This window comes from Embleya scabrispora DSM 41855, assembly GCF_000372745.1.
Taxonomy (GTDB): domain Bacteria; phylum Actinomycetota; class Actinomycetes; order Streptomycetales; family Streptomycetaceae; genus Embleya; species Embleya scabrispora.
In genome coordinates, this window is sequence record NZ_KB889719.1 from 1 (window position 1) to 112,778 (window position 112,778).

Genomic DNA, 112,778 nt, shown 5'->3' on the forward strand with positions numbered 1-112,778 from the left:
GCCTCGCGAGCCGGCGCCGAAGGCGCCCAACAAGCAGCAACGCCCCCGTCACGACTCCGGCCGCGCACGACCCGCCGCCCCCACGACCCCGCCCACGCTCGCCGCGTTCACGCCCGGCCCCGGGACGGCTCGCCGCGTTCACGCCCGGCCCCCGGACGGCTCACCGCGCTCGCGCCTCCGGCCAGCCAGGCCCAACCCCCCCAACCCCAACAACCCCCCAACCCCACCCCACCCCTCACCCTCCCAGCGCCCCCACCGCCGTCTCCTTCGCCCACCGATAGTCCGGCTTCCCCGCCGGCGTGCGTGGTACCTCGACGACCGTGACCAGGTCGCGCGGGATCTTGTACCCGGCGAGCTGCTCCCGGGCGTGCTCGGCCAGATCCTTCGTGGTCAGCGTGTGGTTCGGGCGCAGCGACACGACCGCGGCCACCCGCTCGCCGAAGCGGGGGTCCGGGACGCCGACCACGACCGCGTCGTACACCGCCGGGTGCGCCTTGAGTACACCCTCGACCTCTTCCGGGAAGACCTTCTCGCCGCCGGTGTTGATGCACACCGAGCCGCGGCCGAGCAAAGTCACGTCGCCGTCGTCCTCGACCCTGGCGAAGTCGCCGGGGATGACCCAGCGCACACCGTCCGGGTCGATGTGGAAGGTGTCCGCGGTCTTGACCGGGTCCTTGTAGTAGCCGATCGGGATGTACCCGGTCCGGGCGATCCGGCCGCTCTCGCCCACACCCACCGGACGCAGGTCCTCGCCGAGCACCGCGGTCTTCGGCTTGAGCGGGAAGCGGCCGCCGGGGGTCTGCGAGCTGCCCGCCCCGAACTCCGAGGCGCCGAAGCTGTCGGCGATGTACAGCCCGGGGATCAGCCGGGTGAGCTGCGCCTTGACCGCCGGGGAGAGCAGCGCGCCGCCGGAGCCGATCACCTTGAGCGTCTCCACGCGGTGCTCGCCGCTCTCCAACGCGTCCGCGATCGGGCGGGCCATCGCGTCGCCGACCAGCATCATCGTCACGCAGCCCTCACGTTCGACCATGCGCAGGATCTCGGCCGGGTCGTAGCGCAGGCCGGTCCACATCACCGCGGTGCCCGCGCTGAACAGGGTGATCCAGGTGACCCACTGGCCGTTGCCGTGCATCAGCGGCGTGGTCAGCATCTGGACCAGCGGAGCGCCCTCGGCCTTGGCGGCGAGCAGCTCGGGATCCGCGATCGGCTCGCCGCCGAAGTTTCCGCCGCCCATCGCCGAACAGAAGATGTCGTGCGAGCGCCACTCGACGCCCTTGGGAAAGCCGGTGGTTCCGCCGGTGTAGACCATGTACCGGTCCTCGGGAGAGCGCTGCCCGAAGTCGCGAGCACCGCTCTCGGCCGCCAGCGCCGCTTCGTAGTCGAAAACGCCGCCGGCCCCGAACGCGTCCTCAATCGCCTCCGCAGCGCCCTCCGCGAACTCTCCCGCAGCGCCGTCCGCAGCCCCGTCCGCAGCCCCCTCCGCAGACTCGCTCCCCAACGCCTCCGCAGTCTCGTCCGCCAGCACGAACACGTGCGCGAGCTTCGGCACGTCGTCGCGCACCGCCGCGACCTTGGGCAGGTAACCGCGCTCGACGACCAGCCCGGCCAGGTCCGCGTTGTCGACGATGTAGCGCAGCTCGTCCTCGACGTAGCGGTAGTTGATGTTGATCGGCACCATGCGCGCCTTGAACGCGCCGATCATCGCCTCCAGCCACTCGGCCCGGTTGCGCGAATAGATGCCGATGTGCGCGCCGGTCGCCAACCCCGCCGAGATGAACGCGTGCGCGACCCGGTTGGCCCGCTCGTCCAGTTCGCGGTAGGTCAGCCGGACCTCGCCCGCGACCAGCGCGAGCCGATCCGGACAGGCGTCCACCACGACCTCGAACAGGTCGGCCAGGTTGAATACCCGCTGGGTCATTGTCAGTTCCCTTCCGCGACGATGCCGCGCAGGCCGTCCGCGCCGAAGACCGGCTCCAGGAAGGCCCGGAAGTCGGGACCCCGGCGCAGGTGGTGGCCGCCGTCCACGTTGATGTTCTGGCCGGTGATCCAGGTCGATTCGGGGCCGACCAGGAAGGCCGCGAGCGAGGCGATGTCGTCGGCCTGTCCGACCCGTCCCAGCGGTGTGCAGGCCAGGTAGTCGTCCAGGACCGGGCCGCCCTGGGTGACCGCGTCGACCATCTCGGTGGCCACCAGGCCGGGCAGGATGCTGTTCACCCGGACGCCGCTCGCGCCGAGTTCGTCGGCGGCGAGCCGGACCAGGTGGTCGATGCCGGCTTTGCTCACGCCATACGCGCCGAACCAACGATGCGTCCTGGCCGAGGCGATCGAGGAGATGGCGACGAACGAGCCGCCGCCGGCCGCCGCCATCAGCCGGGCCGTGTGCTTGAGCACGAGCATCGTGCCGGTCAGGTTCAATTCGACAGTCTCGCGCCATTTGGCGGTGTCGATCGAAGTCAGCGGCCCCATCGTGGAGTTGCCGCCCGCAGAGGCGACCACCGAGCGCAGTGGGCCGAGTTCGGCCGCGCTCGCCACCGCCGCCCGGACCTGGTCCTCGTCGGTCACGTCGGTCACCGCGTACGCGATGCGCACGTCGGGCGCCGCGACCTTCTCCAACTCGGCCACCGCGCCGCGCAGTCGGTCCGCGCTGCGGCCGGCGATCAGCACGTGCGCGCCGTCGGCGGCGAACCGCTGTGCGCAGCCCAGCCCGATCCCGCTGCCTCCTCCGGTCACCAGCGCCACCGTGTCGTGCAGTGGCAGGTCGGCACGTGTCACCGGGCATCTCCCTCGAACGTGGTGGGCACGTACGCCGCACCGTCGGCAGGCCACAACGGCGCCGGCACCTCGAACCCGATCGGGGCACCCCAGGCGTTGCGATACGCCACCTCGTGCACCGGTGTCCTGGGCGCCACGCCCCACGTCCCGGTCGGGTAGCCGAACGACACGCAGCACGCCATGTGCCAGCCCTGGTCGGGCGGCACCCCGAGCACCTCCAGGACCGCGTCCCGATGCGAGATGCCCAGCACCGCGGTCAGCGCGGTGCCCACCCCCTCGGCGCGCGCGGCCAGCATCGCGCTCCACACCGCCGGGAAGATCGAGCCGCCGGAGGGATCGTGCCGGGTGAAGCCGAACATGAACAGCGGGATCTGCTCGAAGTTGTCCGCGAGCCACTGCGACGAGCGCCGCACCCGGTCGAAGGACCGGCTCTCGGCGCTGTCCGGATCCGCCTCGGCGGCGGCCACGCGCGGCGCGTACACGGTCTTCCACAGGCTGTCCATCGCGTCCCGGTACAGCGGGCCGAGCCGGCTCTTGACGCCCGGGTCGTCCACCAGCAGGAAGCGCCAGCCCTGGGTGTTGCCGCCGCTGGGCGCGCGTACCGCCGCGTCCAGGATGCGGGCCTGCACGTCGTGCGTGATCGGATCCGGCCCGACCCGGCGCATCGCGCGCGTGGTGTACAGCGCTTCGTGAAGCTCCATGCGATCCCCTGCCTACCTGTTGCCCGTACTGGTGTGATGCGAAGTCGGACGCGTACGCCCGCTTCCGCCGGTGGCGCGAAGTCGGACGATCGCTCCCGCTTCCGCCGGTGACGCGATGTCAGACGATCGCGCCCGCTTCCCGCAGCCGTTCGATCTCGGCCGCCGCCAGGCCCCACCCGGCCAGCGCGGCGTCCGTGTCGCCACCCTGTGCGGCCGGTCCCGGATGCACCGGCCGGGCCGGCACGGCGGCGGGCGTACGGGAGAAGCGCGGCGCGGGGGCCGGTTCGGGCAGGCCGTCGGCATGCAGGAAGGTGCCGCGCTCGACGTGGTGCGGGTGCGCGGGCGCCTCGCCGGGGGAGAGCACCGGCGCGAAGCAGGTCTCGGTGCCCTCCAGGAGCGCACACCACGCGTCCCGGGTGCGGCCCGCGAACACCTCGGCGAGCCGGGCCTTCATCGCGGGCCAGTGCGCCGGGTCGTGCTGCTTGGCGAAGTCGGCGAACACCGGGTCCCGAGCCAATCCGAGCCGGTGGATCAGCTCGGCCCAGAACCTCGGCTCGATCGAGCCGACCGCGACGTACTTGGCGTCCTCGGTCTCGTATACGTCGTAGAACGGCGCGCCGCCGTCGAGCATGTTGGTCCCGCGCGGGCCGAGCATCCCGGCGGCGCCCATGGTGAACCAGGTCGCGCCCAGCGTCGCGGCGCCGTCGATCATCGCCGCGTCCACCACCTGGCCCCGTCCCGAGCGACCCGCCTCCAGCAGCGCCGCGACCAGGCCGAAGGCGAGCAGCAGGCCGCCGCCGCCGAAGTCGCCGATCAGGTTGAGCGGAATGCTGGGCGGTTGGCCGGCCCGGCCGATCGGCTCCAGCATCCCGGCCAGCGCGATGTAGTCGATGTCGTGCCCGGCCGCCGACGCGAGCGGCCCGGTCTGGCCCCAGCCGGTGAGCCGGCCGTACACCAGCCGCGGGTTGCGCTCGGCGACCACGTCGGGGCCCAGGCCCAGGCGCTCCATCACGCCGGGCCGGAACGGCTCGATCAGCGCGTCGGCGTCGGCGAGCAGGCGCAGCGCGAGTTCGACTCCGTCCGGGTGCTTGAGGTCGACCGCGATCGAGTGTTTGCCCCGGTTCATCGGATTGCGCGGCGGCTTCGCGAAGCCCTTGCGGGCCTCGTCCGCGCGGTCCACGCGCAGCACCTCGGCGCCCAGGTCGGCGAGCAGCATCCCGCAGAACGGGCCCGGCCCGAGGCCGACGAACTCCACCACGCGAATGCCCGCGAGGGGTCCTTTTCTGGTGGTCACGGCGTCTCCGGCGATCGATCGGGCCCCGAAATTACTGGAACACGTTCTCACTAAATCTGACGAGACGTCAGACTAGACTTCCGTCTCATCCGTAGGCAAGATCACCGCGGAACGAGTCGGCACACCGCCCGGGACCCCGACGTCCCGAGCATCCGACTCCGCCCCGGCCCCGCATCAAGCCCGCGGCACCCAGCCCGAAGCGCGACCCCCAAGGACAGGCTCTCCCGTGGCCGAACCCCGCACCAGCTCGACGATCACCCTCACCAGATCACTCACCCGAGACCAACAGGCCCGGCGCGAGCGGTTGGTGCGCGCCGCGTGCGACCTCGCCCTGGAGGGCGGCTACGCGGCGGTGACGATGCACGACGTCGCGGACCGCGCGGGGGTGGCCAGGGCCACCGTGTACCGCTACTTCACCTCGAAGAACCACCTGCTGAGCGAGGTGTCCGCGTTGTGGATCGGCGAACTCGCCGACGAACTCGCGGCCCGGCCGCTGCCCGTGGATCCGGCCGGTCGGCTGGCCGCGCTGCTGTGCCGGATCGTCGAGGTCAGCGCGGAGAACCGGCTGCTGACCGAGGCCGTGGTACAGGCCGCGACCGCGCCGGACCCGTCCGCCGGCCAGTCGCAGGAGACCTTCCACCAGAGCATTCACCGGATCACCGGCCTTGCCTTCGGCGAAACCGCCGATCGCGAGGACGGCGCCGATGCGGAGCGGCGGCGCGACATCGAGACGGTGCTCGGCCACGTCCTGCTCTCCGGCCTGGTCAGCCTCACCGCACGGGGCCGCGCGCTCGACGAGGTGCAGAACCTGATGCGTACCGCCGTCCGACTCTTCGTCCCGCTCGATGTCCCGCTCGATACGTGATCATCCCGGAGGCTTGCCATGACGGCTCCCACGACCCGCGACATCCACCTGCTCGACCGGGACTGGTACGCCGGTGACCCCTTCGCCGACTACGCCTGGCTGCGCGAACACGCGCCCGTCTATCACAGCGAGCGCGCCGGCGTCTGGGGCCTGAGCCGGCACGCCGACCTGGCCTGGGCCGAGCGCAATCCCGAACTGTTCTCCTCGGCCAAGGGCTCGCGCCCGATCGGCTACCCGCAACCCTCGATGATCGACTCCGACGACCCGACCCACTACCGCCGCCGCAAGCTGGTCTCCAAGGGCTTCACACCCCGGCAGATCGCCGCGATGGAGGAGCACGTCCGGGACATCGTGACCTCGCTGATCGACGCGATGCTCGCGGGCGGTCGCGGTGCCGACCTGGTCCGGCAGTTCTCCGCGCCGCTGCCGATGACGCTGATCGGCGAGTTGCTCGGGGTCGGCGCCGAGCACCGCGACCAGCTCCAGCACTGGGCCGACGTGATGGTGATGCTCTCCGACGGCGGCGAGCTCAGCCACAAGGCGGGCGAGGCGTTCACCGAGTACGTCGCCTACACCACGCAGGTGATCGAGGACCGTCGCAAGACCCCCTCCGACGACCTGATCGGAATCCTGGTCGGGGCCGAGATCGACGGCGAGAAGTTGTCCTTCGACGAGCTGATCGGCGAATCCCTGCTGCTGCTCGTGGGCGGCAACGAGACCACGCGCAACGTGATCTCCGGCGGGATCGCCGCGCTCCTGGCCAATCCCGAGCAACTGGCCCGGCTGCGCGAGGACCCGGCGCTGATCCCGTCGGCCGTCGAGGAATCGCTGCGCTGGGTGTCGCCGGTGGTCAACATGGCCCGGCACACGACACGTGACGTGGAACTGCACGGCACGGTGATCCCGGCCGACTCGACCGTGATGATGCTGTACGGGGCCGCCAATCGCGACGCCGAGGTGTTCGCCGAACCGGAGCGCTTCGACGCCTTCCGAACCCCCAACCCGCACATCGCGTTCGGCACCGGGCCGCACTTCTGCCTCGGCTCCTCGCTGGCCCGACTGGAGATTCGGGTCGCCTTCGAGGAACTCCTGCGCCGGTTGCCCGACCTGCGCCTGGCCCCCGGCGCCGAACTCGCGCACGGCCCGTCGTCCTTCATCCGCGGCCTGATCGCACTGCCGGTCGAGTTCTGAACCGACCCCCGGCCGGCCCGGCCCCGGCCCGAGGGAAGCACCTCGGATCCGGTCCGGACCGGCCGTCCGGGACCCCCCAAATGCGGACAGCCGCGTATTCTCTGGCCAACTGCCGGACGACGAGGGGATGTCCTGTGAAACCGCTGGAGCCCGAGGATCCGCGGCAGATCGGCGGCTACCGGGTGCTCCGGGTGCTGGGGGCGGGCGGCATGGGTCGGGTCTACCTCGGGCGCAACCGGGGTGGTCGGATCGTCGCGATCAAGGTGGTGCGCGCGGAGTGGGCCGACGACCCCGGCTTCCGCGAGCGGTTCCGCCGCGAGGTGGACGCCGCGCGGCGGGTCGGTGGTGCCTGGACCGCGCCGGTGCTGGACGCGGACACCGAGGCGCGCACGCCGTGGGTGGTCACCGGCTACGTCGCCGGACACAACGTGTACGAGGCGGTGGCCGGGCGCGGGCCGCTGCCCGAGGCGACCGTGCGCACGCTCGGCGCGGGCCTGGCCGAGGCGCTGATCGCGGTGCACGAGGCCGGTCTGGTGCACCGGGACATCAAGCCGTCGAACGTGCTGCTGTCCCTCAACGGGCCGCGCGTGATCGACTTCGGCATCTCGCGCGCGATGGATGCCTCGGTGCTCACCCGGACCGGGCACACCGTCGGGTCGGCCGGCTTCATGTCGCCCGAGCAGGTCGACGGGCGCGATGTCGGGCCGCCCAGCGACGTGTTCTCGCTCGGTTCGGTGCTGGTGTTCGCCGCGAGCGGGACGGGACCGTTCGGCGAGGGCAGCGGACAGGCGCTGATGTACCGGATCGTCGCGCAGGAGCCGCGCCTGGACGAGCTGCCGGCCGCCCTGCGCGAGATCGTCGGCGCGTGCCTGGTCAAGCACGCGGCTTCCCGGCCCACCCCCGCCGAGTTGCTCGCCGCGCTGGCGCCGGACGGTACGACCGACCTGGTGGTGGGCAACTGGCTGCCGCCGGACCTGACCACCGCGCTGTCGCGACGCGCGATCGAACTGCTCGAACTCGACGAGGACGGTGAGCCGGACGCGGGCTCGTTCGAACTCGGCGACGGCACCGGCGCGCCCACGTGGGACGACCGCTCGCGCGCGACTGCCGCGCCGTCCCACCCGTTACAGGCCCCGGCGGGCCCCGCCGCCCCGCCACCCGCGGACGCGCCACCCGCGGACGCGGCGCCCGAGACGTATGTGCCGCCGCTGACGACGACGCCTGTGCCGCCGCCCGCGCCGACGCCGGCGCACCGCCCATGGTGGCGCCGCCGGTGGGTGTACCCGCTCGCCGCCGCGCTGATCGCGGGCGCCGTCGTGCTCGCGCTGCTGCGGCCGTGGTTGGGCGACAAGTACGACCCGGACCACGTCGCTTCCGGCGAGGGACGCGAGATGCCGTCGACCGATGCGGGCCCGCAAGCCTCCAAAGGGTCGAGCGGCGGGCCGAGCACCGGTTCGGCCGCCGCCCCGCCGCCGACCGGCCCGGGCACCCTGCCGCAGGCCTACCTGGGAAGCTGGTCCGGGACCACGCGCTCGGATCTGGGCAGCGTTTCCCAGGTCACCGTGACGCTGACCGGCGGGAAGGTGGGCGACGAGAAGGTCGGCACCAGCCTGCTCACCGCCACCGGGCAACTCGGCGAGAAGGCCGACTGCGAGGCCGATCTGGAACTGCTCTCGGTCTCGGCGGACGCCGGCGTCCGGCTGACCAGCCATCTGACCCGCAATTCGGGCTGCACGGACAGTGACGTCGAGCTCAAGTCGTTGACCTCGACCACCATGTCCTACGTATCGCCGGGCAGCGTGTTCACCTCGACATCGCGCGGCACGCTCACCCGCAGGACGGGATGAGCGCCCGACCGGCCGGGAACCATCGCGCGCGGCCCATACGTCAAACTGAACACCTGTCGAATGCGGAACGGCCTGCCGGGTGGTACATGCCCGGTCGAGTGGGGAATGGCGAGTTCGGACATGCGGCACAGCCCTGAGCACGCGGACGACGACCACGACGTGGAGCGACTCGACGAGCGTTTTCGCGACCTCGTGGTGCACCTCGCCCCACGGGTTCCGCTGCCGCCCGTCGCGGGCATCCACCGGGTGGTCCGTCGACGGCGCCTGCGCAACCGGGTCCTGATCGGCGCCGCCTCGCTCGTGGTGCTCGCCGGCGGGGCGACCCTGGTGGGCGTCGGGTCCGAGGGCGACGGGCCGCCGCCGCGTCGGGAGGCCGCCGCGGCGCAGCCGCCGGTGAGCCCGGTGACCACCACCGCCGCGGCGCTCAGCGATGCGTTCTACCCGAGTGCGCAGGAGTTTCCGGTGGTGGCCGGGGTGTACGAGAACTGGCACGTGACGGAGACCCGGCAGGCGCTGACCGAGAGCCTGGGCCCGTGCGCGACGCAGACCATTTCCGGGCTCGGCGCGGTGGAGGCGCAGGAGCGCGTGTTCAACCACGACCGACAAGGCGGCGGACTGGTGGTCCTGGTCCGCTACCCGGACGAGCGCACCGCCGAGGCGGCGGCCGCCGACTTCACCGGCGGCATGGCCGGCAGGTGTCCCACCAATCAGCCCAACCCGGCGGCGGATGGCCTGCCCCGGATCGAGGCGCTGGACCGGTCCGGCGACGCGTGGCGCACCCAGGGTGTGATCAACGGCAACCTGGACCAGTACGTGGACTTCGGCATCGTGCGCAGCGGCCCGGTGGTGGCGGTGGTTCGGGAGACGATCATCGACCCGGCCAAGGTCCCGCCCGCGGACGGGTTCCTCCGATTGGTCGACAGCCTCCGGGATCGACTGGGAAAGAACGGATCCGGACCCTGATGATCCGAATTCACGGCTTTCGCCTTCTCTCGTTCACCGGTCATATCCGGGCGGGTCGGGAATGCTGCGAACGGGTGAGCGACAGCGCAATCCGCCACCTGGCAATTCGCCAGGCGACGCATCCCGATTTCATACGGATGGGTGCGGCGGGGTTTCACTCCCGACCGAGCCCGGGCGCTAAGCTGTGCGCGCGCCCTCGAAGTCGGTCAACCCGCAGAGGTGTCGAACCCTGCACGGAATCATCCGGTCGCCGGCTTCCCTATTTCCATCGGCCCTTTTCGGAGGCAAGTCATGGCGGAGTTCGATCCGCTGGGACGTGCGTGGCGCAAGAGCAGCGCGAGCGCAACGAGCAACTGCGTCGAGGCCAGGCTGGCCGACGAGGTCCAGGTCAGGGACTCGAAGGCACCTGCGCCGCGGCTGGCCTTCGGGGCCCGATCGTGGGGGTCGTTCCTGGCCGAGACCGGCCGACCGCGAGCCTGACCGGCTCCGCCGCCTCTTCGCGTTCGCCGCGTCGGGCCCGGACATGCGAGGCGGCCTGCCTGACGGCAGGCCGCGAATGACATGGGCGCGAGGCCCGGGTGGGTTGGTATCCGTTACCCGATGAGAGTGAGCAGTCCGGCGGCCCGGAGCGTGTAATAAAGCGCTCCTGCTGTCACCGCGGCCACGGCTACCAGCAGAAAGATCACGCGGAGCATCCTCTCGAAGTCGTCCTGCACGAGTTCACCCCCTTTCCGTAATCCAGCGTCCTTTCTTGCCGACGGTGTGTGGCGTGCAGGGGTGGGATGGAAGGCGATAATGCCTTCATCAGTGATTGTGCCTGGGGATGTCCGCTTCCGCCAGAGTGAGCCGAGTCGGCTATGCGAGGGACCATGCAAAAAAGAACGAGTTGCCCCGAAAAGTCATGAGATCCGACTTCGGAACAACTCGTTCGACGCCTCGCGGTGGCCGCCGCGAAACCGTGCTGCTCATCGACATCGAGCAACGGATACCACTTGCCATTATGCGCAGGAACGCGCAAACAGCCAAGTGGCTCTTAGGATGTATTCAACTCGCATCCTGGCTCCGCGCGTGCACGCAGCCGGCCTGCTGCCACTACGCCGTTCGCACATCGTCTACTCGCCGGTGTCGGCGCCCGGGAGCGGATGTCCCGAGCCGGGGCCGAAGCGTTCGAGGGCGCTGTCCAGCAGGGCCGGCGCCAGGTCGCGCGAGGCCAACTGCTCGATGCCCCAGAACGTTTCCAGATAGGACAGCGGCGAGACGGCCGGCGGGTCCTCCTGGTTGCCCTCACGGATGATCATGTCGCCCGAGGGGTTCTCGATGAACAGCACGGCCTCGTCCTCGATCTCCGGGAACTCCAGGAGCTGGTAGGCGATCCGGGCCCGGGAGTAGAGGCCCGCGGTGAACGGGATCACTCGTAACGTGATGTTCGGCCATTCACCGAAGTCGCGCATGCGCCGGATCTGGTTGCGCATGATCGCGGCGTTGCCCACCGTGCGGTGCATCACGCTCTCGTCCACGATGAAGTGCAGGGCGGGGCCGTCCGGCCGGATCAACCGCTCCTGCCGCTCCATGCGCAGTGCGACCAGATCCTCCTGGCCGGGGGTCTCCGGCGGGGCCATGATCCGAAGCACCTCGCGCGCGTACTCCTCGGTCTGCAACAGGCCCGGGACCAGGAGCGGTTCGAAGTTGCGGATGACGGTGGCCGAGGATTCGTAGCCGAGCAGCACCTTGAACTCGTTGGAGATGTGGTTCCGGTACTGGTACCACCAACTGCGCTGCTTCGAGGCTCGGGCCATGTCGATGTACTCGGCGACCCGGGCGGGCTCGACCACGCCGTAGTGCTGGAGCAGTGCCTTGAGGTCGGTGGTCGAGATGTTCACCTGGCCGGTCTCGATCCGGATCAGCTTCGAGAGCGACCAGTCCATCTCCACCGCGACGTCCCGTTGGATGAACCCGCACGCCTCGCGCGTCTGGCGCAGAAAGGCTCGGAGCCTGCGCCCCTGGAACATCGGGTCCCGTGTCGGCATCGGCCGCCCCCCAAAGGCTGTCGGCAGCGATCTCGCATCTAGCGAGGGCGCAGAACGGGTGGTGCACAAACGCCACCCGGAGAACAGCATCCCGTCGAATCGGGCGACCCGACAAGCCCCCTCGCTGATGTCCGACCGGCAGATCCGACGCCCCGTCAGGTGCGCGGGCGTCGGATCCGGGCGGACGAAGCCGATCGGTGATCCCCGGGTCGGTCAGCCCTCCAGGACGTAGGACTCGGCGCCGTCCGGGCCGACCGAATTGGCGCCCCGCAGGGTCACCCGCTGCATCGAACGGCGCATGCCCGGCGGGACGTCCGTGGGTACCAGGTGCACCGTCGCGCGGTTGTCCCAGAACGCGATGCTGCCCGGCTGCCAGCGAAAGCGCACGCTGAACTCCGCGTCGGCGATGTGCGCGTAGAGCATCTCCAATATGTGAGCGCCCTCCTGCCGGGTCAGTTCGAGGATGTGGCTGGTGAAGTTCGGGTTGACGAACAGCACCTTCTCGCCGGTCTCCGGGTGCACACGCACCACCGGGTGCACCGCGCGCAGACCCTCGCCGAGGAACTGCTTCGCCAGCTTGCCCGGCAGTTCGCCGCGCTTGACCGGCAGCGAGTTGTGGTGCACCGCGTGCAGCCCGTCGAGCAGGTCCTTGAGCGGGTCGGACAACCGCTCGTAGGCGAGCGTCAGGTTGGCCCATTGGGTGTCGCCGCCGTAGGGCGGCACGATCACCCCGCGCAGGATGGATGCGGTCGGCGGATTCGCAATGAAGGTCACGTCGGTGTGCCAGCGGCTCTCCACGAAGCTGCCGCCGCCGCCCATGCCCAACTGCTCGTTGTCGAGCAGCAGGATCTCCGGGTGTTCGGGGAACGCGGCCGGCAACGTCGGGTGTCCCGGCGCCAGTTCGCCGAACCGCAGGCCGAACGCCTTGTGCTGCTCCTGGGTCAGGTGCTGGTCGCGGAAGAACACGACCTTCCACTTCAGCCAGATCGCGCGGATCTCGGCTACCACGTCGTCGGTCAGCGCTCGGGTCAGGTCGACGCCGAAGATCTCCGCGCCGATGTGCCCGGCCATCGGCCGGACCTCCAGGCCCAGCGCGGCGGCCGAGGCCGGAGTGGGGTCCTCGTAGGTGGGCTGGTCGATGGTGCTCGTCATTGCCGAACCTCCAGAGCCGAGCGAGGTCCCGCACCGGGCGGGACTCAGGGGGATTGTGCGATCGCGGCCTCGGTCCGGGCGGAGACCGGGGCCAGGAAGAGGGCGACGGCGGTGTCGGTCAGGCCCGCCAGGAAGACCTCCCGATCGGTGGGGGTGCCCCGACCGGGGTGGTGCAGCGCCATCTCGCGGTCGGCGAGCGCGTGCGTGAGGTAGGACGACAGCAGCACCCAGCGCTCGTCCCGGACGCGCGCGGGCAACTCGGCCAGCAGGCCGAGCATGCGCTCGCGCACGGTGTACATCCCGCGTGTCCACTCCTCGCGGGCCAGGTCGCGCACCGCGGTGCCCTTCAGGAAGGCGGCGTGCAGGCAAAAGCGCAGGTACCAACTGGGCTTGCCGGGTTCGCCCAGGGTGGCGGCGAGCGGATACAGGAACGCCTCGATCAGACCCCGGGCGTCGTGTCCGTGCCCGGCCCGGTCGAGTTCGTCCAGCATCGCCAGGCGCCGCGCGTTCACCGGCTCCATCCGATGCCGGAAGACCGCGTCCACCAGGGTCTCCTTCGACCCGAAGTGGTAGCGCGCCGCGGCGGTGTTGCGCTGTCCGGCCTGGGCGCCGATCTCGCGTAGCGACACCCCGTTGATGCCGCGTTCGGCGAACAGCCGTTCCGCGGCCTCGATCATCAAAAGGCGTGCGCCGGCACCGCGGTCCGACGCCGGAGCGTCGTGCGTCCCTGTCATGGCCGCACGTTAAACCGTGTGGGTTAATAACTCAAGTGGGTTAATCGGAGCGGGGCCGGCATCGCCACTCCGAGCCGGGCCGCGCTACGAGGGCATCAGCGTCACGAATGCATCAGGCAGTACAACTGGTGCCCGGCGTGGTGCAGTTCGCGGGCGAACTTGGTCCAGTCGTGCAACATCCGGTACAGCAGATACGCGTCGCGCGGCACTCGTCGGTCCGGGAACGTCGACCAGATGAAGGCCGCCGCGCCCAGTTCCTCCTCGGTCGCGTTGCGCAGCACGTCCATCAACATCGGCGGCAACTGCATCACCGCGTGCGCGGGATGCAGCACGACCAGCTCCAGCGGCGGCGTCGCGTCCTGCGGGGTGTCCCCGAGCAGCGACAGCACCATGGCGCTGACCGTCTCCGGTTTCACGAACGACACATAGGAATTACTGGGGCGTTCCACCGTGTCGGTCGGATCGATCAGCGGAGGCACCCGCGCCGCGGTCGCGCGATCGGGTGCGCCGAAGTACTCATATGTCACGCCCACGTGTGCACCTCCCGACCAAGGTCGGCTCCGTGACACGTGCGCACACCCGTGGCGCCCGACGCCATCGCTCCCTGCTCGCTTGTCTCGGTCTGGTCGGTGATCGAGGGGACTCGTTGAAGATCGTCGCAGGTCATCCGGGCATTCCGTACCGCGGTTGGGTAACAGGTGTGCACCACTCGGAACCGGTCCCGCCCCGGCATGCGTCAGGACTCCCGGCCAGGCGGCCCGCCCGAGAAGGTTTGGCCGAGCGACATGTCGTTCAACGCCTTGACGAATACGCCCGTTCGCACCGAACCGGCGGAACGCGCGGTGATCTTCACCACGTTCGCGCCGACCACCGCGGAGCGTACGTCGGTCAGCACCGCGCTCCACGGCACGCCCGCCGCGGTGGTGCCGCCGCCGGTGAACAGGGTGCGCAGTCGATCGGCCTCGGCCCGGGCGCCCTGTTCCGACCCGGTCGCCACACACAGCACGTCGGTCCCCGGCGCGCCTGCCTTGCCGGTCACCCCGACCGCGATCCTGGGCCCGTTCGCGCTCTCGCCACCGGCGGCCCGATCGGTGATCACCGCGGCCAGCGGCTTGTCCAGGCAGTCCGCCAGCGCGCGCACGGTCGGGTCGGCGCCGAGCCTGTTGCCGCCGCGAGTCAGGTCGGCGCCCTGCAGCGTCGGGCCGTAGCCGATCTGCCGGTCGGCGACCCGGATCACGTTGAAGTGGTTGTTGCCCAGCGGCAGTTTCTGCGCCAGTGCGTCGTCCAGGGCCAACTCGTTGTCTCCACGCAGCCGTTGTGCACTCGGCTCGGTCGGATCCGGCTTGGCGCCCAGGGCCCTGAGCCGGTCGAGCACGGTCTTCTTGTCGAAACCGCCGACGAACACCCCGCCCTGATACGGCGGTCGACCGGCCGACCAGGACTCGCGCGCCTTGGCCGGGTCGAAACCCAGTGCCGGTGCCACCTGTTCGCGCAGCCCGCCCAGATCGGGCGAGCCGATTCCGATCAACGTGCCGTAGGGCCCGGTGAGGGTGGTGCCGCCGTTGGCCTTGGTGATCGCGGCCGTGTCGCCGTACTCGAACCAGCCCCGGGTGGAGGCTTCGTCGCGCACCGCGTCCAAGGCGCCGCGCAGCCCCGTCGTACCGCCGTCGTCCGAATCCCCGTCGCTGCAGGCGGCGGCCCCGGCCAGCAACAGCAGCGTCGCCAGCACCGGTCCGAGACCGCCGGCTATCCGGTGGTGTCGCCCGGACCGCCCACTCCGACGTGTTCTCGCCGCCACGCGCGCACCCCGATCGTCGTGCTGCACCCCGCCGGACATGCCTCACCCGTGGGCACGGGTCCGGGTGGCCCGATCATACTGCTCCCGGCCCTCGGTTTCGGTTGCCGGATCCCCGGGAACCAACGCGAATCCGTGCACACCCTCCCCGGCGCCCATGTGGTTGGTCCGTCCGGGTGCCCCGGCGCTCGCCGTCCGGCGCCCGCGGCGCCGCGCCGCCGGGGGCGACGAGGGCGCCCGGTTTGTTTGAGAGCATGACCGGGTGAGCTCTGTCAACGAGAACCCCGCACCCGCCTCCGCCGCCCTGTTCGCGCGTGCGCGGGCCGTCACCCCCGGCGGGGTCAACTCGCCGGTGCGCGCCTTTCGCGCGGTCGGCGGCACGCCCCGCTTCATGGTCTCGGGCCGAGGTCCGTACCTGACCGACGCGGACGGCCGCGAATACGTGGACCTGGTGTGTTCGTGGGGCCCGATGATCCTCGGCCACGCACACCCCGCCGTGCAGGAGGCCGTCCGCGAGGCGGTCGCGCGCGGCACCTCCTTCGGTACACCCGGCGCCGGCGAGGTCGAACTCGCCGAGGAGATCGTCTCCCGGGTCGCCCCGGTCGAGCAGGTCCGCCTGGTCAGCTCCGGCACCGAGGCCACCATGTCCGCCATCCGCCTCGCGCGCGGCTTCACCGGCCGGGCCAAGGTGATCAAGTTCGCCGGCTGTTACCACGGTCACGTGGACGCGCTGCTGGCCGCCGCCGGCTCCGGCCTGGCCACCTTCGCGCTGCCCGACACGCCCGGAGTGACCGGCGCCTCGGCCGCCGACACCATCGTGCTCCCGTACAACGACCTGTCCGCCGTCGAGTCGGCGTTCGCCGCGCACGGCCCCGACATCGCCTGCGTGATCACCGAGGCGGCCCCCGGCAACATGGGCGTGGTCACCCCGCGTCCGGGCTTCAACGCGGGACTCAAGGCGCTGTGCGAGCGGCACGGCGCGCTGTTCGTCTCCGACGAGGTGATGACCGGCTTCCGGGTGTCCAAGTCGGGCTGGTTCGGTATCGAGGGTGTCGTGCCCGACCTGCTGACCTTCGGCAAGGTGATGGGCGGCGGCTTCCCGGCCGCGGCCTTCGGCGGGCGCTCCGACGTGATGTCCCGGCTGGCCCCGCTCGGCCCGGTCTACCAGGCCGGCACGCTGTCCGGGAACCCGGTCGCCACCGCGGCCGGCGTCACCACGCTGAGGCACTGCACCGACGTGGTGTACAAGGACCTGGACCGGGTCTCGCTCGCGCTGCGCACCGAGGTCTCGGCCGCCCTGGCCAAGGAGGGCGTGGCGCACACCGTGTCCACCGCCGGGAACATGTTCTCGATCTTCTTCACCGATCACCCGGTGCACGACTACGACCAGGCACGCACCCAGGAGTCGTTCCGCTTCTCCGCGTTCTTCCACGCGATGCTGGACGCCGGCGTGTACCTGCCGCCGAGCGCGTTCGAGGCGTGGTTCCTGTCCGCCGCCCACGACGACGCGGCCGTGAACCGTATCCTCGACGCGCTGCCGGCCGCAGCCCGCGCCGCAGCGAGTGCCCAGGAGAACTGACGATGGCTCAGAAGCCGCAGACCAATCGCGATGTGACGATCGTCCACCTCATGCGCCACGGCGAGGTGCACAATCCGCACGGCATCCTGTACGGCCGCCTGCCCGACTATCACCTGTCGGAGCTGGGCCTGAAGATGGCCGAGCGGGTCGCCGACCACCTCGCCGGGCGGGACATCACCCACGTGGTGTCCTCACCGCTGGAGCGTGCCCAGGAGACCGCCACGCCGATCGCGGACCGGCACGGGCTGGAGATCGCCACCGACGATCGGCTGATCGAGGCGGAGAACATCTTCCAGGGCAAGACCTTCGGGGTCGGCGACGGTTCGCTGAAGAACCCGACGCACTGGAAGCACCTCACCAACCCGTTCAAGCCCTCGTGGGGCGAGCCGTACATCGAGCAGGTGGTGCGGATGATGGGCGCGCTGGGCGCCGCCCGGGACGCCGCGCGCGGGCACGAGGCGGTGTGCGTGAGCCACCAGTTGCCGATCTGGGTGACCCGCTCCTTCGTCGAGCGGCGGCGGCTGTGGCACGACCCGCGAAACCGGCAGTGCTCGCTCGCGTCGCTCACCACGTTCACCTACGAGGGGGACAAGATCGTCTCCGTCGGCTACAGCGAACCGGCTCGGGACCTGCTTCCGGCGAAGCTCGCGGGCAAGACGCAAAACAAGAGCTTCGGGGCATGACGCAAAGCCACGCATTCGGGGCATGGCACCCATTTATTTGGGACGAATCAGGATGAACTGAAGCAGTGTCGGCGGCACGACGGACCCCGCGTGGAGCGGTCGTGAAGGCATGCGAAACTTTTCACATGCTCACACGCCGCCTGCCTCGTCGTGCCGCGCTGCTCACCGCCGCGGCCCTGCTCGCACTCTCCGGCTGCGGTGGGATGAGCGCCGGCAACAAGAGCAACGGCGACGGCAAGGGCTATGTCGACAGCGACAAGAGCGGCATCGTGCGTGCCAAGACGGGCGACCGTACCGCCGCTCCGAAGGTCTCCGGCAAGACGCTGGAGGGCAAGGACATCAGCCTCGCCGACTTCAAGGGCAAGGTCGTGGTCCTCAACGTCTGGGGCTCGTGGTGCCCGCCGTGCCGGGCCGAGGCCGCCGACTTCCAGCAGGCGCACACCGAGACCGCGGACAAGGGTGTGCAGTTCCTGGGCATCAACACCCGCGACGCCACCCAGGAAAACGCGCTCGCGTTCACCAACAGCAAGGGCATCACCTACCCGAGCCTGTGGGATCCGGACGCGCACGAGATCCTCAAGTTCACCGGCAACCTGAACCCGAAGGCCATCCCCAGCACGCTGATCATCGACCGTGAGGGCCGGATCGCGGCCCGGGTGCTGCGTGCGGTCACCATCGAGGAACTGCGCTCGATGATCGACCCCGTGTTGAACGAGCCCGTGCCGAACGAGAAGGCCTGATCCAGGTGCTGGTCGCAGCCGCGGGCGTCAACAACACGGTCTACAGCGGGTCGCTCGTGGCGGCCCTGCCGATCGCCCTGCTCGCCGGGCTGATCTCGTTCTTCTCGCCGTGCGTGTTGCCGCTGGTGCCCGGCTATCTCAGCTACGTCACCGGCATCTCCGGCGCGGATCTCAAGGACGCCCGACGCGGTCGGCTCTTCCTCGGCGCGCTGCTGTTCGTGCTCGGTTTCACCGTGGTCTTCGTCTCCACCGGCGCCGCGTTCGGCTACTTCGGCCAGACCCTGGCGAAACACCAGTCGACGATCACCAAGGTCTTCGGCGCGATCACCATCGTGCTCGGGTTGTCCTTCATGGGCGTCCTACCCGGCCTGCAGCGCGAGTTCCGGATGCACAAGCGGCCCGCCATAGGGCTGGTCGGGGCGCCGCTCCTGGGCATGGTGTTCGGCCTGGGCTGGACGCCGTGCATCGGCCCGACCCTGTCGGCCGTACTGACCCTGTCCACCAGCGAGGCCAGCGCCAACCGGGGAGCGCTGCTCACGGTCGCGTATTGCGTGGGGCTGGGCGTTCCGTTCCTGCTCACCGCGGTTGCTTTTCGCAAGGCGCTGGGCGCGTTCGGGTGGGTCAAGAAGCACTACGTCTGGGTGATGCGCCTGGGCGGCGGCATGCTCGTGCTGCTCGGGGTGCTCATGCTCAGCGGGGCGTGGGACCAGTTGATGCGCGAGATGCAGTCCTGGAGCCAGCAATACACGATCGGATTCTGATGAGTCTCGAGACCCGAACCGACGAAGACCTCGCACGGGACGACGATCTCGACCGGATCGCGGTGCCCGAGGCCAGAGCCGACGCCGGGATGTCCACGGCGCCCGCGCAGGATGAGGGCGACGAGGAGATCCGCCAACCGCAACTGGGCGTGGTCGGCTGGCTGCGCTGGCTCTGGCGGCAGCTGACCTCGATGCGCGTCGCGCTGATCCTGCTGTTCCTGCTGTCGGTCGCGGCCACGCCGCCGACGCTGATCCCGCAGCGTCCGGTCAGCCCGATCAAGGTCAGCCAGTACTTCCGCGACCATCCCGACCGCGCGAAGATCATGGACAAGTTCCAGCTCTTCGACGTGTTCTCGTCGTGGTGGTTCGCCTCGATCTACATCCTGCTGTTCGTCTCGCTCGCGGGCTGCATCGTGCCGCGCTGCTGGGCACACGCCAAGACGCTGCGGGCCAAGCCCCCGGAGGCGCCGCGCAACTTCGCCCGGTTGCCCGCGTACGCGCGCTGGGAGACCTCGGCGGACCCGGACGCGGTGCTGGCGGCCGCGCGCGGCGCGCTGAAGAAGCGCCGTTTCCGGCTGAACCCGACCGCCGACTCGATCGCGGCGGAGAAGGGCTACGCCCGGGAGAGCGGCAACCTGCTGTTCCACATAGCGCTGTTCGGCATCCTGGTCGCGTTCGCGCTGGGCAGCCTGTACAGCGTCAAGGGCGGCAAGATCGTCGTCGAGGGCGGCAGCTTCGCGAACGTGCTCACCCAGTACGACGACCGCCAGTTCGGCGCGCTCGTGGACGCGGACAACCTGGAGCCGTTCGGGTTCCGGCTGAAATCGGTCGAGCAGACCTTCCAGGCGACCGGCGCCAAGCGCGGCGAGCCGAGGTCCTTCACCGCGCACATCGAGTCCTGGTACGGGCACGAGGGCAAGGACAAGTCGGGGACGATCAGGGTCAACCACCCGCTGGAGGTGGGTGACACCAAGGTGTTCATGATCGCCACCGGCTACGCGCCGGAGGTGACCGTGCGCGACGCCAAGGGCAAGATCGCCTACAAGGGCCCGACCATCTTCCTGCCCCAGGACGGCAACCGGACCTCGACCGGCGTGATCAAGGTTCCCGACGTCAGTGCCGGGCTCAAGCAGTTGGGCTTCGACGCGCAATTCCTGCCGAGCGCGCCGATGGACCAGAACGGCAACCTGCTGGTGGATCCCAAGCGCGGTCCGATCTCGGTGTTCCCGTCGCTGCTCAACCCCCGGCTGATGATCAGCGGCTACGAGGGCGACCTGGGCATGGACTCGGGCATCCCGCAGAACATCTACGCGCTCAAGGCCGACAAGATGTCCAAGTTCATGGACGGTGCCGACGTGTGGCGCAGGGCCCTCAAGGTCGGCGACACCGCGGACCTGCCCAACGGCGCCGGCAGCATCACCTTCGACGGCGTCAAGACCTGGGCCAACTTCCAGGTGGCCAGCGAGCCCGGCAAGGGGCTCGCGCTCTTCAGCGTGGTGGCCGCGATCGTCGGCCTCGTGCTGTCATTGTTCGTTCGCCGCCGCCGAATGTGGGTGCGCGCGGTGGAGGGCCCCGACGGCCACACGGTCGTCGAGGTCGGCGGGCTCGCCCGCACCGAGGGTGGGGGCCTCGGCGATGAGGTACAGGAGTTCGTGGACGCGTTGCGCGAGGCCGCGCCGGCGAACTCACCCGGCACCAAGGTCAAGGAGTGAGCGTGGGCGTCAACGAGAATCTCGCCCAATTCAGCAATGTGCTGATGTATTCGGCGATCGCCGTCTACCTGATGGCGTTCTTCGCCTATTGCATGGAATGGACCTTCGGCAGCAGCGGTGCGGTGGCCAAACGGTCGGCCGACCTGTCGATCGAGGTTCTGGAGCCGGCGGCCGCGGGTGCGGGCGGCGGGGTCGCCCTGGCCGAGCGGCCGGTGGTGGTGCTGCGCGAGGGCGGGCACGACGGCGACGACGCCGACGACCGGGGCGACGTGGCGGGCGGCAACGACCGTGCCGACCGGATCGGCCGGGTCGCGGTCTCGCTGACCGCGCTCGGCTTCCTGCTCCACGCCGGCTCCGTGCTCACGCGCGGCATCTCGGTCGAGCGGGCGCCGTGGGGCAACATGTACGAGTTCTCCACATCCGTGGCGCTGATGGTCGTCCTGGCCTTCCTGGCGCTGCTGTGGAAGTACCCGGTGCGCTGGCTGGGCCTGTTCGTGACGCTGCCGGTGCTCACCACGCTCGGCGTCGCGGTCACGGTGCTGTACACCGACTCCGAGCAACTGGTCCCGGCGCTCGACTCGTACTGGTTGTGGATCCACGTCGCGTCCGCGATCGTCTCGTTCGGCGCCTTCCACATCGGCGCGCTCGCCTCGATCCTGTTCCTGTTCCGCCAGGGCTACGAGCGCCGGCAGGCCGACCCGACCCGGACCAAGCCGGGCCGCTTCGACGACAAGCTGGCCCGGCTGCCCAGCTCGGCGTCGCTGGACAAGACCGCCTACCGGGTCAACGCGATCATCTTCCCGCTGTGGACCTTCGCCATCGTGTGCGGCGCGATCTGGGCGGAGAACGCGTGGGGCCGCTACTGGGGCTGGGACCCCAAGGAGGTCTGGTCCTTCATCACGTGGGTGGCCTACGCGGCCTACCTGCACGCCCGTGCCACGGCCGGCTGGAAGGGCACCAAGGCCGCGGCGGTCTCCCTGGTCGCCTTCTCCTGCTTCCTGTTCAACTACTACGGCGTCAACATCTTCGTGAACGGGCTCCACTCGTACGCGGGCGTCTGAGCCGCGGTCCTTCCGAACGGGTCTGCCCCGTCACCCTCGTGAGGGGGCGACGGGGCAGACCCGTTTCGTCGTTCGCAACGGTGTGCCGCACCACGAGCCCACGGTGCGGCCCCCACCCGGCGGCCGGCCGGTCAGGGGTGGAGGTTGTGCCCCTCGTGGATGTCTCGGTGGTGGGCCGGAGCCAGGATCGTTTCCCATTCGAACTCGTGGATGGGGTCGTCGTCGCCCTTGAACTCGATGGGTCCCATGCCCATCGCGAAGCGCCCGTCGGCGTAGAGCATCGGGCGTTCCTCGCCGGCCTCGGAGTATCGCTCGACGTGCCGGATCGTCGGGCCCTCCGGCCGGGTGAAGTCGATCAGCGAGATCGCGACCCAGTAGCCGTTGTCGTTGTCGTCGAGGAGCGGAACCGTCACGACCGAGCCCCGGCCGTCGTCGACGACGGCCTTGGCGCCGTAGGACTTGAAGCTGCCACTGCCGTTGAGGAGCGCGCTGTACGCGCAGATCAGCACGTGGCCCTGGAGGTCGGGGCGGGTGATCCGGACGACCTCGCGGCCCGGGCTGCGGGCGTCGCCGTCCAGGTGGATGTACGGCTCGGCGGTCGTCGAGCCGAAGTTGCGGTAGTAGACCGCGCCCCTGGTCGGTATTCGCCTGTCGCTCGGCGGAACCGCCTCGATGCGCGGCACGAACAGCGCGTACAGGTCGAGGTCCGCCTCGTCGAAGTCGTCGTACGCGGTGCCGCCGTCCCATTCGAGCGCCGCCGTGATCACCATGCCGGGGTCGCCGTCCCACGGCAGTGCCACGCTCTGATCCTTGGTCAGCTTCATCGCGCCGAGCGGCGGCTTGGTCATGTTCGACGGCGCGCCAGCGTACGGGGTCGCCGCCGGGTACGGCGTGGGTACGTACGCGGTGGTCGGCTCGGGGGCCGGCTGGGTAGGGGCGCCCGGGCGGCGGCGCAGCCGAGACAGCGCCCGCGACACCGGGGAGGCGGGTGTCGGGGCGGGTACCGGGGCGGTGGGCGGTGCGATGGCCGGCGGCGGGGTGAAGCCGACGAAGGCCGGTGCGGGTGCGGGCGCCACGAAGCCGGTGGCGTACTCCGGAGCGGCGGCCGGGGGCGCGGCGAACTCGGGCCCCGGGACCTGCTGTTGTGGCTGTGCGACAGGTGGAGCGAAGGCGACGGGCGCCGGCTGCGCGGCAGGGGCGGCGAAGTCCGAGGGTGCTTCCACCCCGTCGGGGATCGCGAAGCCCACCGCGAACTCCGGGGCCGTCGGCGCTTCCTCGGGTTCCTCGGCAACCTCGATCCCGAAGTCCGTGGCGATGCCCGCGAGACCGCTCGCGTAGCCCTGACCGACCGCGCGTACCTTCCACGCGTCCGCGCGCCGGTACACCTCGACCAGCACGGCCGCGGTCTGGCCGCGCGTCAAGTCGTCGGGCCGGTAGAGAATTTCGCCCACGACGGCCTGTAGGCCGCGGACGTCCGCGAGGGTTTCCGCGCCCGTCCGGCCGTCGGCCGCGACCACCACGACCAGGCTCGCCACGTCGGCGGCGACCGCGCTCGTGACCACGCTCATCCGCCCGCCGTCGGCGAGTCGAACCGCACCGTCGGGGCTCGTGGGGTTGTTCCAGAAAACGAAGTCCGCGTCACCGCGCACCAGATGATCGGCGGTGAGGAGCAGCGCCGAGACATCGACGCCCGCGCGCCCCTCCCACGACACGACGATCTCGACGACCTCGTCGCCGAGCGGCGCGTTCGCGCCCGTCGTCAACACGACATGCGCCATCGATGACCAACCCCCCCGAGTCGACACGATCCCCTGCCGGGATCTTATGCGGCGATCCGCGCCGCGGCCTTGGCCGGCGCCGGATCGGTACTCGACGCGGCACTTCCTCCCGCTCCGTGGACAGGGCCGACGAGCGTGCGGCGCTGGTGTACGGGCGTGGTCCACGCGTATGAGCAGAGTGGTGCGGAGGACCCGGGCGAACTCGCCCGACCGGCCTACGGCCGCAGCCCCCGCACGCCCAGGTCCAGCAGCGCGCACCCGAACAGCGCTATGCCGATGAAGCCGTTCGTGGTGAAGAACGCCCGGTTGAGCTTGGACAGATCGTCCGGTGCCAGCAGCGAGTGTTCGTAGACGAACGCCGCGGCGACGATCAGCAGGCCCAGCCACCAGAAGAAGCCCGCGCCGGTGAGCGCGCCGAACCAGACGAACAGCAGCGTGGTCACCACGTGGGTGAACTTCGAGGCGTTCAGCGCGGCGGCGATGCCCCACCTGGCCGGTACGCTCTTGACGCCGTGCGCGCGGTCGGCCGCGACGTCCTGGCAGCCGAAGATCAGGTCGAAGCCGCCGATCCAGGTGCCCACCGCCAGGCCCAGTACGACCGCCTGCCACGACCACTCGCCGGTGACGGCCAGCCACGCGCCGATCGGGCCGATCGCCTGCGCGATGCCCAGGATCGCGTGCGGGATGTCGGTGAACCGCTTGCCGTACGGATAGATCACCATCGGAATCACCGCGACCGGCGCGAGCACCAGGCACAGCGGGTTGAGCAGCGCGGCGGAGACCAGGTAGAAGAACAGCGCGACCAGCGCGCCGATCCACGCGGTCCGCACCGACACCGCGCCGGTGACCAGCTCGCGCGTCGCGGTGCGCGGATTGCGCGCGTCGATCTCGCGGTCGATGATCCGGTTGCAGGCCATCGCGAAGGTGCGCAGGCCCACCATCGCCACGGTGACCAGGAACAGCTCCCGGTAGTGCAGGCGTTCGTCGGTCTCGTACATCGCGGTGAAGGCCGCGATGTAGGCGAACGGCAACGCGAACACCGAGTGCTCGATCAGCACCAGGCGCAGGAACGCCTTGACCCGGCCCACCTCCGACGGTGCACCGGGAGCGGGTAGCGCGGCGGACGTCACAGTCCGTATTCCTTCCATCGGCGGGTCACCTTGGCGGCGGTCTCGGGGTCCGACACGACCATCTCCGGCCAACCGCCGTCGCGCGTGTAGCCCTCCTCGGGCAGCTTGCGGGTCGCGTCGATGCCCGCCTTGCCGCCCCAGAACTGCTGGTACGACGCGTGGTCGAGGTGGTCCACGGGCCCCTCGGTCAGCAGCAGGTCGCGCGCGTAGTCGGTGTTGCCGAACGCCCGCCACGCCACCTCGTGGTAGTCGTGCACGTCGCAGTCGGCGTCCACCACCACGATCAGCTTGGTCAGCGACATCATGTGCGCACCCCAGATCGCGCTCATCACCTTCTGCGCGTGCTTGGGGTACTTCTTGTCGATCGAGACGATCGCGCAGTTGTGGAAGCCGCCCGCCTCGGGCAGGTCGTAGTCCACGATGTCCGGCACGATGATCTTGAGCAGCGGCAGGAAGAACCGCTCGGTCGCCTTGCCCAGCGGACCGTCCTCGGTGGGCGGCCGGCCGACCACGATCGACTGCAGCAGCGGCTTCTCGCGCATGGTCACGCAGTCGATGGTCAGCGCCGGGAACGGCTCCTGCGGCGTGTAGAAGCCGGTGTGGTCGCCGAACGGGCCCTCGGGCAACATCTCCCCCGGGGTCAACCAGCCTTCGAGCACCACCTCGGCCTCGGCCGGCACCTGGAGCGGCACACTCACGCAGTCGACCATCTCGATCCGCCGGCCCCCGATGAATCCGGCGAAGAGGTATTCGTCGATGTCCCCGGGCAGCGGCGCGGTGGACGCGTACGTCACCGCCGGCGGCGCGCCGAACGCGATCGCCACCGGCAGCCGCTCACCGCGCTTGGCGGCCACCTGGTAGTGGTTGCGGCTGTCCTTGTGGATCTGCCAGTGTATCCCGATGGTGCGCTTGTCGTGCCGCTGGAGCCGGTACAGGCCCAGGTTGCGCACGCCCGTGTCGGGGTCCTTGGTGTGGGTCAGGCCCAGGTTGTAGAACGAGCCACCGTCCTCGGGCCAGGTGAACAGCGCCGGGATGGTGTCCAGGTCGACGTCGTCGCCCTTGAGCACGACCTGCTGACAGGGTGCGTCCTTGATCTTCTTCGGCGGGATGTGCGCGACCGAACCGAGCTTGCCGAACGCCTCGCGGATCCCGGTGAAGCCCTGCGGCAGTTCCGGCTTGAGCAGGCCGCCGATCTTCTCCGACAACTCGTCGTAACTGCTCAGCCCGAGTGCCATCAGCATGCGCTCGTCGGTGCCGTAGACGTTCATCGCGAGCGGCATCGAGCTGCCCTTGACGTTCTCGAACAACAACGCCGGGCCCTTGGCCTTGTTCACCCGATCGGTGATCTCGCCGATCTCCAGATGCGGATCGACCTCGGCGCGGACGCGCCGCAGTTCACCGCGCTTCTCCAGTGCCTTCAGGAAAGCGCGCAAGGTCCCGTATGCCATGCGTGCCAGTATCCGACACGGACCGGCCGCGCCCGCACGCGCACCCGGCCGACCGGGCTACCTTGGACCCTCGTGCCGAGCAGGGAGGGGTACATGCTCACGGTCGCTTCGGAATTGCGTTCGGTGGTCGTTCATGCCGTGGGGGCGGTGTGTGTGCGAAATTGCGAGGTGGAACTGCCGGCGGGTCCCCCGGGGCCGGTCCGGGTACGGGTGAGCGGGTTCCCGTTGACGGCGTACGGCGACTGGTTGCGGGCGCGGGTCGTGGCCGGCGGCACGGGTGTGCGGGTCACCGACGTACGGCCCGTGGTCGACGTCGAGGTGGTCCGGGACGCGGACCTGCCGAGCGTGCTGCTGGACCTGGAGGCGGCCGAGTCCCGGGTACGCACCCTGCACGAGCGCGGCGCGCGACTGGCCGCCGAGCTGGAGGAGATCGCCGGGCTGACCGCGATCATGCCCACCGTGCGCCGCGGCGATCCGCCGCGCACCGCGCCGGTGTCCGCGCTCTTGGATCTGGCCGCGTTCGCCGACGAGCGGGCCGAGGCACTGTACGAGCGGATCGGCGCGTGTGACGACGAGCTGCGCGAGGCGATCCGCGACACCGAGCTGTACCGGGCCCGGCTCAACGCCGCCTCCGGCGCGCAGCGCACCGAGCGGGCCCAGGTGTCCGGCACCGTGGTGATCACGCTGGAGCACACCGGCGACGCGGGCCCGATCGGGCTGGACGTGGAGTACCACGTGCCCGGCGCGCGCTGGGCGCCGATGTACCAGCTGCGCCTGGACGAGGCGATGACCGGCGGCACGCTGGTCATGCGGGCCTGCGTCGCGCAGCGCACCGGCGAGGACTGGACCGGTGTGCGGCTCGGTCTGTCCACCGCGGACCTGGCCCGCGGCACCGACCTGCCCGAGCTCAAGTCGTTGCGCCTGGGCCGCAGGCAGAGCGTGCCCGCGCACCCCGGCTGGCGGGAGCCACCGGCCGGGCTGGCCGAGTTGTTCGCGGGCTACGACGTGGGGGTGGCCAAGCGCCCGCCGTCCCGGCCGGCGTACGCGGGGGCCGGGCCCGGCGCGAGCGGCTTCGCCGAGCAGCGGGCGGGCGCCTCGTCGGTGCCGCCCCCCTCCTACGGCGCGATCGAGATCGAGCCCGACGTGCCGGCCTTCCTCCAGGCGTCACCCGCACCGGTGACCGCCTCCGCGCCGCCGATGCAGGCCGCCGGCGGCTTCGGCGCACCACCGCCCGCGCCGCGGCCGGCGGCCCCGATGATGCGCCGGTCCCGGAGCGCCGCGGCTGCTCCTGCCGCGCCCGGCGGCGCCATGGAACTCGCCGGCTACGGCGCGCCGGCCGACGAGGACGCCATCGCGCCGAGCGCGAAACCCGCGCCGCCCGAGCAGCCCGAGCCGGGCGCCGACCTGCTGGACTACGCGGCGCTGGAGCTGCGCGGCGCGCACGACACCGAGGCCCGGGGCCGGTTGCGCCCGGCGCCGCACGGCCCGGGTGGCACGGCGACGGAGTACCGCCGGCGTGCCGACGAGGTGAGCCGGCTGGTGCTGCCTGAGCACGCGCTCGCGCCGCGTGACGCGGCCGGGTCCTACGACTACCGCTTCGACACCGCGGCGCCGGCCGAGGTGTCCGCGGACGGCGTATGGCACACCATCCCGGTGTGCGAGATCGAGGTCGGCCTCGACCCGGAGTTCGTCTGCGTACCGGCGTTGGACGAAGCGGTGTTCGGCACGGTCGTGCTCGCCAACGCGTCGCCGCACGCGCTGCTCGCCGGGCCGGCGGACGTCTCGGTGGCCGGCGAGTTCCTGATGACCGTGCCGCTGCCGACGCTGGCGCCGGGCGCGCGCGAACGGGTGGGCGTGGGCGTCGTGGAGAGCGTGCAGGTCTCGCGGAACGCGCACATGCGCGAGTCGACGGCGGGGCTGCGCGGCGGGACGGCGGTGCTCGACCACCGGATCGAGATCGAGGCGGTGAACCACCTCGCCCGGCCGATCCGGCTGGACATCCTGGAGCGGATCCCGGTCACCGACGACAAGGACGTGAAGATCGAGGAGCACGCCGGCGCGCCGCGCTGGGTGGAGGACACCGAACTGCGCGACGGACGGCACGTCGCGGGTGCACGCGTGTGGCATGTCGAACTCGCCCCCGGCGAGCGCAGGAACCTGACCGGTGGCTACGAGATCCGGATCCCGGCAGCGAAGGCCGTGGTCGGCGGCAACAGGAGGGTCTGACGGTGACTCAGCCGACGCTGGAACAGAGCACTCCGGCCGAACCCAAGCCGGAACCGCTGCCGATCACGGCGGTGACGTGTCTGGAGGACCGGGCCCAGGTGACCCGGTCCGGCCGGATCGAATTGAGCAGGGGCGTACAGCGGGTGCTGGTCGGCCCGGTGACCCCGCTGGCGGTTGATCGGTCGTTGCGCGCCGAGGTGATCGCCGACGACGGCACCGCGACCGCGATCGACGCGCGTGTGGTGCGGGTGTACACGCCCAAGCCCGCGACCGGGCCCGGGCCCGACGCGTCCGAGCTGCGCCGGCTCGTGCACGAGTCGGGCGAGCGTGCCACCGTGCTGTCCCGGCGCGAGCGGCGCCTGCGCACCGGATTGGCACTGGTCGATCAGGCCCGGGCCGATCTGCGCCGCGACATCGCGGAGCAGACCGGCTTCGGCACGACCGAGCCCGAGCGCTGGGCCGCCGAGTCGGACCGGCTGTCGGCCGAGGCCGAGCAGCGCTACACGGACCTGCATACGCTCGCCGACGAACAGGCCACGCTCCGTACCCGGTTGCGTGACGCCCAGGCGGCGCTGAGCGTGGCCGAGCAGGAGCCGGTCGAGCTGACCGCCACCGTCGAGGTGGTGATCGAGGCCGAGCGGACCGGTTCGGCCGAGCTGCGCGTGGTGCACCTGGTGCCGTGCGCGCTGTGGCGGCCCGCCTACCGCGCCGCCCTGGCGCCGGATCGCCGGTCGATCGAGGTCGAATGCGACGCGGTGGTGTGGCAGTGCACCGGCGAGGACTGGTCCGGCGTGACGCTCTCCCTGTCCACCGCGCGGCCGACCCTGGCCGCGCGGCCGCCGAGCCTGGTCGAGGACCGGCTCACCCTGCGCGAGCGCACCCAGGTGGAGAAGAAGCAGGTCGAGGTGGACCTGCGCGAGGAGGACATCGCCACGGTCGGCCGGGTCGCGGGCGGCTCTGCCGAGTTGCCCGGCGTGGACGACGGCGGCGAGGTCCGGGTGCTGGCCGCGCCGACCCCGGTCCAGGTGCCCTCCGACGGCCGGCCGCATCGGGTCCGGTTGACCACGTTCACCACGAAGTGCGAGCCGGAGGCCGCCTGTTCGCCCGAGCTGTCGCAGTACGTGAGCCAGGTCGTGCGGTTCGCCAACGACGCCGGACACGCGCTGCTCGCGGGCCCGGTGGAGCTGGTCCGCGGCAGCGGATACGCCGGGCGTGGACAGCTCGACTTCGCCGCGCCGGGCGAGGAGGTGCGGCTGCCGTTCGGCAGCGAGGACGACTTCCGCGTGGTGCGCGAGGTGACCGAGTCGCGCACCACGGCCTCGCTCACCGGCCGCACGGTGGTCACCCGTACGGTGACCGTCTTCCTCTCGCACGTCGCCGCGCCGGGGGCCGAGTCGCCCGGCACGGTCGTGCTGCGCGAGCGGGTGCCGGTGTCCGAGGTGTCGGCGGTCGAGGTCAAGGTCCGCCGCGACCTGTCGGAACCGGCGCCGGACGCGGTCGACGACCAGGGAATCGTGCGTTACGACGTGCGATTGACCGCGGGCGAGCGGCGGCGGATCACGCTGGTGTACGAGCTGCACGCATCGGGCAAGGTCACCGGACTGTGAGCGATCCGGTGTTCAAGGAGCCGACCGTTTACGCTGGATGGGAGACGCATCCGAGTACCGAGCGCCGAGTAACCGTCTGGGAGACCGCCACATGATCAGGGCCCTGCTGTTCCTGCTGCCCTTGGCCGTCGGGATCTACGCGTTCATCGACTGCCTGACCACCGATGAGCAGAAGGTCCGCAGCCTGCCCAAGATCGCCTGGGTCTTCATCATCCTGCTCTTCTTCCCCGTCTTCCTGGGCCCGATCGGCTGGTTCGTCGCCGGGCGTCCCAAGCGCGAGTACGCGCCCGGCGGGGCCGGCGGGTTCGGGTTCGGCGGCCGTTCCCAGGGGCGGCAGATGGCCCCGGACGACGACCCCGAGTTCCTCGCCTCGCTGAACAAGGACAACCGCAGGCCGAGCGAACCGAGCGCCGCCGAGGACCAGGCGGAGATGCTCAAGCGCTGGGAAGAGGACCTCAAGCACCGCGAGGACGACCTGCGCAGCCCCGACCGGGACAACCCGGACGAGCGCGCGAAGGACAAGGACGCGAAGGACAAGGACTGAGCCCGACTCTCGGGTCGGGCATCGGTCGCACAGCCGGCCGGGTCGCATCGTCGACCCGGCCGGCTCTCGTATGCGCGGACCGGCTTCCGGAGCCCGATGTCCGGTTGTCCGGTGTCCCGTCGCTCAGGTCGCGGCGGCCACCTCCGCCGCCGCCTCGGCGAGCAGCCGGCCGGTCTTCTCCAGCGTCTGCCCGTCGGTCCGCGGCGCGAAGCCGCGCAGGCTCAGGATCAGCACCAGGTCGCCGTCGCGATCGTGCACCGGTGCGCTGATCGCGCCCACCCGGTAGTCCCGGTCCGGTTCCAACTCGTCGATCTGTCCACCGTCGGAACCGCCGATCTCGGCGGCGATCTCCTCCAGGAGCGTGCGCAGCCGGGCCGCCGACGCGCCCGCGCCCAGCGTGTCCAGCCCCTCCAAGTGCTCGTCCAACTCGCCGAGCGTCTCGCCCAGTCGGGTCTCCACGTCGGTGACCAGCTCGATCGCGAAGCCCCGGCGCCGCGCGTTGTCGATCGCGCGCGCCATCCGGCCGCGCGCGGCCGGATCGTGCGCCTCGTCGAGCCAGCGGCGCACCGTCTGCTCGTCCGCCCAGGGCACGTAGCCGATGCCCAGCGGCGGGGTGATCGGCGCCTGCGCGCCGACGCGTAGCCGGTGCAGTTCGGGCCCCGGCGCGTGGACCACCTCGGCGATCGCGACGTGGTGTTCGCCGGGGGTCATCGCGAAGCAGGTCAGCCCGGTTTCGTCGCGCAGCCGGGCCATGATCGGGCGTGCGACGTCGAGCACGCCGAGCCCGCGCGCCGCTGCTCGGCCGACCGCCACCAGCGCCGGGCCGAGCCGGTAGGTGCGCCGGGTGGGATGGCGGATCAACCAGCCCAGCGAGGTCAGGCTCGCCAGCATCGGATGGCACGTGGCGGGGGTCACCCCGAGGTGTCGGGCGATCTCGGACAGGGTCAGCCCCTCCGCCGGCCGTTCGGCGATCGCGTCGATCAGGGAGACGAGTCGCTCGGTCTGCGGTGACGGTCTGGGGGCCATGGTCCCCACCTTACTGGATCTTTTCGCATAGTGCGCATATTGACTCGCACAATGCGCAGCCGTACGGTCTGCCCCACGTTACCGGGGAGGCTCACATGTACGACCTCAAGATCATCAACGCCACGATCGTGGACGGCACCGGCGCGGACCGGTTCGTCGGGGACATCGGGGTCCGGGACGGCCTGATCGTCGCGGTCCGCCGGCACGACGGCCCGGACCCGGCGCTGGAGGGCGACGCGGCCGAGACGATCGACGCGGCCGGTCGCCTGGTCACGCCGGGCTTCGTGGACATCCACACCCACTACGACGGCCAGGCCACCTGGGACGAGGTGCTCGACCCGTCCACGTCGCACGGCGTGACCACGGTGGTCTCCGGGAACTGCGGGGTCGGCTTCGCGCCGGTCCGACCGGGCCGCGAGGACTGGCTGATCCGGTTGATGGAGGGCGTCGAGGACATCCCCGGGACGGCCCTGGCCGAGGGCATGACGTGGGGCTGGGAGACGTTCCCGGAATACCTGGACGTGCTGGAGCGGCGCACCTTCGCCGTCGACATCGGCATCCAGGTCGCCCACGGCGCGGTTCGGGCCTACGCGATGGGCGACCGCGGCGCGCGCAACGAACCGGCCGGCGCCGAGGACATCGAGGCGATGGCGGTGATCGTCAAGGAGGCGATCGAGGCGGGCGCGCTGGGCTTCTCCACGTCGCGTACCGTCGCGCACAAGGCGATGGGCGGCGAGCCGGTGCCCGGCACGTTCGCCACCGAGGACGAACTCTTCGGCCTGGGCCGGGCGATGGCCGCGGGCGGGCGGGCCGTGTTCGAACTGGCCCCGACCGGCTCGTCCGGCGAGGACATCGTCAAGCCCGCCTCCGAGGTGGCCTGGATGCGCCGACTGGCCGCCGAGATCGGCATGCCGGTGTCGTTCGCGCTGCTCCAGGTCAACGCCGCCCCCGAACTGTGGCGCGAACTGATGGCCGAGTCACAGGCCGCGAACGAGGCGGGCGCGCAACTGCATCCGCAGATCGCCGGGCGTCCGTTCGGCATGCTGACCGGCTTCGGCACCCGCAACGCGTTCAGCAAACGACCGACGTTCCGGGCGATCGACGACCGGCGCCTGGCGGGCGAGCTGGACGACGCGGCGTTCGCCGCCGAGTTGGCCCGGCCCGAGATCAAGGCGGCGATCCTGGCCGAGTCGGACCTGCCCAGCGACCCGAACATCCCCGGCGACTCGGTCAACCTGGCCATGCAGTTCATGCTGGACCGGATGTACCCGATGGACGCGGTCCCGGACTACGAGCCGCTGCCGGACCGGACGGTGACCGCCATCGCGCGGGCCCGCGGCGAGGAGCCGCTGTCGACGCTGTACGACCTGCAACTGGCGGACGACGCGCGGACCACGCTGATGGTCCCGATGTTCAACTACTCGGACGGCGACCACGAGGCGATCCGGGAGATGCTCACCCACCCGGCGAGTGTGTTCGGCCTGGCCGACGGCGGCGCGCACTGCTCGATGATCTGCGACGCCTCGCAGCCGACCTTCCTGCTCACCCACTGGGCCCGGGACCGCACCCGCGGCGAGCGTCTGCCGCTGGAGTTCCTGATCCGCAAGCAGACGATGGACACCGCCGCGCTCTACGGCCTGTCCGACCGCGGTGTGGTGGCCGAGGGCAAGCGCGCCGACCTCAACGTGATCGACCTGGACGCCCTCACGCTGCACCGCCCCAGGATGGTCCACGACCTCCCGGCCGGCGGCGGCCGCATGCTCCAGGACGCAACGGGCTACGTGGCCACGATCGTGGCGGGCCGGGTGACCAGGCGGGACGGCGTGGACACGGGCGCGCGACCGGGGCGGCTGGTGCGGGGGGCGCGCTGAGGGTGGGGCGCTGCGCTCGAAGTCGAAGACTCGGCGCAGCGCCCGGCCGACATCGCTGCCGTGCGGTACCCGGCCGTCCGTGTCTCGGGTGCCCCGGGCGTTCGCGTCGACCGCGAAACCCTCGCTCAGGCCGTCTTGTCCTCGCCGAACAAGCCGCCGCCGAAGGACTTCAGGAGGCCGTTGAGGTCGACCGTGTCGCCGGGCGCCGGGGCCTTGGGGGAGATGCCGCCGGTGAGCTTGGAGTACTTGAGGTCGAGGGTGACCTCGTTGGTGCCGTCGCTCTTGTCGTCGGCGGTGAGCCGGATCGGGAAGGGCTTGCCGTTGGCCGCGACATACATCGTGACGGTCGTGCCGTCCTCGTCCTTGGAGATCAGCGGGATCACCTTGGTCCCGTTGATCTCGGTGGTCGGGCCCTTGGTCATCGGCCGGTCATTCGCCGGGTCCTCGGAGTCGCCCGAGTCCGAGCCGAACAGCCCGTCCAGCGACGGCTTGCCGCCCTTGAGCAGGTCCTGGCCGAGCTTGCCGGTCTCCGCGCCGCCGAACTTGATGTACTTGCCCTCGACGAGCTTGGCGCCCTCGGCGAACATCTTGGTGAACTGCTCACCCAGTTCCTTGTCTTCGGCCGACTCGGGCGTGCCGGCCGAGGACGCGGCCTCGGCCCGCTTGCTCAGGTCCAGGACGGTCTGGACGGTGCCGGGCGCGATCTTGACGTACGTGGTCTTGTCGACCGCGATCAGGTCCAGGGCCTTGTCCTGGAGGGTGATCCTGCCCTCGGCCTGCTCGGCGGTGCCGACCTTGATGTCCACGCCGAGCGGGAGGTCGTAGACCTTTCCGGTGCCCTCGATGTGCAGGTTCGTGAGTTCCTTGAAGCCGGTCTCGGCCTGCTTGGACAGCGCCTCCACGGTCAGCGCCTCGTTCGAGGGTCCCTTGGGGTCGAGCGCGTCACCACCGGCGGCGGCGGGCTTGAACGGATCTCCCGAAGAGGACTCGCCACAACCGGCGGCGAGCAGGACCAGCGGTACGGTCAGGGCCGCGGCGGATATCCGGAGCAAGCGCACAGGGAAACTCCCGGTCGAGAAGCAAGAACGAACGAAATAGCAGGGGTATGCCTACCCGAATCGTATGCAGCGATGTCGACCGCATTACCCGATGGGCAGGTCCGTGGGCGAGAGGTGCGACACATCGCGTCGACGGCGGAAGGCCAGCGCCGCCGACACGCCGCCGATCAACCCGAACAGGTGACCCTGCCAGGACACTCCCTCCGCGAGCGGGGTGATCCCCATCGCGAACGAGCTGCCGTACAGGCCCAATACGGCGAAGCCGATCAGCACGTCCAGCACCCGGCGGTCGGCGAAGCCGCGCACGATCAGGTAGCCGAACAGCCCGAAGACCAGGATGCTCGCGCCCGCCGTGTTCGTTCCGGTCGGCGCGGTCAGCCACACGCCCAGACCGCCGATCACGGTGATCGTGAGCAATACGGCGAGGAAACGGGTGATTCCGCGCAGCGCGGCCAGGAAACCGAGCAGCATCAACGGGAAGGTGTTGGCGACGATGTGTCCGGTGCCGAAGTGCAGGAAGGGCGCGCTGAGGATGTCCGGCAGTTCGTCCGCCCGCCGGGGTGTCACGCCGTGGGTGAGCAGCGAGTCGTCGGTCGTGTAGTTGATCAGCTGGACGGCCCAGACCGCGCCGATCAGCACCGCGGTGACCAGGGCCGCGTCGCGGACTCCCGACACGGATATGCGGGACATGCACACCCCTCCCCTGCGGTAGGCGGTACCGCTACGAAGCCACAATAGGAGGCATGGACCAGGAGCGGGACAGTACGGGACGGCGCCCGTGGATAGTCGGCGTATCGGGGGCATCCGGCACGCCCTACGCCGCGGCGGTGCTGCGCGGGCTGCTCGACGCGGGCGAGCAGGTGGATCTGGTGGTCAGTCGGGCCGCCCGGTTGACCCTGCTCGACGAGACCGGCATCGCCTTCCGCGACGGGCACTGGCGCGACGACCTCGCGGCGTGGACGAAGCTCGACGACGGCGCGCTGGACCGGGTCCGCTACTGGGCGGCCGGCGATCTGGGCGCGGGACCCGCGAGTGGGTCGTATCCGGCCAAGGGCATGGTCGTGGTGCCGGCCAGCACGGCGTCGGTCGCGGGCATCGCGATCGGTTTGTCCAAGGACCTGCTCCAGCGCACCGCCGACGTCACCCTCAAGGAGCGCCGCCCACTCGTGCTGGTGCCGCGCGAGACCCCGCTCACCGGCACCACGCTGCGCCACCTGGTCCGGCTCGACGACGCCGGCGCGGTGATCCTGCCGGCGTCCCCGGCCTTCTACGCGGGCGCCCAGGACGTGCAGCGCCTGGTCGACTTCGTCGCGGGCAAGGCGCTGGACGCGCTCGGCGTCGCACACACCCTGTATCGCCGCTGGGACGGCGAACTGGGCGGCGCCCGACGCGAGGCGGGCGGGTGAGTCGCGACCGAGAAGACCGCCGGTCACCGCGCCCCGACCCGGACGATCGTGCCCATCCGGACCACGGTCACGCTCGCCCGGACGCTCGCATCCGGCCGGGCGCCCGCGCCCGCCCGGACAGACCAAAAAGGCCCCCGTGGTGACGGGAGCCTTGGCGGTCTTGCCGGATCTGCCGGGCGATCAGCGCCCGGACTTGCGGCGGCCGACCAGACGCTTCACACGCTTGAGCGTGTTCGACGGCTGGGTGGCGCGTGAGCGTTCCGCAATGGCATGCAGTTCCTGCATGTGTGCGCGGGCCATCTCCAGGGTGTACACGGTGTTGTCTCCCCACGAGTCGTCATCGGAGGCTTGTAGCTCCCGATGCCTTTGATTCTAAGGGTTAGAATCAGAATCGTCCAATGAATTACAGGCCCCGTGTGGGTTTGCGCCTTCGTCATGTCGCAGACCCCTGGTGGCCCCCCGATGGACACCATCGATTACCTGGAGGAAACGGACATGGATGCCGTCGACCGCAAGCTGATCCAGGCGCTGCGCGGCAACGGGCGGGCCTCGTACGCCGAACTGGGCCGACTCGTCGGCTTGTCCGGTCCGAGCGTCACCGATCGCATCAACCGGCTCGAACAGGCCGGCGTGATCACCGGTTACCGGGCCTCCGTAGACCCGGTCTCGCTCGGCCTGGGCGTGACCGCGCTGATCGGGATCCAGCTCTCCGACGCGGCCGACCACGACGACGTCAGCCGCCGGCTGCGCGACCTCGACGAGATCGAGGACTGTTGGTTCATCGCCGGCGACGACTCGTTCATGCTCAAGGTCCGGGTCTCGGACATGGAGGGCTTGGAGAACGTGGTCCGGCGCCTGTCCGGCACCCGCGGTGTGGCCCGCACCCGCACCACCGTGGTGCTCTCGACCAAGTGGGAGTACCGCGCGGCCGAACTGCCCGAACCCACCGAGTAGCCGCACCGGCCGGATCCGAAGGGGTTCGCCGGTCCGCCGGCACCCCCTCGTAGGGTGACAGGCATGACGAACCTGGTGACTCTCGAAGACCTCGAGGCCGCACGGAAGCGGATCGCGGGCACGGCGGTCCGCACCCCGTTGCTGCCGTCCCTGCACGGTGACGCCGACCGGCCGCTGTGGCTCAAGCCGGAGAACCTCCAGCCGATCGGCGCGTTCAAGATCCGCGGCGCGTACAACGCGATCGCGGCCCTGACCGACGCCGAGCGCTCGCGCGGGGTCGTCGCCCACTCCAGCGGCAACCACGCGCAGGCGGTGGCCTACGCGGCCCGCCTGTTCGGCGCCCGGGCGGTGATCGTGATGCCGGACACCACGCCGCGGGTCAAGATAGAGGCGACCCGCGCGCTCGGCGCCGAAGTGGTCATCGTCACGCCGGACCGGCGCGACACCGCGGCCGGCGAACTGGCCGCCGAGCACGGCTACGCGTTCGTGCCGCCCTACGACGACGCACGGGTCATCGCCGGCCAGGGCACCGCCGGCCTGGAGATCGTCGAGGACCTGCCCACCGCGGACACCGTGCTGGTCCCGGTCAGCGGCGGCGGCCTGATCTCCGGTATCGCCGCCGCGGTCAAGCTGAGCAACCCGGGCACCAAGGTGATCGGCGTCGAGCCGGAACTGGCCGCCGACGCGGCCGAGTCCTTCCGTACCGGCGTACGCACCACGTGGTCCACCGCCGACACCTACCGCACCATCGCCGACGGGCTGCGCACCACCTCGGTGGGTGTGCTGCCGTTCGCGCACATCCAGGCGTACGTGGACGACATCGTCACCGTGACCGAGGAGCAGATTCGCGAGGCGATGCGCTTCCTGGCCCGGCGCGCCCGCCTGGTCGCCGAGCCCGCCGGTGCGGTGGCCACCGCGGCCTACCTCTTCCGCAAGGACGCGTTGCCCGCCGGCCGCGAGCACGTCGCCGTGGTCAGCGGCGGCAACGCCGACCCGGCTTTGTACGCCGAGGTGATGGCCTGAGCGAGTGTCCCGCATACCGGGCGTAACCTCGTAGCAGCCGTGCAGCGGCAATCATGAAGACCTAGAGGGAGTGCCGACACATGGACGCGGGCCTGCGCAGGGAGATCGAGGACAAGGTTTTCGCCGGGGAGCGACTCAGCCGTGAGGACGGCATCGCGCTCTACGCGAGCGACGACCTGGCGTGGCTCGGCGGGCTCGCGCATCACGTGCGGACGGTGAAGAACGGCGACAAGGTCCACTTCAACGTCAACCGTCACCTCAACATGACCAACGTGTGCAACGCGTCGTGTGCCTATTGCTCGTTCCAGCGCAAGCCGGGCGAGAAGGACGCGTACACGATGCGGATCGAGGAGGCCGTGCGGCTCGCGAAGGAGATGCAGCCGGACGGGATCACCGAACTGCACATCGTCAACGGCCTGCACCCGACCCTCCCGTGGCGCTATTACCCGCGGTCGCTCAGCGCGCTCAAGGAGGTGCTGCCGAACGTCGCGCTCAAGGCGTTCACCGCGACCGAGATCCACTGGTTCGAGAAGATCTCCGGCCTGTCCGCCTCGGACATCCTCGACGAGCTGATGGACGCGGGCCTGGAGTCGCTCACCGGCGGCGGCGCGGAGATCTTCGACTGGGAGGTCCGGCAGCACATCGTCGACCACGACACCCACTGGGAGGACTGGTCGCGGATCCACCGCCTCGCGCACTCCAAGGGCCTCAAGACCCCGTGCACGATGCTCTACGGCCACATCGAGGAGCCCCGGCACCGGGTCGACCACGTCATCCGGCTGCGTGAACTCCAGGACGAGACCGGCGGTTTCCAGGTCTTCATCCCGCTGCGCTACCAGCACGACTTCCACGACAGCAAGGACGGCATCGTCCGCAACCGGCTCCAGGCCCGAACCAACATGGCCACCGGCGCCGAGGCGCTCAAGGTGTTCGCGGTCTCCCGGCTGATGTTCGACAACGTTCCGCACGTGAAGTGCTTCTGGGTCATGCACGGCCTGGCCACCGCGCAACTCGCGCTCAACCACGGCGCGGACGACCTGGACGGCTCGGTCGTGGAGTACAAGATCACCCACGACGCGGACGACTTCGGCACGCCGAACAAGATGACCCGCGACGACCTGCTCGAACTCATCCGGGACGCGGGCTTTCGCCCGGTCGAGCGCAACACCCGCTACGAGACGCTGCGCGAGTACGAGGGCCCGGACCCGGCCCGGCGCGACACGCCGCAGCCGATGAAGCTCTGACCACCGGCGTGGTCGACGTCGATCGGTGACGGGGGGTGCCGGATGGGGGCCGTCACGCGCGATGAGGTCGTCGCGTTCCTGCGGGAGGCGCAATCGTCGGCCGAGGCGGCCCTGCTGCGCCTGTACCCCGAGCCGCGCGAGCGACCCGACGGGATGCTCACGCTCGGCGAGTTCGCGTGGTTCGCACCCCGGGCGATCGTGCTCGAACCGGCCACCGGACGGGTGTACTCGGATCACGTCGACCAGGAACTGCTCGCCGGCGGCCTGGACACGTTCGGCCGACTGCTGCGCGAGGTCGAGTCGTTGCGGACCGGGACCCGGGCCGGCGGCCGGTGCGATCCCGTCCGGGCGTCGCGCGCGGCCTTCGCCCGGGTGCGCGGATACGAGCCGAGGGTTTTGCACTCGGACCCGGATGTGTGCGCCTTCTGGCGGGCCGCACTGCTGGTGTGGCCGCTGCTGCACGCGGTCGAACCGGGCCGGGCCGGGCTGCGCCTGGAGTTCACCCACGAGGCATTGGCGGCGGATTATGGCGCGGAGCGGGTGGTGCGGATTCCCGAGGGGAACATCCCCGAGGTGCTCCGCTCACATGCCCCTTCGCTGCGCTTCCTGCGTGATGTCGGGCTGATCGACGCCCTCCCGCTGGTGTTGGACGAGGACCGTCCGCTGTGGGTGGCGACGCTGGACGAGTTCGAGGACGAGCCGTACCCGCACGCGCCGCACACGTGGCGCCTGGTGCGACTCGGCGCCCTGCCGCAGCTCCCGAACACCGACCTGGTCGTGGACGGACTCACCGGCCGGGTGTACGCCCACTACCCGGACGAGCCGGCGGAGCGGTGCCCGGTGAACAACGACCTGTCCACGCTCGCCCTCGCGCAGTGGATGACCGCGCGGGTGCGGGCCTACGACCGCGAGTTCGCGATCACCGACGACTACGACGGCCTGGCCACGATCATGACCGCGGTGCTCGGCATCGTGGATCCGCTCGCGGTCCGCGGTCCGGCCGCGTACTGGCCGAACGTGTTCGACGACGAGGCGGGAGGTCTGCTGTATGGCTGACGCGTTGCGGATCGCGATCACCGCGCAGGACGCCGAGGAGTGGTTCGGCGAGGTGGTCCGGTACGACCTTCCCGGGATCGGGCACGAGCCCACCCGCCGCTTCCTGGCCGAGGTGGGCCTGCCGCGCGAGGCCGCGCTGATCCGGTTCCATCCGGGCGGCGAGCGGGACGGGGTGATCGTGCTCGGCACGTACGGCTCGCTGCGCACCTCGGCCCGGGAGGTGCTGCTCGACGGCGCGACCGGTCGGGTCTTCGGCGAGGAGCGGTTCGGCGACCCCGCGCCGCTCTCGATGGACGTGTCCACCCTGGTGCGCAACGCCGGCCTGGTGGAGGCGATCCGTACCGGCCGCGGCCCGGTGCGCACCGGCGAGGACCTGCTCGATCTGCTCGGCGAGACCGAACCCGAACTGGATCCGGGGCACTCGTTCTGGCACACCTCCTTCGCGCTGTGGCAACTGCGGCGGGCGGCGGTGCCGGGGGAGGGCCTGGCGGTGCGGATCACCTCGGCGATGCTCGACCTGGTGTACGAGAACGAGTTCTCCGGCTACGAGCAACGGCAGTTGCCCGCCGCGATCACGCACGAGCCGACCCGGCGCTTTCTGCTCGACATCGGGCTGATCGACGCGTGGGCGTACCTGGACATGCGCAGCGACGGCAAGCCACTGCCGACCCTGGCCGAGTTGATCGCCGAGCGCCGGGCGGACTGGGACGACGAGCCGGAGCCGCCGGCGGACGCGGAGCACCTGGTCGTGCTCGGCTATGTCAGCGAGGACGGCGACCTGCTCGTGGACGGCCGCACCGGTGTGGTCCGGCGCTGGTACACCGGTGACGACGAGCCGCGGATGGACACGCTCAACACCGACCTGTCCACGCTCGCCTTCACCATGTGGGTGATCGGGCGGATGCACCGACAGGGCGAGCGGTTCGGAATCGGCATCCACGACGTGTGGGAGTCGATCGTGGTCGAGCTGCTGTCCTCGGTCGATCCGCTCGCGTGGGCCGAGCCGAGCAGCTACTGGGAGAACATGATCCTGGACGGGATAAACGGGCTCGGCCCGTGACCGGGCCGGTGACCGGGCCGACCGGGCGTCGAGGCGGGACCCGGCTCCGCGATCCGAATGCGGGATGCTTGACTGGAGGGGACGGCTCGACTCGCGTCCGCCGCCACTCGTACCGCTCTGGCTAGGGGAACCGAAGGTGACCATGTCGAATCCCACGCTGCGTTACTCGCTCTATCGGCTCGGCATCTTCGCCGCGCTGTTCGCCGTGGTCATGGCCGTGTTCTGGCTCTTCGACCTGAACGGCCGCGGGTACGCGTTCATCGCGACCGCCATCGCGGCGGCGGGGTCGGCGTTGATCAGCTACCGGTTCCTGAACGCGGAGCGGGACGCGATGTCCGAGGCGCTGTACGAGCGGGTGCAGCGGGCGAAGCAGCGGATCGCCGAGGACAACCACGCCGAGGACGAGACGGTGGCCCCGGTCCGGATCGCCAAGGAAGCCTCCTGAGTCACTCGGGCTTCGGGGGACTCGCCGGCTTCGGGAATCCCAGGCGCGTCACGGGTCCCATGTGCTTCGCGGGTCTCACGGTCTTCGCGGGTCCGGCGGGTTTCCGCGGCCGCGTGGGCTTCGGGGAAGAAGCGTCTTAAGCGAGATGTGGCCGGCGGTGTCCGCCGGTGTCCGTTCCGTAATTCTTTGCGTTTATCGGTTTAGTGTGGCTATCCTCGCTCCATGATTGGTGCAGGCGACACGCAGATGACGAACACGGCGGTGGGTTTCCCGCTCGTGTCCCGTCGTCATGTCGACCTGGGCCGTTGCGCCACCGCGCTGTGTTGCGGCTGACCGCCGCCGTGCCCCTGCCGGGCTGACGCCTTCACGCTCGTCGCCCCGACCGCCCGCACGTCGGCCATCTGCGGCCGTTCTGCGCGAAGTATCGCTTCTTCGTAGTTCCTCCTGCGGGCACTCGTGTGCCTATTGATGCGCAGGTCGGCGGCCGCTCCGTACCGCCACCCCCGTCCCCCACGGTGCCCGTTCAGGAGCCCTGCCTTGTCTGCTGTGGATTCACTCAAGTCCCTGAAGAGAACTCCCTTCTGGGCCCAGATAGCCGCCGGCCTCGTGCTCGGTGTGGTCTTCGGCTTCATCGCCAAGGAGTACAGCGTCTCGTGGCTGACCGAGACGCTCGACCAGATCGGCACGATCTTCGTCCAGCTGCTCAAGCTGGCCGTGCCGCCGCTGGTGTTCACCGCGATCCTGGTCAGCGTCGTCAACCTGCGCAACGTCAACAACGCGGCGCGGCTGGCCGCGCGTACGCTGCTGTGGTTCCTGATCACGTCGCTGATCGCGGTCGCGATCGGCCTCACCATCGGCCTGGTCACCAACCCGGGCGACGGCTTCAAGCTGCCGGCCGACCCGGGCAAGGCGCCCAAGACCAACGGTGACTGGCTCGACTTCCTCACCGGCATCATCCCGACGAACATCGTCACCGCGTTCTCCGAGGTCAAGGTCCTGCAGATCGTCTTCCTGGCGGTCGTGCTCGGCTCCGCGATCCTGTCGGTCGGCGCCAAGGCCGAACCGCTGGTCAAGGGCGCCGAACTGGTCCTGGAGATCATCCAGAAGGCGCTGTGGTGGGTGATCAAGCTGTCCCCGCTGGGCACGCTGGGTCTGATCGGCACCTCGGTCGCCACCTACGGCTGGGACCTGATCAAGCCGCTGGGCACGTTCACCGCCGACATCTACATCGGTTGCGCACTGGTGATGTTCGTGGTCTACCCGCTGCTCCTCGCGCTGGTCGGCAAGGTCAACCCGCTGAACTACTTCAAGGGCGCGTGGCCGGCCATCCAGCTCGCGTTCGTCTCGCGCTCCTCGGTCGGCACCATGCCGGTCACCCAGAAGGTCACCGAGCGCCTCGGCGTCCCCAAGGACTACGCCTCGTTCGCGGTGCCGTTCGGCGCCACCACGAAGATGGACGGTTGCGCCGCGATCTACCCGGCGATCGCCGCGATCTTCGTGGCCGAGGTCTACGGCGTGAACCTGGGCATCAAGGAATACCTGTTGATCGCGTTCGTCTCGGTGATCGGCTCGGCGGCCACCGCCGGTCTCACCGGCGCGATCATCATGCTGACCCTCACGCTCAGCACGGTGAACCTGCCGCTCGCCGGCGTCGCGCTGCTCCTGGCGATCGACCCGATCCTGGACATGATGAGGACCGCCACGAACGTGGCCGGGCAGGTCGTGGTGCCGATCCTGGTTTCCGCTCGGGAGAAGACGCTGGACCTGGAGAAGTACAACAACCCGCGTGACCTGGAAGCGCCCGACGAGCCGGCCACGCCGCACGTTCCGCTCCAGAAGACGGCGGAGCGCGAACCGGTCTCGGTCTGACGTTCCCACTCGACCGGCGCCCCCGATCCCCTCGTGCCGAAGGGGTCGGGGGCGCCGTCGTGTCTCAGCGCGCGGGGCGGACGGTCGCGGCGTCGTCGCCCGTGCGCTCGGCGGCTCCGCCGGCCCCGGCAGCCTCGGGACGGTCCGCGTCGGCCGCGTCGGCGCTCGGTGTCGCGCCCGTGTACCGGCGGGCCAACCGGCGGATGTGGTCGACCAGTTCGGGCGGGTCCTCGACCTCGAAGTCGGCGTCCAGCAGGCTGATGTAGACGGCCAGGTTCTCGATGCTGGACGCACCGGTCTCGAACACGCAGGTGTCGTCGTCGACCACCGCGAACGAGCCGAAGGCCGGTGGTACCCGATCCGCCACCGAGGCGATCGGCGCGCGCACCAGCACCCGGGCCCGGACCTGTCCGCGCACGCTCTCCACGCCCTGGTTCACGAACGCCGCCACGTCGCCGTCGGCGGGCAGTTCGCGCGGCGTGAAGCGGGGGCCGTGCGGCGGGCGCGGGGTGATCCGGTCCATTCGGAAGGTGCGCCAGTCCTCGCGCTTGACGTCCCACGCGACCAGGTACCAGCGGCCCATCCGGTGCACGAGCCGATAGGGCTCGACCACCCGCGAGGTCTCCTTGCCATCGTGCGAGCTGTACCCGAAGCGCAGTTGCTCGTGGTCGCGGCAGGCACCGGCCAGTACGGTCATCACGTCCATGTCCACGGCCGGACCGGTCTGGCGGACCGGGACGGTGTACTTCTGTAGCGCCTTGACCCGGCGGTGCAGCCGGGACGGCAGCACCTGGTCGAGCTTGGTGAGCGCGCGCAGCATCGCCTCGTCCATGCCGTCCACGACGCTGCCGGCGGCGATCCGCAGGCCGACCACGACGCTGACCGCCTCCTCGTCGTCCAGCAGCAGCGGCGGAAGCGCCTTGCCGGCGCCGAGCCGATAGCCGCCGACCACGCCGCGTCGCGCGTGCACCGGGTAGCCCAGGCTGCGCAGCCGCTCGATGTCGTAGCGGATCGTGCGCCCGCTCACGCCGAGTCGGTCGGCGAGTTCGGGGCCGGTCCAGTCGGGCCGCGTCTGCATGAGGGAGAGCATGCGCAAAAGTCGCGCGGAGGTTTCCAACATGAGCCGAAGTCTGCCGGCTCCGGGTCGCGCAAACAGGAACGATCCTTGCCTGATCTACCTTTAGATTCGGAGACGTGGAAAACAGCGGCGAGAAAACCCTCGCAACCCCGATCTCCCAGTCCTCCGTAGGCCCCAAGCAGCGCTGGCTCGGACTTCTGGCGGTGCTGGCCGCCACCTTGATGAACCTGCTCGACTCCAGCGTGGTGGGCGTCGCGGCGCCCGCGATCCGCCAGGACCTGGGCGGCAGTTACGCCAGTCTCCAGTGGATCGCGGCCGGCTACACGCTCGCGCTCGCGGTGGGCCTGCTCACCGGTGCACGGCTCGGTGACATGTACGGCCGCAAGTTCATGCTGATGGTCGGCGTGGTCGGCTTCGTGGTGCTCTCGGTGGCCTGTGCGGTCGCCTGGTCCCCGGAGACGCTGATCGTCGCGCGGGTGCTCCAGGGGTTGCTGGGCGCGCTGATGATTCCGCAGACGTTCGGCCTGATCCGGGACCTGTTCCCGCCGGCCGAGATCGGCAAGGCGTTCGCGGTGTTCGGCCCGGCGATCGGGTTGTCCACGGTGCTGGGGCCGATCGTCGCCGGTGTGCTCGTTGACGTCGACCTGTTCGGCACCGGGTGGCGGATGATCTTCCTGATCAACGTTCCGCTGGGCGCGTTCGCGCTGCTGATGGGACGGCGGATGTTGCCGAAGGCGCCGCCGAGCGAGGCGGGCGGCCGGCTCGACGTGCTGGGCATGGTGCTCGCGGGGGTCGGTACCTTCATGCTCGTGCACCCGCTCGTCCAGGGACGCGAACTCGGCTGGCCGGTCTGGTCGTTGGTCGAGTGTGCGGCGTCGCTGCCGGTGCTGGCCGGGTTCGCGGTCCACCAGTTGCGGCGCGAGGCGGCGGGACGGGTGCCGCTGATCAGGCTCGGCGTGTTCCGACGCCGGTCGTACGCCTCGGGCGTCGGCTTCGTGATGGTGTTCTTCGGCGCGATCGTCGGGATCTCGATGGCGGTCGGCCTGTTCCTCCAGCTCGGCCTGGGCTACAGCCCGACCCGAGCGAGCCTGACGATGGGCGCGTGGGCGCTCGGCGCGTTCGTCGGGTCCGGCTTCAGCGGCGTGGTGATGGGCAAGCTGGGCCGGCGCATCCTGCACATCGGGCTGGGCGTGATGGCGGTGGGCATCGCCTGGATGTACCTGGTCTTCGCGGACGCCGGGGTGGGCGTCGGCACCGGCGACCTGCTCGCTCCGCTGGGGCTGTTCGGGCTCGGCATGGGGATGATCTTCGTACCGGTCTTCGACATCATCATGGGCGAGGTCGAGGACCACGAGGTCGGCTCGGCGTCCGGGGCGCTCGAATCCCTCCAGCAGCTCGGCGCCTCGCTGGGCATCGCGATCCTGGGCACGGTGTTCTTCGGGGTGATCGGCGCTCAGGCCACCCACAACTTCGACGAGAACGCGGCACCGAAGCTGCGCACGGAGCTGACCGCGGCGGGTGTTCCGGTGAGTACGCAGGACGCGATCGTGGCCGGGCTGCGGGCGTGTGTGGACGCCCGGGAGAACGCCACCGACCCGGACCGGCTCCCGGCGAGCTGCACGAGCATCCCGGTCACCCCGGCCTCCGCCGCGGCGGTCGCCAAGGCGGGCGCCGAAACGCACACCCGCTCCTCGGTCGACGCGGTCAAGCGCACGACGCTGCTCGCCCTCGGGCTGACGGCGGTGGCCTTCGCCCTGGGCTTCCTGCTGCCGAAGCGGGCCCGGGAGAACCAGTTCACCGAGCCGGACACCTCGCCCGCCTCCGCACCGGAGCCGCGCGAACCGTCCCTGGCCTGACCGCCGAGCCCACCGCCGATCGGCGCGGAACCCCTCCCCGGGGCCCGCGCCGATCGGCGTTTTCGACGACCCGAACCCAAGCCTCGACGACCCGAACCCAAGCCTCGGCGGGCCGGGAACAAAACTCGGCCCGGAGGTCGACCACTTCCCGGAGTCGGATTCACCTGTCGGGCAGTGTGGTGGCACTGGGTTCACCCTCGTTCGGGATGCCGGCTCCCTGGTTCGGCAGCCGCCGCGATCCCTACCGTCGTGGACATGACCCTTCAGTCCGCCGTGCCGTGTCGGGCCGAGCGTGTTCGGCGGCGAGTCGTCTTCCTGGTCACCGGTGTGCCGTCGCGGTGTTGCGATTTCTGGAGCGGGGCTGAGTGCGGGCGTCCCGCCCGTGCGCACCGCGTATCCGAGCCCCGACTCCGTGTCCCGTGTCCGACGCCCATCGCGCCGTCCAGGGCCGGTCCGGGGCGCACGTCGCCGAGGCCCTCATCGACCGCGAAACCTACGACCGCGCCCCCTGACCGCCCCGGTCCGGGCAGCGAGGGATGCGCGCGAGAATGGTTGTATGACAACGCCCGTCCGGCTTTCCGCGATCGATCTCGTCACGTACACCCCCGGTCTGGCCGCGCTGCTCGTGGACGCGGTCGAGGACGGGGCCGGGGTCGGCTTCCTCACGCCGTTGCCGATCGACGCGGCCGCCGAGTGGTGGGCGACCCAGGGGACCGAGATACGCAGCAATCGCACCGTGGTGTGGGTGACCTCGGACCACGAAGGCGTCACCGGGACCATCCAGCTCCGATTCGCCGGCATGCCGGACAGCCGGCATCGCGCCTCGGTGTCCAAGCTGCTGGTCCACCGGCGCGCTCGGGGCAACGGACTGGGGCGTGAACTCCTGTCCACGGCAGAGCAGTTCGCGGCGGCGGCGGGCCGCAGCCTGCTCACCCTGGACACCCCGACCGGCAGCGGTGCGGAGCATCTGTACAAGAGCGCCGGCTGGATCGAGTCGGGCGCCATCCCGGCCTATGCCGCGGACCCGTCGGGCGTGTTGCGGTCCAGCACGCTCTTCCACAAGTACCTGGGCTGAGCCGGACGGGTTACCGTTGGAGGCGATATGACAACCAAGACCTCCAAGGGCGCCAGGCCCGAGCCGCTCGACGCCCGCCTGGACGCGATCGGCAAGCTGCCCTCCCGCGCCAAGTTCCACCTGCCCGGCCGGGAGCGTACGGTCGCCCTGACGCTGGGCGAATCCGGCGTGCGCTGGTACGCGTACGACCTGGTCGCGCGTCGCCTGGGCCCCGCGAAGCCCAGCAAGGAAGGCCGGCAGACCCCGTATCGGGGCCACCCGGTGTTCGTCGCCCAGCACGCCACCGGCACGTGCTGCCGAGGCTGCCTCGAAGAACTGCACGCCATCCCCAAGGGCCGGCCGCTGGACAAGGCCGAGCTCAACTACGTCGTCAACGTCATCTGCCTGTGGCTGACCCGGGAGATCGGCCCGGTCGCCAAGCCGAGCGGTCGCGCGGCCCGCGCCCCGCGCTCGGCGATGCCCACCGTCCCGGAGAACCCGACCGGCTCCACCAGGTCCGCCCGCGCGACCCGCGCCGCACGCTCGCGCTGACGCTCTGCCGGTCGCCCGGGGCCGGCTCCCGAGAGTCGATCCTCAGGAGCCGCCCGGCCCGGCCGGCGCCGTCGTGGTCGTCGCCGGGTCCCAAGCCGAGGGCGCGTCCGACAGGGTCAGGTCGGCGGAGAAGGCGCCCCATTTACCGTCCGGCAACTGGCCGCGGATCTTCAGCACGTGCCCGGCCACCGGCCGATCACCCAGCGGAAGGCTGTACCGCGCCGTCCCGGGCGGCGGTGCCACGCCCCACATCACCGTGGTCAGGAACTTCCCGTCCAGGTACACCTCGTAGCTCGCGACCGTCCCGTCGACATCCGGCGGCATCCAGCTCAGGTCCACGTAGGTGCCGTCCACCGCGACCCGAGGTACCGCCCGCAGCTCGGTCGGGGCGGTGTCGCGTCCGTCCCCGGCGCCCTGCTCGGTGACCACGGTCACCGCGTTGCTCTCCGGTGACTTGTTGTCCGCGGCGTCGCGGGCGGTGACGGTGAAGCTGTATTCGGTGCCCGGTCGCAGGCCGGTGACCACCGCCGTGGTCAGCCCCCCGGCCACGCTGTGCACCCGCACGCCGGCCTGCCAGATGTCGTATGCGCTCACCCCGACGTCGTCCGTGGCGGCCTCCCAGGCCAGTGTCGCGCCGACGGCCCCCCGGGCCTGCCCGCGCACGTTGCGCGGCGCGGTCGGCGGCACCCGTTCGCCCCGGGCCACGGACAACGTCGTGGCCGGGACCGATGCGCTCGCCGGCGACACGTTGCCGGCCCGGTCCCGGGCCCGCACGGAGAACGAGTACGCGGTCCCCGGGGTCAGTCCGCCGACGTCGACCATGTGCCGCCCGCCGGTCACATCCAGCACCTTCGCGTCCCCGCGATACACCTCGAACACCGCGACGTCCGGATCGGCGCGCCACATCACGTGCACCGACACCGAACTCGACGCGAGCGCACTGACCTCACCGGGCACCGCCGGCGCCGTCGTATCCCGCCCGTCCTCGGAACATCCCGCCACCACGAGCGCAACGGCCAACCCCGACAAGCCGATCCAAGCCATCCGTCGCGCCACAATGCCTCTCTCCACCGAGAGCAATTGGTCTAGACATATATGGCACAGCACCCGGCCCACGACAAGCGAAAGACGGTCGGGAAAATGATCCTCCGCCCCGAATCGGGGTTTGACGCGCCGGTCGAAAGCCGAGCGGTTCACTCGACCGTGTCCGGCCCGCGCGGCCTGCGGGGGCTACTTGCTCAGTGTGTTGGCTCCCACGATGAACAGGCCGAGCAGCATGTCCACCCCGCCGACCCGGCAGGCCGCGGCCCAGCCCCGGCCGGCCACTCGGGCCGCCGACAGGCCCCAGCCGAACAGGGTCGCCGTATTCAGGAACAGGACCACCTCGATCGCGGACTCCTCGCCCCACCATCTCGCCTGCGCGCCGAGCAGCGCCGCCACCGCCGGCAGTACCGCGACCACCAGCGGCCACTCGGTCAGCACCGACCGCGCGGTGCTCACGGCGACCGTCGTCGGGTCGGCGGTGCGGTGTGCGATGGCATGCGCGTAGCCGTGCGCCGCTGCCGATGCCAGTGCCGCGAGCAGCACCCACAACGCGTCGTAGCCGGGATTGGGCACCCCGCTGTCCTTCGCCAGGGCAGCGGCCATCGTGCTGCCCAACACCGTTCCGTACACGCCGCCGAACAACAGCCGCTGCACGGGCTCGGCCCGCCGAGCGGGCGCACTCGATTCACCGGAGCCGCTGAAGCGGCTGGAGCCGCCGAACAAGATCCCACCTCCCGAATATGACCAAAGCATGTCATTTCGGAAGTCGGATCAGGGCTTGGGGGCCTCGCTTGCCGGTCTCACCGTTCGTACGTACATTATTCTGTACGTATAGGAGGTCTCCCATGAAGACCATGAGCTACTCCGAGTCTCGGGCGAAGTACGCCGAGACGCTCGACTCCGTGGTGAACGACCGCGAAGAAGTCGTGATCACCCGGGCCGGGCACGAGCCCGTCGTGATCGTCTCCCTCGACGACTATCAGTCGCTGAAGGAGACTGCCTACCTGCTCCGCAGCCCGGAGAACGCCCGGCGGCTGATCACCGCGATGGAGCGACTGGAATCCGGCGGTGGAGAGCGGCACGAGCTCGCCGAGTGAAGCTCACGTGGGACGAGTATGCGTGGGACGACTACCTCTGGTGGCAGACCGAGGACCGCAAGGTGCTCAAGCGCATCAACGAGCTGATCAACGACATCAGGCGGAACGGCAACGAGGGCATCGGCAAGCCCGAATCGCTCAAGCACGGCTTCCAGGGCTACTGGTCGCGCCGGATCACCGAAGAACACCGCCTCGTCTACAAGATCGCGGACGACCACATCCGGATCGCCGCCTGCCGATACCACTACGGCAAATAGCGCCAATCACGCAAAGACGGTCTGCGGTCCTCCCCTGATGTCGCCCGCCGGACCGACTCCCATACAACTCACATGGAACCCGCGTAGACCCTGACCGGAGCCGGAACGGCGACCCTGCCGAGTCCGCGGAAGGAGCCGAAAGGGGCCCCGCAGTACGGGCGTTCGCGCCCGGGGGGCCGCGCCACCGGCTTCAATGGTTGTCGAGGCGACGTGTGCGGAAATCGGGGGCATTCCATGATGCGGGTGGTGGCGGCGGGGTCGGCTCTGATCGTGAGCGGCGCGCTGTTGGTCGGGTGTCAGGGCGGCTCGTCCAAGGGTGGCCCGTTCGGCCTGGGGGCGACCGACTCGCCCACCGCGAGCGCGAGCCGGGACGGGATAACCGAGCCGCCTCCGCCGCCGTCGCCGGACCCGGCCACCCCCGAGCCGCCGGTGACCAGCGCTCCGCCGCGGCCCACCGCGACCGAGCGGGCCGACGTCCCGCTCACCACCGCGCAGGCCAAGACGCTGGTCGCGACGGTCGCGCTGGTACCCAAGGACTGGGGTCCGACCTACGTCCCCCAGGAGCGCAACTACGAGTACGGCGCCCTCGATCGGGTGATCACCGGCACCGACTGCAAGCAGGTCGTCCAGGGCACCGTGCCGGGCGCGCTCGCAACCATGGCGCGCTACGTGTACATCCCGGACGGCCAACCGAGCGTGGACAACCTCAGCAAGACGCTCGCGACGTCCTCCGCGACCGTGTACGCCGACACCGCCGCGGCGCAGACCGACATGCGGATCGGCATCGCCGACGGGCGGCGCTGCCCGAACCAGGTGCTCGCCGGGGACGAGAAGCTGAACGGCATCCAGGTCTTCGACCTGACCGTGCCGGGCATCGACGAGGTGCACGTGGCGCGGGCCCAGTGGTTCGGCCGGGGTGGCGGGCCGCCGTTCCAGTACGTGTGGGTGACCGCGCGTCAGGGCCAGATGGTGCTCACCGCCGCGGTCGTGGACCGGGGCGACAAGACCTTCGAGTCGGCCAAGAACCAGGCCATCGACGCGCTGGCCAAGATGGTCGCCCGAACCCGGGTACAACTGCGCTGATCCCGCCGCAACCCCGCTGATTACCATGGAGCTTCACGCTCACGGGGGGAACATCGGCATGTACGGCACAGGCAGAGCGGTGGTTCGCGCGATCGGTCCGGTTCTCGGCATCCTGCTGCTCGCGGGCTGCGCCGACGACGGTGACGACCCGTTCGCGGTCGGCCCGAACGCGTCGCCCACCGGCGCGGCCCCGGTGGCCAAGGGCCCCGGCCCGACCCCCACCACCACCCGCCCGGCCGGCACGTCCGCACCGCCGAGCCGGACCCCGGAGCAGGCACAGGCACTGGCCGCGTCGCTCGCCCTCACCCCGGAGGACTGGGGGACCGGCTTCGTCAGGCAGAGCACGTACGAGTTCGCCGGCGAGACCTGGACGGACTACGCCGCCGACTGCACACAGCAGAGCGTGCCGCTGCCGGCGAGCATCCTCGGCCAGTGGGTGCGCCAGGTGCAAATGCCGGAGACCGCACAGGCGTCGGTGCTCTCCAGCGGCAGCACCACCGTGATCGTGCACAAGGACGTGCGCGGCGCGCGCGAGCAGGTGCAGAACGCGCACCAGGTCAAGGACCGCTGCCCGACTCGCACCTACTCGGACGGCACCCGGGCCAAGGACACCCCCGGTGCCGCGCAGCCCACGTTCGCCGAGGCGGACGAGGTGTTCGCCGAGGAGGGCCTGATGCACCCCAAGGGCGGCGGCGAACCGTACCCGTACGTCGTGCTGACGGTGCGCAAGGACACCGTCGTGATGTCGTCCTACTTCAGTGCCCCCACCGCCGACCGCGTGCCCGACGTGCGCACCCGCGGCAACCAGGCGGCCCGCCTGATGCTGGACCGGCTGGTGCGCCGGTAGCCGCGTTCGAGGCGGTGTCCGGCCGGTGCGGCGTTCGCGCCCGCATGACGCGTGAGCGCCCGCCCGCCCGGGCGACTAACGTTTCGGCCATGACCCAATCGCACGGCTTTGAGACCCTGGCGATCCATGCCGGGCAGGAACCCGACCCGCTGACCGGGGCCGTGGTTCCGCCGATCTACCAGGTGTCCACATACAAGCAGGACGGCGTCGGCGGGCTGCGCGGCGGCTACGAGTACAGCCGTTCCGGCAACCCGACCCGTACCGCGCTCGAGGAATGCATCGCGGCCCTGGAGGACGGCACCAGGGCACTGACCTTCGCGTCCGGCCTGGCCGCCGAGGACTGCCTGCTGCGCTCCCTGTGCGCACCCGGCGACCACGCGGTGATCCCGGACGACGCCTACGGCGGCACCTTCCGACTGTTCGCGAAGGTCGCCTCCCGGTGGGGCATCGAGTACACCCCCGCGCACGCCGGCGACCTCGACGCGGTGCGCGCCGCGATCCGGCCGGGCGTGACCCGCCTCGTGTGGTGCGAGACGCCGAGCAACCCGCTGCTCGGCGTCGCCGACATCGCCGCGCTGGCGGCCGTCGCGCACGACGCGGGCGCGCTCCTCGTGGTGGACAACACGTTCGCCTCGCCCTACCTCCAGCAGCCGCTGAACCTGGGCGCCGACGTCGTGGTGCACTCGACGACGAAGTACATGGGTGGGCACTCCGACGTCATCGGCGGCGCGCTCGTGGTGAACAACGCGGAGTTGGCCGCCGAGTTGGTCTTCCACCAGAACGCGATGGGCGCGGTGCCCGCGCCGTTCGACGCGTGGCTGACACTGCGCGGTCTGAAGACCCTCGGGGTTCGGATGGACCGGCACTGCGCGAACGCCGAGCGCGTCGTGGACCTGCTGTCGCGTCACCCCCGGGTGAGCGAGGTGCTGTATCCCGGGCTGCCCGGGCACTCGGGACACGACGTCGCGGTCAAGCAGATGAAGGCGTTCGGCGGCATGGTGTCGTTCCGGGTGAACGGTGGCGAGGAGGCCGCCGTACAGGTGTGCAACCGGACCGAGTTGTTCATCCTGGGCGAGTCGCTCGGCGGCGTCGAGTCGCTGATCGAGCACCCGGGCCGGATGACCCACGCATCGGCAGCCGGTTCGCCGCTGGAGGTGCCCGGCGACCTGGTCCGCCTGTCCGTGGGCATCGAGTCCGCCGACGACCTGCTGGCGGACCTGGAACGGGCGCTGGGCTGACGCACTCGCGGCTCGCGCCGGACGAACGGGGCCGGCCCGAGGCCCCGGCGTCCCGGAGCGCCGGACGGGCCGGGACCGGCTCGCCCGGCGCTGGGGCGCGCGTTTCGGAGCCCGGGCCTAACGCGTCGTCTCCGTGCACGCCGAGCACGCGGTCACCAGGTTGCCCGCCTCGTCGTAGACGGTGATCGAGATCGGTGTCTCGGTGGTGAAGGCCCACAGGTAGGCGACGCCGGGCAGTCCGGGCGGGCGGTCCAGGCGCATCTGTCGGGCAGCGGTCGGCTCGCGCAGTTCGCCGCGTACCGCCGGGGCGGGCATGCTCTGGCCGACCAGGATCGCGACCACCAGGCGCTGCCCGGTCGGCGCGTACACGCCCGGATCCAGGGCCGTCGTGTCCAGGCGGCCGGGTGTCGGCAGGAAGCGGCAGGTCGGCGCGCTCGGCTCGGCCACGCTGCCCAGACACCACGACGAACCGCGTTCGGGCCCCGCGTCGCCGATCCACACCGAACCGCCGAGCCCGACATCGGTGCGCAGCGGAGGCGGCTCCTCGTTCTCGATCGGCCACAGCGGAGTCGGGTTCGGCGGCGCCGGCGGCAATCCGCCTCCGTCGCCGGTCCCGGGAACGGCCAGCCACAACCCGCCGACCGCCGCGCCGGCCAGCAGCGCCGACCCGAGCAGGTGGCGCAGTCGGCGCAGGGACGCCCGCCGACGCACCCGCCGGGCCAGGTTCGCGGGCAGCGGCCGATACGGGAACTCCGGCGGCTCGGGTATCTCCTCCGGGTCCGCCGCACCCGGCGTCGGTGCCGTCACGCTCATCGGATCGCTTCCGCGCTCGCGACCGGCTGCGGCTCCCCGTGCGACGGCGTGCCGGCCACCGGCATCTGGGCCATCCCGCGCCGCCACGCGCCGGCCACCGTCTCGATCGGCAGCCCCAGCGCCTCGGCCGCGTCGTACTCGTCCAGGCGGGCGTACAGACGCAGCACCACGGTGGCCCGCTCGATGCGGCCGAGTCGGTCCAGGGTGGCGAACGGCTCGCCTCCGTAGGGGAGGTCGCCTCGATGACCACGTGGTCCCGGTCGCCACGGGTCCAGGTATCCGGCCATCAGCGCGCGCCACGCGATGCGCACCGGATCCCGGTCGGGCAACCTGCTCCAGTACACGCACGTATGCGCCAAGGCCCGCTCGACCCGACGCTCGGCGCGTTGTCGGTCGCCGGTGAGCAGGTCGGCGGCCTGCAACAGTTGGACGCCTACGGTGTTGACGAAGAGATCGAACTCGCGAGCGTCGCGCCTGTGCACGGTCCCTCCCGCAGATCCGCCGAGCGGGTGCCCTCGGGCCGGCCCGTTGCCGTCGCCGCTCTCTGTGTTGCTGCCCCACACCCGTTCGGGTAGTCGCGTATCGCGACATGTCGCCCTCGCCACTCGGTGCCGTCGACGATCCCCCACCGGCCAGCGACGACGCCACAACCCTCCGCTGTCGCCACGGTAGAGCGCGCGACACCAAAGCGGGGTGGAATCGACCGGTCGGGCCCGCTGATCCCGGTCCGCGCAATATCCTTCGGAGCACCACATCCGATCGACGAACGAGCGGCGATGACACCGGACCAGGCCCATGACGACCCCACCGGCTCTGCCGACCCGCTCTACGACCGCCTGCAACACGAGGTGGCGTTGTTCGCGCGCCGTGCCGAGCAGACCCGGCTCGGTGCCGTCGGCGAACTGCGCAACTCGATGGACCGTGCGGCCTACCTGCTGCTCGGCCGGCTCGAGACGGGCGGGCCGATGGGTGTCAAGGCACTCGCACAGGCCATGACCATCGACTCGTCCACGGTGACCCGGCAGGTCACCCCGTTGGTGGAACAGGGTCTGGTGGATCGAGTGCCCAATCCCGACGACGGCCGTGCCGTGCTGCTCGAACTCTCCGCCGAGGGTCGGGACCGGCTGCACCAGGTCCGGCACGCCCGGCAGCGCCTGATGGCGGAGATCTGCGCCGGTTGGAGCCTGGACGATCGCGAGCGATTCACCGAGCTGCTCACCCGCTTCAACGCCTCGATGGAGCGCCGACAGAGCCGAAACCCGGCCGGCTCCTGAACTCTCGGCACCACCGGGGCCGAGGAGTCCCGGCGCATCCGCAGGGGCGGTTGGTGCGACACTCGGCGTATGAGCAGCCCAGCCCCGGCCACGGTGACCCTGCACGACATCCGGATCGCGCGAAAGATGCTGGAGAGCGTCGTTCGCGAGACGCCGATCAGGTCGTGTCGGGCGCTGACCGACCGTGTCGGTACGCCGGTTCACCTCAAGTGCGAGAACCTCCAGCGCACCGGGTCCTTCAAGATCCGCGGCGCGTACGTGCGGATCGCGGGTCTGTCCGAGGACGAGCGCGCCCGGGGCGTGGTCGCGGCGAGCGCCGGCAACCACGCCCAGGGCGTCGCGCTCGCGGCCCGCACCCTGGGCGTCGCGTCCACGGTGTTCATGCCCGCCGGCGCGCCGCTGCCCAAGGTGGCCGCGACCCGCTCGTACGGTGCGGAGGTGATCCTGGGCGGCGACAACGTCGAGCACGCGCTCACCGCCGCGCGCGCGTACGCGGACGAGACCGGGGCGGTGTTCATCCACCCGTTCGACCATCACGACGTGGTGGCGGGCCAGGGCACCGTCGGGCTGGAGATCCTGGAGCAGTGCCCCGAGGTCAAGACCATCCTGGTGGGCACCGGCGGTGGCGGCCTGTTGGCCGGAATCGCGGTCGCGGTCAAGGCACTTCGCCCCGACGTCAAGGTGATCGGCGTGCAGGCGGCGTCCGCCGCCGCGTACCCGCCCTCGCTGGCCGCCGGCGCGCCGGTGTCGCTGCCCTCGTTCGGCACGATGGCCGACGGAATCGCGGTCGGCCGCCCCGGCGAGGTCCCGTTCGCGCTGATCCGCGAACACACGGACGGCATCCGCACGGTCGGCGAAGAGTCGCTGTCGCAGGCCCTGCTGCTGTGCATGGAGCGGGCCAAGCTGGTGGTCGAGCCCGCCGGCGCCGCGTCGGTGGCGGCGCTTCTGGAGACCGGCGAACCGATCGAGGGCCCGGTGGTGGCGGTGCTGTCCGGCGGCAACGTGGACCCGCTGCTGATGCTGCGGGTGCTGCGGCACGGTCTGGCCTCCGCCGGGCGCTACCTGTCGCTGCGGGTGCGCATCCCCGACAGCCCCGGCGCGCTGGCCACCCTGTTGGGTCGGTTGGCGGAGACCGACGCCAACATCGCGGCGGTGTCGCACGTGCGTACCGACGCGACGCTGCGGGTCGGCGAGGCGGATGTGGACCTGCAGTTGGAGACCAAGGGCCGCAGCCACTGCGCGGCCGTGGTCGAGGCGCTGTACGGCGCGGGGTACACGGTCACCAAGAGCTGAGCCGCGCCGGGGCCGCCTGCCGGACCGATTGTCGGGGCCGTGTGCTTGGGTGGGCAGTCAAGCCATGTCCGCCCACGGAGGACGCGGCCGAGAGGCAGACGAGGTTCGTCGACGCACGAACGGGCGACCTCGGAAGCGCCGTCGACCGGACACGAAGAGTTACGCTTCCGGAGAAAAGCGGTCGCATGCTCGGTGCGTCGGGGCGCATGGTGGAGATCTCAAGCGATCGGCCCGCCCCCATGCCCCATCCGGACGAGGAGTGATCCACCGATATGCAGGAAGCGATCGTCGCCGAAGGTCTGGTCAAGACCTTCGGCTCGGTCCGAGCACTCGACGGCGTGGACGTGAGCGTGCCCACCGGCACCGTCCTGGGCCTGCTCGGACCGAACGGCGCAGGCAAGACGACATGCGTACGCGTGCTGACCACATTGCTCAAACCCGATTCCGGGCGAGCCGTCGTGGCCGGTCACGACGTGCTCAGGAATCCCGACGCCGTCCGCCGCTCGATCGGCCTGTCCGGCCAGTTCGCCGCCGTGGACGAGTACCTGACCGGCCGGGAGAACCTGCGGATGGTCGGTGAGCTGTACCAGCTCAGCGGCCGCGACGCCAAGCGCCGGGCCGACGAACTGCTCGCCCAGTTCGACCTGTCCGAAGCGAGCGATCGGCCCGCCAAGACCTATTCGGGTGGCATGCGCCGCCGGCTCGACCTGGCCGCGGCGCTCGTGGTGAGCCCGCCGGTGATGTTCATGGACGAGCCGACCACCGGGCTCGACCCGCGCAACCGGATGGCGCTGTGGCGGGTGATCGAGGAACTCGTCGCGGGCGGCACCACGTTGCTGCTCACCACGCAATACCTGGAGGAGGCCGACCACCTCGCGCACGACATCGCGGTGGTCGACCACGGCAAGGTGATCGCGCGCGGCACCGCCGACCAGCTCAAGGCCAAGGTCGGCGGCGAGCGGGTCGAGGTGGTCGTGCACGACGCGGCACGGCTGGCCGACGCGAGCGAGATGCTCGCCTCGTTCGGCAAGGGCGAGTTGGGCGTGGTCAAGCTCCAGCGGCGGATCACCGTGCCGGTCACCGGCGGCGCCAAGCTGCTCGCCGAGATCATCCGCGAACTCGACGCGCGTGGCATCGAGATCGACGACATCGGGCTGCGCCGGCCCACCCTGGACGACGTGTTCATCTCGCTCACCGGCCATGCCGCGGAGTCGGAGAACGGCAACAACGGCGACGGCGGCGACGACGACGGCGGCGGCGACGAGAACCTCAGCGAGGACGGCCCGCAGCGTGGCCGTGTCAAGGCGGTGAAGGCGTGATGGCCGTACTGACCGAAACTCCCGTGAGCGAACCTGTGGTGCGTGGCGGCCTGGCCCAGTCGGTGCGCGACTCGATCGTGATGACTCGGCGCAACCTGATCCGGATGATGCGGATCCCGGAGATGATCATCTTCGGGATGATCCAGCCGGTCATGTTCGTGCTGATGTTCGCCTACGTCTTCGGCGGCGCGATCGGCATCCCCGGCGTCGAGGACAAGACCGCCTACCGCGACTACGTGATGGCGGGCATCTTCGCGCAGACCGTCACCTTCGCCACCGCCGGTGCGGGTGCGGGCATCGCCGAGGACATGCACAAGGGCCTGATGGACCGGTTCCGCTCGCTGCCGATGTCGCGCGGCGCGGTGCTCACGGGCCGTACCATCGCCGACGCCGTGCAGACAGCGCTCACCATGGTGGTCATGGTGATGTGTGCGCTGATCGTCGGCTGGCGGATGCACGACGGGTTGCTCAAGGGCCTCGGCGGGCTCGCGCTGTTGCTGCTGTTGGGCTACGCCTTCTCCTGGATCGGTGCGCTGATCGGGCTGTCCGTGCGCACTCCGGAGGCGGCCACGTCCGGCGGCCTGATCTGGCTGTTCCCGCTGTCGTTCCTGTCCATCGCGTTCGCGCCGCCGACCACGCTGCCCACGTTCCTCCAGCACATCGCCTACTGGAACCCGTTCAGCGCGACGGTGCAGGCCGCCCGGGTGCTGTTCGGCACGCCGGGGGCGGACGCGGTGTCGGACGCCTGGCCCATGCAGCACCCGGTGTGGGCGTCGCTGCTGTGGTCCCTGGTGATCATCGCGGTCTTCCGCACCTGGTCGGTGCGCAAGTATCGCTCCGCGGTCTCCTGACCGATCGCCCGACCGTACGACTGCCCGGCTCGAAAAGAGCGCAAGCGGCCCGGCTCCCGGATGCGGGGAGCGCGGGCCGCTTCGGGTCGTTGCTCAGCCCTTGTAGGGCTTGGCCGCCAGGACCTCGACACTGGTGCTCTTGCCGTTGGGCAGCGCGAAGGTGGCCTTGTGGCCGACCGACTTGCCGTTGATCGCCTTGCCCAGCGGCGACTGCGGCGAGTAGACGTCCACGTCGCTCACGGCGTCCTCGCGCGAGCCGAGCAGGAAGGTCGTGGGGTCGTCGTGGTCGCCGTTGAAGACGACGGTGACGACCATGCCGGGCTCGACCACGCCGTCGTCCGCGGGGGCCTCGCCCACCTTGGCGTTCTGAAGCAGGCCGATGAGCTGGCGGATCCGCAGCTCCTGCTTGCCCTGCTCCTCCTTGGCCGCGTGGTAGCCCGCGTTCTCCTTGAGGTCGCCTTCCTGGCGGGCCTCTTCGATCTTCACGGCGATTTCGGCACGGGCGGGACCCGACAGGTGTTCCAGCTCGGCCTTGAGCCGGTCGTACGCCTCCTGGGTGAGCCAGGTGACGCTTTCGCTGGTCTGGGTCACGGGGTGCTCCTCGTAGGTCTGCGACAGGGTTGCGTACACGGTGCGTACGAAAGAGGTACACGCGACCCGACCGGCCGTCGGGGCGGGCCCGGGCGGCCGGAGAGGTGTCACATATACCAGCGCCCCCTCACCGTCCGCGGTGTGAACACCTCGGGTCGTGAGGGGACGAAGCTTCGAGAGTAACAATCTCCCGACGTCTCGGGCAGTCACGCGCACCCGGGCGACTCGGGAGGCCGATCCGCGATCGGCACCGACCCGCCGGTCAGCCGACGGTGTGACAATCCTCCAGTTCGGCGGTGTTGGGTCGGCCCGCCGTCTGGAGCGTCTCGGTGCGCTCGATGTGCTTGGCGCCCTTGGCGAAGCGCAGTTCGCGGCGCCCCACCTCGGCGCCGTCCCGATCGCGTGAGCGCAGTACGCAGACGGCTTCCTTGTCGGCGTCCTTGCGGATCTCCACCCGGACCTCGACCGAGGAATCCGAGGTGACCTCGAAGCTCGGAATAGACCCGCGCACGCCGGGGTTCGCCACATCGAGGCCGATCCACACCGTCCCGGCCACGAGCACGACCATGAAGACCGCGAAGGCGATCCGCAGCTTGCGATCGTTTCGGGTGGCGCCCTTGCCGTAACGGGTGACGGGCGTTGCGCTCACCGGGTCTCCTGCGGGACGGGCCCGGGTTTGTGCCCGAGCGAGATCTATCGGCCACTATATGTCCGGTGCAAGAGCGGCCCTCGACAGGTCCCGGCGGTACGACCCGGCGGCTGGGACACGGGGCACGGATGAGGAGCGACGTTCCGGTGAGTGACGATCGGCTGAGGCTGATGGCGGTGCACGCGCACCCCGACGACGAGTCGAGCAAGGGCGCGGCCACCATGGCGCGCTATGTCGCCGAGGGGGCCGAGGTCCTCGTCGCGACCTGTACCGGCGGCGAACGCGGCTCGGTGCTCAACCCCGCTCTCCAGGGCAATCCGGAGATCGAGGCCAACATCCACGAGGTGCGCCGCAAGGAGATGGACGCGGCGCGCGAGATCCTGGGCGTGCAGCAGGCGTGGCTGGGCTGGGAGGACTCGGGACTGCCCGAGGGCGACCCGCTGCCGCCGCTCCCGGACGGCTGCTTCGCGGTGCTCGACGTGGACAAGGCGGCCGAGCCGCTGGTCCGGCTGATCCGTGAGTTCCGCCCGCACGTGATCACCACGTACGACGAGAACGGCGGCTACCCGCACCCCGACCACATCCAGACGCACAAGATCACCATGGTGGCCTTCGACGCCGCGGGGGACCCGGACGCGTACCCGGACTCCGGCGAGCCGTGGCAGCCGCTCAAGCTGTACTACAACCAGGGCATCTCCCGGGCCCGGATCGAGGCGCTGCACGAGGGCATGATCAGCCGCGGCCTGGAATCGCCCTACGGCGAGTGGCTGGAGCGCTGGGGCGACCGCGACGAGCGGGACATCACCACCCGCATCCCGTGCGCCGACTGGTTCGAGACCCGCGACCGGGCGCTGATCGCGCACGCCACCCAGGTGGACCCGGACGGCTTCTGGTTCCGGGTGCCGATCTCGGTGCAGCGCGAGGTGTGGCCGACCGAGGACTACGAACTGGTTCGCTCGCTGGTGGACACCGACCTGCCGGAGGACGACCTGTTCGCGGGTGTCCGGGTCGGCGTACGGCACTAGCCGTTCGACGATCCTGGTATGACCCGAACGAGGGCCCGGAGAGCATCTCTCCGGGCCCTCGGTGCACACGTCCCGCCGATCGGATGTCACTCTTGTTCACAAGGGGTTCCGATCCAGGAGGTAGTTCGTCATGACACCGCTCGCGCTCCAGCTCGCGGTCGAGGAGAGCAAGGTCACGCCCGGCCTGCTCGGGTTCGTGGTGGTCGCCGCGATCGCGGTCGCCACCTGGCTCCTGCTCAAGTCGATGAACAAGCAGCTCAAGCGGGTGGACTTCGACGAGAGCGGCAAGCCGGCCGACCCGGCGGCCAAGGCCGATGCCGCCGCCGAGGCCGAAATCGACGCCGACGCCGACGCCGACGCCGCCAAGCGCAAGGAAGGCAACGGGGCACCGGTGGCCTGAGCGGGTCGCGCCACGACGGCGGGCCGTCCGGTGGGCGCTGCCGGCCACGCTTCGTCCGGTCCGACCCGACGCTGGAACGACCCCCGCCACCCAACCCCCCGAGCGCAGAGTGGCGGGCGTCGGCGACGACGATCCGCACGCGTCGAAGAAGGGCGCAGGCCGCGGGGCGCGGCATCCGGCGTGCCGGTTACCGGGCTACGGCCGTCAACTCTGCGCTCCCTGCGCGCGATCGTGAGCACGATCCGGCTCCCGGCGCCGGTCGGAGATGCCCAAGTGGGCGATGCCCAGGTCGAGGGCGGCCTCCAGGTGGGTGGTGTGGCCCGTGGTCAGCAGGATCAGTACGCCGCCCTGGATACCGGCCAACAGGGCCGCGGCCTCGCGGTCGGCATCCAGTCCGGAGGCGATCTCGCCGCTGTCCTGCATATGGCGGATGCCCGCGGCGAGCTGCTGCTGCCACTGCTGGAGCAGTTCGCCGGCCACGGTTCGCGCGGCGTCGGTGGCCGCCCCCATCCCGGAGAGAGCCACGTGCAGTGGGCAGTCCACGCCCTGTTCGCGGTAGCGGGCGACGACCTTGTCGCGCCACCGGTGCCAGGCCGCCCGGGAGGTGAGGGAGCCCAGCTCCGGCTGCTGGTCGTCGATCACCCGGGCCGCCTCCAGCCGGGCGACGGCGAGGAGCAGTTCGTCCTTCCCACCGGGGAAGTAGTGGAAAAGCTGGCTCTTGCTGGTCGCGGTGCGGCCCATGACGTCCTCGAGCCGCAACGAGAACACACCCTGTTCGCGAATCTGTTCGGCGGCACCCTCGACGATGCGCTGTCTGGTCGCGGCGCCCTTGCGGGTCAACGGCACATGTCCTCCCGGTGCGAGCTGTCGTGTCCCATTGAAGCGCGTGGAGCCGGGGCGGGCCCTGACCCGGTCCGGCCGGGTCAGGGCAGGAGCAGCAGCTTGCCGGTGGTCCGGCGCGACTCGAGGTCCGCGTGGGCCCGGGCCGCGTCCGCGAGGGCGTAGCGGCCCGTGACGCGCGGGGTGAGCCGCCCGTCCAGGAGCAGGTCGAACACCTCGCCGGTCCGCCGCACCAGGGCCTCACGGGTGGCGACGTGGTGGTGCACCACGGGGTAGGTCAGCAGGATGCTGTTGGGCAGGTCGGTGGGGCGCAGCGTCGGGACGCCCATGAACGGACCGTAGTAGGCGTGCACCCCGTGCGGGCGCAGGGCGAGTTGGGAGGAGTGGAAGGTGTCGGTGCCGCCGCCGTCGTAGACGACGTCGGCTCCGCGTCCGTCGGTCAGTTCCCTGATCCGCTCGTCGAAGCCGCCGCCGGAGTGGACCAGGACGTGGTCGGCGCCGGCCTCCTTCGCGACGAGGGCCTTCTCCTCGCGGGAGACCAGGCCGATCACCCGGCCGCCGCGGGCTTTGATCATCCGGGTGAGCAGCAGGCCCACTCCGCCCGCCGCCGCGTGGATCACGGCCGTGTCGCCCGGGCCGATCGGGTAGGTCTCGGTGCTCAGGTGGCTCGCGGTCAAGCCTTGGAGCATCACGGCGGCGGCCGTCTCGTCGCCGATGCCGTCGGGCACCTTGACGAGCGAGTCCGCCGGTACGGCGAGCAACTCGGCGTAGCTGCCCGGGTGGTAGAACCAGGCCACCCGGTCGCCGACGGCGAGACCCCGAACCCCTTCGCCCAGGGCGGTGACGTAGCCCATCCCCTCGGCGCCGAGGATCAAGGGAGCCGCCCAGCCCGGGCCGCCCTCTCTGCGGGCACCGATGTCCATGTAGTTCACTCCGGCGGCGCCCAGCCGTACCAGTGCCTCGCCGGGACCGGGTGACGGGTCCGGCAACTCGGTCCAGCGCATGACCTCGGGGCCGCCGTGCTCCTGGATGCGGATCGCGTGCATGGGTGACACCTCTCTGGGTGAGCGGGCGCATCGGTTGGGAATGCCGGAACGGTAGGTCGCCAAAATTGGACCGGCAAGTCCAAATCCGTCCTGCGCAGGCCGGTTGGCTGCCCGAGTGCTTTTGCGCGGCGCCGGCGGCCACCCCTGCCGGCCACCCCGGCCGGCTTCGACGGCGCCGGCGCGATCGAGCGGGCCGACGCAGACTCGGATCATGGAGATCACTGCGGCACACGGCTACGTCACGATCCCCGGCCACGACGACACGGAGGTCACCATCGACCTGTTCGACTGGCCGATCGACGGCGAGACTCTTCCCCGCGTCTGGACCGCGGTCATCGACGCCGGCCCCATCCTGGAGACCGGCACCGAGGGCTTCCTGCGCCTGGATACCGAGCCTCCCGGAATCGGTCATCCGTTCGTCGTCATCGCGAGCGGGGACCACGTCGCACAGATCCGCGGACGCCAGACGTGACCGGGGCCTCCCGTGCCCGGGACCGCTACGACGGGCCCGCCGTCGTGGCGGTCGACGGCGCGAGCGTCCCGGTCGAGGCCCACCTGCGCCTGGAGACCGGCGGCACCTGGGGCGGGCGCGTGTGGACCGACGACCCGACCGTCGACATGAACCGCATCGCTTCCGCCGCGACCCGCCTCCTGCGCGTGGACCAACGCGCCGCGTCGTTCATCGTCGACCGCGTCCTGGACCGGCACGCCCACATCACCGGCACCGGCATCGCCCCGTTCTGACCCGCGGCGACCGCCGGCGACGTCCATCGCTCCCGGCTCCCCACGTGGCCGAGAAGCCCCCGCCGTGCCTGGCGATCGTCGACGACCGGTGGGCCGCCGACGTCACGTTCAGGGGTGCTGTCTTGTCGAACCGGTGAGGACAGACCCGACCGAGGGAGCCGGCGACACCATGACCACCCCGTCCGAGCCGGGAGCCGGCCGACCCGACCCGAGCCTGAGCGCGATCATGAGCGAGCGGCGGCAGCTGATCAACCTCGCCTACCGGCTGCTCGGCTCCCTCGCCGAAGCCGAGGATGCCGTGCAGGAAACCTACGCGCGCTGGTACACACTGTCCGCACAGCAGCGGCAAGCCATCGAATCCCCCGGCGCCTGGCTGACCAAGGTCGCCGCCCGCATCTGCCTCAACGTGCTCGGCTCGGCGCGAGCCCGACGGGAGAAGTACGTCGGCGACTGGATCCCCGAGCCCCTCCCGGAACCCGCGGAGTGGTCGTGCGGTCGGGCGGGCGGCACCACCATCGACCCGGCCGACCGCGTCACCCTCGACGAGTCGATCAACATGGCCTTCCTCGTCGTACTCGAATCGATGACCCCGGCCGAACGCGTCGCCTTCATCCTGCACGACGTCTTCCGCTACCCCTTCGCCGAAGTCGCCGACATCGTCGGCCGCACGCCGGCGGCCTGCCGCAAACTGGCCTCATCGGCCCGCCGGCGCATCCGCACCTCGCACACACCCGCGCCCCCGACCGCCCGGCAGGCCGCCATCGTCAGAAGGTTCAGGCAAGCCTGGGAGGCCAAGGACATCGACGCCCTCATCGGCCTCCTCGACCCGGATGTCACGGCAACCGGCGACGGTGGTGGCCTCGCCACCACCGTGCGCCGCCCGTTCGAAGGCGCCGAGCAGCTCGCGCGCGGCCTCGTCGATCTCGCCGGCAGGCGGGCCGACCTGACGATCCTGGAGCGCACCGTCAACGGTCGGCCCGGCCTGGTCGCCCAGCAGGACGGCGTCATCGTGACCGTGTACGCGTTCGACGTCGCAAACGACCGGGTCACGCACATCTGGGCCGTACGCAACCCCGAGAAGCTCCGGCCGTGGACGGTGGGCCACAACACCGGGACCAAACCCGCTCGCCCGCACCCTCGACCGGATCGGCCGTCGGCCCGGGCATCGGCTCGGCCGGCCGCGCACCCACCTCGTGAGATCGGCCGACGCGGCCCCGACGCGGCCCCCCGAGACCTCCGGCCGGACACGCCCTAGCGGTAGAAGGTCCGTCCCCCGACGCCGGAGGACACGGACCAGACCTCGCTGATCAAGCCGTCCGTGACTCTGAGGGTGTCGGTTCCGCTCCTTGCCACGGGCCGACCCTCCGCGTCCGGGTAGGCGGCGCGGTACGGTCGGGCGACCAGGCCGATCGGGGCGCCGCCAGCGGCGGATCGCAGGTCCACGACCGGCGAGCCCTCGGCCTCGAAGCGCAGGCCGGGGCGGCTTCGACGCCAGGCCGCGATGATGTCGGCGAGTTGCCGCGGAGTACGGGCATCGTCGAACGCTTCCGTGCCCGGCTGGGCATAGCGCAGTGTGAACTCCGGGGCCATGATCCGCTCGGCGAGGTCGAGGTCGCCGTTCCACATGGCCGTCCACCGGTCATGGATACGGATGCCGAACTGCCGCACGTCGTCGTCGCCCACGAAGAGGCCCCGGTCCTGTGTTCTGCCGGCTGATGGTTTCGATGGCTGACGGATCAAGCCCGCGACCCTGACGAGCGCCCCTGACAACCGCGTTGATCGACCGGACCCGGCAACCGCGAACGAACGCTCGTCGAGCACCCCGCCGCGTCCGGTCGACCCCCGGGAGGGGCCTCCCGTGATTTCCGGAGCCGGCACGCGAGGATGGCTCCATGCCGAATCGTCTCGCTGGATCCACATCGCCGTACCTCCTCCAACACGCCGACAACCCCGTCGACTGGTGGCCTTGGGGGGAGGAGGCGTTCGCGGAGGCCCGCCGCCGTGATGTCCCGATCCTGCTCAGCGTCGGATACAGCGCGTGCCACTGGTGCCACGTGATGGCCCACGAGTCCTTCGAGGACGAGGCCACCGCCGCGATGGTCAACGCGAACTTCGTGGCGATCAAGGTCGACCGCGAGGAACGCCCGGACGTGGACGCGGTCTACATGGAGGCCACGGTCGAGATGAACCGCGGCCAGGGCGGCTGGCCGATGACCGTGTTCGCCACGCCCGACGGGGAGCCGTTCTACTGCGGCACCTACTACCCGAGCGAGGCGCGCCGCGGGATGCCGTCGTTTCGGCAGGTGATGTACGAGATCAACAAGGCATGGGTCGACCGCAACGACGAGGTACGCCGCACCGGCCTCCAGATCGCCGCCTCCCTGGCCGCCCCGCGCGACCTGCACACCGGCGGCGAGGTGCCGACCGCCGAGGATCTGGACGCGGCGCTGACCCTGCTCGCGCGCGACTACGACACCGCGCACGGCGGCTTCGGCGACGCGCCCAAGTTCCCGCCGTCGATGGTGCTGGAGTTCCTGCTGCGCCACCACGCCCGGACCGAGTCCGAGGCCGCCCTGGAGATCGCCCAGGAGACGTGCGAGGCGATGGCCCGGGGCGGCATCTACGACCAGCTCGGCGGCGGCTTCGCGCGCTACTCGGTCGATGCCGCCTGGGTGGTGCCGCACTTCGAGAAGATGCTGTACGACAACGCCCAGCTGATCCGGGTGTACACCCATCTGTGGCGGGTCACCGGAAGCGAGTTTGCCCGCCGGATCGCGCTTGAGACGGCCGACTTCGTGGTCCGCGAACTGCGCACTCCCGAAGGCGCGTTCGCCTCCGCGTTGGACGCGGACAGCCTGGACGCGCAGGGCCGGTCGGTGGAGGGCGCGTTCTACGCCTGGACCCCGGCCCGGTTGATCGAGGTGCTGGGTGAACAGGACGGCGCGTGGGCGGCCGAGGTGTTCGCGGTGACCGAGGAGGGCACCTTCGAGCACGGCATGTCCGTACTGCAACTGCTCGACGACCCCGAGGACATCGAGCGACTGACCGACGTCCGGGCGAGGTTGCTGGCCGCACGCGCGGAGCGGACCCGGCCGGGCCGTGACGACAAGGTGGTGGCCGCGTGGAACGGGTTGGCCATCGCGGCGCTGGCCGAGGCCGGCACCCTGTTCTCCCGCCCCGACCTGCTCGACGCCGCGCTCGCGGCGGCCGACCTGCTGCTCGCGGTGCATCTGGGCGGCGACGAGGACGACGAGCTCGGCGACCGGCTGGTGCGCACCTCGCGCGACGGTCGCCCGGGGCCGAACGCGGGCGTCCTCGAGGACTACGCGGACGTGGCCGAGGGCTTCCTCGCGCTGTACGCGGTGACCTCGGACGATGCGTGGCTGACCTTCGCCGGCGTGCTCGTGGACGTGGTGTTGGGGCACTTCGTGGACGAGGACGGCGCGCTGTACGACACCGCGGACGACGCCGAGGAGCTCTTCCGCCGACCGCAGGACCCCACCGACGGGGTCACCCCGTCGGGCTGGACCGGCGCGGCCGGTGCCCTGCTCGGCTACGCGGCGCACCTGGGCTCGCCCGAACACCGCGAAGCGGCCGGCCGCGCGTTGGGTCTGGTCCGGGTGCTGGCCGCCCGCGCCCCGCGCGCGATCGGCTGGGGCCTGGCGGTCGCCGAGGCGTGGTTGGACGGGCCGCGCGAGATCGCCGTGGTCGGCCCGCGCGACGACGACGCGACCTGGGCGCTCTACCTGACCGCGCTGATGTCCACCGCCCCCGGCGCGGTGGTCGCGATGGGCGACCCGGCCGAGGAGTCGCCGGTACCGCTGCTGCGCGACCGGCCGCTGGTGGCCGGCCGGCCGGCGGCGTACGTGTGTCGGCACTTCACCTGCGACGCCCCGGTGACCGACCCGGAGCAACTGGCCGAACAGGTGCTGGCCAAGGCGGTGGCCCGGGCCTGACCCCGGCGTCGCGGGCCGTCCCGCAGCCCCGCCGGCAGTGCCCGGGCCCGACCCCGGCGTCGCGGCGCCGGGGTCACGGACCGTCCCGCAGCCCCGTCTCCAGCAGTGCCAGGGCCTGGTCGACCAGCTCGACCAGGTCCTCGGTACAGCCGTTCCGGGCCCAGCCCATGATCGCCTCACCCATCGCCGCGTTGATCGAGGCGGCGGCGACCCGCAGTTCCATGTCGTTCGCCGAGCGCCCGGTGCGGGCGGCGAACGCCTCGGTGATCAGGACCCAGGTCTGCATCTGCTGCTCATAGGTGCGCCGGCGCAGCGCCGGAACGTTCAACACCAGCGTCATTCGGGTGGCCAGTTCCTCGCCGTCCACGCGCAGGATCTCGCGCAGGGCGTCCAGGACACCGGTGCGCACCACCCGGACCAGGCTCGTGCCCTGGGGCGCGGTCCGCAGGATCTCCACCAGCACGGGGTCGTACTCGTCGGTGAGTACGAGGTCTTCCTTGGTGGGGAAGTAGCGGAAGAACGTACTGGGCGAGATCTCCGCGGCCTCGGCGATCTGGTCGACGGTGGTCGCGTCGTAGCCGTGCTCGCGGAAGAGCCGGTAGGCCTCCCGGCGGATCGCCTGGCGGGTCTTGATCTTCTTGCGCTCGCGCAGCCCCACAGGCGAGCCGGGCAGGTCAGGAATGGAGGACTCCTTCGCGGTCATGCCTCGATTCTCCAGGTTCGTTCGAGCCCGGCGCCGGCGGCGCCCCGTCGGTGGTGCGGCGGGGCAGAAAGACCGCCACCGCGACGCAGAGCACCAGCGCGCTGACGCCGCAGATCAGCAGACTCAGGTTCATGCCGTGCACGAACGCCTCGCGGGCCGAGTCGAGCAGCGCCGGGTCCGCGCCGTGGCCGGACACCTTGGCGGCGCCGCCGATCGAGTCGCGCGCGGCGTCCGCGATCGGGCCCGGGCGTCCGGTGGTGTCGATCCGGTCCAGGTAGGCGGACGCGAGCACGCTGCCCAGGATCGCCACCCCGAGGGCACCCGCCACCTGACGCAGGGTCTGCACCAGGGCCGATCCCATCCCGGTGCGCTCCGGTGCCAGAGTGGCCATGAACGCGTCCATCGCGGGCACCAGCGACAGGCCGAGGCCCAGTCCGGTCACGGTGAGCCAGCAGGCGATCCACCCGTACCCGTCGTGCACCGAGCCGGTCGAGCCCAGCAGCAGCCCGCCGCCGAGCACGAACAGGCCGCTGGGGATGACCACCTTGTAGCCGAACCGCGCCGCGAGCCTGGCGCTCGCCACCGAGGCCACGAACAGTCCGGCCAGAAGCGGCAGCAGCCGCAGCCCGGTGCCGAACGCGTTGTGGCCGTCCACGGCCTGGAACCGCTGCGGGACCAGGAACAACACGCCGGCTATCGCGAAGGACGGCACCAGGGCGGCGATCGTGGCCCACAGGAAGTTGCGGTCGCGGAACAGGCCCAGGTCGATCATCGGCCGCCGGGACCTGGTCTCGCGCACCACCAGGCTCGTGATCAGCAACGCCGCCGCGCCGAACAGCGCGAGCACGCGGGCGTCGCTCCAGCCCCACTCGGGCGCCTCGATCAGCGCGAAGATCAGTGTGGTCAGCCCCGCGACGACCAGGACGGTGACCGCGACGTCCACCTTGGGGGCGTCGGCCGAGCGCGACACCGGGAGCAGGAACCCGCACACGAGCAGGGCCAGCGCGACCATCGGGATGTTGATCAGGAACACCGAACCCCACCAGAAGTGCTCCAGCAGCAGCCCGCCCAGGATCGGCCCGAGCGGGATGCCCAGGGCCGTGCTCGCGGCCCAGATCGAGATCGCCTTGCCGCGCTCGGCCGCCGGGAAGAGCGAGGGCAGGATGGACAACGACAGCGGCATGATGAACGCCCCGCCGATGCCCATCAGCGCGCGTGCCGCGATCACCCCCTCGACCGAGCCGACCAGTGCGCCGACCACCGAGCCGACGCCGAAGATCGCGAGCCCCACCAGCAGGAAGAGTCGCCGGCCGTAGCGGTCGCCGATCAATCCGGCCGGGAGCATCAGCGCCGCGAACACCACGATGTAGGAATCGGCGATCCATTGCAGGTCGCCCGTGCTCGCGCCCAGTTGATCGCTCATCGTCGGCATCGCCACGTTGATGATCGTGGTGTCCAGGCCGACCACCAGGAGGCCGACCACCAGCGCGCCCAGCGCCCACCACCGCCTGGGGTCCGCCGGTCCGTCGGCCTCGTCCGGGCGATTCGGATCCGTCTTCGCCACTGTCATGACAGTCCCCATCTATTGAGCGTCTCTTGCTTATGACAGTAGCTCTCAAAATCGAGTGACGGTCAAATTTTTCGGCAAAGAGCAGCCCAAGCTCGGGGGAAAACCCGGAAAAGCCCGAAGGCCCGCAACTCCGAACGGAGCGGCGGGCCTTCGGGCCGATGAGTGAGCCGGTGATCAGTCCAGGGCCACCAGGGCGACGGCGACGAAGTGGCTCGCGAACGCGAGCAGTGTGAAGGCGTGGAAGACCTCGTGGAAGCCGAACCACTGCGGCGAGGGGTTGGGCCGCTTGATCCCGTAGACCACCGCGCCGAGGCTGTAGAGCACGCCGCCGACGATCACCAGGACCACCACCGCGACGCCGCCCTCGCGCATGAACTCGGGCAGATAGAACACCGCCGCCCAGCCCAGCGCGACGTAGATCGGGGTGTAGAGCCAGCGTGGTGCGCCGATCCAGAAGACCCGGAAACCGATCCCGGCGAGTGCCCCGATCCACACCACCCACAGCAGGATTTGGTCACTTTTGCCCAACAATAGGATGGTCAACGGGGTGTAGGTGCCCGCGATGATCAGGAAGATGTTGGCGTGATCCAGCCGGCGCAGCACCGCCTCGCCGCGCGGCCCCCAGTTGCCTCGGTGGTAGACCCCGGACGTGCCGAAGAGCATCGCCGCGGTCAGTGCGAACACGCCGCACGCTATGCGGGACTTGGTATCACCGGCCAGGGCGACCAGGACGATGCCGGAGGCCACGGCGAGGGGAAAGGTCCCCGCGTGGATCCATCCGCGCAGCTTGGGTTTCATGGGCGTCAAGGGCGCCGTCAAGGCGCGTGCGTCCACACTCATGTCGCCGAGTGTACTTACGCCCACGTAGGTTACTGGCAAGTATGAAGTGAGACGCATCACGGGAGATCTTGTCCCGGAGGGGCGCGAAACCGCACGTCTTTGGGGTTTTCGGTCCGGTACGGGGCACAACTTCCAGGTGGGGCCCTGTCCCGGGCGGTTCCGCGCCCGGCCGACCGGATAAAATCCCGGCAACCCTCAACCCCGACGCCGGGGACTCGCCGTCCCAGGCGCGAAATGGAGCGATCGTGGCCAACGAGGTCCCGACGAAACACAGGCAGCTGCTCGACTGGGTGAGCGAGATCGCCCAGCTGACTCAGCCCGACCGGATCGAATGGTGTGACGGTTCGGACGAGGAGTACCAGCGCCTCGCCGACCTCCTCGTCGAGAAGGGCACCTTCCGCAAGCTCGACGAGAACAAGCGCCCCAACAGCTACTACGCGACCTCCGACCCTCGGGATGTCGCGCGCGTCGAGGACCGGACCTACATCTGCTCCGAGAAGGAGGAGGACGCGGGTCCGACCAACAACTGGATAGCCCCGGCCGAGATGCGCACCAAGCTCGGCGGCCTGTTCGCCGGCTCGATGCGTGGCCGCACGATGTACGTGGTGCCGTTCTGCATGGGGCCGATCGGCTCGTCGCTGGCCGCCTACGGCGTGGAGATCACCGACTCCGCCTACGTCGCGGTCTCGATGCGCACGATGACCCGGATGGGCCAGGCGGTGCTGGACTTCCTGGGCACCGACGGCGAGTTCGTCAAGGCCGTGCACACCGTCGGGGCTCCACTCGCCGAGGGCGAGGCGGACGTGCCGTGGCCGTGCAACAGCGAGAAGTACATCACGCACTTCCCCGAGGACCGGGAGATCTGGTCCTACGGTTCGGGCTACGGCGGCAACGCCCTGCTCGGCAAGAAGTGCTACGCGCTCCGGATCGCGTCGGTCATGGCGCGCGACGAGGGCTGGATGGCCGAGCACATGCTGATCCTGAAGCTCACGCCTCCCTCGGGCGCCGAGCCGAAGTTCATCGCGGCCGCCTTCCCCTCCGCGTGCGGCAAGACCAACCTCGCGATGCTCCAGCCGACCATTCCGGGCTGGAAGGTGGAGACCGTCGGCGACGACATCGCGTGGATGCGGTTCGGCGAGGACGGCCGGCTGTACGCGATCAACCCCGAGGCGGGCTTCTTCGGTGTCGCGCCGGGCACCGGCGAGCACACCAACGCCAATGCCATGAAGACCATGTGGGGCAACTCGGTCTTCACCAACGTCGCGCTCACCGACGACAACGACGTCTGGTGGGAGGGCATGACCGAGGACGCGCCCGCGCACCTGGTCGACTGGAAGGGCAACGACTGGACCCCCGAGTCGGAGACGCCCGCCGCCCACCCCAACGCGCGGTTCACCGTTCCGGCCGCCCAGTGCCCGACGATCGCGCCCGAGTGGGAGGACCCGAAGGGTGTGCCGATCTCGGCCATCCTCTTCGGCGGTCGGCGAGCCAGTGCGGTGCCGCTGGTGACCGAGTCCTTCGACTGGCAGCACGGCGTCTTCCTCGGTGCGAACGTCGCCTCGGAGAAGACCGCCGCCGCCGAGGGCACGGTCGGCGAGCTGCGTCGCGACCCGTTCGCGATGCTGCCGTTCTGCGGTTACAACATGGGCGACTACATGGCGCACTGGCTGGACATCGGCCAGGCCACGTCGGCGGACAAGCTGCCGAAGATCTACTACGTGAACTGGTTCCGCAAGGACGCGGACGGCAAGTTCGTCTGGCCGGGCTTCGGTGAGAACAGCCGCGTGCTCAAGTGGATCGTCGAGCGCCTGGAAGGGCTCGCCGACGGTGTGGACTCCCCGATCGGCGTACTGCCGACGCGTGAATCCCTGGATCTCAAGGGTCTGGACCTCACCGACGCGGAGCTGGACCTGCTCCTGACCGTGGACCGCGAGATCTGGAAGCAGGAGGCCGCACTGGTCCCCGAGCACCTGGAGAAGTTCGGCTCGCACACCCCGCAGGGGCTGTGGGACGAGTACAACAAGCTGGTCTCGCGACTCGACGGCTGAAGCTGACTCGACGTCAAAATACCGGTACGCTCCGGGCCCGGCGGGATCTCTCCCGCCGGGCCCTCGGCGTTCGGAAAGCCGCCCTCGGACGAGCGCGCGACACGCCGTCCGCGAGCCGACCTTCACCGCATCTTCACGCCCGTCCTCCGCCGCGCGATGTCGAGCGGGTGTCGGACGGGAGTAGGGTTTTCGGCGCGGGTGATCACGGACGGAGGAGCAGGTGGACATGGGCCTGCGGGACCTCGCATACGGCGCGTACGGCAAGCGCATCGAGGCGTCGCTCGACCGTACGGTGATACCGCGTCACGTCGGCGTCATCCTGGACGGCAACCGCCGCTGGGCGAAGGCGTACGGCGAGCAGGTCGCCGAGGGCCACCGCAAGGGTGCCGACAAGATCCACGAACTGCTCACCTGGTGTGAAGAGGTCGGCGTCGAGGTGGTCACGCTGTGGCTGCTGTCCACCGACAACCTCAATCGGCCGCCGGAGGAGCTGGCCGACCTGATGGTGATCATCGAGAACGCGGTCACCGACCTGGCCGCCGCGCGCCGCTGGCGGGTGCACCCGGTCGGCGCACTGGACCTCCTGCCCGAACACACGCGCGAGGTGCTCAAGCGCTCCGAGAACGAGACCGCTGACCTGACCGGCGTGTTCGTCAACGTCGCGGTCGGCTACGGCGGTCGGCACGAGATCGCCGACGCGGTCCGCTCGCTGCTCGTGGAGCACGCCGGCAAGGGCACCTCGATCGAGGAACTGGCCGAGGTGCTGGACGTCGAGCACATCGCCGAGCACCTGTACACCCGCGGTCAGCCCGACCCGGACCTGGTCATCCGAACATCGGGTGAACAGCGGTTGTCCGGTTTCCTGTTGTGGCAGAGCGCGCATTCGGAGTTCTACTTCTGCGAGGCCTTCTGGCCGGACTTCCGCAAGGTCGACTTCCTCCGGGCGCTGCGCGACTACTCCGCCCGGCATCGCCGCTACGGCGCCTGACACCTCGTCACCGCTCCTGCTCACGGCCGGGTTTCCATCGGCATGTGATCATCCGTTTTGTGTTGGCGGTGCCCTGGACGGGAATAACCCCGTCGGGCCGGCGCACATCCCTGTGGGCCGGTGCGATATGTGGGTGACACCCCGTCACCTGCCCGGGAGGCCCTTCCGTGCACTACATGCTCCACAGTTCACGGCGACAGGAGGGCCGGGCACCCGGCCTTCGGGCCGGGGCCCGGACTCCGAGCGATCAGGGCGCACGGTGCGCGTGCCCTGAGAGGGGGCGAGGCACTCCGTGGCCACGATCCAACGCCGTGCTCCGCAGCACCGGACGTATGTCCTCGACACCAGCGTGCTCCTTGCCGATCCGTCGGCGCTCTTGAAGTTCGACGAGCACGAGGTGGTTCTGCCCGTCGTCGTGATCACCGAGTTGGAGGCCAAACGGCACCACCCGGAATTGGGCTACTTCGCCCGACACGCGCTGCGGATGCTGGACGAACTTCGCACGCAGTACGGGCGGCTGGACGCCCCGGTGCCGATCGGGGATTCCGGCGGCACGCTGCGGGTGGAGCTCAATCACATCGACGCGACCGTGCTCCCGCCCGGATTTCGGCTGGGGGACAACGACTCGCGCATCCTGGCGGTGGCCAGGCACCTCATGGCCGAGGGCCACGATGTGACGCTGGTGTCCAAGGACGTGCCGATGCGGGTCAAGGCTTCCGCGGTGGGGCTGAGCGCGGAGGAGTACCGCGCCGAACTGGTGAACACCTCCGGCTGGACCGGGATGGCCGAACTCACGGTCGACTCGGCCGACATCGACGCCCTGTTCGAGCACGATCGCACGCACATCGAGCAGGCCGTCGACCTGCCCTGTCACACCGGACTGGTGCTGGTCTCCGAGCGCGGCAAGGCGCTCGGCCGGGTCACCGCGGACAAGCAGGTCCGGCTGGTGCGCGGCGATCGGGACGTGTTCGGCCTGCACGGGCGCAGTGCCGAGCAGCGGATAGCGCTGGATCTGCTGCTCGATCCGGACATCGGCATCGTGTCGATGGGCGGCCGGGCGGGCACCGGCAAGTCGGCGCTGGCGATGTGCGCGGGGCTGGAGGCGGTGCTGGAGCGCAATCAGCATCGCAAGGTGATGGTCTTCCGTCCTCTCTACGCGGTCGGCGGTCAGGAACTCGGCTACCTGCCCGGCACCGAGAACGAGAAGATGAGCCCCTGGGCGCAGGCGGTCTTCGACACGCTCTCGGCGGTCACCACGTCCGACGTGATCGAGGAGGTCGTCGCCCGCGGGATGTTGGAGGTCCTGCCGCTCACCCACATCCGCGGCCGCTCGTTGCACGACGCGTTCGTGATCGTGGACGAGGCGCAGTCCCTGGAGCGCAATGTGTTGCTGACCGTGCTGTCGCGGATCGGCAGCAATTCGCGGGTGGTGCTCACCCACGATGTGGCGCAACGGGACAACCTGCGGGTCGGTCGGCACGACGGAGTGGTCGCGGTGGTGGAAAAGCTCAAGGGGCATCCGCTGTTCGCGCACGTGACACTCACCCGGTCCGAGCGGTCGCCCATCGCGGCCCTGGTGACCGAGATGTTGGAGGACCTGCCGGGCTGACGGATGCCTGGTGGGGGCCCTGCGGGGGAGTTGTTCGGCCGGCCCCGTCGGCGACGTCTCGACTGCTTCGAGACGTCGACGGCGGGGCCCTCCCGTGTCCGCATATTCCGGGTGGAAACGGTCGAGCAAGGAAAACGAAAAGGCTTCGCCTTTCCGGGAGTTGTGATGTTCGCCACGTCTTCGAAAATTGCTTCCGAATGTTTGGCTGAGGCAGGCTGCTGGACTTGTAAGACCCTCGCGTACAGCGCTGCCCGACGACTCGACACATGACCTGCTGTACGCCGCCCATCGCACGCGCCGGACCAACCGTTCGGCGCGCGGGCCGAAACGCTCCCTCCGGGAGCGTGGGAAGACCGGGGGTTGGACTCGTACGCCGCTTCGACCGCGGCGCGCGCCTGTCGGAAGGAACGTGTGTGAGCCGGATCTCGGTTCGGGGGATAGCCGTGGCGTCCGCCACCGCTGTCACGGCCGTTGGCGCCGTGGTCGGTTTCAGTGGAACGGGCGTTTCCGCGTCCGCCGACGCCCAGACGGTAGACGAAGCGAGCACCACGAAGCTTCTCGAGGTTCCTGCCGCCCCCCAGGCGCAGCAACTGAGCACCGGGATCACCCAGCAGGCCGACGCGCAGACCGCCGCCTACGACGAGGCGCAGCGTGTTCAGGCCGAAGAGGCCGCCCGGGTCAAGGCCGAGCGCGACGCGGCCGAGAAGGCCGCCGCGGAGAAGGCCGCGGCCGAGAAGGCGGCAGCCGAGAAGGCAGCCGCGGACAAGGCGGAGGCCGACCGCAAGGCGGCCCAGGAGCGCGCCGCGCGCTCCGACAACCGCGGTGCGGTGGAGAAGGTGTCGGCGTCCGCCGCCGACGCCCAGGCGATCGCCAAGTCGATGATGAGCTCGACCCAGTACACGTGCTTCAGCAACATCGTGGAGCGGGAGAGCGGCTGGCGGGTCGATGCGACGAACCGCTCCTCCGGCGCGTACGGCCTGATGCAGGCGCTGCCCGCGAGCAAGTACCAAACGGCCGGCTCCGACTGGCGGACCAACCCCGCGACGCAGATCAAGTGGGGCCTGAGCTACATGAACGGGCGCTACGGCAGCCCGTGCCAGGCGTGGACGTTCTGGCAGGGTCACAACTGGTACTGAGTGGGCCGCGAGTTCCGCGACTCGCCCCTCGAACCTGATCGAGCCCCGTGCGCCGTTCGGCGCACGGGGCTCGATCGTGTTCGGGGCTTTCGTGTTCGGGGCTCTTCGTCCCGGGGTCAGATCCGTTCGATGATCGTGCCGGACGCGTTGGCGCCGCCCGCGCACATGGTCACCAGTGCGAACTGCTTGTCGGTACGCTCGAGTTCATAGAGCGCGGTGGTCAGCAGTCGGCCGCCGGTGGAGCCGACCGGGTGGCCCAGGGCGATCGCGCCGCCGTTGACGTTGACCTTGTCCAGGTCGGCTTTTTGCACCTGGGCCCAGGAGAGCACGACGGACGCGAACGCCTCGTTGACCTCGAACAGGTCGATGTCGGACATCGACATGCCGGAGCGGGCGAACAGCCGCTCGGTCGCGTCGTTCGGGCCGTCCAGGTGGTAGTGCGGGTCGGCGCCGACCATCGCCTGGGCGACGATCCGCGCGCGCGGACGCAGGCCGAGCGCCCGCGCCTTGTCCTCGTCCATGATCAGCAGCGCCGCGGCGCCGTCGGAGATCTGCGACGAGTTGCCGGCGGTGTGGATGCCGTCGGGCAGGACCGGCTTGAGCCTGGTCAGGCTCTCGATCGTGGTGTCGCGCAGGCCCTGGTCGCGATCGACCAGCACGGTCTCGCCGGTCGGCTTGCCCTCGGCGTCCAGTACCGGGGCCTCGACCGGGACCACCTGCGAGGTGAACCGGCCCTCGTCCCACGCGCGTTTGGCGTTGGCCTGCGAGCGCACGCCCAGGGCGTCCACGTCGGCGCGGGTGATGCCGCGGTTGCGGGCGATCCGCTCGGCGGCGGTGAACTGGTCGGGCAGGTCGATCGCCCAGTCCTCCGGCTTGGACTTCTGGCCGGGCTTGGCGGTGTGGCCGAGCGGGTTGCGGCTCATCGACTCGATGCCGCAGGCAACTCCCGCGTCGATGGCGCCGGTTGCGATCAGTCCGGCGATCAGGTGCACCGACTGCTGGGCGGATCCGCACTGGCAGTCGATCGTGGTGCCGCCGGTGCGGTGCGGCAGGCCGGCGTACAGCCATGCGTGCTTGACGATGTCGCCGGACTGCTCGCCCGCCTGGGTGACACAGCCGCCGATCACCTGGTCGACCAGTTCGGGGTCGATCCCGGCCCGCTCGATCAGCCCGCGCTGGACGGCCGACAACAACTGCACCGGGTGCAGGCCGGCGAGCCGGCCGTTGCGCTTGCCGATGGGGGTGCGCACGGCTTCGACGATGACGGGGTTGCCCATGGGGTCGCTCCTAGCGAGTCCTGAGTGGCCGGTCCTCGGGGCCGGGCCACGGATGGCGACGCATTGATCCAGCCTGATCTCACCCTGCCCCAGGTGTATGACTAAGTCAAGGATATGCTGCCGCGGGGTGGAACGTCTCGGGCCGGGCCGGGGGCGGGACGGTCCGGCCCGGGGTGCGGCTTCGGGTGCCGCCTCGGCTGTCGCCTCACCCGAACCTCGCGCGCTCCGGGGTCGTTCGCACTGCGACGGGGGCCGCCGTCGGATGTTTCGGGTGTGGCTGGTGGGGCGGGCAGGGACTATCGGAACGTGAGATTCCGCATGGGATTCCCAGGCGTACTACGCTTGGATCGTGTTGAGCGATCGAGCGGGTGCGGAGCGTCACATCAGGCCGCGAGCAGATCGACGCGCGGAGATCATCAGACACGCCTGTGCGCTGTTCGCCAAGCGGGGCTACGGCGCGACGACGGTCCGGCAGATCGCCGAGTCCGCCGACATGCTCTCGGGCAGCCTGTACCACCACTTCCCGTCCAAGGAAGCGATGTTGCTCGAGGTACTCGACACCTTCTTCGCGGACATCATGAGCCGGCAGCGGGCCACGGTCGAGCTCGGCAACGAGCCGATCGCCACGCTGCGCGGCCTGCTGCGGGACAGTCTCGAAGTGATCGGCAACAACCCCGACGCGGCGATCGTGGTGGTCGGCGAGTCGCGCCGGCTCTCCCGCAGCGAGGGCTTCGTCTGGTTGTCCGACCGCACCGCCGAGGCGTCCACACTGTGGGGCCGGGTGTTGCGCCGGGGAGTCGAGGACGGCAGTCTGCGCCGGGATCTGCACCCCGTACTGCTGTCGCTCATGCTGCAATCGGCGGTGTGGGGGATGGCCCAGTGGTATCGGCCGAGTGGTCGCTACGACCCGGACGCGGCCGCGGGGCGCCTGGTGGACGTGTTCGTGCGCGGCATCGTGCGGCCCGGGCGTTACGCCTCACAGCGGATCTGCAACCTGCTCGGGCCCGCGCGCCATGCGATGCCCACCCTGCGCCGGGTCGGCCCGAACGAGGACGCCAGGGTCGAGGCCGAGCGGCGGATGGCCCGGGTACCGCGCCAGACCGACGCGCGCACCCGGATCCGGATCGCCTCCAACCTGCTGTTCGAGCAGGACGGGTACGCGAGCACCACGGTGCGTCGGATCGCCGATCTGGCCGGTGTGCCGGTCGGCAGCCTCGCGCATCACATCGGTTCCAAGGAGCAGTTGCTCGCCGAACTGCTCGGCGAGTTCCTCGGCGACCTGCGCACCGCCTTCGACAAGGACGCCGCCGCGCAACCGGCGCCGGTGGAGCGGCTGGCCGGCCTGATCGGGCGGACGGTGGAGGCGCACGCCTACCACGGGGTGTCCACGGTCCTGGCGATAAACGAGGTACGCGGCGACGAACTCCCGGCGAGCCGGCTGACCGCGCAGCGCGCCAAGGTCTCCGACACCTGGACCGGGGCACTGGTCGCCGGCATCCGCTCCGGCGACTTCCACCCGGACCTGGACCCGGTGTTCACCCAGCGGGTGCTGCGCACGGCGATCTCGACCGGGAGCCGGATCTATCGCGGGATGGGTGTGCGGGACGCGGTGGGGCTGTACCGGGAGGCCGCGTTGGTCGGGATGAGGGCACGGTGAGTCCGCGGCGCGGCGGGTGGGCGGACGGCAGCCGGTCGAGACCGGTTCGGCTTCGGCGGGTGACCCGGCTGCAGGCTCTGACCCGACTGTGGTGGGCGACGTGTGCGCTGTGGGTGACCCGCTCGCGATGGGCGATTCGCTCTCGTCCGGTGGTGCGTTCGCGCACACGGCGATGATGTACGCGGCTTCGGCCGGTTCCGGAAACGCGCGAGAGCCCGTCCCCGGGTGGGGACGGGCTCTCGTGTTCGCCACGGGTGTCGCGGGTGTCGCGGTGTGTTCGCCGGTGGGCGATCAGGGCGTGCTCAGCCCTGGTCGGTCTCCAGCGTCACGCCGACCGCGTGGATCACGGCGGCGATCTTGATCGCCTCCTGGATCGTCTCGCGCGGCACGCCCTCCTTGCGCAGGACCTGCTCGTGCGACTCCAGGCACCGGCCGCAGCCGTTGATCGCCGAGACGGCCAGCGACCACAGCTCGAAGTCGGCCTTCGGGGCACCCGGGTTGGCCATCACGTTCATCCGCAGACCGGCCCGGAGGTTGCCGTACTCCGGGTCGCCGATGAGGTGCATCGAGCGGTAGTAGATGTTGTTCATCGCCATGATCGCGGCAGCGGCCTTGGCAGCGGTGAACGCCTCGTCGGACAGCCGGCTCTTGGCCTCCGGTTCGAGTTCGGCGAGCACCTTGGGGCTACGCGTGGCGATCGCGCAGGCGAGCACCGTGCCCCAGAGCGTTTGTTCGGCGAGTTTCGAGTTGCCCACGACCGAGCCCAGGTTGAGCTTGAGGTCCTTGGCGTACTCGGGCAGTGCGGCCTTCAGGACGTCGAGACCCATGGATCAGGCGTCCATCAGCTTGGCGGCGTCGAGGGTCTCGCCGCCCTTCTGCCAGTTGCACGGGCACAGCTCGTCGGTCTGCAGCGCGTCGAGAACCCGCAGGACCTCGTCGGGGTTGCGGCCCACCGAGCCGGCGGTGACCATGACGAACTGGATCTCGTTGTTCGGGTCGATGATGAAGACCGCGCGGTCCGCGACACCGTCGGCGTTGAGCACGCCGGCGGCCGAGGACAGCTCGCGCTTGAGGTCGGACAGCATCGGGAACGGCAGGTCGGTCAGGTCCGGGTGGTCCTTGCGCCAGGCCAGGTGCACGAACTCGGAGTCCACGGACACGCCGAGCAGCTGCGCGTCACGGTCCTGGAAGTCCTCGTCGAGTCGGCCGAACGCGGCGATCTCGGTCGGACACACGAAGGTGAAGTCCTTCGGCCAGAAGAACACGACGCGCCACTTGCCGTCGTAGGACTTGTTGGTGATCTGCTCGAAGGCCTTGTCCGCCTCCAGCGACACAACGCCGGTGAGGTCGTACTCGGGGAACTGGTTACCGACAGTAAGCACTGGGTCTCCTCCGCGAAGGGTCCGGGAAGGCAGGTTCACCATCCCGGTCGGACGTACGTTGATCACGATGCCACAGTGAAATTGATAGATGAAATAAGCAATGGCCCAACCATTGATCGTGATCACTTATCAGTGGCTTTTGGGGGGAAAATCCCAGCTCAGCGTGCACGCTCGTACGTTCGACCGTCGATCGGGGTCGACGGGAGGGGCGGAGGAGGAGCCTACGCGCCGTCCGGCCGAACGCCGAATCGGGACATTGCGATGATCTTGCAATCGGCCCGACCGCCCCGGACGGACCGGCGTCCTGTGCGCCGAACGGGTGGCTGCGGAAATTACCCACCGTGATCCCGTTGCGGGCGCGCGGGCGGGCCTGGCTGTTCGACGGCACACGTGGCGCTTTCTGCGCCGGGAATGCTCACGCGGCTTGGTGGGCCGGCGGCCCGGGCGCCTGGGTTCGGGGCCCAAGTGGTCCGGTGGCCCTGGTGCTTGGGCTCGGTGTCCCAATGGTTCGGCGGTCCGGTGGTCCCACGGCCCTGTGGTTTGCCGGCCTCGCGACTCCTCGGTCACGCGTACGCCTACGTCTACTCGTCTACTCGTCAGGGACGAACGGAGGGTCGTCCCACTCGGCCACGGGTCCGGTGGGCAGGTCGCGTTTGAGGTCGGCCGACAGGGCGAACCAGGCGGGGCCGTCGGCCGGTTGCACGGTGGCGAGCGTGCCGTTGGAGACCGCCCACATCTCGGTCACGTCCCCTGGCGGACGGCGGGCCGCGTCGTCCTTGCCGACGTAGCGAACGCGTCGGTACAGGCGCGGAGGCGGGAGCCGGACGACGACCAGTGTCGGTAGCCGACACGTGAACTCGACCCCGTTCGTCGCGCGCAGGTACACACTCCGCCCGTTCACGGCCGTGAGCATCCCCTCCCGCCCGGTCCGCCCGTCCCGACACCAGGCGTCGCGGTAGCGCTCGGCGAACACGGCGGCCTTGTCGATCTCCTCACCACTGACCCAACCGGGCACCCGCTGCGGCAGGTTCACGTCTCGCGCCGAGGCCACCAAACCCGGTCGCGCAGCACGCCGGACGGGCGGAACGAGCCGCACCAGCGCACCCGAGGTGCCCATGACCCGCCAAGTGCCCACGGCACCGGGCGACTCGGCCCCAACCCCACCCGGCTCCGGAATCGGCAGCCGCATCCGCTCGTCCGGAATCCGTTCGAGCGCCGACGGCACCGCCGCTTTGCGGTCGATGGCTGCGAAATCGTCTGTCATCGTTGAGCTGTGTCCTTTCTGTAGGCATGCGGGGGTGGGGTCAGCTCTCCAGGTCGCCCCGCCCCCTACGCTCGTATCGGGTTGTTGGCCCAGGCGGTAAGGGACCCCGATGCGCGGGGGAAGTGTGACGTACGCACCGAGGCGACTCTCAGCGGTCGTGCGCGCCGGCGATGGCTGTGAATGGCGGCCTGGTTTGTGGTGGGCGCGCGATCACGACAGCGAACCAGACATCCTTTCCGGCCGCGTGCACCACATGACCGTTGGCAGCGGAGTGCGCCTCCACGAGCATCAGCCCACGCCCTTCTTCGGCATCGGGCGAAGGCTCGGCGCAACGCGGCGGAGCTGACCGGCACTTGTCCCCGACGGCCACCAGCAGCCGATTCGTGACCGGAAGGCTCCAAACCCGCACCCGAGTTGCCCCACCAGCGTGCCGAACCGCGTTGCTGTGCAGTTCGGCAAGGCACAGCCGAAGCGCGAACGCGGTGTCGCCGTCGCCTCCGACGAACCTCACGGCACCGTCCACGAGCACCCGCAGCGACTCGGCATCGATGTGCGCGGTCACGTTGGCGATCAGCTCGGCATCGGGTTCGGGTTCGGCGTCCAAGTCGAGTAGGGCACCGGAAGATTCGGGGGCTGGTGGTGATGAGGCCATACGTCACTCCAAGCGGGAGGAGGTACAGCCGGTCCTGACCGCGGGTGATATGCCCCGCGGTGCGTAGGTGGCTGTTGTTCGTGACGATAAATGGCGCGCACCAGTGCGCGCTACTGGATCTCGTGAAATCACTCGAAGGTTTCGAGTGATCGTGAAGGCCTCGCCGAGGGGCATGCCGTGAGGGAGAATGCCGGCGCAAACTAGGACCCGGAGGGGGTGACGATGGCTGTCCAGCCGAGTCATGCGCGACGGCGGCTCGGCGTCGAGTTGCGACGGCTGCGTACGGAAGCTGCCTTGACGGTGGATCAAGTCGTACAAGGCCTCGAATGGAGCCGGACCAAGCTGATCCGCATCGAGTCGGCGAAGGTCTCGCTGACCCGCCACGACCTGCTGAAGCTGTGCCACCTGTATGGCGCCGGCCAGGACGAAGTCCGACGTGTAGAGGGATGGTTGGGGGAGGCGAACAGCTTCAGGTGGTGGCAGGCGTACAACCACGTGATGACGCCCACGCTCGAAGAGTTCATCGCACTGGAGTCCCAGGCGGCCAGGATCCACACGGCGAGCAGTGGCGTTTTCCCAGGCCTCTTGCAAGCGCCGAAGTACGCCCGTTCAGTGTTCGACGCCGGTCCCCATGTACCGGATCCGGACGTTGCCGACGCTCTTGTCGAACTTCGCGTCCGACGTCAGAAGATTTTGGACGAGGAAGACGTCGAGATAGTGGCCACGATCGGCGCCGGATTGCTGTATGCGGAGGTCGGTGGCCCTGATGTCTTGCGCGAGCAACTACGGCATCTGATCGCTGTCATGGATCGGCCCAACGTCGAGATTCGGGTGATCCCGTTCAATGCTCGACGGGCGGTTCTGACCAGCGGAATCGTCTTGTTCGATTTCTCTGACGGTATCGACCCAAGCGTTGTGTACACCGAGTATGAAGCTGGAATGGACGCGAAGGACTCAGAGCTCGACGTCCGCCGGTTCAGGCGTCTCCTGGATCACCTGCGGACCAGCGCGCTGTCACCCGAGGACACCAGAAAATGCATCGCTACGAGATTGGAAGATCTGTGAACGCTCAGCAGTCATCGGCGACTTGGCGCAAGTCCTCCTACTCGGGAGGCTCTGCCAGCAGCGACTGTGTCGAGGTTGCACCGTTGACGCTTGCAGCCATGGGGGTCCGCGACACCAAGAGTCGTGAACGTGGCCACGTCACGATCACTGTCGCGTCTTGGGCGACCTTCTTGGAAGCCACCAAGTAGCTGCCGCCCACGAGTACTCCCGTGATCCCTATGTGCCCTCTCGCGCACTTCCGGATTCTCCCCCCATGACGATGCGCGCTTCGGCGACGAGAGCGAGGGCCTCCGCCCGGTCGTGCCCGCGATGGATGACCTCGTCGATTTCCGGCCGGGTGGCCCGCCCCGTCCTGTCCTCTTCGGCCCGTCCGGCGGTTGATCGGTGACATCGCCCGTACGCATATGCCTCCGTGCCCTCGTTCGTGCGACACGCGCTCAGATGATCCGAACCACCGTGATCAGCAAGTGCGAAGCGGTGATCTGGTAGACGACGAACACACTTCCGCACGTCGCTTCGCGTCGCTCCTTCGCGTAAGTCGGGCTCGACCCGGACCCGTATGGGTCGTCGGCGATACGGCGCATGCCGTTGTCCAAATCCCGACGCTGAGACGAACTGAGCTGCCTACGTGCCGTTTCGGAGTCGGGACTGTAGCTCACTGCGTACGACATCAGGGTCTTCCCCCATGATCACGCGTGCGTCGGCTTCTTCGCCGAGCCGTTGAATCCTGTCGTGCTCCCGCTCCAAGGCCGCGTCCATTTCCGGTGTACTCGCCCACCGTGCCATGGTCGCGAACAGATCCCGTGCGGGAGTCTCCTCGATCGTCTTCGTGAACGCCTCGCGCCGTTCTTCGGGCAGAGCCTCACGAATGCCGGCAATCGTGGCCGGCACGGTCACCCATCGCCCGTCGACGACCGTGCGGAACAGCTTCCCGCCCTGATCGTCAGGTACATCGGGGTCTTGACCCTGCGGTTCGTCGGTGCCGTTGCCCATGTGGGGCGCGCCTCCTTGCAGCCGAACTCGTACATACAGTGTGCACTCGATCACGCACCGGAATCAATGCTCGGGTTCGTGCACGTGGTTCCACGAGTGCATCACCGAATGCGGAGGTCGAGATGACCGGTGATCCGATTGCCCTGCATTTGGCTCTTGCCGAGTGGGTGACCCCGACTGCAAGCCCGCGTCGGATGGTGCGACTGCTCGCCGGCGGAACAGGAAGCGTGCGACCCGAAGTACGACGAGTGAGGCTGCTCATGGACCGGGAGCCCGGGTGTCAGTCCTCCGCCGCGCGTAGTTCGTCGTTGGCCTCCTGGTATGCGTCCGTCGCGCGTTCGAAGTAGTCGAACAGCACGGCCAGTTGCTCCGGGGTGTAGCCGCGCATCAGGTCGCCGACGCGGCGTCGGGCCGGGGCCATGGTCTCGTCGAGGGCGGCCGGCTTGCCGACCGGTTCCACGATGACCTTGCGGCGGTCGTCGGGGGCGGGGACGCGCCGTACGTAGCCGGCCGCCTCCAGGCGGTCGATCAGGCGTGTGGTCGGCCCGGTCGTGAGCCCGGTGCGGGTGACGATCTCGCCCGGGGTCATGGCGCCCGCGAGTTCGAGGATGTTGAGCACGTACAGGTCGGACGCACCCAGACCGCACGCCTTGGCGCTCGCGAGGCCGTGGAGCATCACCGAACTCAGGTAGCGCCGGTAGACGTCCTGGGCGTCGGATCGCATGGCAGGCGTTGACACGGGTGTACTCCCTTCCTAATCTCTTCCTTAGAGAAGAGAAATCTTCTGGGCAGAATCTTCTTCCCGGAAGCTATCATTGGAGGCCCGACCATGTCCGCGACCATGCCCGAGATCATCGACACTCTCAACGCCAAGCACACGACCGCTACGCACACCACCGCCGCCACCGACACCGCAGCGATCGCGCGGCTCCTGCAGCGGGTGGACGCGGCCTGGGGGCGCGGCGACGGGGCGGCCTACGGCGCGGACTTCACCGCCGACGCCACGTACATCACCTACGTCGGCACCCTCTACCGCGGCGCCGACGAGATCGGTCGCGCTCACCAAGCCCTGTTCGACAGCTTCCTCAAGGGCACGCGGATCGCGAGTGTCATCGAGCAGATCCGGTTCCTCGGCGCCGACGCGGCCGTGGTCGTCACGCGCGGCAACACCTACAAGGGCGACAAGGTTCCGTCCGCCGACAAGCTCGCCAAGATTCAGACGTACACGGTGGTCCGCGAGCCGGGCGGTGCCTGGCGCGTCGCGGCGTTCCAGAACACGTTGCGCAAGCCGCTCATGGAGAAGGTGTCCTTCCGGATGCAGCCGAACAGCCGGCCCGCCGACGCGCGGTGATGGTGACACCGACAGCGCGCCGCAGCGGCGAGCGTCCCGATCGCTGCCCCACGAAGGCCAAGCCACAAGCAGGGTCGGAGCAACCGCTCCGACCCTGCTTTCGCGTGCGGCGGCCCGCCGCACCCCGTCCGCCGCAGCCGCTCCTTCGCCGACTTTCCGGTTACGTCAGGCCCTGTCCGGTAGGGCCGGACGGGACCCGCTCGCTCAGTCCTCAACCGGCTGCGTGCGCCAGAAGTCCACGGCTTCCAGGAAGGTCGGGTCGGAGACCAGCCGGGCCACCTGTTCGCTGGTGACGGGGGGCGCCGCGTCGGTTCGCACGTCCGAGATCATGCCGAAGAACACCTCCGCTCCGTGGTAGCCGAAACTCGCGATCGGAATCGCCGGGGACGTGCTGCCCTTGTCGGGCGCGATGTTGCCGACCGAGATCGGTGTTCCGTCCGGAAGCCGCCCGTCGACACACGGAAGCGGCGGGGTCTGCGACACCCGCTCGGCACAGGGCATGCTCCAGGTACCCCCCGGGCGGACCTCGGCAGGGACGGCGGGCAGGTCGACCCGTACGGTGATCTGGTAGCTCTTGTCACCGGAAACCAGGCGATACGCGTTCACGCTGTTGTCCGGAATCACGATCCGGCCCACGTCCGGGGGCAGCAGCTTCGTGAGCACGTCGGCGAGCTTCTGCTTGAAGGCGTAACGCAGTTCGACCTCGGACCGGGTGAACTGACGGGCCTTGCCCGTCTTCGTCGGCGTCACGTGCACCGTCGGATACGCCGTCGTCGGCGCGGCGAGCGGCTGGTCGGTCGGCCAGTTCGCCGGATGCAGCGGCAGCTCGCCGGGCTGTGAACTGCCGTCCCGGCCCGTGTCGTCGCCCGCCCATGGCGCGAGCAGCAGGGTCGGCGCGGCGATCGCCGCGACCGATGCGACGCCCACGACACCGATCAGCGCCCGGGACCGAAGCCGCTGCCGGCGCCCCTGCGCACCGCGCCGGGTACCAGGTCCGGCAGCGGCGGAAGCTCGACCATCGCTCGATCCAGCACCATCCGAAACTCCTGATCACCACTGTCTTCGCGCAGCATGACGACCCCTCAGCTCTCCGTCGAGTACAGGTGGAGGTCTCCGGGTTCGGCCCGGAGTTTGGCCATCGAACGGGCGCACTGGCTCTTGACGTTGCCGGTGCTACAGCGCAGCAGCGTGGCGACGCTTTCCACGCTCAGGTCCTCCCAGTAGCGCAGGATGACCATCACGCGCGGCTTGGGCGGCAGCGTGTCCAGCGCCGCGAGCAGGGTCAGCCGCAGGTCCGGGTGCTGTCCCGACTTCGGCGCCCCCGACCCGAGTTCGTGCGCCGCGTGTTCGCGTCGCCGGCCGCGCTGCTCGCTCAGGAAGGTGCGGCTGAGCACGGTCTTGGCATACGCGTCCAGGTTCTCCGCGCGACTCGCCCGCTTCCAGTGCCGGAACAGCTTGGCCAGCGTGGTCTGGGCCAGGTCCTGGGCCTGATCGGCGTCCCCGCACAGCAGATACGCGGTTCGATAGAGCTGCTGTTGGCGCGCCCGCGCGTACTCCTCGAAATCTCGCCGGCCGGTTGTCGGCATATCGACCCCATCGTTGTCACCCCGTTCAGAGCGACCGAGAGGCAAATGGGTTGCACCCGGGATCGAGCGAATCACAAAACACGTCGGGCCCGACCGAAGTCGGGCCCGAGTCCTGCGGAAGCGGCTACGCGATGCGCGCGTTGTCCGCCCAGTCGTCCGGGAGTTGCGGCAGCGGCCAGGCCGGGTCCGGGCGCCAGTTCTCCCAGCCCTGGTCGAACGGCGCGCCCCAGGCCCGGATCGCCTCGACCGCGGCCCGCCCCTCGGCCTCGATCGCCTCGACCTGCTCGTCGGTGAGCCGGCCCGCCTCCCGGGAGGCGGCCAGTTCGTCCTGGTCCTTGTACTCCCATCGCCGGTCCGGGGTGACCCACACGTCCAGCACGTGGTCCTCGGTGTCCACCCCGCCGGACCATCGGGTGCGTGGGCGTTCGAGGTTGACGTACCAGCCGGAGAAGCGCCAATCGGCCTGCCAGAACAGCCAGACCGACCACGGCTCGTCGGGTCGGGCCAGCATCAGTACGCCGGTTCCGGTCCACTCGACGATCGAGGGGATCCGGCCGAGTCGGAATCTGCGTTCGATCGGCGCCGTGCGGATGTCCGATCCGTCCGGCAACATCGGCTTGACCCGGGACGTGCCCCCGGCCAGCCAGACCGCGAGTTGGTCCGGGTCGTCGCGAACGACGGTCACCGGACGGCAGTCCAGGACCTGATCGCCGCGCAGATAGCGCCACAACACCTGGTCGCCGGGAGACCAGGTGCCGGGCGCGGAGCGGGGATCCTCGAAGTGCTCGTGCATGCGCAGGATGTTAGACATGACCTTGATTTACCCAGCGCCCGTAACACCTGACCGTGAGTCATGTTACGGGTGGGTCATCATGCGAAGAACATCACGGGTGTGTGCGTACGCCCCCGTCGCCCTGCGTGCGACCGCCGGCGCGGGGCGTCACGGACGAGTCATCCCGAGTACGTCCAGCGCCGCGTCGAGTTCGGCCTCGGTCAGCCGGCCCGCCGACACGTGGCCGCGCTCGATCACCACCTGCCGGATCGTCTTGCGCTCGGCCAGTGACTGCTTGGCGATCTTCGCCGCCTCCTCGTAGCCGAGGAAACGATTGAGTGGAGTGACCACCGACGGGGACGATTCGGCGTATTCGCGCATCCGTTCCACGTCCGCCTCGATGCCCGCGACCGTACGATCGGCCAGCACCCGCGTCACGTTGCCGAGCAGGCGGATCGATTCGAGCAGGTTGCGGGCAATCACCGGAAGCATCACGTTGAGCTCGAAGTTGCCCGCCGCACCGCCGAAGGCCACCGCCGCGTCGTTGCCGATGACCTGCGCGACCACCTGGCCGACCGCCTCCGGGATCACCGGGTTGACCTTGCCCGGCATGATCGAGCTGCCCGGTTGCAGATCCGGCAGCCGGATCTCGGCCAGCCCGGTGCGCGGCCCCGAGCCCATCCAGCGCAGGTCGTTGACGATCTTGTTCAGGCCGACCGCGATGGTGCGCAACTGGCCGGACAGCTCGACCAGTCCGTCCCGCGCGCCCTGTGCCTCGAAGTGGTCGCGGGCCTCGGTGAAGGCCAGCCCGGTGGAGGCCGCGATCTCCGCGATCACCCGCGCCGAGAAGCCCGGCGGGGTATTGATGCCGGTGCCCACCGCGGTGCCGCCCAGCGGCAGTTCGAGCACGCGCGGCAGACTCGCCTGCAACCGTTCGACGCCGTAACGCACCTGCGCCGCGTATCCGCCGAACTCCTGACCCAGGGTCACCGGCGTGGCGTCCATCAGGTGTGTACGCCCGGACTTGACCACGTCGGCGAACTCGGTCGCCTTGGATTCCAAGGTGGACGCGAGGTGGTCGAGCGAGGGGATCAGCCGATGGGTGACCGCGAGCGCCGCCGCGATGTGGATCGAGGACGGGAACACGTCGTTCGACGACTGGGACGCGTTGACATGGTCGTTGGGATGCACGTCCCGACCCAGGCGTTCGGTCGCCAGGGTGGCCAGCACCTCGTTCATGTTCATGTTCGAGGAGGTGCCCGAGCCGGTCTGGAACACGTCCACCGGGAACTGGTCGGCCCACCGACCGGTCACCACCTCGGCCGCGGTCTGCTCGATCGCCTCCGCGGTGTCCTTGTCCAGCACGCCCAGTTCGGCGTTCACCCGTGCCGCGGCGCCCTTGATCCGGGCCAGCGCCTCCACGTGTGCGGGCTCCAGGCGCTGCCCGGAGATCGGGAAGTTGGCGACGGCGCGCTGGGTCTGCGCCCGCCACTTGGCGGCGGCCGGCACCCGCACCTCGCCCATCGAGTCGTGCTCGATGCGGAACTCGCCGGTCGCATCTGCGGACGGTGCTGCCTCGGACATCGTTGTCGCCTCCTGGATGAGCTTCCCACGCCACAACGGCCCGCCGGCTCGACCTGTTCCTGTCGAGAGCCCGGGGCGTGTCACTACCCGGTCAGCAGGACATGCAACGTGCGCGGCCCGTGTACGCCCTCCACCCGCTCCAGTTCGATGTCGCTGGTCGCCGACGGGCCGGAGATCCAGGTCTGCGGGCGGCGCGGATTCAGCCGGGCGACCGCCTCCGGCACGGTGCCCACGACCTGGTCGGCGCGCACCACGCACAGGTGGTAGTCGGGCAGCAGGGTCAACGCCCGACGACCCTGGTCCGGGCCGGTGTCCAGGACGATCGTGCCGGTCTCGGCGATGGCCAGCGCACATCCGGTGGCCACCGCGTCGATCTCGCCGAGCGCGTCGTTGTCCAGCGGGGGCGAGTCCACCACCAGTTCGACACCGAGCCGGGTCAGCCAGGCGAGCCTGCTCCCGGTGGGCACCGCCAGTCGGCTGACGCCGGCCTCGCGCAGCAGGTCGCTCGCGGCCGACAACAGATCCTGGGCGTCGTACACGCGCAGCACGGTGGCCTCGTAGTCGGCGACCCGTTCGGCGAAGCGGCCGACCACGTCCAGGCCCGCCGGGCGCTCGCGCCGATAGGCCCGACGCACCGGCGGCGGCTTGGGCCGGTCGTCCAGGGCCGTGCGCAACCGGTCCAGGATCACCGTACGGGCCTCGCGGTTCGCCTCGTATCGCTCCACCGTCATTCCTCCTGACCGCCGTCGGTGCGCTTGTACCAGGAACGGAACGACTCGGCGGGCGGCGCGGGCGCGTCCCGGTCGGCGAACCACGCGCTGACCGGACCGGTGAACCGCTTCGGCAGCGGGACCCGGCCGATCACCCCGTGCCGGGCGAACCGCCCGCCGACCCCGGCCACGTGCTGCGCGAAGCCGATCCGCCACGGCTTCTCGAAGGCCCACCGCACGGCCTTCATGCCGACCTCCTCGGCCCGGTCCCGCGGTCCTCGCTCGCCGTCCACAAGCTGTGCGCGAAGGTGCACGAGCACCTCGGGGATGTCGATCCGCACCGGACACGCGTCGAAGCACGCGCCGCACAGCGAGGACGCGAACGGTAGCGACGCGGTCTGCGCGTCCACCCGGTGTGCCGCGATGCCGCGCAGCTGCGGGGTGAGGATCGCGCCGATCGGCCCGGGATACACCGATCCGTAGGCGTGTCCGCCGGTGCGTTCGTACACCGGGCACACGTTCAGGCAGGCCGAGCAGCGGATGCAGCGCAGCGCCTGCCGGCCCACCGGGTCGGCCAGCACGTCGGAGCGGCCGTTGTCGAGCAGGATCAAGTGGAACTCCTGCGGGCCGTCGCCCGGGGTGACGCCGGTCCACATCGAGGTGTACGGGTTCATCCGCTCGCCGGTCGCACTGCGCGGGAGCAGTTGCAGGAACACCTCCAGGTCGCTCCACGTGGGCAGCAGCTTCTCCACGCCGAGCACGGTGATCAGCGTCTCGGGCAGGGTCAGGCACATCCGCCCGTTGCCCTCGGACTCGACCACGCACACCGTGCCGGTGTCGGCGATGGCGAAGTTGCCGCCGGAGACCGCGACCTTGGCGCGCAGGAACTTCTCCCGCAGATGCCGGCGCGCGGCGGCGGCCAGCGCGCCCGGCTCGTCGCTCAGGCGCTCGGGCGCCGGTCGGCCGAACCTGCCCATCTCGCGGACGAAGATCTCCCGGATCTCGGCACGATTGCGGTGGATCGCGGGCACCAGGATGTGCGACGGCAGATCCTCGCCGAGCTGCACGATCAGCTGCGCCAGGTCGGTCTCCCAGGCGTGGATGCCCGCCCGGGCCAGCGCGTTGTTCAGCTCGATCTCCTCGGTGGCCATCGACTTGACCTTGACCACCTCGTCCACGCCCTTGGCCCGGGCGATCGCGACCACGATCGTGTTCGCCTCGGCCGCGTCCCTGGCCCAGTGCACGACGCCGCCGGCCGCGCGGACCGCGACCTCCAGGCGTTCGAGGTAGCCGGGCAGTCCGGCCAATACGTCGTCCTTGATCGCCTCGCCGGCGCGGCGCAGCAGTTCCCAGTCGGGCACCTCGGCGACCACCGCGTCGCGCTTGGCCCGGATGGTGTGCGTGGCCGCGCGCAGGTTGGCCCGCTGGACGTCGTTCGCCAACTCCGCGTGCGCGGCCTCCGGGAACGGCGGCATCCCGACGAAGGTCGGTTCCCTGCGTACGGATGTGGTCATCGCGTCACCTCCGGTGCCGGGGTCTGCTCGGCGGCGAACCCGGACGCGATGTCCAGGCCGGGTCCGTACGGCTGCAGGTCCGGCAGCGCCTCGGTGCAGGCCAGGATGTCCGCGAGGTGCAGCACTCGGATGCCCGCGTGTTGGCGCGAGATCAGTCCGCCGATGTGGGTCAGGCACGAGTTGTCGCCCGCGCACAACACCTGCGCGCCCGATTCCAGCGCGGCGCTCACCTTGTCGCCGCCCATCGCCACCGAGGTGTCCACGTTCTTGACCGCGAACGTGCCGCCGAATCCGCAACATTCGTCCGCGCGCGGCAGGTCCACCAGGGTGAGGCCGCGCACCGCGCGCAGCAGCCGGGTCGGCCGATCACCCACCCGCAGCAGGCGCAACGAGTGGCACGTGGGGTGATAGGCGACGCTGTGCGGGAAGTAGGCGCCCACATCGGTCACGCCGAGCACGTCGACCAGGAACTCGCTGAACTCGTACACCTTCGGTGCGACCCGCGCGACGCCGGCCGGCAATGTGCCGCCCGCCTGTCGGGCCACGACCGCGTGGTACTCGCGCACCATCGCGGTGCACGACCCGGACGGCACGACCACCGCGTCGTAGCCCTCGAAGGCGTCCACGAAGGAGCGCACCAGCGGCACCGCGTCCTCGCGGTAGCCGGAGTTGAAGTGCATCTGCCCGCAGCACACCTGGTCGTACGGGAACTCCACCTCGTGTCCGAGGCGCCGCAGCACCCGGACCACGGACTTGCCGGTCTCCGGGAAGAGCGTGTCGTTGAAGCACGTGATGAAAAGGGCAAGGCGCACAATTGACCTCCGCGATCGACTGTACGGATGTCCTCCGCGGGCGCCCGGCCAAACCTGCCGCACGCGTCCGGTCGTGTGACGCGGAGGTGATGGGGATCGCGGACCTCGGCGAGCGGAGCTCAGGCCCGCCCTCGTGCCGGACCCGTGGGGTCGCACCACGTAGGGTCGGCGCATGAGCCTCCGGACGGCACTCGGCCGCCCCTTCGCCGTTGCGCGTTCGCGGTTGACCACGCGTCGATCACGTGTCCTGGCCGGTGCCCTGGCCCTCGTGGTGGTGATCATCGCGGCCCTGGGGGTCGGCACCCTGGTCCGGGACGACCCGGCGGCGTCCGTGGCCGCCGCCGAGCAGCGCGTCGACGTCGCCGCCGGGCCGGGCGATCCGGCCAGGATCGGCATCGACACCACGCTGTTCCTGCCGCCGGGAGCGCGCGAGCGGGCGCCCGCCGTGCTGCTCGCGCACGGATTCGGCGGCAGCAAGGCCGAGTTGCGCCGGGACGCGGAGGCGTTGGCCCGTTCGGGGTACGTGGTGCTGACCTACTCGGCGCGCGGCTTCGGCGGCTCGGCCGGGCAGATCATGCTGAACCAGCCGGACTACGAGGTGGCCGACGCGCGGGCGCTGATCGACTGGCTGGCGGCCCGGCCCGAGGTGCGTCTGGACGCGCCGGGCGACCCGCGGGTGGGCGTCGCGGGCGCCTCCTACGGCGGTGCGCTCGCGCTGCTGACCGCGGCCTACGATCCGCGGGTGGACGCGATCGCGCCGCAGATCACCTGGCACGACCTCGCCGACGCGCTGCTGCCGAACGCGGCGGGCGGCGGGCCGGTCGACGGGGTGTTCAAGAAGATGTGGGCCGGACTGTTCTTCTCCTCCGGGACCAGCCCGCTGGGCGCGCTCGCTCCGATAGACGCGAACACCGGCTGCGGCCGGTTCGCCGAGCGGGTGTGCGCGATCTACCGCGAGGTGGCCGTCGGGGGCCGGGCCACGCCGCAGGCGATCGACCTGCTCCGGCGGGCCAGTCCGGCGTCGGTGGCGGACCGCATCGCGGTGCCCACGCTGCTGATCCAGGGCCAGAACGACTCGCTGTTCCCACTCGACCAGGCCGACCGCAATGCCGCCGCGATCGCGCACAACGGCGCGCCGGTGGAGGTGTCGTGGACGGCCGGCGGGCACGACGGCGGCCGGCCGCAGAGCGCGATGGTGCGTGATCGCGTCACCGGGTGGTTCGACCGGTGGCTGAAGCCGGTCCAGGCCGCGCCGAAGGCCGGTGCGCCGACCGTCGCCGGGGAGTTTCGGGTGACCCGCTCGGGCGGGGTGGACAGTTCCACGCGCGAGCAGCGGCTGCGGATCGCCGACACCGACCACTACCCCGGTCTGGGCGGCACCCGGCAGCGGGCGCTCGCGCTGGCCGGGCCGGAGCAGACGCTCGCCAATCCGCCGGGTGGTGCGCCGACCTCGGTGTCCGGGTTGCCCGGGCTCGGCCTGCTGTCCGGTGCCGGCAGCCTGGGCGCGCTCGCGTCGGGGGCGGGCGACCTGGGCGGGATCGCGTTCGACCTGCCGGGTCAGAGTGCCTTCTTCCAGAGCGAGCGGTTCGACCAGAGCACCTGGATCACCGGCTCGCCGACGGCGCGGGTGCGGGTGTCCGGCGCCGACGACATCGTGCTGTTCGCGAAGCTGTACGACGTCGCGCCCGGAGGCGGCACCGTGTTGCCGCACCAGCTCGCGGCGCCGATCCGGGTGACCGGTGCGGCGGCCGGGCGGGACGTGGAGATCCGGTTGCCGGCGATCGACCATCAGGTCGACTCGGGCCACCGGCTGCGGCTCGTGCTCACCGCGACCGACCTGGGCTTCGCGTCGCCGAACGTGCCCGCGAGCTACCGGGTCGCGCTCGCCGGTCCGTTGACCGTGCCGTCGGTGCCGCGGTTGCACGTGGCCTCGACCGGCTACCCGTGGTGGACGTGGGGTCTGCCGCTGATCGCGGTGCTCGTCGCGCTCGCGCTGCTGCTCACCGGGCGGCGCCGCGCGGCGGCGGCGGCACCGGATCCGGCCCTCGCCGAGGTGCCACTCCAGATCCGCAACCTGACCAAGCGCTACAAGGGCGGCAAGCTCGCCGTCGACGACCTGTCCTTCCAGGTGGAGGCGGGTCAGGTGCTCGGCCTGCTCGGTCCCAACGGCGCGGGCAAGACCACGACGCTGCGGATGCTGATGGGGCTGATCCACCCGGACGGCGGCGGGATAAGGATCTTCGGCCGGGTGGTGGGGCCGGGTGCGCCGGTGTTGTCCCGGCTCGGCTCGTTCGTCGAGGGTCCCGGCTTCCTGCCGCACCTGTCCGGGCGGGAGAACCTGTCGCTGTACTGGCGCGCCACCGGCCGTCCGCACGCGGACGCGCACTTCGACGAGGCGCTGGAGATCGCCGGGCTGGGCGAGGCGCTGGATCGCAACGTGCGCACCTACTCGCAGGGCATGCGACAACGGCTCGCCATCGCGCAGGCGATGCTCGGCCTGCCGGACCTGCTCGTGCTGGACGAACCGACCAACGGGCTCGACCCGCCGCAGATCCGGGCGATGCGCGACGTGTTGATCGGCTACGCGGCCACCGGCCGCACCGTGGTGGTCTCCAGCCACCTGTTGGCCGAGGTCGAACAGACCTGTACGCACGTTGTGGTGATGCACCGGGGCCGGCTGATCGCCTCCGGTCCGGTCGCCGAGATCGTCGGCAACGGCAACACGCTGGTGATCGGAACTCCCCTCCCGGACCTGGCGATCGCAACCCTGAAGGATCTGCCGGGCGTGGGCTCGGTGGAACCCGAGGAGGGCGGCGTGCTCGTGCATCTCGCGGGTGCGCAAACCTCCGTCCTGGTGGCCGAACTCGTCGGCGCGGGCGTCGCGGTGGACCGGGTGACCGCGCGCCGCCGCCTGGAAGACGCGTTCCTGACGCTCATTGGGGAGTCCTGATGACCCGCACGCTCCCCGACCTGCCGACCGACGAGGGCGCGCACCCGATCCCGGGGGCGGCGCACGCGCACGGCTACCGGCCCCGACACACGCTGCCGGTCTGGGTCGAGACCGTGCGCCAATTCCGGCGCCGGCGCACCCTGTTCATGATCGGCCTGCTGCTCGCGCTGCCGTGGATCCTGGTCGCCGCGTTCAAGATCGGCGGCGATCCGTCGGCGGACGCGGTGCCCACCCTGGTGGACGTGGCGACCAGGAGCGCGCTCAACTTCACCGCGTTCACGCTGTTCGTCTCGACTGGCTTCCTGCTGGTCGTGGCGGTGGCGCTGTTCTGCGGCGACACCGTCGCCGGCGAGGCGAGTTGGTCCTCGTTGCGGTATCTGCTGGCCGCGCCGGTGCCGCGGGCGCGGCTGCTGCGGGTCAAGCTGGTGGTCGCGCTCGGCTACAGCGTGCTGGCCCTGGTGCTGCTGCCGCTGATGGCGCTGATCGCGGGCACGATCGCGTTCGGCTGGGGGCCGTTGGATCTGCCGGTGGGGGCGTCGCTGCCCACCGGCGAGGCGCTCGGACGCATGTCGGTCGTGGTCGTCTACGGCGTGGTGGCGCAACTGGTGGTGATGGGCATCGCGTTCTGGCTGTCCACGGTCACCGACGCGCCACTGGGCGCGGTGGGCGGCGCGGTCGGCCTGGTGGTGGTCTCCAACATCGTGGACGCGGTGACGGCGCTCGGTTCGTGGCGGGACTACCTGCCCACGCACTGGCAGTTCGCGTGGGTCGACGTGCTCCAGACCGACCCGCAATGGGACGGCATGATCAAGGGCGCCGCGGTCTCGGTCGCCTACGCGGTGATCTTCCTGGCCCTGGCCTTCCGTCATTTCGGCCGCAAGGACATCGTGTCCTGAGGGGGCGGGCGCGTCGGTGGTCATCGTCGGCGAGCCGGGTTCGGGCGGACCGGGACCTACTCCACCACCCGCACCGGCAAGCCGCCGACCGCGCGTCGCAGGGCGACCGCCAGGTTCGCGAACTCCTCGCTCCGTCCCGTGCTGGAGCGCATCACCAGACCGATGCGCCGGTACGGGGCGGGTGCGGCGAACCGGGACACCGCCAGGTGTGAGCCCGGGCGGGTCTCCACGTCGATCGCGGTCTGCGGCAGCAGGGTGACGCCCAGGCCGCCCGCGACCAGCTGGACCAGGGTGGGCAGGCTCGCCGCGCGGGTCGCGCCGGCCTCGCCCGCACCCACCTCGCGGCATACGTCCAGGGCCTGGTCGCGCAGGCAGTGGCCCTCGTCCAGGAGCAGCACGTCCAGGCCGCGCAACGCGGAGCGCGGCACGTCGGACCGGCTCGCCAGCTCGTGTCCCTCGGGCACGACCAGGGTGAAGTCCTCCTCGTAGAGCGGGATTTCCTCGACGCCCGAGATGCCGGACGGCAGCGCGAGCAGCAGCAGGTCCAGTCGACCACTGGTGAGGCCGTCCAGAAGCGAGCCGGTCTGCTCCTCGTGCACGTACAGCCGCAGCTCCGGGTATTCCTCGCGGACCAGCCGCAGCAGCGCCGGCAGCACGTACGGGGCGACCGTGGGAATCACCCCCAGGTGCAGCGGGCCGGTGAACGGGCGGCGTGCGGATTCCGCCTCGTCGACCAGATCGGCCAGCGCGTCGAGCACGCGGCGGGTGTGCCGGGCGACCCGCTCGCCGGCGGGGGTGAGCAGAACCCGGCGCGTGGTGCGCTCCACCAACTGGGTGCCCAGCGCCTCCTCCAGCGCGGCGATCGCTCCCGAGAGCGCGGGCTGGCTGGTGCCCACCGCAGCGGCGGCATCGCGGAAGTGCAGGTGGTCGGCGACTGCGGAAAAGGCCCTGAGCTGCGACAACGTCGGTGTGCGAGTGCTGATGTACATCACCTGTCGAATGGGTGTGGACGGTTGATGCCACTGTTCTTCCACGATAGGGCAACCGGTTCGCCCGGCCGGGAAGCGCACCCGCGGCCGGCCCGGCACCGGCAGGGTTGTCAGGCGTATGCCTTCATTTCCCGTCTACTCACCGGTAGCTTTCACTCGCTCCACAGTGCCCAAGTCCCCTTTGGGCGGCTCGTGCGTGTTCCTTCCATGCCACGAAGGCGAGGGTGCATGTCCACATTCGAGCGTGTGCGCAACAAGGTCCTACCGGTGGCGCTGATGGCGACCCTGATCGGCCTCACCGGCGGCCTGCCGGGGCAGGCGGCGGGCGCGACCGCGGCCGGCCCCGCGGCCACCGCGCTGTCCCCCCAGCTGGAGGCGATCCGGCAGAGCGAGGCCCAGGCGCTGTACGGGAGTACCGGGGTCAAACCATTGGCCGAGCGCAAGACCTCGCTGATCTCGCTCGGCGACAGCGAGATCGCGGGCGAGGGCGTCGGCGTGTACGAACCCGGCACGGACGGCCCGGACAACTGGTGTCACCGGTCGCCCGACGCGGCCATCCACCGGACCGGGATCCCGGCGGACGTGACGTACAACGTCGCGTGCTCCGGGGCGTACACCGGGAACATCCGAATCGGCGGTACCAAGCAGTACGCCGACGAACTCGTGCAGTCGGACAACCTGGCGATCAAGGCGCGCAATACCCGCGTGCAACTGATCCTGCTGGTGGCGGGCGCCAATGACGACATCCAGTTCGGCCCGACCATGACCGACTGTGTGACCAGGCGGGTGCTCTTCCAAGGCGAGTGCTACGGCAGCTACCAGCCCGGCTGGCAGGCGCGCGCGGACGCGATGCGGCCCAAGGTCGAGCAGACCGTCCGCGATCTGAAGACCACGATGGCGGACGCGGGTTACCAGAGCGGCGACTACAAGCTCGTGGTGATGGGCTACCCGTCGCCGATCGCCCCGGACGTCGAGGACAACCCCGACTTCCCCGGTTGGTACAGCGGCGGTTGCCTGGGCTACCTGCGCGACGCGGCGTGGGGGCGCAACGAGGCGGTGCCGATCTTCGAGCGGGCCGAGCGGCAGGCCGCGGCGAACACCGGAGCGATCTACCTGGACAACTCGAGGCTGTTCCACGGTCACGAGGTCTGCACCGACAACACCTGGGCCCGCGGGTTGTGGTTCGCCGGGCCGGACATCCTCGACCCGAACACCACCCGGCAGAGCTTCCACCCCAACGGCCGCGGCCACCTGGCCTTCGCGTCCTGCTTGACCCAGCTGTACAACTCCGGCTGGAGTCAGGCGAGTTGCGCGGACCCGGCCAGTACGGGGGCGGCCACGCTGTACCAGGGCGTGCTGAGTGCCGACTTCCGGCAACTGCGCAACGAGGGCACCGGGTTGTGCGCCGACGCGTACGGCTTCTCCTCGCGCAACTACACCCCGGTGGACCTGTGGCCCTGTCACGGCGGACGCAACCAGGGTTTCTGGTACGACGCGGCGAACCAGTCGCTGCACACCGAGCTGAGCCACGACCGGTGTGTGGATCCGCAGGGTGGCGGGCGCAGTTCGGGCACGGCGCTGGTGTTGTGGAACTGCAACGGCGGCGGCAATCAGCGCTTCGTCGAGGTCGCGGGCACACTGCGACCGGCCGACACGCAGTCCCTGTGTGTCGCACCGCCGGCGGCGGATTCGACGTTGGGTGCCAGGCTCGTGCTGGCCGGGTGCGACGGTTCGGCGGCGCAGCGCTGGGTGAAGGAGCCCGGGCAGTCGGTGCGGTTCGCCGAGCTGAAGTCGGGGGGTACCGCCAAGTGCCTCGACGTGGACGGCGGCACGATGTCCTCCGGGCGCGGCGTGCTGGCCTGGGACTGCACCGGCAACAGCAACCAGAAGTGGTGGCGCAACCCCGCCACGGGTCAGCTGCACAGCCTCAAGGACCCGGCGTTCTGCCTCGACAATCGCGGGGCCACGGCGGCGGGCTCCGGGGTGGGTATCTGGCGCTGTGACGACGCGCACGGCGCGTACCTGAACAACCTGCGCTTCGACGTGGGCGCGGACGGCCGACTGATCAGCCGGGTCTCCGGGCTGGTCGCGGCCGCGCCGACCGCGGGCAACGGCGCGATCACCCAGCAGCCGGCCGGTGCCTCGGCCACGCAGCAGTGGACGGCGGGCGCGTCGGTGTCGCTGCCGTACTCGGTGATCCCGTACGACGCCTACTGACCGGGCGTCGAAGCCGCGCCCCCGCCCCGAGTACGGGCGGGGGCCGCGGTGCGCCGCTCGCTTCGGAGCGGGTCAGTCCGAGTCCTTGCGGAAGCGGTCGGGCGCCGGCTCCTCCGGGTATTCGCGGAAGCGGTCGCCCGTGTCGCCGGGTCGGGGCTCGCCGTCCAACGCGCGCCGGCGCTGTTCCTTGCGCCGCTTCGCCTTGACCATCACACCACCCATGATGGCCAGGCCCTTGACCACCACGACGGGTGCGTGCGGATCGTCCGTGTACTGCTCGTGCACGTCGAAGCCACCCATGAAGCCGAACCCGTGATCGCGGACGGTCACCCCCTCCGGGATCCGGATGTCGATGCCGCCCCAGAACGCGAACACGTTGATCACCAACTCGGGTTCGTCGAACACCGCGTCGGTGAGGTCGATGTCCACGCCACCCATCACCGCGACCGCGTTCAACTTCGAACCCGCGCGCCAGCGGCCCTTGCGGGTGGAACTGCTCCAGAACGCGAACATGTTCGATCGGGCCGGGTGGGGCGGCACCGTATTGGCCGCCGCGGGCTCGTAGCCGATCGGACCGGGCGTCGGGAGATCGGCGATCAGCGGTTCGAGTTGGCGCAGTGTCCTGGCGGCCAACGCCGCGTCCACCCGCTCCGCGTGTTCGTCGGTGGTCAGGCGGCCCTCGGCGAGCGCGTCCCGCAACACGTTCACGTAGCGGTCGCGGTCGGCGTCGGAGGCCCGCAACTCGGGAGTGGGCGGCTGGGCGCGACGCTCTGGGCTGTTGTCCACGAGGTAAATCTAACTCGGGGGCGCGACGGCGGGGAGTACGGACCGGGCGAGCAGGCGGACCGCCTCGCGCAGGCGGTCGGGCGAGAGTCCGGCGTAACCGATGATCACCGCGGGCGGGCCACCGGCGAGGGCGCGCATCGCGGCCATCGGCTCCACCCGCACACCGCGCTCCCGGGCCCGCCGCACGGTGGCCGATTCGTCGGAGCCGGGCGGGAGTTCGACGTAGAGGTGGATGCCCGCGGCGACGCCGTGCACGCGTGCCGCCGGCAGGTGCTCGGCGAGCGCCTCGGTCACCGCGTCGCGGCGGATTCGGTAGTGCGCGCGCATCGTGCGCAGGTGGCGCTCGTACGCTCCGGTGGCCAGCATCCGGACCAGGGTCAGCTGGGGGAGGGTGGCCGAGCCGAGGTCGGCGTTGGTCTTGAGGTCGTGGATCCGCTCGATCAGTGGGGCGGGCAGCACCGCCCAGCCCAGCCGCATCCCGGGCGCCAGCGCCTTGCTGGTCGAACCCAGGTGCACCACCCGATCCGGCGCCAGGCCCTGGAGGCAGCCGACCGGGTCGCGGTCGTAGCGGAACTCGGCGTCGTAGTCGTCCTCCACGATCAGCCCGTCGTGCGTGCGGGCCCAGTCGACCAGGGCCGCACGGCGGCGGGGCGACAGGACCACCCCGGTGGGGTACTGGTGGGCCGGGGTGACCAGCACCGCGCGGGCGCCGGTGCTGGCAAGCGCGTCGACGTCGATGCCCTCGGCGTCGGTGGGGGCGTACGCGACGGTGAGACCGTGGGTGCTGAAGATGCCGCGCTGGCGATCGCTGGAGGGGTCCTCCACCGCGAGTACGTCCAGGCCGAGCCGGCGCAGCGCCTGGGAGACCAGGGACAGGCCCTGGGCCACGCCGTTGACCACCACGATGTGTTCGGGACGGGCCTGCGCGGCGCGGACCCGGCCCAGGTAGTCGCTCAGCGCGACGCGCAGTTCGCTCGTGCCGGACGGGCCGGGGTAGTCGAACGCGGCGTGCGGGGCGGTGTGCAGCACGTGCCGGGTCGCGGCCGACCACGCGGCGCGCGGGAACGCGGACAGGTCGGGCACGCCGGGCTTGAGGTCGTGGGTGATCGGGATCACCGGATCGCAGCCTGTCGGGTCGGCCGGCTGCGGCGCCACGCATGCCGCGGTGACCCGGGTGCCGGAGCCGTGCCGCGAGGTCAGATAGCCCTCGGCGACCAACTGCTCGTACGCGTCGACGACCATGCCGCGGGAGACGCCCAGGCTCTCCGCGAGCGCCCGGGTGGAGGGCATGCGAAAGTCGGCCGGGAGTCGGCCGGAGCGGATCGCCGCACGCAGGCCGGCCTGCACCTGGGCGCCGAGCCGGCCCGCGGATCGGTCGAGGTGGACGAGGAGTTCACGCACTCGGGACACCTGCCCTCGGGGTTCGCCGGAGCCGGGTGGTTCGACGGCGGTTCGTCGCCGACCTGTCGGCGAACCACCGGCGATCCGGAATCGGTCCGGAATTGGTCCGGTTTTTCGGCACGGAAGTGGCTCTGCCGGGGAATCCACCGGCTTCCTAACGTTACGTCACATGAAGTCCTCCTCGATGTCCCCCCGCTCGATCGGCCTGGTGTGCGCGGCGTCCGCACAGGGGCTGATCGGTGCCGCCGCCGGGGTCTCCGCGGTGTTGTCCGACTATCCGGTGACCGGCGGCCAGATGCTCCGGTACGCGGTGGCCGCGCTCGTGCTGTTCGGGGTGTTGCGGCTGCGCCGGATCCCGTTGCTGCGGCCGACCCGGCGGGAGATGGTCCGACTGGGGCTGCTCGCGCTGTGCGGCCAGACGCTGTTCAACCTGTTCCTGTTCGCCGCGCTGGACCGGGCGGATCCGGCCACGGTGGGCAGCATCCTGGGCGCCACGCCGCTGCTGCTGGTGCTGGCCGCGCCGGTGCTGGGCGGGCGGCGACCGAGCCGGTCGGTGCTGCTCGCCTCGCTCGTGGTGGTCGCGGGGGCGGCGGTGGTGCAGGGGCTCGGCGCGGGCACGGCGGTGGGGTTGCTGTTCGCGTGCGGGGTGGCGCTGTGCGAGGTGGGCTTCACGCTGATCGCGGTGCCGCTGCTGCCGCGGTTGGGGGCCTGGCGGATCGCCGCGTACGCGACCGCGACGGCGATTCCGCAGATGCTGGTGGTCGGGGCGTTCACCGACGGCACCGAGCTGATCCGGATGCCGTCCGGGACCGAGCTCGCCGCGCTGCTCTACCTGGCGCTGCCGCTCACCGCCGGGGCGTTCCTGCTGTGGTACTCGGCGCTGGCCCGGATCGAGCCGGAGCGGGCCGGGCTGTTCATGGGCCTGGTGCCGGTGACCGCGGCGATGTCCGGTCTGGTCCTGGGCACCGGCGCGCCGACCGTGGGGCAGTTCGGCGGCGCGCTCCTGGTCGGGGTGGGCGTGGTCCTGGGCATGCGGTCCGAGCGCGGCGACCGGGGGAAACCGATGGCACCGGAGGCGGTGGTGCCGGTGGTGCCGGTGGTGCCGGTGGCAGCGGCGGCACCGGAAACGCACGCATTCGGGGAGCCGGCCGAGGAAATCTCCGCGCGGCCCGCAACATCCGTGGGCCCGCCGCCCACAAACCGATGAAAGCCTTCATCGGACCGAGGAGTGCGACTTGGACGGCCCCACCACCCGGGAGGTGACCGGGATCGCGCGCGACCCGGCCCTGCTGGAGGCGTTCTATCGGAGAAACATCGACGCCCTTTTCCGGGTGATCGAATTCCGCAACGCCAAGGCGCTCGAACAACGACTCCGGGACATGGGCGTCTCGGTGGTCGTGGACTACGTGCCGGTGGACAAGCAGTGCCGGGAGCCGCGCTTTCGCGAGTACGCGATGTCGGGTGACGACCTCACCGCGATCTACCACTGGGAGGAGGCCCGGCCGAAGAACGGCGACCGGCTCGACGACGCCGAGATCGCCCACCTCGTCCAGGGCTGGCACGAACTGGTCCCCGCGCTGATTCCGCCGGGCACCACGCTGGTGCTCACCGAAGGGGTGATCGGCGACGGGGAAAGGGGCGGATCGATCGGTTCGTACGCCCTGGCCTCCGGCCCGGTGGCGCCCTGCGAGCTCGAACCCAAGCCCGGCTATCGCCCGCCCCCGACAAAGAAGTACGACAGCCCCTTCGTGCCCGCCCCGTACTACCCCCCGACCCCGCCGGCGACCTCGGCGCCGTGATCGGTTCGGGCCGCTCTACCCTGGACCAGGCCCCGTTACCGCATGAGTGAGGATCACGATGCCCGCCCCTGAGAACACCTTCAGCGCCTACACGGATCTGCTGCCGCTGGGGGAGGACGCCACGCCGTACCGGCTGCTGACCGCCGACGGCGTGTCCACGTTCGAGGCGGGTGGGCGTCGATTCCTCAATGTCGAGCCGGCGGCGATGACGCTGCTCGCGCGAACCGCGATGCGCGACATCTCGCACCTGCTGCGGCCCGGCCACCTGGCCCAGGTCGCGCGGATCCTGGAGGACCCCGAGGCGTCGGCCAACGACCGCTTCGTCGCGCTCGACCTGCTCAAGAACGCCAACATCGCGGCCGGCGGCGTGTTGCCGATGTGCCAGGACACCGGCACCGCGATCGTGATGGGCAAGCGCGGCCAGCACGTGCTCACCGACGGGCGGGACGAGGAGCACCTGTCCCGCGGCATCTCCAACGCGTACACCGAGCTGAACCTGCGCTACTCGCAGATGGCCCCGCTGACCATGTGGGACGAGAAGAACACCGGCAACAACCTGCCCGCCCAGATCGAGCTGTACGCGACCCCCGGCGAGGCGTACAAATTCCTGTTCATGGCCAAGGGCGGCGGCAGCGCCAACAAGTCGTACCTGTACCAGGAGACCAAGGCCGTCCTGAACCCGCAGAGCATGCTGCGCTTCCTGGACGAGAAGATCCGCTCGCTGGGCACCGCGGCCTGTCCGCCGTACCACCTGGCCATCGTGGTCGGCGGCACCAGCGCCGAGCACGCGCTCAAGACCGCGAAGTACGCCTCCACCCGTTACCTGGACACGCTTCCCGGCCAGGGTTCGCCGCTGGGCCACGGCTTCCGCGACGTCGAGTTCGAGGCCGAGGTGCTGGCGCTGACCCAGCAGATGGGCATCGGCGCGCAGTTCGGCGGCAAGTACTTCTGCCACGACGTGCGGGTGATCCGACTGCCCCGGCACGGCGCGTCCTGCCCGGTGGCGATCGCGGTGTCCTGCTCGGCCGACCGTCAGGCGCTGGCCAAGATCACCGCCGAGGGCGTGTTCCTGGAGGAACTGGAGACCGACCCGGCCAAGTACCTCCCGGACACCACCCACGAGGACCTGGACGACACCGTCGTGCAGATCGACCTCAACCGGCCGATGAGTGAGATCCGCGCCGAGCTGTCCAAGTACCCGGTCAAGACCCGGCTGTCGCTGACCGGACCGGTCGTGGTCGCGCGCGACATCGCGCACGCGAAGATCAAGGAACTGCTCGACGCGGGCAAGCCGATGCCGCAGTACCTGCGCGACCACGCGGTCTACTACGCGGGTCCGGCCAAGACCCCCGAGGGCTACGCGTCGGGTTCGTTCGGCCCGACCACGGCCGGCCGGATGGACTCCTACGTGGAGCAGTTCCAGGCCGCGGGCGGCTCGTTCGTGATGCTGGCCAAGGGCAACCGCAGCAAGCAGGTCACCGACGCGTGCAAGACGCACGGCGGCTTCTACCTCGGCTCGATCGGCGGCCCGGCGGCGCGGCTGGCACAGGACTGCATCAAGAAGGTCGAGGTGCTGGAGTACCCGGAACTGGGCATGGAGGCGGTCTGGAAGATCGAGGTCGAGGACTTCCCGGCCTTCATCGTGGTCGACGACAAGGGCCAGGACTTCTTCGCCGACGTGACCGTACCGACCTTCCAGATCAACCGGCGCGCGTGAGCTCGGCCGGCCCGGGGGATCCCTCCCCGGGCCGGCACCCGGCGCGGCACCCCGGCTCGGGTCACGTCAGGTCGCGGAAGAACGACCTGACGTCTTCGACGAACAACTCGGGTACCTCCATCGCGGCGAAGTGACCCCCCCGGTCGAACTCGGACCAGCGCACGATCCGGTACGACTGCTCGGCGAACGCGCGGATCGCCAGGGTGATGTCGTGCAACTCGGCCTGCGGGATGTCGACGCGGAACGGGTGGATGGCGGTGGAGGCGCTCATGATGGTTCCCCGAGCTTCGTGATGTTCGTGGTGCCGGTCGTGTGGTTCGGGCAGGCGGTGGCCCGAGGGCTCAGGCGCCGGCGAGTTCGGCGTTGACGCGGGCGGTGACCAGGGTCAGTACGCGGCCGGCGGTGGCCAGGTCGTCGGGCGGGATGTCGGCGTACACCCGGCCCAGGACCTCCCCGATCGCGCCGGCGATCTCGGCGTGGCGGGCCCGGCCGGCAGCGGTGAAGCCGATCCGGGTCGGGGCGTCGGCGGGTGCTTCCAGCAGGCCGACCTCGATCAGGTCGGTGATCGTGGTGTGGGCGGCGTCGGCGTCGATCTTCAGCGCTCCCGATGCCGTGCGGGCGAGGTCGCCGCGCTCGACCGTGCCACCGCCGACGGCGGTGAGCTTGAGCGTCACCCACTGGCGGTAGTCGGCGCCCGTGCCGGCCAGGATGCCGTCCAGGACGGCCCGGTGCGCGTTCTCGGCCCGGCCGAGCACCTGCGGGTTCAGGACGGGGGCGGCGGTGGTGGTCATGACTGCTCCTTGGTGTCGATGTCGGTGCCGAGCGGTGCGTCGAGCAGGGCCGCCAACTCGGCGGCGAAGGCCCTGGAGCGCGGGCTTCCCGGGCCGCCCAGCGGGGCCAGGAATTGTTCGTGCAGGTCTCGGACGATGGCGATCGCGCGGCCGGTGACCTCGCGCCCGTGCTCGGTGAGCGCCAGCCGGATCGCCCGGCTGTCGGTGGCGTCCCGGGTGCGCTCGATCACGCCCGCGCTTTCCAGGGCCCGGGCCAGCTTGGAGACGTAGAGCGCCTCCAGGCCGGTGTGGTCGGCGAGTTCGCGTTGGCTGGGGCGCCGTCCGGAGCGCTCCATGCCGTACAGCGAACCCAGCAGCGAGTACTGCGCGTGGGTCAGGCCCAGTGGTCCGATGGCCCGATCGACCGCCACCCGCCACTTCATCGACAGGCGCCAGACCAGGAAGCCGGGTGTTGCGCCCTCGGTTGTCATGCTCATGGCGAATACAATACATGGCTACTAAGTACATGGCTACTATTATCGGGGAACGGCGCCAAGCCCTCGGCGCGGGGCGGGTTCGCCCCGTGCCGAGGGTGGTCGGTGTCCGGCGCGTTACTCGCTCGCGCGGGCCGCCCGGATCGCTTCGTCGCGGGTCAGTGCCGCGCCTCGGAGGTAGTGCGTGGTGAACTCGGGCCCGGCCACCGCCCGGATCGCGGCCTCGGTCGCGAAGACGTCCGTGTCGACCCGGTTGCCCCCGCGCAGTACCGCGGCGGCGCCGAGCAGCAGCGCGGCCCGCCGTTCGTCCCCGGCGTGTGCGGCCGACTCGGCCAGGCCCAGTACGGCCGCCGCGGCGCCCACCGCGCTGGCCGGCGGGGTGAGCGCGGCGTCCAGGGCCGCGCCGTAGTGCTCGTGCGCGGTCGCCCGGTCGCCCTCGGCGGCGGCGATCCGGCCCAGACCGACCCAGGCGAGCGAGCGCGTATCCAGGTACCACATCGCCGCCTCCGCGTCGCCGTGCAGTGCCTGGCGGTACAGCGCGGTCGCCGTCGTCGGGTCACCCGTCAGCCGGGCCACGTCGCCCAGACCGCGCAGCGCCATGCGGACCTTCACCGGCGCACCGGTGCGGCGTGCGAGTTCCTCGGCCCGGGCGAACCCGAGTCGGGCGGGCGCGGTGCGACCGGCCCGCAGATCCAAGTCGGCTCGGCAGTTCAGGAAGTCGATCAAATCCTCGATCGAGCCGAGCTCCGAGGCCAGCGCGATCGCCTCGTCGATCAGCTCGGCCGAGCCGGCCGAGTCACCGCGCCAGTCGGCGAGTTGCGCGAGCGGTTCCAGGACGTTGGCCAGTCCCCACCGGTCGCCCAACGCCCGGAACCCGTCGGCCGCCGCCGAGAGCGGACCGGCCGCCGCCTCGGTGTCGCCGGTGAACAGCGCGAGATACCCGCTGCCCAGCAGCCCGACCGCGCGCGCCCACGGGTCGTCGGCGGCCTGTGCGACGTGTGCCTGCGGGTCCGACCGGTCGGGTCCGCCGACCAGGGCCCACTGCACCATCAGCGCGGGGTGGCGCAGCGGACGGCGGATACCGCTCATGATCGCCGCGGCCCGATCCAGCGCCGCGTCGAGCACGAGGCCCCCGCCCGCCTCGGGGGCCGCCGCCGCGTTCACCACACACAGCACGTACTCCTCGGCGAGTTCGCCGCCCGCCTCGACGTCCGAGCTCGTCCCGATCCCGTTCGTCACCGCCGCGAAGAGTTCGGCCGAGCGGGACGAGTTGGCGCCACGTGTGCCGCCGAGCCACCACGACCAGGTGAGGACGGCGTGCAGGCGCAGCGCGAGCTCGGGATCCGCGCCGATGGCCCAGCGCAACGCGGCGTCGGTGTTGCCCTGTTCGGCGGTGAGCCGGCGCAGCAGGGCGAGCTGATCCGGGCCGCGCAGACCCGCGTCCGCCTCGTCGGCCAGGGCCAGGAAGTATTCGGCGTGCGCGCGCCGTACCCGCTCCTCCTCACCGGCCTCGGCGAGCCGGGCCACGCCGAAGGCGCGGATCGTCTCCAGCATCCGGAACCGGCCACCGTCCCCGTCCGCCACGGTGACCAGTGACTTCTCGGCCAGCCCGGCGAGCAGGTCGTCGGCCTCGTCCGCGGGGACACCGCATACCGTGGCGATCGCGGCCAACGTCGCGCCGCCGGCGAACACGGTGAGCCGGCGGGCGAGCGCGCGTTCGTCGGGATCGAGCAGGTCCCAACTCCACTCGACGACCGCGTGCAGCGTGCGATGCCGAGGTGCCGCGGTCCGACTCCCGCGCGAGAGCAGTCGGAACCGGTCGTCCAGTCGTGCGGCGACCTCGGCCAACGGCAGCGTGCGCAGCCGGGCGGCGGCGAGTTCTATGGCCAGCGGCAATCCGTCGAGCGCGGCGCAGATCCGCGTCACGTCCGGCGCGTTGTCGGCGGTGACCACGAAGCCGGGCCGCACCGCCGCGGCGCGCGCGGCGAACAGCTCGACCGCGGGTGCCGCGCGCAGCGTGTCCAGGTCGGCGCCGGCGGCGGGCAGCGCCAGTTGTGGTACCGGGCACAACACCTCGCCGGTGATGCCCAGCGGTTCGCGGCTCGTGGCCAGGATCCGCACCCCCGGGCAGCCGTCCAGCACCCGGTGCGCCAGCGTGGCCGCGCCGTCCACCACGTGCTCGCAGTTGTCCAGGATCAGCAGCAGCCGATGTTCGGCGAGCACCGCGACGATCCGCGCACCGGGGTCGCTCTCGGCGGTCCGCGCGCTCACGCCGCCCGCCTCGCGGATGCCCAGCGCCGCCGCCACCACATGCGGCAGCGCCGCGTCGTCGGCGGCCCGGGTGAGGTCGACGAAGCACACCTGCTCGACGGTGCGCGCGGCGGTCTCCACGGCGAGCCGGGTCTTCCCGGTGCCGCCGGGCCCGGTCAGGGTGACCAGCCGCTCGCCGGCCGTCGCGGTCAGCCGGGCCAGTTCGTGTTCGCGGCCGACGAAGCCGGTGAGCCGGCCGGGCGGCGCGGCGAACTCGGGGACCGGCAGCGCCGGTTCGACCAGCGGCGTACGCGGCGTCGGCAGTACCGGCGCGGGCGGCCCGCCGAGTTCGCCGCGCAGCACCGCGAGCTGCACGGCGGCCAGTTCGGGGGAGGGGTCGGCGCCGAGCTCCTCGGCGAGCACCCGGCGCAGGTCCTCGTACACCTCCAGTGCCTCGGCCTGCCGGCCGCTGCCGCTCAGCGCCCGCATCAGCAGCCCGCGCGGACGCTCGCGCAGCGGGTGCGCGTCGACCAGGACGCGCAGTTCCGGGATCGCCCCGCGCAGCCCGCCGAGCACGATCTCGGCCTCGATCCGGTCCTCGGCTGCGGTCACCCGCAGCTCCTCCAGCCGGGTGGCCCGCGCCCCCGCGTACGGCACGTCCGCCAGCGCCGGCCCGCGCCACAGGGCGACCGCTTCGCCCAGCAGCGCGGCGGAGGAGGCGTGTTCGCCCGCCGCGAGCGCCTGCCGACCGGCCCGGACCAGCCGCTCGAACCGATGCGCGTCCACCGCCTCCGGATCCACCGCCAGCCGGTATCCGGTCGTGTGGAACTCGATCGACTCGGCATCGCCGACATGCGATCGGAGCCCGCGGCGCAGCCGGGACACGTGCGACTGCAACGCGTTCGCGGCCCCGGCCGGCGGATCCTCGCCGTACAGCCCGTCGATCAGTCGCTCGATGGGCACGATGTGGCCCGCGTCCAGCAGCAACAACGCGAGCAGCGCCCGCGCTCCGGGCCCACCGACGGCGACCGGACTCCCGTCGGGCAGTCGAACGTCAACCGGTCCCAGGATGCCGAAGATCATTGGGCGATTATCCCGGTCCCGAGCGGAAAGCGACCGAGTGTCGGCGCAGCGGGCGCGGCGTCGTGAAAAGGCCGGGCGTTCGGGTCCGGGGCGCGCCGGATGTCCTCGGCGTTTCCTTACGGTTACGTGTCGTCGCCTTGTCGTGCCGGTGCGCATGGGTCGGTTCGACTCGGGTAGGCGACTGACACACCCGACCCGAGGAGAGCAGCGTGACGGAACGGATCGAGATAGTGCGCGGAGTTCGCACCGCGACCTGGACGCCCCCGGTGGCCGGCGCGTGTGCGACCGCGGATCGACAGTTGTTTCTCGGTTACCCCGGTGAACCCGTCGTCGCCCGTCTCGCCCGCGAGGAGGACGCCAAGCGCGTCTGCGCGCGCTGTTCCGTCCTGCTCGAATGCCGTGCGAGCGCGCTGGCCGAAACGACTCCGGTCGGTGTCCGCGGCGGCCTGACCGCGAACGAGCGCGGCGCCGTGCGTCGACGCCGCGCCCATCACTGATCCCGCGTCAACTCGCGTGCCGGTCCGCCTCGCCGACGATGTGGTCGCGCGGGGTGTCCGTGGTCAGCCGGGCCAGCTTGCGCAACAGCGCGCTCAGTTCCTCGGATTGCTCCGGTGACCAGTCCGCCATCACCTCGGTGAGGATCTGTCGGCGGGCCTCGACCAGCGCCTCCAGCGCCTCGTGGCCCTTGGCGGTGAGCGTCATCGTGCCCTCGCCGAGCCGCTCGATGTAGCCGGCGAAGGTCAGTTCGTCGGCGTATCGACGGACCCGGTCCGGGGCCTCGTGGAGCCGGCTCGCGAGGTCGGGGATCGAGATCGGGCCCAGCTGGTCGAGTTGCACCAGGCCGTACGCGCACGGCACCGACAGGTCCACGCCCGAGCGCCGGATCATGCGTTCGTAGCGGGACCAGCCGTTCTCCCGGCGCACCATCTGCGCCATCGCGCGTTCGATCTCTTCCACCGAACTGCGCGAGGTCGGCGACATCAGCGGTGTGCGCTCGGTCTCGCGGGTGGCCTCGCGCAGCGGGACCTCCTCGAGCAGGAAGGACAACACGAACGCGACCAGCACGACGCAGGAGGCGACCAGGAACACGGTCTGCAACGACTGGGCGTAGGCGTGGATGAAGCCGGTCTTGGACGCGGGCGGCAGCTTGTTCAGGTCGGCCGGGTTGATCGCGGACGCCGATCCGGTGCCGGCTCCCGGCGGCATGCCCTCGCCGCGTGCCGCGGCTTCCCGCAGGTGCACGGTGAGCCGGTTGTTGAAGATGGTGCCGAAGATCGCCGCGCCGAACGAGCCGCCGATGGACCGGAAGAAGGTCGCACCGGCGGTGGCCACGCCGAGATCCGCGTAGGGCACCGAGTTCTGCACGGCGAGCACGATCACCTGG

The 112,778-nt window shown here is 70.6% G+C and carries 107 protein-coding genes and 1 pseudogene (1 of these 108 running past the window's edge); 56 read left to right on the forward strand and 52 right to left on the reverse strand.

What is annotated here, in order from left to right; translation table 11 throughout:
- Positions 1-235 precede the first annotated feature (235 nt).
- From A3IC_RS0144200 to A3IC_RS0144215, 4 genes are all read right to left on the reverse strand, one after another.
- Positions 236-1,918 (reverse strand): acyl-CoA synthetase, encoded by a 1,683-nt coding sequence (locus tag A3IC_RS0144200; RefSeq protein WP_020556471.1) that lies wholly within the window; start codon positions 1,916-1,918, stop codon positions 236-238.
- A 2-nt stretch (positions 1,919-1,920) separates the two neighbouring features.
- The gene (locus tag A3IC_RS0144205) at positions 1,921-2,772 is read right to left on the reverse strand and encodes an SDR family oxidoreductase (RefSeq protein ID WP_020556472.1); all 852 of its coding nucleotides are present in this window, start codon (positions 2,770-2,772) and stop codon (positions 1,921-1,923) included.
- Positions 2,769-3,473, reverse strand: coding sequence for a nitroreductase family protein (locus A3IC_RS0144210; RefSeq protein WP_020556473.1), 705 nt, complete (start codon positions 3,471-3,473; stop codon positions 2,769-2,771). Before A3IC_RS0144210 ends, A3IC_RS0144205 begins: the two co-directional genes overlap by 4 nt.
- A 118-nt stretch (positions 3,474-3,591) precedes the next feature.
- Entirely contained in the window at positions 3,592-4,767 is a 1,176-nt protein-coding gene (locus A3IC_RS0144215; RefSeq protein WP_020556474.1) for a CaiB/BaiF CoA transferase family protein, read from the reverse strand.
- A 226-nt stretch (positions 4,768-4,993) separates the two neighbouring features.
- Here A3IC_RS0144215 and A3IC_RS0144220 point away from each other — a divergent pair, with 226 nt between their 5' ends.
- The 5 genes from A3IC_RS0144220 (at position 4,994) to A3IC_RS0144240 (ending at position 10,113) form a co-directional block, all read left to right on the forward strand.
- Positions 4,994-5,632 carry a TetR/AcrR family transcriptional regulator gene (locus A3IC_RS0144220; RefSeq protein ID WP_020556475.1) on the forward strand — a complete coding sequence of 213 codons (639 nt, stop codon included), beginning with the start codon at positions 4,994-4,996 and terminating at the stop codon, positions 5,630-5,632.
- Positions 5,633-5,650: 18 nt separating this feature from the next.
- Positions 5,651-6,823 (forward strand): cytochrome P450, encoded by a 1,173-nt coding sequence (locus A3IC_RS0144225; RefSeq protein ID WP_020556476.1) that lies wholly within the window; start codon positions 5,651-5,653, stop codon positions 6,821-6,823.
- Between the two features lie 134 nt (positions 6,824-6,957).
- Positions 6,958-8,670, forward strand: coding sequence for a serine/threonine-protein kinase (locus A3IC_RS70415; protein WP_020556477.1), 1,713 nt, complete (start codon positions 6,958-6,960; stop codon positions 8,668-8,670).
- Between the two features lie 120 nt (positions 8,671-8,790).
- Entirely contained in the window at positions 8,791-9,633 is an 843-nt protein-coding gene (locus tag A3IC_RS0144235) for a hypothetical protein (RefSeq protein WP_158696345.1), read from the forward strand.
- A 291-nt stretch (positions 9,634-9,924) separates the two neighbouring features.
- On the forward strand, positions 9,925-10,113 hold the full coding sequence (locus A3IC_RS0144240; RefSeq protein ID WP_020556479.1) for a DUF397 domain-containing protein: 189 nt from the start codon (positions 9,925-9,927) through the stop codon (positions 10,111-10,113).
- A 632-nt stretch (positions 10,114-10,745) separates the two neighbouring features.
- Here A3IC_RS0144240 and A3IC_RS60085 read toward each other — a convergent pair.
- The 5 genes from A3IC_RS60085 to A3IC_RS0144275 form a co-directional block, all read right to left on the reverse strand.
- On the reverse strand, positions 10,746-11,660 hold the full coding sequence (locus A3IC_RS60085) for a helix-turn-helix domain-containing protein (protein ID WP_020556481.1): 915 nt from the start codon (positions 11,658-11,660) through the stop codon (positions 10,746-10,748).
- Positions 11,661-11,873: 213 nt separating this feature from the next.
- Positions 11,874-12,812, reverse strand: a complete 939-nt coding sequence (locus tag A3IC_RS0144255) for a TauD/TfdA dioxygenase family protein (protein ID WP_020556482.1) — start codon at positions 12,810-12,812, stop codon at positions 11,874-11,876.
- A 44-nt stretch (positions 12,813-12,856) separates the two neighbouring features.
- Positions 12,857-13,546, reverse strand: a complete 690-nt coding sequence (locus A3IC_RS63450; protein WP_026219440.1) for a TetR/AcrR family transcriptional regulator — start codon at positions 13,544-13,546, stop codon at positions 12,857-12,859.
- Positions 13,547-13,647: 101 nt separating this feature from the next.
- Positions 13,648-14,079: a hypothetical protein gene (locus A3IC_RS0144265; RefSeq protein WP_020556484.1), complete on the reverse strand. Its 432-nt coding sequence runs from the start codon at positions 14,077-14,079 to the stop codon at positions 13,648-13,650.
- A gap of 203 nt (positions 14,080-14,282) precedes the next feature.
- Entirely contained in the window at positions 14,283-15,275 is a 993-nt protein-coding gene (locus tag A3IC_RS0144275) for a hypothetical protein (protein ID WP_020556485.1), read from the reverse strand.
- 328 nt (positions 15,276-15,603) lie between these two features.
- On the opposite strand from A3IC_RS0144275, the gene hemL reads away from it, so the two are divergent.
- From hemL to ccsB, 6 genes are all read left to right on the forward strand, one after another.
- Positions 15,604-16,920 (forward strand): glutamate-1-semialdehyde 2,1-aminomutase, encoded by a 1,317-nt coding sequence (gene hemL, locus A3IC_RS0144280; protein WP_020556486.1) that lies wholly within the window; start codon positions 15,604-15,606, stop codon positions 16,918-16,920.
- 2 nt (positions 16,921-16,922) lie between these two features.
- Positions 16,923-17,603, forward strand: a complete 681-nt coding sequence (locus A3IC_RS0144285) for a histidine phosphatase family protein (RefSeq protein WP_026219441.1) — start codon at positions 16,923-16,925, stop codon at positions 17,601-17,603.
- Between the two features lie 125 nt (positions 17,604-17,728).
- Complete coding sequence (locus A3IC_RS0144290; protein ID WP_020556488.1) at positions 17,729-18,343, forward strand: TlpA family protein disulfide reductase; 615 nt, start codon at positions 17,729-17,731, stop codon at positions 18,341-18,343.
- Positions 18,344-18,348: 5 nt separating this feature from the next.
- Positions 18,349-19,104: a cytochrome c biogenesis CcdA family protein gene (locus A3IC_RS0144295; RefSeq protein ID WP_020556489.1), complete on the forward strand. Its 756-nt coding sequence runs from the start codon at positions 18,349-18,351 to the stop codon at positions 19,102-19,104.
- A complete protein-coding gene (resB, locus tag A3IC_RS0144300; RefSeq protein ID WP_020556490.1) occupies positions 19,104-20,816 on the forward strand; it encodes a cytochrome c biogenesis protein ResB in 1,713 nt (570 codons plus the stop codon). The genes A3IC_RS0144295 and resB overlap by 1 nt, the downstream gene beginning before the upstream one ends.
- 44 nt (positions 20,817-20,860) lie before the next feature.
- Positions 20,861-21,877, forward strand: a complete 1,017-nt coding sequence (gene ccsB, locus A3IC_RS0144305) for a c-type cytochrome biogenesis protein CcsB (protein ID WP_052174084.1) — start codon at positions 20,861-20,863, stop codon at positions 21,875-21,877.
- 131 nt (positions 21,878-22,008) lie between these two features.
- Here the strand turns inward: ccsB and A3IC_RS63455 are convergent, their stop codons facing one another.
- The 3 genes from A3IC_RS63455 to A3IC_RS0144330 all read right to left on the reverse strand — a co-directional run bounded on the left by A3IC_RS63455 (position 22,009) and on the right by A3IC_RS0144330 (position 26,233).
- Positions 22,009-23,655, reverse strand: a complete 1,647-nt coding sequence (locus A3IC_RS63455) for a TerD family protein (protein ID WP_020556492.1) — start codon at positions 23,653-23,655, stop codon at positions 22,009-22,011.
- A gap of 215 nt (positions 23,656-23,870) precedes the next feature.
- Positions 23,871-24,803, reverse strand: a complete 933-nt coding sequence (mqnP, locus tag A3IC_RS0144325) for a menaquinone biosynthesis prenyltransferase MqnP (protein WP_052174071.1) — start codon at positions 24,801-24,803, stop codon at positions 23,871-23,873.
- Positions 24,782-26,233, reverse strand: coding sequence for a menaquinone biosynthesis decarboxylase (locus tag A3IC_RS0144330; RefSeq protein ID WP_020556494.1), 1,452 nt, complete (start codon positions 26,231-26,233; stop codon positions 24,782-24,784). The genes mqnP and A3IC_RS0144330 overlap by 22 nt, the downstream gene beginning before the upstream one ends.
- Positions 26,234-26,326: 93 nt before the next feature.
- Between A3IC_RS0144330 and A3IC_RS0144335 the strand changes: the two genes are divergently transcribed.
- The 3 genes from A3IC_RS0144335 (at position 26,327) to A3IC_RS0144345 (ending at position 30,610) form a co-directional block, all read left to right on the forward strand.
- Positions 26,327-28,459 (forward strand): DUF4139 domain-containing protein, encoded by a 2,133-nt coding sequence (locus tag A3IC_RS0144335; RefSeq protein WP_026219443.1) that lies wholly within the window; start codon positions 26,327-26,329, stop codon positions 28,457-28,459.
- Between the two features lie 2 nt (positions 28,460-28,461).
- A complete protein-coding gene (locus tag A3IC_RS0144340; protein WP_020556496.1) occupies positions 28,462-30,066 on the forward strand; it encodes a mucoidy inhibitor MuiA family protein in 1,605 nt (534 codons plus the stop codon).
- 91 nt (positions 30,067-30,157) lie between these two features.
- Complete coding sequence (locus tag A3IC_RS0144345; protein WP_020556497.1) at positions 30,158-30,610, forward strand: PLD nuclease N-terminal domain-containing protein; 453 nt, start codon at positions 30,158-30,160, stop codon at positions 30,608-30,610.
- A 123-nt stretch (positions 30,611-30,733) separates the two neighbouring features.
- Here the strand turns inward: A3IC_RS0144345 and A3IC_RS0144350 are convergent, their stop codons facing one another.
- Positions 30,734-31,636 carry an IclR family transcriptional regulator gene (locus tag A3IC_RS0144350; RefSeq protein WP_020556498.1) on the reverse strand — a complete coding sequence of 301 codons (903 nt, stop codon included), beginning with the start codon at positions 31,634-31,636 and terminating at the stop codon, positions 30,734-30,736.
- Between the two features lie 95 nt (positions 31,637-31,731).
- On the opposite strand from A3IC_RS0144350, the gene A3IC_RS0144355 reads away from it, so the two are divergent.
- Entirely contained in the window at positions 31,732-33,507 is a 1,776-nt protein-coding gene (locus A3IC_RS0144355) for an N-acyl-D-amino-acid deacylase family protein (RefSeq protein WP_020556499.1), read from the forward strand.
- Positions 33,508-33,632: 125 nt separating this feature from the next.
- Here the strand turns inward: A3IC_RS0144355 and A3IC_RS0144360 are convergent, their stop codons facing one another.
- Both A3IC_RS0144360 and A3IC_RS0144365 read right to left on the reverse strand, forming a co-directional pair.
- Positions 33,633-34,559, reverse strand: coding sequence for a hypothetical protein (locus tag A3IC_RS0144360; RefSeq protein ID WP_158696346.1), 927 nt, complete (start codon positions 34,557-34,559; stop codon positions 33,633-33,635).
- 90 nt (positions 34,560-34,649) lie between these two features.
- Positions 34,650-35,255, reverse strand: coding sequence for a rhomboid family intramembrane serine protease (locus A3IC_RS0144365; protein WP_020556501.1), 606 nt, complete (start codon positions 35,253-35,255; stop codon positions 34,650-34,652).
- Between the two features lie 53 nt (positions 35,256-35,308).
- Here A3IC_RS0144365 and A3IC_RS0144370 point away from each other — a divergent pair, with 53 nt between their 5' ends.
- Positions 35,309-35,971 carry a UbiX family flavin prenyltransferase gene (locus A3IC_RS0144370; RefSeq protein WP_020556502.1) on the forward strand — a complete coding sequence of 221 codons (663 nt, stop codon included), beginning with the start codon at positions 35,309-35,311 and terminating at the stop codon, positions 35,969-35,971.
- A 180-nt stretch (positions 35,972-36,151) separates the two neighbouring features.
- Here the strand turns inward: A3IC_RS0144370 and A3IC_RS72795 are convergent, their stop codons facing one another.
- Positions 36,152-36,286, reverse strand: coding sequence for a hypothetical protein (locus A3IC_RS72795; RefSeq protein ID WP_020556503.1), 135 nt, complete (start codon positions 36,284-36,286; stop codon positions 36,152-36,154).
- A gap of 180 nt (positions 36,287-36,466) precedes the next feature.
- Here A3IC_RS72795 and A3IC_RS0144380 point away from each other — a divergent pair, with 180 nt between their 5' ends.
- The 7 genes from A3IC_RS0144380 (at position 36,467) to A3IC_RS60125 (ending at position 43,622) form a co-directional block, all read left to right on the forward strand.
- Complete coding sequence (locus A3IC_RS0144380; RefSeq protein WP_026219445.1) at positions 36,467-36,925, forward strand: Lrp/AsnC family transcriptional regulator; 459 nt, start codon at positions 36,467-36,469, stop codon at positions 36,923-36,925.
- Positions 36,926-36,988: 63 nt separating this feature from the next.
- Positions 36,989-37,948 (forward strand): threonine ammonia-lyase, encoded by a 960-nt coding sequence (locus A3IC_RS0144385; protein WP_020556505.1) that lies wholly within the window; start codon positions 36,989-36,991, stop codon positions 37,946-37,948.
- A gap of 80 nt (positions 37,949-38,028) precedes the next feature.
- Complete coding sequence (gene mqnE, locus A3IC_RS0144390; RefSeq protein ID WP_020556506.1) at positions 38,029-39,192, forward strand: aminofutalosine synthase MqnE; 1,164 nt, start codon at positions 38,029-38,031, stop codon at positions 39,190-39,192.
- Between the two features lie 42 nt (positions 39,193-39,234).
- The gene (locus A3IC_RS63460) at positions 39,235-40,248 is read left to right on the forward strand and encodes an SUKH-4 family immunity protein (RefSeq protein ID WP_020556507.1); all 1,014 of its coding nucleotides are present in this window, start codon (positions 39,235-39,237) and stop codon (positions 40,246-40,248) included.
- Positions 40,241-41,308, forward strand: a complete 1,068-nt coding sequence (locus A3IC_RS63465) for an SUKH-4 family immunity protein (protein ID WP_020556508.1) — start codon at positions 40,241-40,243, stop codon at positions 41,306-41,308. The genes A3IC_RS63460 and A3IC_RS63465 overlap by 8 nt, the downstream gene beginning before the upstream one ends.
- Positions 41,309-41,450: 142 nt before the next feature.
- Positions 41,451-41,753 carry a DUF4229 domain-containing protein gene (locus A3IC_RS60120; protein WP_052174072.1) on the forward strand — a complete coding sequence of 101 codons (303 nt, stop codon included), beginning with the start codon at positions 41,451-41,453 and terminating at the stop codon, positions 41,751-41,753.
- 468 nt (positions 41,754-42,221) lie between these two features.
- Complete coding sequence (locus A3IC_RS60125; RefSeq protein WP_079027080.1) at positions 42,222-43,622, forward strand: dicarboxylate/amino acid:cation symporter; 1,401 nt, start codon at positions 42,222-42,224, stop codon at positions 43,620-43,622.
- A 64-nt stretch (positions 43,623-43,686) separates the two neighbouring features.
- On the opposite strand, the gene A3IC_RS0144415 is transcribed toward A3IC_RS60125, so the two are convergent.
- Entirely contained in the window at positions 43,687-44,742 is a 1,056-nt protein-coding gene (locus A3IC_RS0144415) for a helix-turn-helix transcriptional regulator (protein ID WP_079027081.1), read from the reverse strand.
- Positions 44,743-44,816: 74 nt separating this feature from the next.
- Between A3IC_RS0144415 and A3IC_RS0144420 the strand changes: the two genes are divergently transcribed.
- The 3 genes from A3IC_RS0144420 to A3IC_RS60130 all read left to right on the forward strand — a co-directional run bounded on the left by A3IC_RS0144420 (position 44,817) and on the right by A3IC_RS60130 (position 48,162).
- The gene (locus A3IC_RS0144420) at positions 44,817-46,556 is read left to right on the forward strand and encodes an MFS transporter (RefSeq protein ID WP_020556512.1); all 1,740 of its coding nucleotides are present in this window, start codon (positions 44,817-44,819) and stop codon (positions 46,554-46,556) included.
- A gap of 556 nt (positions 46,557-47,112) precedes the next feature.
- A complete protein-coding gene (locus A3IC_RS0144430) occupies positions 47,113-47,631 on the forward strand; it encodes a GNAT family N-acetyltransferase (RefSeq protein WP_020556514.1) in 519 nt (172 codons plus the stop codon).
- A gap of 27 nt (positions 47,632-47,658) precedes the next feature.
- The gene (locus A3IC_RS60130) at positions 47,659-48,162 is read left to right on the forward strand and encodes a DUF4186 domain-containing protein (protein ID WP_020556515.1); all 504 of its coding nucleotides are present in this window, start codon (positions 47,659-47,661) and stop codon (positions 48,160-48,162) included.
- Positions 48,163-48,204: 42 nt separating this feature from the next.
- Here A3IC_RS60130 and A3IC_RS60135 read toward each other — a convergent pair whose 3' ends face one another.
- Positions 48,205-49,206: a fibronectin type III domain-containing protein gene (locus tag A3IC_RS60135; protein ID WP_020556516.1), complete on the reverse strand. Its 1,002-nt coding sequence runs from the start codon at positions 49,204-49,206 to the stop codon at positions 48,205-48,207.
- A 186-nt stretch (positions 49,207-49,392) separates the two neighbouring features.
- Complete coding sequence (locus A3IC_RS0144445) at positions 49,393-49,860, reverse strand: hypothetical protein (RefSeq protein WP_020556517.1); 468 nt, start codon at positions 49,858-49,860, stop codon at positions 49,393-49,395.
- A gap of 191 nt (positions 49,861-50,051) precedes the next feature.
- Here A3IC_RS0144445 and A3IC_RS0144450 point away from each other — a divergent pair, with 191 nt between their 5' ends.
- The 5 genes from A3IC_RS0144450 to A3IC_RS0144470 all read left to right on the forward strand — a co-directional run bounded on the left by A3IC_RS0144450 (position 50,052) and on the right by A3IC_RS0144470 (position 53,728).
- Positions 50,052-50,303 (forward strand): type II toxin-antitoxin system Phd/YefM family antitoxin, encoded by a 252-nt coding sequence (locus A3IC_RS0144450; protein ID WP_020556518.1) that lies wholly within the window; start codon positions 50,052-50,054, stop codon positions 50,301-50,303.
- Entirely contained in the window at positions 50,300-50,560 is a 261-nt protein-coding gene (locus A3IC_RS0144455; protein ID WP_020556519.1) for a Txe/YoeB family addiction module toxin, read from the forward strand. The genes A3IC_RS0144450 and A3IC_RS0144455 overlap by 4 nt, the downstream gene beginning before the upstream one ends.
- A 234-nt stretch (positions 50,561-50,794) precedes the next feature.
- Positions 50,795-51,643: a hypothetical protein gene (locus A3IC_RS0144460; RefSeq protein ID WP_020556520.1), complete on the forward strand. Its 849-nt coding sequence runs from the start codon at positions 50,795-50,797 to the stop codon at positions 51,641-51,643.
- 58 nt (positions 51,644-51,701) lie between these two features.
- A complete protein-coding gene (locus A3IC_RS0144465) occupies positions 51,702-52,490 on the forward strand; it encodes a hypothetical protein (RefSeq protein WP_026219446.1) in 789 nt (262 codons plus the stop codon).
- A gap of 89 nt (positions 52,491-52,579) precedes the next feature.
- Positions 52,580-53,728, forward strand: coding sequence for a cystathionine gamma-synthase (locus tag A3IC_RS0144470; RefSeq protein ID WP_020556522.1), 1,149 nt, complete (start codon positions 52,580-52,582; stop codon positions 53,726-53,728).
- Between the two features lie 117 nt (positions 53,729-53,845).
- Here the strand turns inward: A3IC_RS0144470 and A3IC_RS0144475 are convergent, their stop codons facing one another.
- Together A3IC_RS0144475 and A3IC_RS60140 are read right to left on the reverse strand one after the other, a co-directional pair.
- Positions 53,846-54,541 (reverse strand): hypothetical protein, encoded by a 696-nt coding sequence (locus A3IC_RS0144475; protein WP_020556523.1) that lies wholly within the window; start codon positions 54,539-54,541, stop codon positions 53,846-53,848.
- Positions 54,538-55,023 carry a SigE family RNA polymerase sigma factor gene (locus tag A3IC_RS60140; RefSeq protein ID WP_020556524.1) on the reverse strand — a complete coding sequence of 162 codons (486 nt, stop codon included), beginning with the start codon at positions 55,021-55,023 and terminating at the stop codon, positions 54,538-54,540. Before A3IC_RS60140 ends, A3IC_RS0144475 begins: the two co-directional genes overlap by 4 nt.
- 294 nt (positions 55,024-55,317) lie before the next feature.
- On the opposite strand from A3IC_RS60140, the gene A3IC_RS0144485 reads away from it, so the two are divergent.
- The 4 genes from A3IC_RS0144485 (at position 55,318) to A3IC_RS0144500 (ending at position 59,278) form a co-directional block, all read left to right on the forward strand.
- Positions 55,318-55,815, forward strand: a complete 498-nt coding sequence (locus A3IC_RS0144485; RefSeq protein WP_020556525.1) for a MarR family winged helix-turn-helix transcriptional regulator — start codon at positions 55,318-55,320, stop codon at positions 55,813-55,815.
- Between the two features lie 69 nt (positions 55,816-55,884).
- Positions 55,885-57,108 carry a threonine ammonia-lyase gene (gene ilvA / locus A3IC_RS0144490; RefSeq protein WP_040878333.1) on the forward strand — a complete coding sequence of 408 codons (1,224 nt, stop codon included), beginning with the start codon at positions 55,885-55,887 and terminating at the stop codon, positions 57,106-57,108.
- Between the two features lie 272 nt (positions 57,109-57,380).
- Positions 57,381-58,427, forward strand: coding sequence for a daunorubicin resistance protein DrrA family ABC transporter ATP-binding protein (locus A3IC_RS0144495; protein WP_020556527.1), 1,047 nt, complete (start codon positions 57,381-57,383; stop codon positions 58,425-58,427).
- Positions 58,427-59,278, forward strand: coding sequence for an ABC transporter permease (locus A3IC_RS0144500; protein WP_026219447.1), 852 nt, complete (start codon positions 58,427-58,429; stop codon positions 59,276-59,278). Before A3IC_RS0144495 ends, A3IC_RS0144500 begins: the two co-directional genes overlap by 1 nt.
- Positions 59,279-59,371: 93 nt before the next feature.
- Here the strand turns inward: A3IC_RS0144500 and greA are convergent, their stop codons facing one another.
- Together greA and A3IC_RS60145 are read right to left on the reverse strand one after the other, a co-directional pair.
- Positions 59,372-59,869 carry a transcription elongation factor GreA gene (greA, locus tag A3IC_RS0144505; RefSeq protein WP_026219448.1) on the reverse strand — a complete coding sequence of 166 codons (498 nt, stop codon included), beginning with the start codon at positions 59,867-59,869 and terminating at the stop codon, positions 59,372-59,374.
- 262 nt (positions 59,870-60,131) lie between these two features.
- Complete coding sequence (locus tag A3IC_RS60145; protein ID WP_020556530.1) at positions 60,132-60,518, reverse strand: DUF4307 domain-containing protein; 387 nt, start codon at positions 60,516-60,518, stop codon at positions 60,132-60,134.
- Between the two features lie 170 nt (positions 60,519-60,688).
- Between A3IC_RS60145 and mca the strand changes: the two genes are divergently transcribed.
- Both mca and A3IC_RS0144520 read left to right on the forward strand, forming a co-directional pair.
- Complete coding sequence (gene mca, locus A3IC_RS0144515) at positions 60,689-61,543, forward strand: mycothiol conjugate amidase Mca (protein WP_040878334.1); 855 nt, start codon at positions 60,689-60,691, stop codon at positions 61,541-61,543.
- Positions 61,544-61,673: 130 nt separating this feature from the next.
- The gene (locus A3IC_RS0144520; protein WP_020556532.1) at positions 61,674-61,943 is read left to right on the forward strand and encodes a hypothetical protein; all 270 of its coding nucleotides are present in this window, start codon (positions 61,674-61,676) and stop codon (positions 61,941-61,943) included.
- Between the two features lie 204 nt (positions 61,944-62,147).
- On the opposite strand, the gene A3IC_RS0144525 is transcribed toward A3IC_RS0144520, so the two are convergent.
- Entirely contained in the window at positions 62,148-62,789 is a 642-nt protein-coding gene (locus A3IC_RS0144525; protein ID WP_020556533.1) for a TetR/AcrR family transcriptional regulator, read from the reverse strand.
- Positions 62,790-62,866: 77 nt separating this feature from the next.
- Positions 62,867-63,829 carry a quinone oxidoreductase family protein gene (locus A3IC_RS0144530; RefSeq protein WP_020556534.1) on the reverse strand — a complete coding sequence of 321 codons (963 nt, stop codon included), beginning with the start codon at positions 63,827-63,829 and terminating at the stop codon, positions 62,867-62,869.
- Between the two features lie 211 nt (positions 63,830-64,040).
- Here A3IC_RS0144530 and A3IC_RS0144535 point away from each other — a divergent pair, with 211 nt between their 5' ends.
- From A3IC_RS0144535 to sigJ, 3 genes are all read left to right on the forward strand, one after another.
- The gene (locus A3IC_RS0144535) at positions 64,041-64,301 is read left to right on the forward strand and encodes a hypothetical protein (protein ID WP_020556535.1); all 261 of its coding nucleotides are present in this window, start codon (positions 64,041-64,043) and stop codon (positions 64,299-64,301) included.
- Positions 64,298-64,573, forward strand: a complete 276-nt coding sequence (locus A3IC_RS0144540; protein WP_020556536.1) for a DUF4873 domain-containing protein — start codon at positions 64,298-64,300, stop codon at positions 64,571-64,573. Before A3IC_RS0144535 ends, A3IC_RS0144540 begins: the two co-directional genes overlap by 4 nt.
- Positions 64,574-64,742: 169 nt before the next feature.
- On the forward strand, positions 64,743-65,828 hold the full coding sequence (gene sigJ, locus A3IC_RS60150) for an RNA polymerase sigma factor SigJ (protein WP_052174085.1): 1,086 nt from the start codon (positions 64,743-64,745) through the stop codon (positions 65,826-65,828).
- Here the strand turns inward: sigJ and A3IC_RS0144550 are convergent.
- A complete protein-coding gene (locus A3IC_RS0144550; protein WP_020556539.1) occupies positions 65,825-66,256 on the reverse strand; it encodes a nuclear transport factor 2 family protein in 432 nt (143 codons plus the stop codon). The genes sigJ and A3IC_RS0144550 overlap by 4 nt on opposite strands.
- 209 nt (positions 66,257-66,465) lie before the next feature.
- Between A3IC_RS0144550 and A3IC_RS0144555 the strand changes: the two genes are divergently transcribed.
- Positions 66,466-68,529 carry a thioredoxin domain-containing protein gene (locus A3IC_RS0144555; RefSeq protein WP_020556540.1) on the forward strand — a complete coding sequence of 688 codons (2,064 nt, stop codon included), beginning with the start codon at positions 66,466-66,468 and terminating at the stop codon, positions 68,527-68,529.
- Positions 68,530-68,602: 73 nt separating this feature from the next.
- Here the strand turns inward: A3IC_RS0144555 and A3IC_RS0144560 are convergent, their stop codons facing one another.
- The 3 genes from A3IC_RS0144560 to trhA all read right to left on the reverse strand — a co-directional run bounded on the left by A3IC_RS0144560 (position 68,603) and on the right by trhA (position 71,642).
- A complete protein-coding gene (locus tag A3IC_RS0144560; RefSeq protein ID WP_020556541.1) occupies positions 68,603-69,232 on the reverse strand; it encodes a TetR family transcriptional regulator in 630 nt (209 codons plus the stop codon).
- The gene (locus A3IC_RS0144565; protein ID WP_052174074.1) at positions 69,204-70,802 is read right to left on the reverse strand and encodes an MFS transporter; all 1,599 of its coding nucleotides are present in this window, start codon (positions 70,800-70,802) and stop codon (positions 69,204-69,206) included. The genes A3IC_RS0144560 and A3IC_RS0144565 overlap by 29 nt, the downstream gene beginning before the upstream one ends.
- Before the next feature lie 174 nt (positions 70,803-70,976).
- Positions 70,977-71,642: a PAQR family membrane homeostasis protein TrhA gene (gene trhA, locus A3IC_RS0144570; protein WP_052174075.1), complete on the reverse strand. Its 666-nt coding sequence runs from the start codon at positions 71,640-71,642 to the stop codon at positions 70,977-70,979.
- A gap of 245 nt (positions 71,643-71,887) precedes the next feature.
- On the opposite strand from trhA, the gene A3IC_RS0144575 reads away from it, so the two are divergent.
- The 4 genes from A3IC_RS0144575 to A3IC_RS0144590 all read left to right on the forward strand — a co-directional run bounded on the left by A3IC_RS0144575 (position 71,888) and on the right by A3IC_RS0144590 (position 77,423).
- Entirely contained in the window at positions 71,888-73,690 is a 1,803-nt protein-coding gene (locus A3IC_RS0144575; RefSeq protein WP_020556544.1) for a phosphoenolpyruvate carboxykinase (GTP), read from the forward strand.
- A gap of 226 nt (positions 73,691-73,916) precedes the next feature.
- A complete protein-coding gene (locus A3IC_RS0144580; RefSeq protein WP_020556545.1) occupies positions 73,917-74,678 on the forward strand; it encodes an isoprenyl transferase in 762 nt (253 codons plus the stop codon).
- A gap of 292 nt (positions 74,679-74,970) precedes the next feature.
- A complete protein-coding gene (phoH2, locus tag A3IC_RS0144585; RefSeq protein WP_020556546.1) occupies positions 74,971-76,287 on the forward strand; it encodes an RNA 5'-3' helicase PhoH2 in 1,317 nt (438 codons plus the stop codon).
- A gap of 413 nt (positions 76,288-76,700) precedes the next feature.
- On the forward strand, positions 76,701-77,423 hold the full coding sequence (locus A3IC_RS0144590) for an aggregation-promoting factor C-terminal-like domain-containing protein (protein ID WP_026219451.1): 723 nt from the start codon (positions 76,701-76,703) through the stop codon (positions 77,421-77,423).
- Positions 77,424-77,539: 116 nt separating this feature from the next.
- On the opposite strand, the gene A3IC_RS0144595 is transcribed toward A3IC_RS0144590, so the two are convergent.
- Positions 77,540-78,700: a steroid 3-ketoacyl-CoA thiolase gene (locus A3IC_RS0144595; protein WP_020556548.1), complete on the reverse strand. Its 1,161-nt coding sequence runs from the start codon at positions 78,698-78,700 to the stop codon at positions 77,540-77,542.
- A 349-nt stretch (positions 78,701-79,049) separates the two neighbouring features.
- Between A3IC_RS0144595 and A3IC_RS63470 the strand changes: the two genes are divergently transcribed.
- On the forward strand, positions 79,050-80,357 hold the full coding sequence (locus A3IC_RS63470; protein WP_052174076.1) for a TetR/AcrR family transcriptional regulator: 1,308 nt from the start codon (positions 79,050-79,052) through the stop codon (positions 80,355-80,357).
- A gap of 302 nt (positions 80,358-80,659) precedes the next feature.
- Here the strand turns inward: A3IC_RS63470 and ahpD are convergent, their stop codons facing one another.
- From ahpD to A3IC_RS63475, 4 genes are all read right to left on the reverse strand, one after another.
- Positions 80,660-81,184 carry an alkylhydroperoxidase, AhpD family gene (ahpD, locus tag A3IC_RS0144605; RefSeq protein ID WP_020556550.1) on the reverse strand — a complete coding sequence of 175 codons (525 nt, stop codon included), beginning with the start codon at positions 81,182-81,184 and terminating at the stop codon, positions 80,660-80,662.
- Between the two features lie 3 nt (positions 81,185-81,187).
- On the reverse strand, positions 81,188-81,739 hold the full coding sequence (locus A3IC_RS0144610) for a peroxiredoxin (protein WP_026219452.1): 552 nt from the start codon (positions 81,737-81,739) through the stop codon (positions 81,188-81,190).
- Between the two features lie 589 nt (positions 81,740-82,328).
- Complete coding sequence (locus tag A3IC_RS72000; protein WP_026219453.1) at positions 82,329-83,003, reverse strand: hypothetical protein; 675 nt, start codon at positions 83,001-83,003, stop codon at positions 82,329-82,331.
- 148 nt (positions 83,004-83,151) lie between these two features.
- Positions 83,152-83,607, reverse strand: a complete 456-nt coding sequence (locus A3IC_RS63475; RefSeq protein ID WP_020556553.1) for an ATP-binding protein — start codon at positions 83,605-83,607, stop codon at positions 83,152-83,154.
- Between the two features lie 270 nt (positions 83,608-83,877).
- On the opposite strand from A3IC_RS63475, the gene A3IC_RS60165 reads away from it, so the two are divergent.
- Entirely contained in the window at positions 83,878-84,720 is an 843-nt protein-coding gene (locus A3IC_RS60165; protein WP_158696347.1) for a helix-turn-helix domain-containing protein, read from the forward strand.
- Entirely contained in the window at positions 84,690-84,908 is a 219-nt protein-coding gene (locus tag A3IC_RS66220; RefSeq protein WP_079027083.1) for a DUF397 domain-containing protein, read from the forward strand. The genes A3IC_RS60165 and A3IC_RS66220 overlap by 31 nt, the downstream gene beginning before the upstream one ends.
- Positions 84,909-85,344: 436 nt before the next feature.
- Here the strand turns inward: A3IC_RS66220 and A3IC_RS60170 are convergent, their stop codons facing one another.
- On the reverse strand, positions 85,345-85,713 hold the full coding sequence (locus A3IC_RS60170) for a hypothetical protein (RefSeq protein WP_020556556.1): 369 nt from the start codon (positions 85,711-85,713) through the stop codon (positions 85,345-85,347).
- A gap of 280 nt (positions 85,714-85,993) precedes the next feature.
- The gene (locus A3IC_RS0144640) at positions 85,994-86,452 is read right to left on the reverse strand and encodes a MarR family winged helix-turn-helix transcriptional regulator (RefSeq protein WP_245599831.1); all 459 of its coding nucleotides are present in this window, start codon (positions 86,450-86,452) and stop codon (positions 85,994-85,996) included.
- Positions 86,453-86,542: 90 nt separating this feature from the next.
- Between A3IC_RS0144640 and A3IC_RS0144645 the strand changes: the two genes are divergently transcribed.
- Positions 86,543-87,064, forward strand: coding sequence for an SgcJ/EcaC family oxidoreductase (locus A3IC_RS0144645; RefSeq protein ID WP_020556558.1), 522 nt, complete (start codon positions 86,543-86,545; stop codon positions 87,062-87,064).
- A 204-nt stretch (positions 87,065-87,268) separates the two neighbouring features.
- Here the strand turns inward: A3IC_RS0144645 and A3IC_RS0144650 are convergent, their stop codons facing one another.
- The 8 genes from A3IC_RS0144650 to A3IC_RS0144685 form a co-directional block, all read right to left on the reverse strand.
- On the reverse strand, positions 87,269-87,991 hold the full coding sequence (locus A3IC_RS0144650; protein WP_020556559.1) for a hypothetical protein: 723 nt from the start codon (positions 87,989-87,991) through the stop codon (positions 87,269-87,271).
- Between the two features lie 8 nt (positions 87,992-87,999).
- Positions 88,000-88,137: a hypothetical protein gene (locus A3IC_RS69420; protein WP_020556560.1), complete on the reverse strand. Its 138-nt coding sequence runs from the start codon at positions 88,135-88,137 to the stop codon at positions 88,000-88,002.
- Positions 88,138-88,146: 9 nt separating this feature from the next.
- Positions 88,147-88,650, reverse strand: a complete 504-nt coding sequence (locus tag A3IC_RS0144660) for a SigE family RNA polymerase sigma factor (RefSeq protein ID WP_020556561.1) — start codon at positions 88,648-88,650, stop codon at positions 88,147-88,149.
- A 124-nt stretch (positions 88,651-88,774) separates the two neighbouring features.
- Positions 88,775-89,461, reverse strand: a complete 687-nt coding sequence (locus tag A3IC_RS0144665) for a ribonuclease FAU-1 family protein (protein ID WP_245599832.1) — start codon at positions 89,459-89,461, stop codon at positions 88,775-88,777.
- Positions 89,462-89,590: 129 nt separating this feature from the next.
- The gene (locus A3IC_RS0144670; RefSeq protein WP_020556563.1) at positions 89,591-91,006 is read right to left on the reverse strand and encodes a class II fumarate hydratase; all 1,416 of its coding nucleotides are present in this window, start codon (positions 91,004-91,006) and stop codon (positions 89,591-89,593) included.
- An 83-nt stretch (positions 91,007-91,089) separates the two neighbouring features.
- Positions 91,090-91,737 (reverse strand): LutC/YkgG family protein, encoded by a 648-nt coding sequence (locus A3IC_RS0144675; protein ID WP_020556564.1) that lies wholly within the window; start codon positions 91,735-91,737, stop codon positions 91,090-91,092.
- A complete protein-coding gene (locus A3IC_RS0144680) occupies positions 91,734-93,230 on the reverse strand; it encodes a lactate utilization protein B (protein WP_020556565.1) in 1,497 nt (498 codons plus the stop codon). Before A3IC_RS0144680 ends, A3IC_RS0144675 begins: the two co-directional genes overlap by 4 nt.
- Entirely contained in the window at positions 93,227-94,042 is an 816-nt protein-coding gene (locus A3IC_RS0144685; protein WP_020556566.1) for a (Fe-S)-binding protein, read from the reverse strand. Before A3IC_RS0144685 ends, A3IC_RS0144680 begins: the two co-directional genes overlap by 4 nt.
- 172 nt (positions 94,043-94,214) lie before the next feature.
- Here A3IC_RS0144685 and A3IC_RS0144690 point away from each other — a divergent pair, with 172 nt between their 5' ends.
- A complete protein-coding gene (locus tag A3IC_RS0144690) occupies positions 94,215-96,992 on the forward strand; it encodes an alpha/beta fold hydrolase (protein WP_079027084.1) in 2,778 nt (925 codons plus the stop codon).
- Complete coding sequence (locus A3IC_RS0144695) at positions 96,992-97,888, forward strand: ABC transporter permease subunit (RefSeq protein WP_020556568.1); 897 nt, start codon at positions 96,992-96,994, stop codon at positions 97,886-97,888. Before A3IC_RS0144690 ends, A3IC_RS0144695 begins: the two co-directional genes overlap by 1 nt.
- Before the next feature lie 56 nt (positions 97,889-97,944).
- Here the strand turns inward: A3IC_RS0144695 and A3IC_RS0144700 are convergent, their stop codons facing one another.
- Positions 97,945-98,877, reverse strand: coding sequence for a hydrogen peroxide-inducible genes activator (locus A3IC_RS0144700; protein WP_020556569.1), 933 nt, complete (start codon positions 98,875-98,877; stop codon positions 97,945-97,947).
- 228 nt (positions 98,878-99,105) lie between these two features.
- Here A3IC_RS0144700 and A3IC_RS60175 point away from each other — a divergent pair, with 228 nt between their 5' ends.
- On the forward strand, positions 99,106-101,094 hold the full coding sequence (locus A3IC_RS60175) for a ricin-type beta-trefoil lectin domain protein (protein WP_079027085.1): 1,989 nt from the start codon (positions 99,106-99,108) through the stop codon (positions 101,092-101,094).
- Positions 101,095-101,166: 72 nt separating this feature from the next.
- On the opposite strand, the gene A3IC_RS0144710 is transcribed toward A3IC_RS60175, so the two are convergent.
- A complete protein-coding gene (locus A3IC_RS0144710) occupies positions 101,167-101,880 on the reverse strand; it encodes a DUF1707 SHOCT-like domain-containing protein (RefSeq protein WP_106669197.1) in 714 nt (237 codons plus the stop codon).
- Positions 101,881-101,889: 9 nt separating this feature from the next.
- Positions 101,890-103,281, reverse strand: a complete 1,392-nt coding sequence (gene pdxR / locus A3IC_RS0144715) for a MocR-like pyridoxine biosynthesis transcription factor PdxR (protein ID WP_052174088.1) — start codon at positions 103,279-103,281, stop codon at positions 101,890-101,892.
- Positions 103,282-103,450: 169 nt separating this feature from the next.
- On the opposite strand from pdxR, the gene A3IC_RS60180 reads away from it, so the two are divergent.
- The 3 genes from A3IC_RS60180 to A3IC_RS0144730 are packed head-to-tail and all read left to right on the forward strand — an operon-like array spanning position 103,451 to position 106,797.
- Positions 103,451-104,488, forward strand: coding sequence for a DMT family transporter (locus tag A3IC_RS60180; protein WP_020556573.1), 1,038 nt, complete (start codon positions 103,451-103,453; stop codon positions 104,486-104,488).
- A 28-nt stretch (positions 104,489-104,516) separates the two neighbouring features.
- A complete protein-coding gene (locus tag A3IC_RS0144725; protein WP_020556574.1) occupies positions 104,517-105,080 on the forward strand; it encodes a hypothetical protein in 564 nt (187 codons plus the stop codon).
- Positions 105,081-105,138: 58 nt separating this feature from the next.
- On the forward strand, positions 105,139-106,797 hold the full coding sequence (locus A3IC_RS0144730; protein ID WP_020556575.1) for a fumarate hydratase: 1,659 nt from the start codon (positions 105,139-105,141) through the stop codon (positions 106,795-106,797).
- A gap of 61 nt (positions 106,798-106,858) precedes the next feature.
- Here A3IC_RS0144730 and A3IC_RS0144735 read toward each other — a convergent pair.
- From A3IC_RS0144735 to A3IC_RS0144750, 4 genes and pseudogenes are all read right to left on the reverse strand, one after another.
- Positions 106,859-106,981 (reverse strand): annotated as a pseudogene (locus A3IC_RS0144735) (alpha/beta fold hydrolase); the annotation flags it as partial.
- A 157-nt stretch (positions 106,982-107,138) separates the two neighbouring features.
- Positions 107,139-107,588 (reverse strand): hypothetical protein, encoded by a 450-nt coding sequence (locus A3IC_RS0144740; protein WP_020556577.1) that lies wholly within the window; start codon positions 107,586-107,588, stop codon positions 107,139-107,141.
- The gene (locus tag A3IC_RS0144745) at positions 107,585-108,064 is read right to left on the reverse strand and encodes a MarR family winged helix-turn-helix transcriptional regulator (RefSeq protein WP_020556578.1); all 480 of its coding nucleotides are present in this window, start codon (positions 108,062-108,064) and stop codon (positions 107,585-107,587) included. The genes A3IC_RS0144740 and A3IC_RS0144745 overlap by 4 nt, the downstream gene beginning before the upstream one ends.
- A gap of 114 nt (positions 108,065-108,178) precedes the next feature.
- Positions 108,179-111,394: an AfsR/SARP family transcriptional regulator gene (locus tag A3IC_RS0144750; RefSeq protein WP_020556579.1), complete on the reverse strand. Its 3,216-nt coding sequence runs from the start codon at positions 111,392-111,394 to the stop codon at positions 108,179-108,181.
- Positions 111,395-111,603: 209 nt separating this feature from the next.
- On the opposite strand from A3IC_RS0144750, the gene A3IC_RS60185 reads away from it, so the two are divergent.
- Positions 111,604-111,891: a WhiB family transcriptional regulator gene (locus tag A3IC_RS60185; protein WP_020556580.1), complete on the forward strand. Its 288-nt coding sequence runs from the start codon at positions 111,604-111,606 to the stop codon at positions 111,889-111,891.
- 7 nt (positions 111,892-111,898) lie between these two features.
- On the opposite strand, the gene A3IC_RS0144760 is transcribed toward A3IC_RS60185, so the two are convergent.
- Positions 111,899-112,778, reverse strand: partial view of an MFS transporter gene (locus A3IC_RS0144760; RefSeq protein WP_020556581.1) — the 3' portion only. 1,178 nt of this gene lie beyond the right edge of the window; the window shows 880 of its 2,058 coding nt (coding positions 1,179-2,058); its start codon lies beyond the right edge, outside the window — the gene reads right to left on this strand; it ends in the stop codon at positions 111,899-111,901.

What these genes read in the sequence shown, in the direction of transcription:
- A3IC_RS0144200 (WP_020556471.1), bottom strand. Translation starts at nt 1,918, where the DNA reads ATGACCCAGCGGGTATTCAACCTGGCCGACCTGTTCGAGGTCGTGGTG.
- A3IC_RS0144210 (WP_020556473.1), bottom strand. Translation starts at nt 3,473, where the DNA reads ATGGAGCTTCACGAAGCGCTGTACACCACGCGCGCGATGCGCCGGGTC.
- A3IC_RS0144225 (WP_020556476.1), top strand. Translation starts at nt 5,651, where the DNA reads ATGACGGCTCCCACGACCCGCGACATCCACCTGCTCGACCGGGACTGG.
- A3IC_RS0144235 (WP_158696345.1), top strand. Translation starts at nt 8,791, where the DNA reads ATGCGGCACAGCCCTGAGCACGCGGACGACGACCACGACGTGGAGCGA.
- A3IC_RS0144240 (WP_020556479.1), top strand. Translation starts at nt 9,925, where the DNA reads ATGGCGGAGTTCGATCCGCTGGGACGTGCGTGGCGCAAGAGCAGCGCG.
- A3IC_RS60085 (WP_020556481.1), bottom strand. Translation starts at nt 11,660, where the DNA reads ATGCCGACACGGGACCCGATGTTCCAGGGGCGCAGGCTCCGAGCCTTT.
- A3IC_RS0144255 (WP_020556482.1), bottom strand. Translation starts at nt 12,812, where the DNA reads ATGACGAGCACCATCGACCAGCCCACCTACGAGGACCCCACTCCGGCC.
- A3IC_RS63450 (WP_026219440.1), bottom strand. Translation starts at nt 13,546, where the DNA reads ATGACAGGGACGCACGACGCTCCGGCGTCGGACCGCGGTGCCGGCGCA.
- A3IC_RS0144285 (WP_026219441.1), top strand. Translation starts at nt 16,923, where the DNA reads ATGGCTCAGAAGCCGCAGACCAATCGCGATGTGACGATCGTCCACCTC.
- A3IC_RS0144290 (WP_020556488.1), top strand. Translation starts at nt 17,729, where the DNA reads ATGCTCACACGCCGCCTGCCTCGTCGTGCCGCGCTGCTCACCGCCGCG.
- resB (WP_020556490.1), top strand. Translation starts at nt 19,104, where the DNA reads ATGAGTCTCGAGACCCGAACCGACGAAGACCTCGCACGGGACGACGAT.
- ccsB (WP_052174084.1), top strand. Translation starts at nt 20,861, where the DNA reads ATGTATTCGGCGATCGCCGTCTACCTGATGGCGTTCTTCGCCTATTGC.
- A3IC_RS63455 (WP_020556492.1), bottom strand. Translation starts at nt 23,655, where the DNA reads ATGGCGCATGTCGTGTTGACGACGGGCGCGAACGCGCCGCTCGGCGAC.
- mqnP (WP_052174071.1), bottom strand. Translation starts at nt 24,803, where the DNA reads ATGGAAGGAATACGGACTGTGACGTCCGCCGCGCTACCCGCTCCCGGT.
- A3IC_RS0144330 (WP_020556494.1), bottom strand. Translation starts at nt 26,233, where the DNA reads ATGGCATACGGGACCTTGCGCGCTTTCCTGAAGGCACTGGAGAAGCGC.
- A3IC_RS0144335 (WP_026219443.1), top strand. Translation starts at nt 26,327, where the DNA reads ATGCTCACGGTCGCTTCGGAATTGCGTTCGGTGGTCGTTCATGCCGTG.
- A3IC_RS0144345 (WP_020556497.1), top strand. Translation starts at nt 30,158, where the DNA reads ATGATCAGGGCCCTGCTGTTCCTGCTGCCCTTGGCCGTCGGGATCTAC.
- A3IC_RS0144350 (WP_020556498.1), bottom strand. Translation starts at nt 31,636, where the DNA reads ATGGCCCCCAGACCGTCACCGCAGACCGAGCGACTCGTCTCCCTGATC.
- A3IC_RS0144355 (WP_020556499.1), top strand. Translation starts at nt 31,732, where the DNA reads ATGTACGACCTCAAGATCATCAACGCCACGATCGTGGACGGCACCGGC.
- A3IC_RS0144365 (WP_020556501.1), bottom strand. Translation starts at nt 35,255, where the DNA reads ATGTCCCGCATATCCGTGTCGGGAGTCCGCGACGCGGCCCTGGTCACC.
- A3IC_RS0144370 (WP_020556502.1), top strand. Translation starts at nt 35,309, where the DNA reads ATGGACCAGGAGCGGGACAGTACGGGACGGCGCCCGTGGATAGTCGGC.
- A3IC_RS0144380 (WP_026219445.1), top strand. Translation starts at nt 36,467, where the DNA reads ATGGATGCCGTCGACCGCAAGCTGATCCAGGCGCTGCGCGGCAACGGG.
- A3IC_RS0144385 (WP_020556505.1), top strand. Translation starts at nt 36,989, where the DNA reads ATGACGAACCTGGTGACTCTCGAAGACCTCGAGGCCGCACGGAAGCGG.
- mqnE (WP_020556506.1), top strand. Translation starts at nt 38,029, where the DNA reads ATGGACGCGGGCCTGCGCAGGGAGATCGAGGACAAGGTTTTCGCCGGG.
- A3IC_RS63460 (WP_020556507.1), top strand. Translation starts at nt 39,235, where the DNA reads ATGGGGGCCGTCACGCGCGATGAGGTCGTCGCGTTCCTGCGGGAGGCG.
- A3IC_RS63465 (WP_020556508.1), top strand. Translation starts at nt 40,241, where the DNA reads ATGGCTGACGCGTTGCGGATCGCGATCACCGCGCAGGACGCCGAGGAG.
- A3IC_RS60120 (WP_052174072.1), top strand. Translation starts at nt 41,451, where the DNA reads ATGTCGAATCCCACGCTGCGTTACTCGCTCTATCGGCTCGGCATCTTC.
- A3IC_RS60125 (WP_079027080.1), top strand. Translation starts at nt 42,222, where the DNA reads ATGCGCAGGTCGGCGGCCGCTCCGTACCGCCACCCCCGTCCCCCACGG.
- A3IC_RS0144415 (WP_079027081.1), bottom strand. Translation starts at nt 44,742, where the DNA reads ATGTTGGAAACCTCCGCGCGACTTTTGCGCATGCTCTCCCTCATGCAG.
- A3IC_RS0144430 (WP_020556514.1), top strand. Translation starts at nt 47,113, where the DNA reads ATGACAACGCCCGTCCGGCTTTCCGCGATCGATCTCGTCACGTACACC.
- A3IC_RS60130 (WP_020556515.1), top strand. Translation starts at nt 47,659, where the DNA reads ATGACAACCAAGACCTCCAAGGGCGCCAGGCCCGAGCCGCTCGACGCC.
- A3IC_RS60135 (WP_020556516.1), bottom strand. Translation starts at nt 49,206, where the DNA reads ATGGCTTGGATCGGCTTGTCGGGGTTGGCCGTTGCGCTCGTGGTGGCG.
- A3IC_RS0144450 (WP_020556518.1), top strand. Translation starts at nt 50,052, where the DNA reads ATGAAGACCATGAGCTACTCCGAGTCTCGGGCGAAGTACGCCGAGACG.
- A3IC_RS0144460 (WP_020556520.1), top strand. Translation starts at nt 50,795, where the DNA reads ATGATGCGGGTGGTGGCGGCGGGGTCGGCTCTGATCGTGAGCGGCGCG.
- A3IC_RS0144465 (WP_026219446.1), top strand. Translation starts at nt 51,702, where the DNA reads ATGTACGGCACAGGCAGAGCGGTGGTTCGCGCGATCGGTCCGGTTCTC.
- A3IC_RS0144470 (WP_020556522.1), top strand. Translation starts at nt 52,580, where the DNA reads ATGACCCAATCGCACGGCTTTGAGACCCTGGCGATCCATGCCGGGCAG.
- A3IC_RS0144475 (WP_020556523.1), bottom strand. Translation starts at nt 54,541, where the DNA reads ATGAGCGTGACGGCACCGACGCCGGGTGCGGCGGACCCGGAGGAGATA.
- A3IC_RS0144485 (WP_020556525.1), top strand. Translation starts at nt 55,318, where the DNA reads ATGACACCGGACCAGGCCCATGACGACCCCACCGGCTCTGCCGACCCG.
- ilvA (WP_040878333.1), top strand. Translation starts at nt 55,885, where the DNA reads ATGAGCAGCCCAGCCCCGGCCACGGTGACCCTGCACGACATCCGGATC.
- A3IC_RS0144495 (WP_020556527.1), top strand. Translation starts at nt 57,381, where the DNA reads ATGCAGGAAGCGATCGTCGCCGAAGGTCTGGTCAAGACCTTCGGCTCG.
- A3IC_RS0144500 (WP_026219447.1), top strand. Translation starts at nt 58,427, where the DNA reads ATGGCCGTACTGACCGAAACTCCCGTGAGCGAACCTGTGGTGCGTGGC.
- mca (WP_040878334.1), top strand. Translation starts at nt 60,689, where the DNA reads ATGGCGGTGCACGCGCACCCCGACGACGAGTCGAGCAAGGGCGCGGCC.
- A3IC_RS0144520 (WP_020556532.1), top strand. Translation starts at nt 61,674, where the DNA reads ATGACACCGCTCGCGCTCCAGCTCGCGGTCGAGGAGAGCAAGGTCACG.
- A3IC_RS0144530 (WP_020556534.1), bottom strand. Translation starts at nt 63,829, where the DNA reads ATGCACGCGATCCGCATCCAGGAGCACGGCGGCCCCGAGGTCATGCGC.
- A3IC_RS0144535 (WP_020556535.1), top strand. Translation starts at nt 64,041, where the DNA reads ATGGAGATCACTGCGGCACACGGCTACGTCACGATCCCCGGCCACGAC.
- sigJ (WP_052174085.1), top strand. Translation starts at nt 64,743, where the DNA reads ATGACCACCCCGTCCGAGCCGGGAGCCGGCCGACCCGACCCGAGCCTG.
- A3IC_RS0144555 (WP_020556540.1), top strand. Translation starts at nt 66,466, where the DNA reads ATGCCGAATCGTCTCGCTGGATCCACATCGCCGTACCTCCTCCAACAC.
- A3IC_RS0144560 (WP_020556541.1), bottom strand. Translation starts at nt 69,232, where the DNA reads ATGACCGCGAAGGAGTCCTCCATTCCTGACCTGCCCGGCTCGCCTGTG.
- A3IC_RS0144565 (WP_052174074.1), bottom strand. Translation starts at nt 70,802, where the DNA reads ATGACAGTGGCGAAGACGGATCCGAATCGCCCGGACGAGGCCGACGGA.
- trhA (WP_052174075.1), bottom strand. Translation starts at nt 71,642, where the DNA reads ATGAGTGTGGACGCACGCGCCTTGACGGCGCCCTTGACGCCCATGAAA.
- A3IC_RS0144580 (WP_020556545.1), top strand. Translation starts at nt 73,917, where the DNA reads ATGGGCCTGCGGGACCTCGCATACGGCGCGTACGGCAAGCGCATCGAG.
- A3IC_RS0144595 (WP_020556548.1), bottom strand. Translation starts at nt 78,700, where the DNA reads ATGGGCAACCCCGTCATCGTCGAAGCCGTGCGCACCCCCATCGGCAAG.
- ahpD (WP_020556550.1), bottom strand. Translation starts at nt 81,184, where the DNA reads ATGGGTCTCGACGTCCTGAAGGCCGCACTGCCCGAGTACGCCAAGGAC.
- A3IC_RS72000 (WP_026219453.1), bottom strand. Translation starts at nt 83,003, where the DNA reads ATGACAGACGATTTCGCAGCCATCGACCGCAAAGCGGCGGTGCCGTCG.
- A3IC_RS60165 (WP_158696347.1), top strand. Translation starts at nt 83,878, where the DNA reads ATGGCTGTCCAGCCGAGTCATGCGCGACGGCGGCTCGGCGTCGAGTTG.
- A3IC_RS66220 (WP_079027083.1), top strand. Translation starts at nt 84,690, where the DNA reads ATGCATCGCTACGAGATTGGAAGATCTGTGAACGCTCAGCAGTCATCG.
- A3IC_RS60170 (WP_020556556.1), bottom strand. Translation starts at nt 85,713, where the DNA reads ATGGGCAACGGCACCGACGAACCGCAGGGTCAAGACCCCGATGTACCT.
- A3IC_RS0144645 (WP_020556558.1), top strand. Translation starts at nt 86,543, where the DNA reads ATGTCCGCGACCATGCCCGAGATCATCGACACTCTCAACGCCAAGCAC.
- A3IC_RS69420 (WP_020556560.1), bottom strand. Translation starts at nt 88,137, where the DNA reads ATGCTGCGCGAAGACAGTGGTGATCAGGAGTTTCGGATGGTGCTGGAT.
- A3IC_RS0144660 (WP_020556561.1), bottom strand. Translation starts at nt 88,650, where the DNA reads ATGCCGACAACCGGCCGGCGAGATTTCGAGGAGTACGCGCGGGCGCGC.
- A3IC_RS0144665 (WP_245599832.1), bottom strand. Translation starts at nt 89,461, where the DNA reads ATGTCTAACATCCTGCGCATGCACGAGCACTTCGAGGATCCCCGCTCC.
- A3IC_RS0144670 (WP_020556563.1), bottom strand. Translation starts at nt 91,006, where the DNA reads ATGTCCGAGGCAGCACCGTCCGCAGATGCGACCGGCGAGTTCCGCATC.
- A3IC_RS0144675 (WP_020556564.1), bottom strand. Translation starts at nt 91,737, where the DNA reads ATGACGGTGGAGCGATACGAGGCGAACCGCGAGGCCCGTACGGTGATC.
- A3IC_RS0144680 (WP_020556565.1), bottom strand. Translation starts at nt 93,230, where the DNA reads ATGACCACATCCGTACGCAGGGAACCGACCTTCGTCGGGATGCCGCCG.
- A3IC_RS0144690 (WP_079027084.1), top strand. Translation starts at nt 94,215, where the DNA reads ATGAGCCTCCGGACGGCACTCGGCCGCCCCTTCGCCGTTGCGCGTTCG.
- A3IC_RS0144695 (WP_020556568.1), top strand. Translation starts at nt 96,992, where the DNA reads ATGACCCGCACGCTCCCCGACCTGCCGACCGACGAGGGCGCGCACCCG.
- A3IC_RS0144700 (WP_020556569.1), bottom strand. Translation starts at nt 98,877, where the DNA reads ATGTACATCAGCACTCGCACACCGACGTTGTCGCAGCTCAGGGCCTTT.
- A3IC_RS60175 (WP_079027085.1), top strand. Translation starts at nt 99,106, where the DNA reads ATGTCCACATTCGAGCGTGTGCGCAACAAGGTCCTACCGGTGGCGCTG.
- A3IC_RS60180 (WP_020556573.1), top strand. Translation starts at nt 103,451, where the DNA reads ATGAAGTCCTCCTCGATGTCCCCCCGCTCGATCGGCCTGGTGTGCGCG.
- A3IC_RS0144730 (WP_020556575.1), top strand. Translation starts at nt 105,139, where the DNA reads ATGCCCGCCCCTGAGAACACCTTCAGCGCCTACACGGATCTGCTGCCG.
- A3IC_RS0144740 (WP_020556577.1), bottom strand. Translation starts at nt 107,588, where the DNA reads ATGACCACCACCGCCGCCCCCGTCCTGAACCCGCAGGTGCTCGGCCGG.
- A3IC_RS0144745 (WP_020556578.1), bottom strand. Translation starts at nt 108,064, where the DNA reads ATGAGCATGACAACCGAGGGCGCAACACCCGGCTTCCTGGTCTGGCGC.
- A3IC_RS0144750 (WP_020556579.1), bottom strand. Translation starts at nt 111,394, where the DNA reads ATGATCTTCGGCATCCTGGGACCGGTTGACGTTCGACTGCCCGACGGG.